We start from the raw sequence: 111,799 nt of genomic DNA, 5'->3' as shown, positions 1-111,799 counted from the left end.
GCCGCGCTGGCGGCGGATCTGGCCCGCGTCTGCCGGGTGAAGGTGATCGCGCCGTGCGCGGCCATCACCCTCGTCGGCCGTGGAATGCGTTCGATGCTGCACAAGCTGTCGGGCGTGCTGGCCGAGTTCGGCCAGTTGCGCGTGCACCTGATCTCGCAGTCGTCGAACAACCTCAACCTGACCTTCGTCGTCGACGAGGATGTGGTGGATGACATGCTGCCTCGCCTGCACGAACTGCTGATCGGCGCCGGTGCGCTGCGTACGGACGACAGCGTCGTCTTCGGCCCTTCCTGGCAGGCGCTTTATGGCGCCGGTGAACAGGGGCTGCCGAGCGCGGCGTGGTGGCAGGGCGAACGCCCGGCCCTGATGCGGCTGGCCCGGGAACGCACGCCGCGTTACGTCTACCATTTGCCGACCGTGCGTGCGCAGGCGCGACGCGTGAAGTCGTTGAAGGCGGTCGATCGCGCGCATTACGCGGTGAAGGCGAACACCCACCCCGGCATCCTCAAGGTGCTGGCGGAGGAAGGCTTCGCCTTCGAGTGTGTTTCGCCGGGTGAGCTGGCGGCGGTTTCGGCCGCCGTGCCGGACGACGTGCCGCTGTTGTTCACCCCGAATTTTGCGGCCCGCCGCGATTTCGAGGCCGCTCTGACGACACGCGCGACGATCACCATCGATGCGCTGCATCCGATCGAGCATTGGGGCGACATGTTCGCCGGGCGCGACATCATGCTCCGCGTGGACCTGGGTCGCGGCCTGGGCCACCACGAGAAGGTGAAGACCGGCGGTACCGGCAGCAAGTTCGGCGTGCCGATCGAGCACCTGGACCGCTTCCTGCGCCTGGCCGATGCGGCCGGCGCGCGGGTGATCGGCCTGCACGCGCACCTGGGTTCGGGCATCCTCGACGCGGCGCACTGGGGCGAAGTCTATTCACAGCTCGCCGCGCTGGCCGAACGCATCGGCACGATCTCCGTGCTCAACATCGGCGGTGGGCTCGGCGTGCCTTCGCATCCCGGTGAAACGGCGCTGGACATGGCGGCGCTCGATCGCGTGCTCACCTCCGTGCACCAGGCGTACCCGCAATTCCAGTTGTGGATGGAGCCGGGCCGGTACCTGGTGGCCGATGCCGGTGTCTTGCTGGCGAAGGTCACGCAGGAAAAGGAGAAGGGCGCCAATGTGCGCTACCTCGGCCTCGATACCGGTATGAACAGCCTGATCCGCCCGGCGCTCTACGATGCCTGGCACGAGATCGCCAACCTCTCCCGGTTCGGCGAACCCGCGACCACGATGTATCAGGTGGTGGGCCCCATCTGCGAGTCGGGCGACATCCTTGGTTCCGACCGCCGACTGCCCGAGTCGAAGGAAGACGACGTGGTCCTCATCGCCCAGGGCGGCGCGTACGGCGCCGCGATGTCCTCCCGGTACAACCTTCGTGACGAAGCCGACGAGGTCTTGCTGCCGTGACCGCCACGCTTACCGATCCGCGCACGAGCGAGCGTTTCCGTTTCGTCCGGCATACGTTCGTGGAGGGCGTGGCCGAACTGGTCTACGCGTTCGACGACGGTCCCGAGCTGATCGAACGCGTGACCTTTCCCGGTGCGCCCGCAGTGCCGGCGGAACGCGAGGCGGCGTTCGCGGCGGCCCTGCGTCTTCTTCACCTGGTCGCCGGTGTCAGTTACTACAAGGCGGGCATCCCCGCTGCGATCGTCGTCGAGGGCGAGGCACTCGACGAGGACGGAGCATCGATGCTCGATGCGCTGTACCTGCACGGCCTGGCCGAGTTCGCCTATCGCAACCGGCTGGACCTGCGCGGCCGCATCGCGTTTCCGTTCGAGCGCAAGGGCCGCGTGGCCGCGCCGGCGATCGGTCTTCCGAAACGTTCGCTGCTTCCGATCGGCGGCGGCAAGGATTCCGTGGTGGCGGTCGAGGCGGTGAAGTCCATCGGCGCCGAGGCCACCGCGGTATGGGTGGGGAATTCGCCGCTGATCGCGGAGTGCGCGGCGCGCACGGGCCTTCCCACGTTGAACATCTCGCGCGAACTCGCGCCGGGTCTTTTCGAGTTGAACCGCCTTGGCGCATGGAACGGGCATATCCCCGTCACCGCGATCAACTCGGTGATCCTCGCGCTGGCGGCGGTGCTCTACGGCTACGACTCCATCGTTTTCGCCAATGAACGTTCTGCTTCCGTGGCGACGCTCGAGTACGAAGGCCAGGAAGTGAACCATCAGTGGAGCAAGGGCTTCGGTTTCGAGAAGACATTGCACGACTACCTGCACACCCACGTGGCCGCCGACCTCGATTACTGCTCTTTGCTGCGTCCGTGGTCGGAACTGGCGGTGACCAGCGCGTTCGCGCGGCTGGGCGGCGAGTACTTCAACGTCTTCTCCAGCTGCAACCGCAATTTCCGCATCCTCGGGCCGAAGCCCGCGGACCGCTGGTGCGGCCAGTGTCCGAAATGCCATTTCGTGTTTCTCGCGCTCGCGCCGTTCATGGCGAAGCCACGGCTGCTCTCGATCTTCGGGCGCAACCTGCTCGACGATGAAGAGTTGGCCGGCGCGTTCGACGCGTTGCTTGAATACAAGGATCACAAGCCGTTCGAGTGCGTTGGCGAGGGTGCCGAGGCGCGTGCCGCCATGGCCGCCCTGGCCGAAAAGCCGGAGTGGCGCGAGGACGCGCTGGTCGCGCGTTTCCGCAGTGAGATCCTGCCGCAACTCGACCGTTCCGAACTGGCGATCGAGCCCTGGCTGAAGCCCGGGGCTTCGCACCTGGTACCGCAGCGGTTGCTCGGAGCGCTGGATGCGCTGGGCTGATCTCGAAGGCCGGCGTGTCGCCGTATGGGGGTTCGGCCGGGAAGGCCGCGCCGCGCTGGATGCACTGGCGAGGCATCAGCCAGGCCAGGCGATCGAGCTCTACTGCACGCTCGATGAGGTAGACGCGGCGAAGGCGGCGTTTCCTTCGGTGCGCGTGCACTCCGACGCGCCCGGCCCCGACGCGCTGGCCGCGTTCGACGTCGTCATAAAGTCGCCTGGCATCTCCGCGTACAAACCGGAACTGCTCGAAGCGAGGGCGCGGGGTACGCGCTTCACCTCGGGCACCGCTTTGTGGTTCGCGACGCATCGCACCGCGCAGACGATCGCCGTGACGGGCACCAAGGGCAAGAGCACGACGTCCGCGTTGCTCGCGCACCTGGCGCGTTCGCTGGGCGTGCGTACCGCGCTGGCGGGAAACATCGGCTTGCCCTTGCTCGAGCTGGATGAGGCCAGCGCCGACCTGTGGGTGATCGAGCTGTCGAGCTTCCAGACCGGCGAGGCCTCGGGCGTATCGCTTGGTGTCGTAACCAGCCTGTATGAAGAACATCTCGATTGGCACGGCTCACGCGAGCGCTATGTCGACGACAAACTCAAACTGCTCACGGCGTCGGAACGGGTGCTCGTGAACGCGGCGCAGCCCGTCTTGCTCGCGCGCGCCACGGGTCATCCCGGGTTGCACACGTTCGGCGACGCCGCCGGATGGCATGCGCGGCAGGGCTGGATCCGCCGTGGTGCCGAGGACGTCATTCGCGCGGAGCGGGTGTCCGCTCCGGGACTGCACAACGCGGTGAATGCCTGCGCGGCCCTGGCCGCGCTGGAGATACTCGGTTACGACGCACGTGCCGCGGCACCGGCGCTGTCGACGTTCGCGCCACTTCCACACCGGCTGCAACCGCTCGGCGAACGCGATGGACTGAGCTGGATCAACGACTCGATCAGCACCACGCCGCTGGCGAGCCTGGCCGCGCTGGAAAGCGTGGGCGCCGCACGTACGGCGCTGATCGTCGGCGGTCACGATCGCGGCCTGGACTGGTCACCTTTCGTCGAGGCGATGCGCGGACACGAGCCGCAGGCGATCGTCTGCCAGGGCGGCAACGGTCCACGCATCGCCGATGCGCTGGAAGCCGCCGGTGTCGCGAACGTCTACCGCGCCACCGACCTCGCGGCCGCCGTGGCCGCCGCGCGTGTCGCGCTCGGCGGCGAAGGCTGCGTGTTGCTGTCGCCGGGCGCACCGAGCTTCGATCAGTTCCGCGACTACACCGAGCGGGGGCGGTACTTCGCGGAGCTGGCGGGTTTCGAGCCGGGGATGGCCAGCATCCAGGGACTCGGCGTCGGCTAGCCGAGCTTTGGTGGGAGCCGGCCCTGTCGGCGATCCGGCGCGCGGAACCTACTCGTCCGTCGCGGCCAGCAACGTCCCCACCACCGCGGCCAGCGCCGCATACAGTTCCGGCGGAACATCGTCGCGCAGGCGCACCGCCGCGAGCAGCGTGGCGATTTGCGGGTCGAGTTGCGGCGCAAGCCCCAGCGCCTGCGCACGTTCGAGCATCGCCTTCACCGCATCCGCGTCCACGCGCTGGCTCGCACCGTTGCTGGTGGGCGATGCGAGACGCAGCGTGACGCTGCGGCGAGGCGAGGGCAGCGATTGGGTCACGCCCGGGCCTCCAGCAATACCGCGCTATAAGCGCTGGTCGAGACCGGAAGTCCGTGCATACAGGAGAAATGGTCGAGCACCAGGCCGCTCTTCTCGAGCAGCCGGCGCAGCGACATGAATTCATTTTCGAGGCGGGCGACCGTCTCGGCGTGTTGCGCCCACAGGCGCACCGATACACGTGGCGCGCGCAACTGGATCTCGCCCTGGACGGCGCCGAGGGAAGGCGGGTCGATCGCGAAGCCCACCGTCCATGGCCCCTCGTGCTCGCCGGGCACGGCCTCGCCTTCCTCGATACGCAGCTGGAGCACGTCGTAGCCGCGAGCGGCCGCCACGGGAATCTCGATCATCCACAGGCCCGCATGCGGCTGTGATTCGAGTTGGGCGATCTCGACCCGCGAGAGCGCCGCGCGCGTATCGCTTCGCAGTTGGTTGACCAGTCCGTCGACATCGTCCTCGGTCACCGCCAGTTCGGCGGCGCGCGGTTGTGCCACCAGCGAGCGTTGGGCCAGGGGCGGCGGCGTGTCGCTGAACGGCCGGGACAATGCCGCGGAGCCCGGCCGGTTCGCGGGAATGTCGGCCAGTGCGCGGCGCAGCGCGAGCAGGGCGGCCTTGAAGTCGTCGGCCGCCGGTGTCTCCCGCTTCGGTTCGGCGAGGTGGGCTTCGAGGAAGGTTCCGCTCTTGGCGATCGCTTCCTTCATGCCCAACGGGGAACTGACATCGGAAGGTTTGTTTATCGCGGCCTCCAGCGTAGCGAGGGCGGCTCGCAAAGGCGCGGGCAGGGCGCGTGCGATCGGCCGGCGGGCGAGGGCGGCGAGTATGCCAAGCAGGGGAGCATAACCATTCTGCATCGGCAGGCGCTCGCGCAGGCCTTGCATGGCGACCCGCTCGTCGGCGTTGCCCGCCACCACTTCGAGCTGCGGTTGCGCGCCCTGGGTCAGGACACGCACCTGGAATTGCTGGGGCAGTTGCGTACCGGCGGCGTCGGCCTCGACGGTCAGCCCACCGATATCCAGGAGGATCTTGCCCACCTCGTTCTGCCCCATCACCCGGGCCGACAGCAGGGCGCCGACCCGCCAGCTGTCCACGGCAGCTGTCGTACCCGCGGCCGCGCCGGCCCACAACTGGGCGGCGAGGCTGGTCGGCTGGATGATCAAGGGGATGTCCTCCCGGCGCCTGGCGTCCCCGAATGGGCACGCTCCTGTAAGTCAGGACATCGGCGGAATCTTGCGAAACTTTAGGCGGCGAGCGGCCACGAACGGAGCGCATTCCCGGCAAGACCCGCGGCGCGCAAGGTAGAATGGGCGGATGACCCAGCTTCCCTTCGAACTCCTCGCCACCGATGGCGCGGCGCGGCGCGGCCGTCTCCGCTTTGGCCGCGGCACCGTCGAAACGCCCGCCTTCATGCCCGTGGGCACCTATGGCTCGGTGAAAGCCATGACCCCGCGCGATGTCCTCGACATCGGCGCGGAGATCATCCTGGGCAACACCTTCCACCTGTTCCTCCGGCCCGGCCTGGACATCGTCGGCGAGTTCGGCGGCCTGCACCGATTCATCGGCTGGGACAAGCCCATCCTCACCGATTCGGGCGGATTCCAGGTCTTCTCGCTCGCACATAAGCGGAAGATCACCGAGGAAGGAGTGACGTTCGCCTCGCCGGTGGATGGCTCGAAGGTATTCCTGTCGCCCGAGGAGTCGATGCGGATCCAGAAGGTGCTGGATTCCGACATCGCCATGATCTTCGACGAATGCACGCCGTATCCGGCCACGGAAAAGGTCGCCGCCGATTCCATGGAACTCAGCCTGCGCTGGGCCGAGCGGTCACGCCGTGCCTTCGACGACCTGAAGAACCCCAACGCCCTTTTCGGGATCGTCCAGGGGAGTACGTTTGAGAATCTTCGCCAACGCTCGGCCGAGCGCCTGGTCGAGATCGGCTTCGACGGCTACGCGGTGGGCGGTCTCGCCGTCGGCGAACCGGAGGCCGAACGCAACCACACGCTCGACTTCACCCTGCCCATGCTGCCGAAGGACCGGCCGCGCTACCTGATGGGCGTGGGCCGTCCCGAGGACATCGTGGAAGCCGTTCGGCGCGGGGTGGACATGTTCGATTGCGTCATGCCCACGCGCAACGCCCGCAACGGTTTCCTGTTCACCGCCGAAGGCACGCTGCGCATCCGCAACGCGAAATTCGCCATGGACACGCGGGTGATCGAGGAGGGCTGCGACTGCTACGCCTGCGCGAACGGCTTCTCCCGTGCCTACCTGCGCCATCTGGACCGCTGCAATGAGATCCTCGGCAGCCAGTTGGCCACCATGCACAACCTGCGTCACTACCAGCGGCTCATGGCCGGTCTGCGCGCCGCGATCGAAGCGGGCGGGCTGGACGACTTCGTGGCGGCGTTCCATGCGGCGCGGCGGAAAGCGGAAGTCGACGGTTGATTCCCCTTGCGCCCGCCCGCCGGTGCCCCAAAAGCCTTGGCGGGGCCAGGGTGTCCCGCGTCGCCGCCCTTGGCGCGGCGCGGTACATAACCGCCGGGGTGCGTGGCATAATCCACGATCTTTTTCCGTGAACGGCCGCTTTTCCTTGGCTGTTCCATGACTTGCGAGAAATCCGATGAGCCTTCCGACGTTCGCCGCCATTGCACAGGCCACCGCTCCCGCCGCCGGAGCCGCCCCTCAGGGCGCCCTGGGCTTTTCGCCGCTGATCATGATGGCGGTGCTGTTCGGCATCTTCTATTTCATGATGATCCGCCCGCAGATGAAGCGGCAGAAGGAGCACCGCGCCCTGCTGTCCGCCCTCGCCAAGGGCGACGAGGTGGTCATGGGTGGCGGCCTGGCCGGCCGTATCGAAGAGGTGGGCGAGTCGTTCGTCCGCGTCGAGATCGCCCCGGGAACCGTCGTCCAGGTGCAGAAAGGCTCGATCACCCAGGTGCTGCCGAAGGGCAGCCTGAAGAAGTCGTAAGGCTTCCCACCGCCATAGCGTCAGCCGCGGCCGGCACGGCCGCTTTCATGGAATGTAAGGCATGAGTGATTTTCCACGCTGGAAGTACGCGCTGGTCGTGATCGTGTTGCTGTTCGGCATCGTGTATGCGTTGCCGAACGTCTTCCCGCCGCAGCCGGCCGTGCAGATCTCGGGCAATCGTGGCTCCGCGGTCGACGCTACGCTGAAGACCAAGGTCGAGGGCATGCTGGCCGCGGCCAAGGTGCCCCCATCCTCGATCGAGATCGATGCCAAGGCCACTCGCCTGCTGGCCCGCTTCGGCAACGTCGATGCGCAGGCGAAGGCGTCCGACGTGCTGCGCGCCGGGCTCGGCGACAGCTACACGGTGGCGCTGAACCTCGCTTCGACGGTTCCGTCGTGGCTGCGCGCGATCAACGCGAACTCGATGCCACTGGGCCTCGACCTGCAGGGCGGCGTGCACTTCCTCATGGAAGTCGACCAGAACGCCGTGATCGACGCGCAGGAGACCCGTTACGCCGACGACATCCGCTCGCTGCTGCGCGACAAGAACGTCTCCTACGATGCCGTGAACCGCAACGCGCGCGGCCAGGGTGTCAGCGTGGTGCTGCGTTCCGATGCCGACCGCCAGCAGGCGGCCTCCCTCATCGCCGCCGACTACCCCGACCTCACCATCGCCGACGGCCCGACCACGGGCAATCGCTACATCCTCAACGCCACGGTCAAGCCGGCCAAGCTGCGTGAACTGGCGCAGAGCACGATCACGCAGAACGTCACCACGCTGCGTCAGCGCGTGAATGCGCTGGGCGTGTCCGAGCCGTTGATCCAGCAGCAGGGCGCGAACCAGATCATCGTCGAGCTCGCCGGCGTGCAGGACACCGCCGAGGCGAAGAAGCTGATCGGCGCCACGGCGACCCTGGAATACCGCGCGGGCCTGTACACGCCGCAGCAGGCGGTGGATGCCGCGCGTTCGGGCAGCGTCCCGCCCGACGCCAAGCTCTACTACGGTCGCGACGGGCGTCCCTACCTGCTCAGCAAGAAGGTCATCGCCAAGGGTGACGAACTCACCAGCGCGGTATCCGGCCGCGATCAGCAGAACGGCACGCCGAACGTCAGCGTGACGCTGAACAGCGCCGGCGCCCGCAAGATGCAGGAGTTCACCAACGACAACGTCGGCAAGCCGATGGCCGTGCTCTACATCACGCGCACGGTCGAGACCAAGATGGTCGATGGCAAGGAAGTGAAGACGCCGAAGATCACCGAGGAGGTGATCAACTACGCCAACATCAGTTCGCCGTTCGGCAAGCAGTTCTCCACCAACGGCCTGCCCAGCGACACGGAAGCTTCCGAGCTTGCCCTGTTGCTTCGGGGTGGCTCGCTCGCCGCGCCGGTGGACATCGTCAGCGAGAGCGTGATCGGTCCCAGCCTGGGTGCCGACAACATCGACAAGGGCTTCAAGGCGGTGATGCTCGGCCTTGGCCTCGTCCTCGTGGCCGCGGCGATCTACTACAAGCTGTTCGGCCTCGTCGCCGACGTCGCGCTGTTCTTCAACCTGGTGCTGCTGGTCGCCGTCATGTCGATGATCGGCGTCACGCTGACCATGCCTGGCATCGCCGGTATCGTGCTTACACTTGGCATGGCGATCGACGCCAACGTGCTGATCTGCGAGCGCATCCGTGAGGAACTGCGCAACGGCTCCTCGCCGTTGGCCAGCATCCGCACGGGTTACGACAAGGCATGGGCGACCATCCTCGACGCCAACGTCACCCACCTGCTCGCGGCGCTGGGCCTCATGACCATGGGCTCCGGCCCGATCAAGGGCTTCGGCGTCACGCTGTTCATCGGTATCCTCACTTCGATGTTCACATCGGTGACGGTGACCCATGCCATCACGGCGCTGATCCACGGCGGCCGCAAGCTCAAGACCCTGTCGGTCTGACGGGAGGGACGCCATGGAAATCTTCAACCATAATTCGAACTTCAACTTCCTCGGCCTGCGCAAGTTCAGCGTCGGCCTGGCCTTGCTGCTGATGATCGGTTCGGTCGCGCTGATCATGACGCGCGGCTTCAACTACGGGCAGGACTTCGTCGGCGGCGTGGCCGTGCAGGTGGAGTACAAGACGCCGGTGGAGCCGAGCGAGGTCCGCATGGCACTGGAGAAGGGGCACCTGGAGAACCCGCTCGTGCAGGCTGTCGGCGGCACGCGTGAGTTCACCATCCGCCTTCAGCCGAAGGGTGATGCCGCTGCCGCGGGCAACCTCAGCAACGACGAAGCGGCCACGAAGGTGGCGAACGACATCATGGCGGCGCTGAAGGCGTCCCGTCCCGATGTCGCGATGAAGAGCAAATCCTTCGTCGGCCCGCAGGTCGGTGAGGAACTGCGCAGCGACGGTATCGTCGCGGTGATCTTCGTCATCGTCGGCATCATGGGCTACCTGTGGATCCGCTTCGAGAAGCGCTTCGCCATCGCGGCGCTGGCCACGGAAATCCACGACGTGCTGGTCACCCTGGGCATCTTCGCGCTCACCCAGCGTGAGTTCGACCTCACCGTGCTCGCCTCGGTGCTGGCGGTGGTCGGCTACTCCATCAACGACAAGGTCGTCGTCTTCGACCGCGTGCGCGAGCTGTTCCGCTCCAGCCGTAACGCCACGCCGGAAGAAGTGCTCAACCGCTCGATCAACAGCACGCTGTCGCGAACCATCATCACGTCGCTGTTCACCGGCATCACCATGGCCGCGCTGTACTTCATCGGAGGCCCGGTCGTGCACGGCTTCTCGATCACGATGCTGATCGGCATCCTGGTCGGCACGCTGTCCTCCATCTTCGTCGCCAGCCCGATCCTGCTCTGGCTCGGCGTGTCGAAGAAGGACCTCATGCCGGTCACGAAGGAAGATCCCGCGCTGGAGCGCCGTCCCTGACGTCAGGGCTCGGTTGCAAGGCCGAAGGTGACAGTGAAGAGCCCCGCGTAAGCGGGGCTTTTCTTTGCAGGCTCGGCTTCGCCCTCGCGCTGGGGTGGTGGGGCAGAGCCGTCGGCCGCCACCCTCGTCGCTCCGAGCTGCACCGTCGCTCGGGAAAGGATGCCGCTGCGCGGCCATGTCTTATGGCTGGCGCCCCGTCGCGCCCGTCGCGCCGGGCGGGGTTTCCGACTCGCCTTCCTGGCTCGGCGGAAACGGCCGGCCATCCATGGCCGGCCCCCTGCGGGCCTTTTCGCCCGTCGCTCCTCGGTTCCACACCTCGCGACGAGGGTGGCGGCCGACGGCTCTTCCGGTCACTGAGGGGTTGTGTGGCAAGAGCAACGCCCGCGACCTGAGGCAAACGGTTCCGTGTGAATCCGCTCGCCCTCACCTGGGTGGGAAGCGGGCTGGCCCGCGATTCGCCGCCCTGTTTCGAGCGAATCAAGCGGTGCACTGCAACTGAGCGAGCGGGAAAAGCCTGGCCCGATCACTGCAAAGCCTCCTTCGCCAGCGGAGTGATCGAGGGCTCGCGGGCCAGCCCGCCTCCCACCCGGGTGCAGCCAGCATGCGGCAGGTAGCGAGCGTTGCTCTTCCCCACCAACCCACCTCAGTGTTGAGTGAGCTGCCGGGCGCTACCCTCGGCGCGACATGAGGAGCCGAGGAGGGGCGGGCGGAAAAGGCCCGGAGGGGATCGGCCTGGACGGCCGATCGTTTTCGCTGAGGCAGGAGCCGAATCGAAAACCCCCGCCCGACCGTCCGAGCCCGAAGGGGGCGCCAGCCATAAGACACGGCCGCTCAGCGGCATCCTTTCCCAAGGGACGGCACCGCCTGTCGCGCCGAGGGTGGCGCCCGGCAGCTCCCCGCCACGCCCACAACGAACGCGAGAGCAAAGCCGAGCCTGCCGCAAAAAAAGAGCCCGCATTCGCGGGCTCTTTTCCTGGTCACACCCCATCCCTGAGATCAGAAATCGTCGCTATCCTCGGTGGCGCCTTCCGCGTCGTTGGCCAAAGTGACCACAACGTAGGCGGAGCCCACGAGCGACGCACAGAGCCACGCGTAGACCATCTGGATCGCCGTACGCGGGATGGCGAGCGCCACCCTGGGTGCCAACGCCAGGCCGATGATGCCGGCCAGCGCGAGTACGGTGGCGACGGTCCACGCAAGGCGCCGCGACGGCGACGTGGTGGTGATGACGTTCATGCTGCAATGCCCCTGTTTTTCCCCTGATCGCGCCCTCGTGAAAGATATGTGAGGCGCTTGTTGTAGGAAATACCCTACAAACTTCGCTGGGGGCAAGTGCCAATTTCCTGAACGATTTCCTTGACCCATAAGGAATTCCATGCAAGAGCGTGGGCAAGCCCCCGGCTAGGCTAGACTTTCGTTCCACCCAGAGGTCCGATACATGGCAGAACGCGAATTTCCCGGCTTCACATTGCGCAGCGGTGCCACCCGCGAGGGGTCCCGGTACACCGCGCTCCTGTCGGCGCATCCGGCCGACGGCAGTTATCCCAGCTACTTCGCCGTCTACGAGAATCGTAGCTTTCGTGACGAGGAAAGTGCCGCCGCCGCCGCGGAAAAGGCGCTGGGGCTGGTCCTGGGCGTGGAAGAGGATGGTGCGCCGGTGTTCGCCGAGGGCGAGACGGGTTTCGACGACGACGTGTGAGCCTTGGCTCGCCTGCGCGCTTGACAGCAGGCCGTGGCGCGGCGCGAGATACCGGAGGATGACCAGGGGCGGCGACACACGATGATCGAAGGGGACGGGCGGTACCGGCAGTTCGTCGAGGCTTCCTCCGACTGCATGAAGGAACTGGACCGCGACGGCGTCATTCGCTTCGTGGCAGGCCTGGGCTGTGCCGCGTTGGCTCCGGAGGGGGTCGACCGTCTCGTGGGCGCGCGCTGGCTGGACCTGTGGCCGCTGGAAGCGCGCGACATGGTCGCGCGCGTACTCGACCGCGCGGCGGCTGGGGAGCGGGTGGACTTCGTCGGCGCACGCCGGCCGGCCGACGGTCCGTCGCGATGGTGGGAGGTGATGGTGGCGCCGGTCGTGGCCGACGACACGCTCGACCATTTCATCGTCATCAGCCGCGACGTCACCGAGCGTGTGGAGCTGCAGGCCGCCCTGGAAGCCATCATCGAGTTGCTCCAGGACCGGCTCAACCAAACCGTGGCGCGGTCGGCCAGCGCCACCACCAAGTACGGCACCCTGCTGGAGCGCTTCGAGTCCGAACATGGCGCCCGGCGCGCCGCCGAAAGCCGGTTGGCGGGCGTGCGCGAACAACTGGACATGGCCAACTGCGCACGCGACCTCGCGGAAGCCGGCTCGCGCCAGGCGCAGAAGCAGCAGGCCATCGGCCAGCTCGTGAGCGGCGTGGCCCACGACTTCAACAACATGTTGCAGACGGTGATCGTCAGCCTTTCGGGCTTGCAGGATGATGCGGACGAGTTGTCGCCACGCCACCGCCGCATGATCACCTACGCCGTGGAAGGCGCACGGCACGCCACGGCGCTCACTCGCCGCCTGCTGGCCTTCGCGCGCAACCAGTATGCGCAGCCGGAGGCCGTCGATCTCGGCGACCTGGTGGTCGCGTTCGCCGATTTCGCCCGGCACGGCCTCGGCGGGAGAGTGGGCATCGAGGTGCTTCGCCAGCCCGGGCCCCTGCCGGTGTGGCTGGACAGGCATGGCGTGGAGCAGGCCCTGATGAACGTCTGCCTGAACGCGCGGGATGCCATGGGCGGCTTCGGCCACATCGTGATCGAAGTGGGGGAGCGTGTCGGCGACGAGCGGTTGCCGGGCCTCGCCCACGAAGCGGGCGGGCTGCGGCAGGTTTTCGTCAGCGTGTCCGATACCGGCCCCGGCATGCCCGAGGAGGTGCGTCAGCGCCTGTTCGAGCCTTACTTCACCACCAAGGAAGGCGGTTCCGGCCTCGGCCTCGCCCAGGTGTACGGGATGGTGGCGCAAGCCGGCGGCGCGATCGAGATCGAGAGCGAGACCGACGCGGGTACGCGCATCCGCCTGGTGTTTCCGCGTTATCCAGGGCCCTTTGTCCTGGACGAGTGAAACGTGCGGAAAACGTGACGGTGTTCCTCAATTTGTCCACGGACCGGCCGATACACCAAGGGACTGGGAGGAAGTGAAGTCATGTTGGTCATCATCGGTTCGATTATCGTCCTGGTCTCCGTGCTGGGCGGCTATGTTCTCTCGCACGGCGAGATGGCCGCGCTGTGGCAGCCGTACGAGTTGCTCATCATCTTCGGGGCGGCGTTCGGCGCCTTCATCAGCAGCAACTCGATGGATGTCGTCAAGGCCGCGGGCCGCGACACCGTCGCGCTGTTCAAGGGCCCGAAATACCGCAAGCAGGACTACGTGGACCTGCTTTCGCTGCTGTACGACATCTTCGTGAAGATGCGCAAGGAAGGCCAGCTCGGCATGGAGTCGCATATCGAGGACCCGTCGAACAGTTCGCTGTTCGGGGCGTACCCGCGCCTGGTCGCCGAGCACCACCTCATCGATTTCATCACCGATTGCCTGCGCCTCATCGTGGGCGGAAGCATGGATCCGCACGAGCTCGAGCAGTTGCTCGACGTCGAGCTGGAAACGCATCACCACGAGGCGCTCGTGCCGGCGCTGGCCGTGCAGAAGATGGCGGACGCCCTGCCGGGCTTCGGCATCGTCGCGGCCGTGCTCGGTATCGTCATCACCATGAAATCCATCGATGGCGATGCCGTCGTCATCGGCCAGCACATCGCGGGCGCGCTGGTCGGCACGTTCCTCGGCATCCTCTTGTCCTACGGCTTCGTCGGCCCGTTGGCGGCGGCGATGGAAGCGCGCGTCGGCACCGACGGCAAGGCCTTCGAATGCGTGAAGGTCGCCTTGCTGGCCAACCTGCGCGGTTACAACCCGATGGTGTCGGTGGAATTCGCACGCAAGTCGTTGCTGTCGGGCACGCGGCCGACGTTCCAGGACCTCGAGGCGCACCTCAAGGCCGTCCGGTAAGCCGCCATGAGCGATCTGAAGCAGATCATCGTCGTCCGCAGGCGGAAAAAAGGCGGCCATGCCCACCATGGTGGCGTGTGGAAAGTGGCCTATGCCGACTTCGTGACCGCCATGATGGCGTTCTTCCTGGTCATGTGGCTGGTGGGCGCGGGCACCAAGCAGCAGCGCGCCGCCATCTCGGAATACTTCAAGAATCCGAGCATGACCCAGGGGCAGTCCACCATGGCGCCATCGGGCAAGATAGGGCCCGGGGGCGCCAGCACGAGCATGATCAAACTCGGCGGCGCGATGGACCTGCCCAAGGGACCGGGCGACCAGCAGGCGTTCGCGAAGCCAGCCGAAGCCGACGTCGACAAACTGGCGAAGGAGCAGGAAAAGCGCCGCCTCGAACAGCTCATGAAAGACCTGAACGAAGCGATCGCGAAGAGCCAGGCGATGGCCCCCTACAAGGACCAGCTGCTGCTCGACATCACTTCGGAAGGCTTGCGCATCCAGATCGTCGACAAGAAGAACCGCCCGATGTTCGACACCGGCAGCGGCGCACTGAAGTCTTACACCGTGCAGATCCTGCACGAACTGGCCGGCTTCGTGAACCAGGTACCGAACCAGATCAGCATTTCCGGACACACCGACAGCGCACCCTATATTCGCGCGGACAGCGCGTATGGCAACTGGGAGCTTTCCGCCGATCGCGCCAACGCCGCACGGCGCACCTTGATCGAAGGCGGCATGCAGCCCGACAAGGTCGCCCGCGTGGTGGGCCTGGCCGCTTCCGTGCCATTCGACAGGACGGACCCGGCGGCGGCGATCAATCGCCGTATCAGCATCGTGGTGATGACGCGGGAAGCGGCGCGGGCGGCGCTTTCGTCGGACGTGGCCACCGAGCCGCACCTGCCCGACGTGCCCAATCTGCATTCACCCGGCTGACGGCCGGGAACGGCGATCACATACCTGTTACCGAAGTCGCTTGCAACAGTCATCTTACCCCGGCAGTATCGACGTATAGGGGAGGAAGCGCAGTGGAAAATCACAGTAAGTACAGAGTGGTGGCCAAGGCGGTGAAATACGACAACGCCGGTGAGCAGGTCTACCGCAGCAGTTACAGGATTCTCGATCACATCGGCGAGGAGATCGAAGCCAGCACCGGCACCAACGATTTCGTCGACATCACGAGCGCCTTCAACGAAGCGTTCGCCCTCGGCCACGAACGATTGCGCGAACTCGGCGTCGATACGGTCCAGTAGCCGCTAAGCCGCCGCAAGCACCTGGCGTAACTCATCGAGTTGCGCCGGGGTGCCGATATTGCGCCAGAAGCCGTCGTGCCGCTCGCCGGTCAGGTTTCCGGCTGCGATGGCACGCCGATACATCGGCAGCAACTTGAATCGCCCTGACGGTTCACCTTCCACGATCTCGCGCCGGTAGACACCGACATTGCCGAAAGTGAGACGCTGCGCACCTCCCTGGCCGTCGCCTTCGTGCAGCTTGCCATCGTCCGCCAGCGCGAAGTCGCCGAGCGGATGGAAATCGGGGTTGGGTACCATCACCAGGTGAGCCACGCCTCGCGGTTCACGCGGAAGCGCGCCGTAATCGATGTCGCTCCAGATATCCGCGCTCACCACGATGAAGGGCTCCGGGCCCAGCAACGGCAGTGCCTTGAGCATGCCTCCGCCGGTTTCCAGCGGCACGGGTCCTTCATACGAATATCGAAGCCGGACACCCCAGCGCGATCCGTCGCCCAGCGTTTCGGGAAAGCGATCCGCGAGGTGCGAGGTATTGACGACGATGTAGCGCACGTCCGCCGCGGCGAGTTTTTCGATGTGGTGCACGATCAGCGGCTTGCCGTTCACTTCGAGCAACGGCTTGGGGGTGTGTTCGGTGAGCGGGCGCATGCGTTCCCCCAGTCCGGCGGCGAGGATCAGCGCGTGCCTCATGCAGCCACCGCCACGCGCAGGTCGCGGGTGCCGACCATCGCTTCGATGAGGTCGGCCAACGGGGCGACATCGGCATGGCGGCGCGCCGTGTCGAGCACGTAACGAAGCACTCGCGGAAGGTCGTTGAGATAGCCGGGTTTTCCATCGCGATAGCAGAGCCGGCAGAACAAGCCGAGGATCTTGATGTGGCGCTGCAGGCCGGTGAGGTCGAACCAGCGACGGAAGCGGTCGGCGTCGACGGTCTCGTCGAGTAGCCGTGCGTCGAGCAGGCGCAGGCGATAGGCCTCGACCCAGCCCTCGACTCGTTCGTTGTCCCAGACGATATAGGCGTCGCGCAGCAGGGACGCGAGGTCGTAGGTGATGGGGCCGGACATCGCTCCCTGGAAATCGATGATGCCTGGGGGACGCTCGTCGGTAACGAGCAGGTTGCGGCTGTGGTAATCGCGGTGCATGAACGCGCGCGGTTGCTCGGCGATCGCGTGCATGATGGCCGTGAACGCGTTCTCGACGATGTCCCACTCGCCGCACGCCAGCGTCACGCCCAGGTGCCGTTGCAGCAGCCACGTGGGCATGATCTCCAGTTCCATGGTCTGCCACGCATGGTCGAACGAGGGCAGGCCGCGTGTGTCGACATGAGCCTGCATGCGCAGCAGGGCATCGAGCGCATCTCCATACAATGGATCCACGCTCGCGTCGTTCAGTTCGGGGAGATATGTGCGCGTGCCGAGGTCTTCGATGAGCAGGAATCCCTGCTCCAGGTCGGCCACCATCACCTTCGGTACGTGCAGGCCCGCCCGCGCGAGGCGCTCGCCGATCTCCACCCAGGGCGCGGGGTTTTCCTTCTCCGGTGGCGAATCCATCACGATCACTGGCTGGCCGTCGACATGACCGCGCCAGTAGCTGCGAAAGCTGGCGTCGGCGGAGGCAGGCTCGAGGACGAGGGTGGCGTCTCCCGTGGCATGGCGGGCCCAGGCGAGGCGGGTGACGGAACGGTCGGAGGCGGTCATGGACATTCTGCAGGGAAGATACCGCCGGTCAGCTTAGAGCCTTTGCCGCGCGCTGTCATAGCACCGCCCTGGTGCATGCCATCCGATTCTTGTGGTGCGTTGCAGCGTGTGGTTATCTAGGCCCCAGGGGTTTCTATCGGGGGCGTGTAGATGGAAAACGACGGTCGGACCGCGTCCATGACGCGACGTGATCTCCTGCGCATGATCGGTGTCGCCGGTGGCGGTGCGCTCATGTACCAGGCGATGACGAACCTGGGCTTCGCGGCCGAATCGCCGTACCGGCGCCCGCCTCCCTTGCAGGGTACGGGGCGTGGCAACGTCCTCATCCTCGGCGCAGGGCTGGCCGGCCTCGTCGCCGCCTACGAACTGCGCAAGGCCGGCTACGCGGTGCAGGTCCTCGAATACAACGCGCGGCCGGGTGGGCGTAACTGGACGCTTCGCGGTGGCGATGTCTACACCGAGCTGGGCGGGCATCGGCAAGTTTGCGGGTTCGACGAGGGGCAGTACTTCAACCCCGGGCCATGGCGGATTACCGTACCACCACCATGGGGTGCTCGACTATTGCCGCCGTTTCGGCGTGCCACTCGAACCCTTCGTGCAGGTCAATCACAACGCGTACATCCACGGGAAGAACGCCTTCGGCGGCAAGCCGCAGCGCCTGCGTGAAGTGCAGGCGGATTTCCACGGCGGCGTGGCCGAGCTGTTGGCGAAGGCGACGGGGAAGGGCAAGCTGGACGACCTGGTGAGCCGCGAGGATCGCGAGATCCTGCTCGAGGCGATGCGTGATTTCGGTGGGCTCGACCGCCAGTTCCGCTATACCGCCGGCCGCGAGAGCAGTGAACACCGTGGCTATGCGAAAGACGCCGGCGGTGGTCCGGATGGCAAGCCGGTGTTCTCCACGCCGGTCGGTCTCACCGACATGCTCAACGCCCGCTTGTGGAAGGCGCTGGGCATGAGCGAACTCTACGAATACCAGACCACGATGATGCAACCCGTGGGTGGCATGGATGCGATCGGCAAGGCCTTCGTGCGCGAGATCGGCGGCAACGTGATCCGCTACAACGCGAAGGTCACCGGGATCGCCCAGGATGATCGCGGCGTCACCGTGACCTACGAGGACACCAACGCGCCGGGTTCACCACGACAGGCGAAAGCCGACTGGTGCGTGTGCACGATTCCCTTGTCCATCCTCAGCCAGATTCCGGTCCAGGTATCCGCCGCGAAGGCGGCGGCGATTTCCGCCGTCCCGTACATGGCGTCATCGAAGATCGGCTTGCAGTTCAAGCGGCGGTTCTGGGAGGAAGACGAGGCGATCTATGGTGGTGTCACGACCACCGACCTTCCCATCGGAATGATCTCCTACCCGAGCCACGGCATCGGGACGAAGAAAGGCGTGTTGCTCGGTTCGTATACGTTCTTCACCGAAGCCTACGAGTTCACGTCGCTCGATCCCGCGGCGCGTATTCGCAAGGCCGTCGAATACGGTGCGCAAATCCATCCGCAATACAGTTCGGCTTACGAGAACGGCATGGCTGTCGCCTGGCATCGTTCTCCCTTCACCCTGGGCTGTTTCGGCTGGTGGACGGACGCGGTGCGCGAGAAGCACTACGCCGACATCTGCTCGTTCGACGGCCGTATCGTCCTCGCAGGCGAGCACGCGTCGTACCTGCCGGCCTGGCAGGAGGGCGCCATCCTTTCCTCGCTTTCCGCGATCGATGCCTTGCACCAGCGGGCGCGGGCCGGAGGTCATGCATGAAAACCGTCCTGCTCGCGATCGCGTTGTTCGCGGCGCCCAGCCTCGCGCTGGCACAGAAAACCGATGCCGACTTCATCGATGCGAAGGAAGCCCCGCACGCTACGGGGCAGCAGATATTCACGCACATCTGCCAGGGTTGCCACATGGCGGACGCGAAGGGCGCCGTCGGCGCGGGCCACTATCCGGCACTGGCGAACAACCCCAAGCTCGCGTCGGCGGCGTACCCGGTCGTGATGGTGATGAACGGCCGCGGGGCCATGCCGCCCTTCGGCCCCTTCCTGACGGACGCGCAAGTCGCCGACGTGGTCAATTACGTCCGTAGCCACTTCGGCAATGCGTATACCGACACCTTGAAACCCGACGACGTGAAACCTTTCCGTCCCCCCGCCCCTTCCACCGACGAGGACAATTGACCCATGCTCAAGCAGACCTTGATCGCATCGCTGTTGATCGCCGCCATCACGCCCGCGCTCGCGGCCGACGTCGTACGGCACAAGATCCCGAACAGCAACTTCCCGATTTCCGCCGCGGTGGAAGTGCCCGCGGGCAAGACGCTCGTCTTCCTGAGCGGCGTCGTGCCGCCGGTGGCCGATGCGAATGCCCCGAAGGACAGCCCGCAGTCCTATGGCGACACGAAGACACAGACCGTCGGCGTGCTCACCTCGATCGAGAAGCAACTGAAGGGCATGGGCTTGTCGATGGATGACGTGGTGAAGATGCAGGTCTTCCTGGTCGGCGATCCCGCCAAGGGCGGCAAGATGGATTTCGCCGGCTTCATGGCGGGCTACACACAGTTCTTCGGTACCGCCACGCAACCCAACCTTCCGTCGCGATCGGCGATGCAGGTGGCCGCACTGGCCAGCCCGAACTTCCTCGTCGAAATCGAAGTCACCGCCGTCCGCCCGTAACACCCACAACCGACACGCATACTGACGGGTGGGAAGCGGCCTGGGCCGCGATCGGTTCTTGCCGAATACCCGATCGCGGCCCAGGCCGCTTCCCACCCGCTTGACGGACAGGCTCACGACAAGTTGTAACCCCGCTCCTCATGCAGCGCGATATCCAGGCCCACCTGTTCCTGTTCTTCGTCGACACGCAGGCCCATCGTCACGGCGATGCCCTTGAAGATCGCATAGCTCAGCACGGCGCTGTAGACGACGGTGAAGGCGACGCCCTTGAACTGGATCCACAGTTGCAGACCGAGGTCCGTCACGGTACCGAAGCCGCCGAGGGCGGGAGCCGCGAACGGACCGGTGAGCAGCGCGCCGATGATGCCTGCGACGGCGTGGACGCCGAAGACATCGAGTGAGTCGTCATAACCGAACCGGCGCTTGAGGCGGGTGGCGCAGAAGAAGCAGACGACGCCCGCGACGAGGCCGAGCACCAGCGCGGCGCCGGGGCCACAGGTGCCGGCGGCGGGCGTGATGGCGACGAGCCCGGCGACGGCGCCCGAAGCGATGCCGAGCACGCTGGGACGGCGATGGGTGATCCATTCGATGGCGGTCCAGCCGATCGCCGCGGCCGCCGTCGCGATCTGCGTCACCAGCATCGCCATGCCGGCACTGCCGTTGGCGGCAACGGCGGAACCGGCGTTGAAACCGAACCAGCCGAGCCAGAGCATGCTGGCACCGACGAGCGTGTAACCGAGGTTGTGCGGCGGCATCGGCGTGGACGGGTAACCGCGGCGCTTGCCGATCACGAGGCAGCCGACGAGGCCCGCGATGCCCGCGTTGATGTGCACCACCGTGCCACCGGCGAAGTCGAGCACGCCGAGGTCGCCCAGGTAGGAACCGGGGCCGCCCCAGACCATGTGCGCGATCGGCAGGTAGACCACGGTGAACCACAGCGCGGTGAACACGAGCAGCGCGGAAAATTTCATGCGCTCGGCAATCGCGCCGACGATCAGCGCGGGCGTGATGATCGCGAAGGTCATCTGGAACATCACGAAGACCGCTTCAGGAATCGTGTTGTAGAGGCTGCCGGGTTTGAGGCCGGCCAGCATGGCGTGGCCGAAGCCGCCGACGAAGGAATGCAGATTGGTCGTCCCCGCGGTCATGCCGGTGGTGTCGAACGCGACCGAGTAGCCGTAGACCACCCACAGCACGGTAACCAGCGCGGTGATGGCGAAGCACTGCATCAGTACGGAAAGCAGGTTCTTCGCCCGCACCATGCCGCCGTAGAACAGGGCGAGGCCCGGAATCGTCATCAGCAGCACGAGCATCGTGGCGGTAAGCATCCAGGCGGTGTCGCCGGAATCGAGTTTCGCGGGAGCGGCGGCCTGGGCGAGGGCGCCACAGGGGAGGAGGGCGGCGGCTAGTGCCGGCGCGAGGGCCTTGCGGATGACATCAGAGCGCATCGGCGTCGACCTCCTGGGTGCGGATACGAATGGCTTGTTCCAGGTCGATGACGAAGATCTTGCCGTCGCCGATCTTGCCCGTGCGTGCCGCGCCGGTGATGGCCTCGATCGCCCGCTCCAGTTGCTCGTCGGTCACGGCGATCTCGATTTTCAGCTTGGGCAGGAAATCGACGACGTACTCGGCGCCGCGGTACAGCTCGGTGTGACCGTGCTGCCGACCGAAGCCCTTCACCTCGGTGACCGTCATCCCCTGGACACCGACCTCGGAGAGGGCTTCGCGGACGTCGTCCAGCGTGAACGGCTTGATGATCGCGTTGATCCACTTCATGGAGCGCGCTTCCCCTTTGGTTGGTCTGCCGGAGGGAGAGCAGGATGCGTGCCAGTCGGTGCGCGTGGCCGGACCCGTTGTGCGGCGCGGCAAGGGTTCACAGCGGTGGGGGTCAGCCATCGTGGAACGCACCATATCGGTGCGAGAAGGCGCACCATGGAGGCGCTTTGGTGGGAGCCGACCCTGTCGGCGATGGGTGCTTGCCGTGACTCGGCCCGCTGCCGCGGGGATCGCCGACAGGGTCGGCTCCCACCACGACAGGGTCGGCTCCCACCAGGCCTCAGAGCCGTGCTTTCCCCGTCCGAGGTTGATTCCGCCGGGTCACCATTGCACTGACCCGCATAAATCAGTACCATTTTGGTCCGGTATTACGACATCCCCTCCCCATGCTCCGTGTCAGCCGATTGACCGATTACGCGACCGTGGTGATGACCTGCATCGCCGCGCATCCCGCCGACGTTCTGAGCACCGCCCAGATCGCCGAAGAGGCGCGCCTGGAGTTGCCCACGGTCTCGAAGTTGTTGAAGTTGCTGGGCCACGCCGGGCTGGTGGAGTCGTTTCGCGGGGTCAACGGCGGTTACCGCCTCGCCCGTCCGGCCGAGGCGATCAGCCTCGCCGATATCGTCGAGGCGATGGAAGGTCCGATCGGCATGACCGAATGCAGCGTGGCCCAGGGCCATTGCGACCGGCAGTCCCAGTGCGGCGTCAGTGACAGCTGGCGGTCGGTCTCAGGGGCGATCGACGGCGTGCTGCGTTCCATGACCCTGGCACAGATGCTTGCCGCGCGCCCCGTGGCGACGGCGAAGGATGCGGCCCAGGCCGCACAGGCAAACGCATGAACGAGAGTGAGAACATGACACGCGACGTGGCAGCCCCGGTGCGCGACAACGCCGAAGTCGAAGCGGCCCTCAACCGCCGCTATGAAGCCGGCTTCGTCACCGACATCGAATCCAACAGCCTGCCTCCCGGCCTGAGCGAGGACATCGTCCGCCAGCTCTCCGCCATCAAGGAGGAGCCCGAGTGGATGACCGAGTGGCGCCTCGCCGCGTATCGCCACTGGCTGACCATGCCCGAGCCGGACTGGGCGAAGCTCGACATCGCACCGATCGACTACCAGGCGGTCAGTTACTACTCGGCCCCGAAGGCCGGGCCGAAATCGCTGGACGAAGTCGACCCCAAGTTGCTCGAGACCTACGAGAAACTGGGCGTGCCCCTGCACGAACGGGCCAGGCTGGCCGGCGTCGCCGTGGATGCGGTGTTCGACTCGGTCTCGGTGGGCACCACCTTCCGCAAGGAACTGGCCGAGGCCGGCGTCATCTTCTGCTCGATGTCCGAGGCGATCCGCGAGCACGGCGACCTCGTGCGCCAGTACCTCGGCAGCGTCGTGCCCACGGGCGACAACTACTTCGCGGCGTTGAACTCGGCCGTGTTCTCCGACGGCAGCTTCGTGTTCATCCCCAAGGGCGTGCGTTGCCCGATGGAATTATCCACCTACTTCCGCATCAACGCGATCAACACCGGGCAGTTCGAACGCACGCTCATCGTGGCCGAGGACGACGCCTATGTGTCGTACCTGGAAGGCTGCACCGCGCCCATGCGCGACGAGAACCAGCTGCATGCCGCGGTGGTCGAACTGGTCGCGCTGGAGCGTGCCCAGATCAAGTATTCCACCGTGCAGAACTGGTACCCGGGCGACGAGAACGGCGTCGGCGGCATCTACAACTTCGTGACCAAGCGCGGCGATTGCCGTGGCGCTGATTCGAAGATCTCCTGGACCCAGGTGGAGACCGGTTCCGCGATCACCTGGAAGTATCCCAGCTGCGTGCTGCGCGGCGACCGCTCGGTGGGCGAGTTCTATTCCGTGGCGCTCACGCACCATCGCCAGCAGGCCGATACCGGCACCAAGATGATCCACATCGGCAAGGGCACCAAGTCGAAGATCGTCGCCAAGGGCATCAGCGCCGGCCGCAGTTCGAACAGCTATCGCGGCCTGGTGAAGATCGAGAAGGGCGCCGACGGTGCGCGCAACTACACCCAGTGCGATTCCCTGCTCATCGGCAAGAAGTGCGGCGCGCATACCTTCCCGTACATGGAAGTGAAGAATCCGAACGCGATCGTCGAGCACGAGGCCACCACATCGAAGATCTCAGACGACCAGCTGTTCTACTGCCTCTCGCGCGGTATCGGTGAGGAAGACGCCGTGTCGATGATCGTCGACGGTTTCTGCAAGCAGGTGTTCCGCGAACTGCCGATGGAATTCGCCGTCGAAGCCAAGAAGCTGCTCGAGGTCTCCCTCGAAGGCGCGGTGGGCTGACGATGGGTATCGCCGGTTCCGCACCGGGTGTGACCGACCTTCGTGCGCTGCTCGCCGCGCTGGACCCCGAGATCGATCCGGTGCCCAAGCGCTTCCTTCACGTCTCGCACGAGAAGGCACGGGCGCGCCTGGCCGATGCGCTGATGATGTTCCGCGAGGCCGAAGGCACGACGCTCATCGTGGATGTCGATGGCGACGATGCGCAGGGCGACCGCCTGCTCTGGGCGCGCATCACGTTGCGCGTGCAATCCAGCCTCACCGCCGTCGGCATGATGGCCGCCGTATCCGCCGCGCTGGCCAGGCGCGGCATTCCCTGCAACCCCGTATCCGCGTTCCTGCACGACCACATCTTCGTGCCCTGGGATCGCCGCGACGACGCGCTCGACGCGCTCTCGCACCTCACGCCCTGATTGGACAGCACCGCCATGCACATGCTCAAGATCGACAACCTCCATGCCCGCGTCGAAGGCAAGGAGATCCTCAAAGGCCTTTCGCTCGAAGTGAAACCGGGCGAGGTGCACGCCATCATGGGGCCGAACGGCGCCGGTAAATCCACGCTCGGCAACGTGCTCGCGGGGCGTGATGGCTACGAGGTGACCGAAGGCTCCGTCACGTTCGACGGACGCGATCTCCTGGCGCTGGAGCCGGAAGAACGCGCCGCTGTGGGTGTCTTCCTCGCCTTCCAGTACCCGGTCGAGATTCCGGGCGTGAACAACACCTACTTCCTGCGTGCCGCGCTCAACGCGCAGCGGAAGTTCCGTGGTGAAGCCGAGCTGGATTCCATGCGCTTCCTCAAGCTCGTGCGCGAGAAGTTGAAGGTGATGCAGATCTCGGACGAACTGCTGCACCGCGCGGTGAACGAGGGGTTCTCCGGCGGCGAGAAGAAGCGTAACGAGATCTTCCAGATGGCCGTGCTCGAACCGAAGCTGGCGATCCTGGACGAGACCGACTCCGGCCTCGACATCGACGCATTGAAGCAGGTGGCCGAAGGCGTCAACGCCCTGCGTTCGCCGGACCGCTCGTTCGTGATCGTCACCCATTACCAGCGCCTGCTCGACTATATCGAGCCGGACTTCGTCCACGTGCTCGCCGGTGGCCGCATCGTCGAGAGCGGCGACAAGAACCTCGCCCTGAAACTGGAAGAGCAGGGCTACGCCTGGCTTGCCGACACGCATCCGGAACTGCGCAAGGCCGACCTCGCCGGGGCGCCGGCATGAGTAGCGCGCCGTCCCCGTTCGTGCGGGCGGCGCTGGACTCCGCCGCCACGCTTCCCTCGACCGGCATCGCGTGGCTCGACGCCGCGCGTGCCGAGAACCTCGAGGCCTTCGCCGTTACCGGGTTGCCCGAAGGACGAAACGAAGCGTGGAAGTACACGCCGCTGCGCGCGCTGTCTCAGCGCGGCTTCGCCCTCGCCGACCGTGACGCGGCTCTCTCGGCGATCGTCGACCCCGCCCTGTATGCCTTGCCGGGCGTCGATGGCGCCCCCCGTGTCGTCTTCGTCGACGGCGTATTCCGCGCCGACCTGTCGTCGCTGGCGGTAGACGGCGTCGAACTCTCACCGTTGTCCGGCGCGCTGTCCGCGAACCCGGAGCCTCTGCGATTCGCCCTGGCCAACCGTTACCGTCGCGGCGCCGCCGATGCGTTCGCCCATCTGAACGCCGCGCTGGCCGGCGACGGCCTCGTGCTTCGCATACCCGAGGGCGTGGCTCTGGCGAAGCCGCTGCACGTCGTGCATGTCTCCAGTGGCATCCAGGGCGACACTGCCTGGCACGCGCGCGTGCTGGTGGATATCGGAAAAGGCGCGAGCGCGGACCTCGTCGAACATTTCGTTTCGGCCGGCGATGCCACGCAACTGGGTACGCTGGTGTCCGATGTCGCCGTCCGCGAAGGCGGACGCCTGGGGCTCGTGGTGGTCCAGGACGCCTCGGCCGCGACGACCCTGGTTCGCCGCAGCCAGGTCCGTCTCGACGAGAGGGCCGAAGTCACCCTGCACGCCCTCGAACTGGGTGGCGCACTCGTCCGGCACGAAGTGAACGCCGAGCTGGCCGGTGATGGTTCGCGCTTCGATTCGCGCGGCGTGTTCGCCCTGTCGGCGCGCCAGCATGTGGATACGCAACTCGAGATCCGGCACAACGCGCGCGGGACAGCGTCCGACGCGCTCTGGCGCGGTATCGCCGACGGCCGCTCACGTGGTGTTTTCCGTGGCGCGATCGTGGTCGCCGAGGGTGCCGACGGCACCGATGCCTCGCTCAGCAACAAGAACCTGCTGCTGTCCGCGCAGGCCGAAATCGACACCAAGCCGGAACTCGAGATCTACGCCGACGAGGTGAAAGCCGCGCATGGCGCCACCATCGGGCAACTCGACGAGCGCTCGCTCTTCTACCTGCGCTCCCGCGGTATTCCGGTAGCCCAGGCGCGCAGCCTGCTCACCCTGGCGTTCTGTCGCGCCGTGTTCGAATCGCTGCCGAACGAGGCGCTGCGCGAGCATCTGGGCGAATTGCTGGTCGCGCACCTGCCGACCGGCCCCGCCACCGAATAAGTAGTACGGAGCCAAGCCATGAACGCCAAGCCCGAAGCAGCCCTCCTGCCGCTGGACGTCGAACGCATCCGCGCCGACTTCCCGCTGCTGTCGCGCACGGTGCACGGAAAGCCGCTGATCTATTTCGACAACGCCAACACCGGGCAGAAACCGGTATCGGTGATCGAGGCGGTCGACCGGCACTATCGCCAGCACAACGCCAATGTGGCCCGTGCGGTGCATACGCTCGGCGAAGAGGCCACGGCTTCGTACGAGGCCGCGCGCGACGCCATCGCGCGTTTCGTCAACGCGCCCTCGCGCGACGAGGTGATTCTCACCTCCGGCACGACGCAGGCGATCAATCTCGTTGCCTACAGTTACGCCTTGCCGTGCCTGAAGGCCGGGGACGCGATACTCACCACGGTGATGGAGCACCACGCCAACATCGTTCCCTGGCAACTGGTGGCCGAACGTACCGGAGCCACGGTCAAGGCCGCGCCGATCGACGCCAACGGCGACCTGATCGTCGAGAAGTACATCGAGATGCTGACGCCCGAGGTGAAACTCGCCTGCGTCGCACATGTCTCCAACGTGCTGGGCACGGTGAATCCCGTCCGCGAGATCGCGCGGGAATGCCGCAAGCGCGGCATTCCGCTACTGGTGGACGGTTCGCAGGCGGCCCCGCATCGCCGGATCGACGTCCAGGCGCTGGGCTGCGATTTCTACGCCATCACCGGTCACAAGATGCTGGCGCCCACGGGCACCGGCGCTCTCTGGGCGAAGCGCGAACACCTCATGGCGATGCCACCCTTCTTCGGTGGTGGCGAGATGATCCGTGAGGTGCGCTTCGAAGGCACGGTCTTCGCGGACCCTCCGCACCGTTTCGAAGCGGGCACACCGAACATCGCGGGCTTCGCCGGTGTTCCGGCGGCAATCGCCTACCTCGAAGGCATCGGCTTCGACCGGCTCAAGGCGTATGAGCAGGATCTGCTGGCCTACGCCACCGATGCGATCGAAAGCCTGCCTGGTGTGCGCATCTTCGGCCGCGCGAAAGAGAAGGAGCCGGTCATTTCCTTCCTGCTCGAAGGCGCCCATGCCAACGACATGGCCACCTTGCTCGATCTGCAGGGCGTGGCGGTCCGTTCGGGTCATCATTGCGCCCATCCGCTGATGCAGTTCTTCGGCGTGCCGGCCACGTTGCGGGCCTCGCTGGCCTTCTACAACACCCGGGCCGAGGTGGACGGTTTCATCGAGGCGATCGGCCGGGTGCGCAAGCTGCTGGGCTGAAACGCTAAGATCGCCGCATGACCACCGACCATGCTTTCCGAACCGCGACCCTGGCCGACGCGCCCGTCATCGCGACGCTCGTCGAATCCGCCTACCGTGGCGATGCCAGCCGTGCCGGCTGGACCACCGAAGCCGATTTCCTGCACGGGCGCCGTACCGACGTCACCGAGATCGAGGAGCTGCTCTCCAGCGAAAACGGGCGCTTCGTCCTGTTCGAGCGGGGAGGCGAGGTCGCCGCATCGTGCTACATCGAGCGGCAGGACACAGCCTGCTATTTCGGCATGTTCTCCGTCCATCCGCCCTTGCAGGGAACGGGGATCGGCCGGCGGGTGATCGAGGAAGTCGAACGCATCGCCCGCGACGAGTGGGGCTGCGACCGCGTGGAAATGACGGTCATCGATATCCGCGTCGAACTCATCGCATGGTACGAGCGTAGGGGCTATGTCCGTACCGGGCGGACGAAGCCGTTTCCCTATGGCGACGAGCGCTTCGGCCTTCCACAGCGCGACGACCTGCGTTTCGAATACCTGGTGAAGGAATGGCGCTCATGAACGGCTGGGTGAGGGTAGCCACGCGGAGCGAGTTGCTCCCGGGCGAGTATCGGGTGGTATGGGACGGCGACACCGCGATCGCCGTGTACAACATCGATGGCGACCTCTACGCCATCGAGGACGTCTGCACGCACGACGGCGGCGAACTGGCCGGAGGTCCGGTGGCCGGCTTCGAAGTGGAGTGCGTGCGGCACGGTGCCCGTTTCGACCTGCGTTCCGGCGAGGTCACCTGCCCGCCGGCCTACGAGCCGGTCTCGGTCTTCCCGGTGAAGGAAGCCGAGGACGCGATCTGGACGCGAGACGACCGCTGAGGCATCAAAAACCTATGGCGCGCAACGCTTGCCGGTCCTAAGCTTCGCAGGGCATCCGCAACCTTCAGGGGATTCCATGGCTCAGAACGATCGTTGGCGTGTGGCACTCGCCTTCGCGATCCTGTTCGTTCTGTACCAGGGCGCCGAAGGTATCGGCGGACGGCTGCTAGGCAGTTTCACGGCGCAGGCCTGCCTGATGGTGGCGACAGTCGCAGCCGCCTGGCCGCTGGGACGCTGGCTCGGTTTTCGCGGTTACGACGCCTATGCGCTGGAATGGCGCCGCTCGGCGGGGGTCCTGCTGGTTGGCGGGCTCGCGCTGGCACTGCTACTCAAGTACGTGGCGGTGTGCATCGGCATGGTTTTCAACGTCTACGCCGCGCTCGCGCCGGAGTCGCCACGGGTCGCCGCCGTTTCCTTCCTCTCGTCGATTCCGTGGGCGCTGGTCGCGACCTTCGTGCCCTCCGTCGCCGAGGACATCCTCACGCGTGGCTTCCTTTATCGCGCATCGCGCATCCGCTGGTTGCCATGGGTGTTCGTGCTCGTATCCGCCACGTTCTACGTGGTCAACCACGTCTACCGGCTCAGCGCCGGTCCGGCGGAGTGGACGATGCTGTTCTGCTTCGGCCTCGCCTACGCCACCGCCGTGGTTCGTACGGGGTCGTTGTGGCTGGCGGTGGGCCTGCACTGGGGCTGGAACCTCGCCAATATCCTGATAGGCGACATCCTGCCGTACCAGGTGGTCTCGACGGTGTGGTCGCCCTTCCTCTCGGCCGCCGCCCACCTGGTCATGCTCGGCGTGCTGTTCGCGGTCCCGGCGCCCCTGGAGCGCGACGACCTGAACGCCGATCCGGCCGTCTAGAAGTGGTACACGAAGGCGAGCGTTTCCGTCACCTGCCGCGAAGAGCCGAACTGGCGGACCAGGGGACTCGCCGACGCGTTGCCGTATAGCCGTCCATACGAGACGGCAAGGGCGAATCCGGTGTGCTGCGACGTGGGAATGAAGGCGTCGTATTCGAGGTCGGCCGATTGCCAGCCGGCCCCGGGCCGCCATGCCGGCGTACCCAGGGTGGCCGCCTCGCCCGGGGTGACCCCGTAGAAGCGGCGCATCGCCGCGCCGTTCATACCTTCCACCTGAAATTCGATGGAATGCTGGATGTACCACACGTCAGGCAAGCGGTAGTCGGCGTAAAGGGCCGCATAGGCGCCCGCGCCGTTGGTGTCGTGGGCAAGGTGGCCGCCGATGCTGAAGCGCTTGTCGAAGGCGTACTCGAGGTAGCCGCCGCCCTGGAAACGCGGCGACAGCGAGGCGATCTTGCCGCCGAGCTGCCCGAGATCGCCATGCGTGCGGCCCCACAGCCAGTTGCCGTAGACGCCGCCGTGCCAGTGCTCGCCGGAAATCAGGTCGATGGTGAGGCCGTCGGCGGTCGATAGTTCGCCCTTGCCGGGAAGATCGATGTCCACGTAGGGCAGGGGCTGGTCGCGCCGGTCCTTCGAGCCCTGCCACGCCGGCATCCGCTGCACGCCGGCGCCAAAGGCGTAGCTGGGCGCGTCGTCGTCGCCGGCATGAGCAGCGTTTGCGGCCACCAGGAGCAGTAGGGGGAGAACGAGGCGCGAACGGTGCATGCGCGGGAACCGGAGCCGGATGAGCGCCGAAGCATGCCATACGGGTTCTTACATATGGCTTTCGATCGGGGGAAAGGGCTTGGAAAGGATGCGGCACTAGCCTGCGCTGCAAACTGGTCAACGGCGCATCCACGTGCTCAGCCCCTCCTGGAACATCCTCTGCGATTTCGACGGCACCATCGCCGTCGAGGACGTCATCGACTCGCTGCTGGACCGCTACGGCCGTCCCGGCTGGGAGATCCTGGAGCGCGACTGGCGCGCCGGAACCATCGGTTCGGCGGTCTGCATGGCGGGGCAGGTCGCCTTGCTCGACATGAGCCACATCGAACTCCAGCGCCATCTGGGCGGGTTGCGGATCGACCACGGCTTCGCCGCCTTCGTGAAGGCGACCATCGAGCAAGGCATTCCCATGGAGATCGTGAGCGACGGCATCGACCATGCGATCCACGCGATCCTGGCCAACCACGGCATCCCGCGCCTGCCCACGGTCGCCAACCACCTGCTGCAAGTGGGTGAGCGCGACTGGAACCTCACCTCGCCGTACAGCGTGAAGGGTTGCCGCAGCGGTACCTGCAAGTGCGCGCGTGTCGATGCGGCGCGGGCGCGCGGCGGCAAGACCCTGCTGATCGGTGACGGCGCCTCGGATTTCTGCGCGGCCGACCGCGTCGATTTCGTCTTCGCCAAGCATCGCCTGATCGAACATTGCCGCGCCGCCGGCATTCCGTACGCGCCCATCGCCAGCTTCGACGAGGCGCTTGAACTCCTTCCCGATCTTCTCGACGGACGCCTGCCCCCGCGAACCGTCATGCCCGTCCCCGCGGCGAACCCCCAGGAACTGCCTGCATGAACATCCTCACCAAGAACGCGCCCCTCGTTATCGACGACGCCACCTTGCTCGCCGACGAGGCGAAGTACTGCTCCTTTGGCGACACCGTGCACTACGTCGACCCGCCGAAGATCTTCCGTCACGCGGAAGGAAGCTACATCTACGATAGCGAGAACATTCCGTTCCTCGACCTGCAGATGTGGTACTCGGCGGTCAACTTCGGCTACGGCAACAAGCGTCTGAACAATACCTTGAAGGCTCAGATCGACCTGCTTCCGCAGGTGGCGAGCCAGTACCTCCACCAGGGCAAGATCGAACTGGCGAAAACCATCGCGGTCGACGCGAAGCAGAAGTTCGGTCTCGACGGCCGCGTGCACTTCAACGTCGGCGGTGCGCAGGCGGTGGAAGATTCGCTCAAGCTCGTGCGTAACGCACGCGGCGGCAAGAGCCTGATGTTCGCGTTCGAGGGCGGTTACCATGGCCGCACCCTGGGCGCCTCGGCCATCACGTCCAGCTATCGCTACCGCCGGCGCTTCGGCCACTTCGGCGAGCGCGCGATGTTCATCCCGTTCCCGTATCCGTTCCGTCGCCCGAAGGGCATGACGGCGGAAGAGTATTCCGACGCCTGCGTGCGACAGTTCGAGCGCCTGTTCGAAACGGAATACAACGGCGTATGGGATCCGAAGGTCAACGAGGCCGAATACGCGGCATTCTATGTCGAGCCGATCCAGGGCACGGGCGGCTACGTCATCCCGCCGAAGAACTTCTTCATCGACCTGAAGAAGGTGCTCGACAAGTACGGCATCCTGATGGTGGTCGACGAAATTCAGATGGGTTTCTGGCGTACCGGAAAGCTCTGGTCGATCGAGCATTTCGGCGTGACACCCGATGTGCTCGTGTTCGGCAAGGCGCTCACCAACGGGCTCAACCCGCTGTCCGGCATCTGGGCCCGCGAGGAACTGATCAACCCGACCGTGTTCCCACCGGGCTCGACCCATTCCACGTTCAACTCGAACCCGCTCGGTACCGCGCTGGGGCTCGAAGTGATCAAGATGGGCTACGAACTCGACTACGGCACGCGCGTGGCAGAGAAGGGCAAGCACTTCCTCGATGGCTTGCGCGATCTGCAAAAGCGTCACAAGGAGATCGGCGACGTCGACGGACTCGGGCTGGCACTGCGCGCCGAGATCTGCACGGACGATGGTTTCACGCCGAACAAGGCGCTGCTCGACCGCATGGTCGACATCGGTCTTGCCGGTGGACTCACTCACGAAGGCAAGAAGATCGGTCTCGTGCTCGATGTGGGCGGCTGGTACAAGAACGTGATCACGTTCGCACCGTCGCTCGACATCAGCCACGATGAAATCGACCTCGCCATTGCGTTGCTCGACCAGCTCATCACGCTGGCCAAGCGCGGCTGATACCCGGCAGCCAGCCATGGCGTTCGTGAACCAGCTCGAGCCGGATGCATTGCTCGGGCACTTCGAGCGCCATCCGCCGCACGGTTTCACCCCTGTCCGTGCGACGGATGGCGCGCCACTTTTCGTGGCGTCCTTCGATCTGCTGACCACGGCCGACGCATCCTTGCGCCGGCGCGTGGCTTCGTTGCCCTTCCAGGGGTTGCTGACACGGTTGCTCACGCCGCGAACCTGTTTCGCCGGGACCACCATCTCGGAATATTCCCTGTTCTCGCGGGATAGCGACCCGGCCACCGTCGCGGCGGACTGGGCGCGCGGTCCGGGCCGCGCGCATCCTTTGCTGGTCGTCAAGGATCTCGCGATCGATTCGCCGTTGACCGCCATCGCCGACCGTGCGTGGACGGCCCGCTTCGCCGACGCGGCACGCGAGCATGGCTACGTCATCGTCGAAGGTCAGGCGCTTGCCTATGTTCCCATCGATTTCTCGTCCATCGATGAATACCTCGGCCGCTTGTCCGCGTCGCGAAGGAAGAACCTCCGCCGAAAACTGCGTTCGCGCGAGCGACTCACGGTATCGACGACCGCCACGGGCGAGGCTTTCGCGAGCGACGCCAGCGTGGACGCCTTTTACGCGTTGTTCGAGAACGTGTACGCGCAGAGCGAGGTGCATTTCGACAAGTTGTCCCGCGCTTTTTTCGCGGCCGCGCTGCGTGAACCAGGCGGTATCGTCATGTCGTACCACGCCGATGGTGCGCTGGTGGGCTGGAACCTTTGTTACGAGCACGACGGCAAGCTGCTCGACAAGTACGTGGGTTTCGACTACCCGGCGGCGCGCGACCTCGATCTCTATTTCGTCAGCTGGTTCGTGAACCTGGAATACGCGTTGGCCCGAGGCTTGACCCATTACGTGGCGGGCTGGAGCGATCCCGCCGTGAAAGCATCGCTCGGCGCGCGATTCCATCTCACGCGGCACGCCGTGTACGTGCGAAATCCCTTGTTGCGCGCACTTCTTCGCCGCCTCGCGCATCGCTTCGAACCGGATAGCCAATGGGAGGTGACCGATGCGGCAGCCCGTCGTTCTTGACCTCGACGATTCCGTCGGCCCCTTGGCCGGGCGTCTCGTGCTGCCATTGCGCGAGTGGGAAGAAGGTATCCGCTTCGGCTGCTCGCTGCGGCGGCTTCACCGCTTCTGCGGGACGCTCGCGGGCGTCCTGCCGCGCGACCACGGAACCGTGTTCCTCGGCAGTGGAGATTTTCATCACCTCACGTTGCCACTGGTGCAACGCGTGCCCGGCGCCTGGCGGTTCCAGGTGGTGGTGATCGACAACCATCCGGACAACATGCGCTTTCCGTTCGGCGTGCACTGTGGCTCGTGGGTGCGCCGTGTGGCCGCCTTGCCTCGGGTCAGCCATGTGCATGTCGTCGGCATCACGTCCGGCGATATCGGCAGCAGGCATGCCTGGGAGAACTACCTGGCGCCGTTGCGCGCGGGCAAGCTCACCTACTGGTCCGCCGGGGTCGACGTGTCATGGGCGGCGCGCTTCGGATTCGGCGCGGCTTTCCGTTCGTTCACCGACACGGATGCGATGGCCGACGCCTTCGTCGATGCACAGCAAGCGCAGCGCGAGCCGGTCTACCTGTCGATCGACAAGGACGCCTATGCGCCGGATGTCGCGACGACCAACTGGGATCAGGGCACGCTGAGCGAGGCGAGCGGAGCGGCGATCGTCGGTGCCGTGCGTGGCAGGCTGATCGGCAGCGATATCACCGGCGAGATATCCAGCTATCGCTACAAGACATGGTGGAAGCGGCGGCTCAGTGCGATGGACGGCCAGGTCGAGGCGGACAGGTATCGGCTCGCGGAGTGGCAGGCGCAGCAGCATGCGCTGAACCTGCGATTGCTTGGCCTGATCGAAGGCAATCGCCGCTGAAGCGGCACCCGCCGGAGTGACCGGGCCGCGGTTACCTGGTGGAAGCCTGCCCTGTCGGCGATGCTCTCACCAGCGCCCGATGAGATGCTGCACAAGCAAGCTCGTCAACGCCACCGCCGCCCACACCCCCAGCCCCAGCAGGATCGGCCGCGGCCCCGTGGACGCCATGCGACGCAGGTCGGCGGATAAGCCGATGGCGCTGAGCGCCACGATGATCAGGCACTCGGCGGCGAAATGGATCATCGGCAACACGGGCTCCGGAATCACGCCAGCGGTGCGGATCGCCGATGCCACGAGAAACCAGAGGATGAACCACGGGAAGATCTTCGCCAGGCTGAAGCCGGTGGCGCCGCCGCGCTTTTCGCGCCAGGCGACGATCAACGCGATGACCAGGCAGATCGGGATGATCAGCGTCGCACGCGTCAGCTTCACGATCGTGGCGTAATCGCCCGCGGCGTGGCTATAGCTGTAGCCGGCGGCCACCACGGACGACGTGTCGTTGATCGCCGTGCCAGCCCACAAGCCGAAACCCAGATCGGACAAGCCCATCCAATGCCCCAGCGCCGGGAACAGCAACACGGCGACGAGGTTGAACAGGAAGATCGTCGATATGGCGAAAGCGGTGTCGTGCTCGTCCGGTTTCACGATAGGCACCACGGCCGCGATGGCCGAGCCGCCACAGATGGCCGTACCTACGCCGATCAGCAGCTTCAGGGTGTCGTGTACCCGCAGGAGGCGGCCCAGCCCCCACGCCGCGAGCCCGGCGGCGGCGACGGTCGCGAGGGTGACCGACAGCGACTCCATGCCGGTATGGGCGACCTGAGTGATGCTGAGGCCGAAGCCGAGAGCCACGATCGACCACTGCAGCACCTGCTTCGAAGCGAAGCGGATGCCGGGAAGGAAGCGGGCGGAAGGCGGCGCGAACTGGCGGACGAGGATACCGAGGACGATGCCGAACACGGCGCCTCCGACCAGCGGCATGAGACGCCCCAGGCAGAAGGCCACGGCGGCCACGGCGAAGGCCAGGCAGATGCCCGGGAGGCGCGGGGAGGGAAGGGTGGCGGCGGCAACGGCGGACACGGGGAATCCTTGGTGGGAACGAATCCATTCTCGGTGCCGGCGATCGATAAGCATATTGAAAATGCCTTATCGAAGGTATAAATACTATTGATGCATGCGATCAGCCCGCGCCAACTCGAGGTTTTCGTGGCCGTGGCCACGGCCGGCAGCGTCCGCGCCGCCGCGGACCGCCTGTTTCTCAGCCAGCCGGCCGCGAGCATGGCGCTTGCGGAACTGGAACGACAGATCGGTTCACCGGTGTTCGCTCGTGAGCGGGGGCGCTTGCGTCTCAACGACCGGGGTCGCGACCTGCTGCCGCTGGCGCGCGAGCTGTTGGAGCGGCACGCGGAATTCGGTCGCCGCGCGCAAGGCGCGATCACCGAACTCGCTGGTGAGATCGGAGTCGGCGCGAGCAATACCGTCGGCAACTATCTTGTCGGCGACCTGCTTGGCGTATTCGCGGCCGCGCATCCGGATGTGTCGCTTCGGCTGGGTGTCGCCAATACCGCGCGCATCGCCCAGGGCGTGCTCGACCACGACTTCGACATCGGCTGTGTCGAAGGGCCCGTGGCGCACCCCGCGCTGGAGGTCCGGCCATGGAAGGAGGACAGGCTGGTGGTGTGCGCGCGGCCCGAGCATCCGCTGACCCGCAGGAAGCGGCTGCGACGGGAAGATTTCGCCGGGGAACGCTGGGTCTTGCGCGAGCGCGGTTCCGCGACGCGCGCGTTGAGCGAGCGCGCCCTGGCGGAGCTGCCGGAGGGAAGCATCGTGTTGGAACTGGATCAGTCCGAGGCGATCAAGCAGGCCGTGATAGCCGGCCTGGGCATCGCCTGCCTGCCGGAGGTGGCCGTGGGTGACGCGGTGCGGGCGGGACGGATCGCGGTGTTGCCGACGCCTTTTCTCGATCTGCGGCGCACGTTATCGGTCTTGCTGCATCGGCAGCGGTACCGTGGGGCGGTGCTTGAGGCGTTTCTGGCGACCCTGTAGCGCTTATCGCCGACAGGGTCGGCTCCCACCAAGCCCCGCATGGGTGGGAAGGCCCGCTGTGGTGGGAGGGCCGGCTCTGGTGGGAGCCGACCTTGTCGGCGATGGCCCCGCCGGGCGCCTCCCACTGCCTGTCACCCCAGCACGCAGCGGTTTTTCCCGCCGCGCTTCGCCTCGTACATCGCCCCGTCGGCCGCGGCTACGATGTCGTCGTAGCTCGCGCCGGGCCGGAACATCGTCACGCCGATGCTCGCGCCTATCCTGGCGGGAATGGACAAGTCGCCCACATGCAACATGTACGGTTCGCCCACCGTGTCGCATAGCGACTGGCACCGTGCGAGCGCACCCGCTGCGTCGGCGGCGTCGTGCAGCAGCACGGCGAACTCGTCGCCACCGAGACGGGCGACCGTGTCGGTACCACGCGTGCGGGCATCGATCCGCGCGGCGATCGCCTTGAGCAGTTCATCGCCCGCGGCGTGGCCATGGGCGTCGTTGACGCCCTTGAACCCGTCGATATCGAGATACGCCAGCGCGAACGGTACGCCGCCGCTGCCGCCCGCTTCGATCGCCGTCTCCAGGCGATCGCGGAACAGCACGCGATTCGGCAACCCGGTCAGCGCGTCGTGCGTCGCCTGGTGCCGTACCAGTTGCTCCATGCGCGTGCGCTCGGCCACTTCGCTGGTGAGCTGCCGGTTGCGCAGGGAGAGTTCGTCCAGCGCCTGCTGTAGCAGTGCGCGCGCGCGATAGAGTTCGAGGAAGATCTTGACCTTGGATTGCAGGATCACGTCGTTGATCGGCTTGGCGATGTAGTCGACCGCACCGGAGGTGTAACCCTTGATCCGGTTGATGTCGTCGGCATAGGCGGCCGTGACGAAGATGATCGGTGTCTCGCTGAGGTGATCGGTCTCGGAGATGAACTGGGCCACCTCGAAACCATCCATCTCCGGCATGTTCACGTCGAGCAGCACCAGTGCGAACTGATGGTCCAGGCAGAGCGCGAGCGCCTCGTTGCCGCTGTTCGCCTCGAAGATGTCGGCTCCCGACCGGGTGAGCAGGCGGCGCATGGCGACGAGGTTGGCGGGCGTGTCGTCGACGACGAGGATCTTGGGGCGGAGCGGATTCATGGCAGGCACAACTCGTTGATCCTGGCCGCGATGGCATCCAGCGGCAGGCAGGCATCCGCACCCGCGAGTTCCAGCGCGGCCTGCGGCATCACATCGGCTTCGGCGGTCGCCGGGTCTTGAACCACAGCGTAACCCCCGGCCCGGCGTACGGCTGCGACCCCGTTCGCACCATCGGAGTTCGCGCCGGTCATCAACACGGCGACCAGGCGTTCCCGCCATGCCTCCGCCGCCGTCTCGAACAACACGTCGATCGACGGCCGCGCATACGTTACGCGCGGGTCGATGCTCAGGGAAAACCGGTGGTCGGCTTCCACCAGCAGATGGTAGCCGCTAGGCGCCACGTGGACCACACCCGGATCGGCAGGCGCACGTTCCTGCGCCTCGGTCACCGGTAAAGGGCACGAGCGCGCGAGCAATTCCACCAGCAACGACACGTCCGACGAGCCCGTGTGGCAGCAGAGCACCAGGGGCACGGCGAGACGCCGATCGAGCCCTGGCAGCACGCGTTGTAAAGCGGAGAGTCCGCCGGCGCTGCAACCCAGGACGACGGCTTCCCGCGAGCTCATCTGACCAGGGGCCTCGCGCCCGGACCGCCCACCTGGTAAATGCGCAGCGCCTGGTCGACATCGGCGAATTCCGCCGCGGCGGGCGAGAAGTCGATGTTTTCACGGGTCCCGAGGCAGAGGAAGCCGCCACGGACGAGGCTGTCCCTGAACAGGCCCAGCGTGCGGTCCTGCAACGCGTTGCTGAAGTAGATCAGCACGTTCCGGCACAGGATGAGATGCGCCTCGCAGAACACCTTGTCGGTCACGAGGTTGTGGTTGACGAAGGTGACGTTGCGGCGGAGCGCCCGGTCGATCTTGATGAATTCGTAGCGCGCGCTGTAGTAATCGCTGAAGGAGTTCAGGCCGCCCGCCTCCAGGTAATTGCGCGACCAATCCCGTGCGTCGCGAGTCGCATAGATGCCTTCGGCGGCGGCCGCGAGCGCGGCGTCGTTGAAATCGGTGGCATAGATGCGCGTGCGATCGTAGAGGCCTGCTTCTTCAAGCATGATCGCCAGCGAGTAGACCTCCTGCCCGTGCGCGCAGCCGGCCTGCCAGATGTTGATCTCGGGGTAGGAAGCCAGTATCGGGAACACCTTGTCGCGCAGCGCGCGGAAAACAGGCGGGTCGCGGAACATCTCGGAAACGGGTACCGAGAGCCCTTCGATCACCTTGCGCAGGAACGCCGGGTCGTGCAACAGGCGCGAGGTCAGGTCGCTGATCGTGCCGGCATCGTGCGTGCGCACCAACTGCTGAATACGGCGTTTCAACGAAGCGGGAGCATAGCCGCTGAAGTCATAGCCATGACGCAGTTGCAAGGCGCGCACGAAGAGCTGGATCTCGATGTCCTCGACGTCCATCTCAACCCCGCGCCGGCAACCACACGCGGATCATCGACAGCAGGCGGTCGATGTCGATCGGCTTGGACAGATAATCGTTGGCCCCCGCTTCGAGGCATTTCTCGCGGTCGCCGCGCATCGCCTTGGCGGTAAGGGCGATGATCGGTACGCGCGCCACGGCCGGCTTCGCCCGGATCGAGCGCATCGTCTCGTAGCCATCCATCACAGGCATCATGATGTCCATCAGCACGAGTTCGAGAGCCGGATCCTTGTCCAGGGTGTCGAGTGCCCTCTGTCCATCCTGGGCCATCACCACGTCCACGCCCTTCGCACGCAGTACCTTGGACAGTGCGAACAGGTTGCGCATGTCGTCGTCGACCAGGAGGACCCTGCGTCCGCGCAGGTCGCCGTCCTCGACGCCACCGGGGGTCACGGACGCCGAAGCCTCGGCACGCGCGCCTCCACCGTGGCGGATGGAATGCAGGAACAGGCTGACCTCGTCGAGCAGGCGCTCGGGCGAGCGGGCGCCCTTGACCACGATGCTGTCCGTGTACTGGCGGATGCGCATGCTTTCCTCGCGCGAGAGGTCGCGGCCGGAATACACCACCACGGGGGGCGTGTGTCCGGCTTGCGAGAGCCGCTCGAGGAACTCGAACCCGGACATGTGTGGCAAGCCGAGGTCGAGGACGATGCAGTCGAATGGCTTCTCGGTAGTCTTCGCCAGGGCTTCCTCACCCGAGGCGGCTTCCTCGATCACCACGGAATCGTCCTTCAGCAGCGTACGCACGGCGGCGCGCGCGCTGGCGTCGTCGTCGACGACCAGGAGGTGGCGCGTGCGGCCTTCGGCGAAGTGGAGGAGACGCTCGAACGCCGCCGTGATGGACTCGCGGCTCACCGGTTTCGTGAGGAAGCCCACGGCACCCAGTTCGAGGCCGCGCGTGGCGTCGTCGGTGGCCGAGATGAAATGCACTGGAATGTGCCGCGTGGCCGCTTCGGCTTTCAACCGCTCGATTACGGTCCAGCCGTCCATGCCCGGCAACATCACGTCGAGCAGGATGCCGGTCGGACGATAACGCTTCGCCAGCGCGAGACCGGATTCGCCGTCGGCCGCGGCGAGTACGCGATGGCCCTTGCGGTGGATCATCGCCGCGAGTATCCGCGCGAAGGCCGGATCGTCCTCGACGATGAGGATGATGGTGTCCCCGGGATTCAACGAGTCCCGGTCGTCTTCGATGGTGTCCGCGATCAGGCCGGGAGACAGTGGCAGGGTGGCTTCCGCGGCGGCTTGCTGCAACGGAACCGGTTCAGGCCGGCCTTCCCCTTCCGGCGCTTCCTCGGGTAGGTGGATCGTGAACGTGCTGCCTTCGCCGGGCGCGCTTCGCAACGCGATGTCACCGCCGAGCAGCATGGCGATGCGCCGTGAAATGGCCAGGCCCAGGCCGGTACCGCCGAACTGCCGGCTGGTGCTGGCATCGACCTGTTCGAACGCGTGGAACACGCGCTGGAACTTGTCGGCGGGTATGCCGATGCCCGAATCGGTCACGGCGATCGCGATCGCGCGGCTGGCGTCGAGTCCCCCGGGCAGGTTGGCGTCCACGGCCGGGCGCGAGATCGTCACGCCGACGCGGCCGCTGGCGGTGAACTTGAACGCGTTGCTCAACAGGTTGTTCACCACCTGCTCCAGCTTGCCACCGTCGGTACGTATCGTGGCCGGAACGTCGGGGGCTAGGTGGATGTCGAACTGAAGTCCCTTCTCCTGGGCAACGTGGTTGAACGTGCGGCCGAGCGTGCGCGCGAGGTCGGCCAGGGGGAGGGTATCGACCACCAGCTCCATCTTGCCCGCCTCGACCTTGGACAGGTCGAGGATGTCGTTGATCAGGCGCAACAGGTTCGATCCGGCGTCGTGGATGATCCGCGCGGACTCGACCTGTTCGGCGTTGAGGTTCTCTTCGTCGTTGTCGGCAAGGCTGCGCGAAAGGATCAGCAGGCTGTTCAGCGGGGTGCGTAGCTCGTGCGACATGTTGGCCAGGAACTCGGACTTGTACTGGCTCGCGCGTGCCAGTTCCTCGGCTTTTTCCTGGGTCTCTCGTTGGAGCGCTTCGAGCGCGTCCTTCTGCTGGTTCAGAGTGATGCTCTTCTCGCGCAGTTCTTCGTTGGAGGCGTGCAGTTCTTCGGTCTGTACACGCAGTTCCTCTTCCGAGGCGACAAGGCGCTGCGACTGCTCCTGCAATTCGGCGGTCTTCGCCTTCAGTTCTTCGTTGGTGCTGCGAAGATCCTCCTGCTGCCGGCGCAACGCCTCCTCCGAGGCGCGCAGCTCGTCGGCCTGGCTCTGTGTCTGTTCGAGCAAGGCGCGAGTGCGCAGGGCGCGCGCGAGGTTTTCCAGCGAAAGCGCGATGATCGGCGTCAGTTCGTCGAGAAGGCGTTCCTGCACGTCGGTGAGGTGAGTGAAGCTGGCGATCTCGAGCACGCCCAGCAGGGTGTCACGCAAGAGAATGGGAACGACCACGACGCTGCGTGGTGGCGCTTCCCCGCTGCCGGAATGGATGCGCGTGTAATCGTCGGGGACGTCCTGCAGGACGATGGTGCGCCGTTCGATGGCGGCCTGCCCGACCAGTCCCTCGCCGAGGGCGTAGTCGGCGGTGACGTGGCGACGCTGCTTGTATCCGTAGCTGCCGAGCAGTTCGAGCCGGCCGGTTTCCTCGCGGAAGACGTAGAACACGCCCAGCCCGGCCTTCAGGTTCGGCACCAGTTCGGAGAGCAGCGCATCGGCGAAGTCACGGTAGGAGGTGGCGGCCTGGAGCTGGTTGGAGATGCTCGTGGCGGTCGACTTCAGCCACGTCTGCCCGGCCGTCTCGATCGCCATTTCCTTGAAGACCTGCAGGGCGCGGGCCATTTCGCCGATCTCGTCCTTGCGTTCAAGCTGGCGCACCTCGATCGAATGGTCGTGGTTCGACAATCGCGTCATCAGCCCGGTCATGCGCACGATCGGCCGCGTGATGAGGCGGAACGTCATGACGATCACGACGCCACCGATGAGCACGCAGAGGGCGAGCGAGGCGATATCCACATACCGGATGGCTTTCACCTCCGCGTCGAGCGCGGCGTTCCGCCTGGCCAGCAGGGCGCGTTCGGTCTCCGCCATTTCGTGGATGTGCTTGCGGATATCGTCCATCGAGACGGTGCGCTGCACGAAGTAGTCCCGGCGGATGGCCTCGCGCGCGGCGACACCTTCCGGTGTCGCCGCATCGCCGATGGCCCGCATGGGCTCCAGGCCGATCGTCAGCACTTCCTTTTTCCAGCGGTCGAGCATTTCCTGCAGGCGGTCGATGCGTGACTGCTGCAGGGGGTTGTCCGCGGTGAATTCACGCAGGCTCGCCATGCTGCGATCGAGGTCGCGATCGGCGGCCTCGAAGTCGGCGTACTCGTCATCCGACTGGCTGAGCAGGTAACCGCGTGCGCCCGCCTGGCGGGTCTGCGCATCGTCGGTCACTTCCGCCAGCGTGAGAAGCACCTGGTACGTATGTGAAGACCATTCGCGCGAGTCGTCCTCACGGCCCAGCGAGATGAGATTGCTGATGCCGACCGCCACGAAGAGGATCAGCAGCATGCCGATGGCGAGCACGATCTTGCGCTGGAGGGGCTGGTTGGCCAGCCAGGAGTACTTCTTTTCAGTCGAAGGCATGTGACGGCCCAGGGAGGACGGGAAGGGGCGTCGCGCCCCGGATCACCACGTTATCGAAATGGCTCAGGCGGATTGCGCACGATTTCGGCGCCATGGTGGCGGCACCAGTGTGCCACGGCGCACCGCGATGGCCAGGCAGCCCGCCGTGGCGACCGAGCACAAGCCCAGCGCCACCACCGACGCCTCGACGCCGAACGCCCCGCCGGTGAGCCAGTCGGGCCCGCGCATGTGCGAGGCCAGGAGACCCTGCTGTTCGAAGCCGGACACGGGGATGCCGTAGACGGGCCCCTGTGCCACGTTCCACGCCGCATGCACGCCCATGCAGATCCACAGCGACCGGGTCACGTGGTACAGCAAGCCGAAAAGCAGCCCGGCTTCGATCGCGATGGCCAGCGCGCTCCACGCGGTGGCGTTGGGGTTCCATGCGTGCAGGCCTCCGAACACCGCCGCCGAGAGCAGCAAGGCGGCCCATGTGCCGAGGCCTTCCTCCACGATGCGGAAGATCACGCCCCGGCTGACGATTTCCTCGCCCACCCCGGCGCCGACACCGAGGACCAGGATCGGACCCAGCCAGGGCACGTCGTGATGGATCCCATCGACGACGTACGCGCCGAGGGCCCATAAGGCGCCCACCACGAGGGAGAACAGCGCGGCGCCCCCGGCGATGCCGAGCAGCACGTGAGGCACGGCCTTGCGGGGTGCGAGTTCGTCGATCCGCCGGTTCTCGATGGTCCGGACCAGGAGCCAGTAGGCCAGGACCACGGGGGCCAGCCTGAAAAGCTCGATCAACGGCGTGACATCGCGGAATGGTATGGCCCCCTTGGGTAGCCCCAGGCCGTCGTAGATCCGGGCGAGGACGATACCGATGAGGAAGGCCGTGGCGGCGAAGGCCACGATGCGTCCCAGGGGCGAACGGAGCAGGCGCAAGGGCAGGGCGGGACGGGGTGCGTCGGTCGGCTCGGCGGACATGGGCATCTCGTTGAGGGGCTTGCGCACGCAGTCTACGCAGGCATGATGGTGCTCCGATACAAGATCGTGCGACGCCGCTCCACTATGGTCGCGGCCATGGGCGGGCGCGCCCTGACCTGGAATTCATTCGATGGCCATCCCCTCCGAGAACGACCCGTCGAGCCCGACGAACCGGCGCGAGCAGACCTTTCCCCACCTCAACGAGGAGATGGCGGCGCGCCTGGTGAAATACGGCGTCGAGGAAGTCGTGCCGGCCGGGACGGTGCTGTTCCGCCGGGGCGACCGCCGGATCGACTATTTCTTCGTGATCGAAGGCTGCATCGAGATCTACGACATCGGCGAAGACGGCCAGCCGAATGTGTTCACGGTCCATGGACCGAATCAGTTCACCGGCGAGGTCGACCTGTTCAGCGAGCGCCAGATCATGGTGAACGGGCGGACGGGATCCGACACGCGCCTGGTCCGCGTGGACCCGCCGAGCTTTCGCAAGCTGGTCTCCGGCGAGCCGGATATCGGCGAGATCATCATGCGCGCCTTCATCCTGCGTCGCGTGGGCCTGATCCAGAGCGGACAGGGCGGTGTCACGCTGGCGGGTTCCGCGCACGCCGCCGATACCGTGCGCCTGCGCAGTTTCCTGATCCGCAACGGCTATCCCTACCGCCTGCTCGACACCGACATCGATGAAGACGCCCGCCACCTGATCGACGGCTTCGGCCTGGATCCCTCGGAATGCCCGGTCGTGATCATGCCTGACCGGCGTGTGATGCGTTGTCCGACCACGTCGGAACTGGCCGACGAACTCGGCATCACCATCGTCCTCGACGGCGACCACGTGCATGATGTGGCCGTGATCGGCGCGGGCCCGGCCGGACTGGCCGCGGCGGTGTACGCGGCCTCCGAAGGCCTGGACACCCTCGTGCTGGAGGCGCTCGCTCCGGGTGGGCAAGCCGGCACCAGTTCGAAGATCGAGAATTACCTCGGCTTTCCCACGGGCATCTCGGGCCAGGCACTGGCTGGCCGTGCGCAGGTGCAGGCGATGAAGTTCGGCGCGCACATGGCGATCGCGCGCTCGGTGCAGGGCATGGATTGCTCCAGGCACCCTTACCGCCTCTTGCTGGATGACGGCACCTCGGTGTCCGCGCGGGCGATCGTCGTCGCCACCGGTGCGCGTTATCGCAAACTCGACCACGTCGACTACGAACGGTTCGAGGGCCAGGGCATCCACTACGCCGCCACGGCGATGGAGGCCACGCTTTGCGCCGGCGAGGACGTGGTGGTGGTCGGCGGCGGCAACAGCGCGGGCCAGGCGGCGGTATTCCTGGCGCGCACGGTGGCCCACGTGCACATCCTCGTGCGCGGCGACGGGCTCGCGGCCACCATGTCGGATTACCTCGTGCAGCGCATCGCGCAATCGCCTCGCATCACCTTGCACACGCGTTGCCAGATCGACCACCTCGACGGCGATGCCTACCTGCGGGAAGTGGGCTGGAAATGCGCCGACGGCACGCAGGCGCGGATCAAGGCGGGTAGCCTCTTCGTGATGATCGGTGCCGAGCCGAACACGGCGTGGCTCGAAGGATGCCTCGACCTCGACCGCAAAGGCTTCGTGCTGACCGGCCGCGACGCCGACGGCTACGCCACGCCTTCACCCTTCGCGACGACCCTGCGCGGCGTGTTCGCGGTGGGCGACGTGCGCTCGGGCTCGATCAAGCGCGTGGCGTCCAGCGTGGGCGAGGGTTCGGTGGTCGTGCAGGCGATTCACCGGTTCCTGAATCCATCGCCCGTTTGACCCCTCGGTTCGCCGGACGGCGAACTCAGAGTTCGATCGCGGATGCGTGCTCACGCGTAGCCGAGAAGCGCACCGCCGGCCAACGTTCCTGCGCCAGCTGCAGGTTGACGCGGGTCGGCGCGAGGTAAACCAGTTCGCCCGCGCCGTCGATGGCGAGGTTGCCCGCGTTCTTCTCGCGGAATTCCTCCAGCTTCTTGGCGTCGTCGCAATGGATCCAGCGCGCGGTGGCGACACCGACCTGTTCGAAGGTGGCGTCCACGTTGTATTCGTCCTTCAGGCGATACGCCACGACATCGAACTGGAGCACGCCTACCGCGCCGAGAATGAGGTCGTTCGACATCAGCGGACGGAAGAACTGCGTGGCACCTTCTTCCGATAGCTGGGCGAGTCCCTTCTGCAACGCCTTCATCTTCATCGGATCGCGCAACCGCGCGCGGCGGAACAATTCCGGCGCGAAGTTGGGAATGCCGGTGAACGACAGCGGCTCGCCTTCGGTGAAGGTGTCGCCGATGGTGATCGTGCCGTGGTTGTGCAAGCCGATGACATCGCCGGGAAAGGCGCGCTCGACGATCTCGCGGTCGGATGCCATGAACGTGAGCGCATTGGCGATGCGCACTTCTTTGCCCGTGCGCGTCTGCTGCATCTTCATGCCGGCGGTGTAGGTGCCCGAACAAACGCGCATGAAAGCCACGCGGTCGCGATGCGCGGGATCCATGTTCGCCTGGATCTTGAAGACGAAGCCGGTGAGTTTTTCCTCCTCGGGCTTCACTTCGCGCGTGAGGGTTTCGCGCGAGCGCGGCGACGGCGCATGTTCGACGAAGAAGTCGAGCAGCAGCTGCACGCCGAAGTTGTTCACGGCGGAGCCGAAGAACACCGGCGTCTGCTTACCGGCGAGGTAGGCGCCGATGTCGAACGGGTTGGACGCGCCGAGCACGAGTTCGAGTTCGTCGCGCAATTCGTCCAGCGCGGACTGGCCGATACGGGCGGCGAGTTCCGGATGATCCAGGCCCTTGAAGATCGTCGAGTCCTGGCGCGTGAAGTTCTTGCCCGGTTCGAACACATGAACTTCGTCGAGCAGTACGTGATACACGCCCTTCAGGCGCGAGCCCATGCCGATCGGCCAGGTGACCGGGGCGCAGGCGATGCCCAGCACCGACTCGACCTCGTCGAGCAGTTCGATCGGCGAACGGCCTTCACGGTCGAGCTTGTTGATGAAGGTCATGATCGGCGTATCGCGCAGCCGGCAGACCTCCATCAGCTTGATCGTGCGTTCCTCGACGCCCTTCGCGCAGTCGATGACCATCAACGCCGAGTCGACCGCTGTGAGCACGCGATAGGTGTCTTCGGAGAAGTCCGCATGGCCCGGGGTGTCGAGCAGGTTGACGATGGCCTCGTTGTACGGGAACTGCATCACCGACGAAGTGACCGAGATGCCGCGTTCCTTTTCCAGCGCCATCCAGTCGGAGGTGGCGTGGCGCGCGGCCTTGCGGCTCTTCACCGAACCGGCCATCTGGATCGCGCCGCCGAACAGGAGGAGCTTTTCGGTCAACGTGGTCTTGCCGGCGTCGGGGTGGCTGACGATGGCGAAGCTGCGCCGACGGCGGGTTTCGGTGAGGTGTGAGGACATCGTTCTCGGGTCGCTGATTCTGGCTAACCCCCTATTCTATCAGGGAAGGTTCGGGAATCCGGGGCTAAGGGAACGCCCGGTCCAGCCATTCGGGTACCGGAATGCCCTTGCCGCGCAGGAAGGGCGGATTGAACAGCTTGGCCTGGTAGCGCATGCCGCCGTCGCAGAGCACGGTGACGATGGTGTGGCCAGGGCCGAGTTCCCGGGCCAGGCGCAGCGCGCCAGCCACGTTGACGCCGCTGGAGCCGCCCACGCAGTAGCCCTCACGCTGGAGCAGGTCGTGCAGGACCGGCACGGACTCGGTATCCGGGATCGTCCAGGCCAGGTCGACCGGGGCGTCGGCGAAGTTGGCCGTGATCCGGCTGCTGCCGATGCCCTCGCTGATCGAGGTGCCCTGGGTGACCAGTTCACCGGTGTTGACGAAAGCCGCCAGAGCCGACCCGCCGGGATCGGCCAGGGCGATGCGGATATCCGGTCGCCGGACCTTCAAGGCGCGGCCCACGCCGGCCAGGGTGCCGCCCGTGCCCGCGGCACAGACGAAGCCATCGATCTTGCCGCCGGTCTGTTCCCAGATCTCCCTGCCGGTGTGGGCCTCGTGCCAGTCGCGATTGGCCGTGTTGTCGAACTGGTTGGCGAACCATGCGCTTCCCGGCGCCCGCTCGTTCATCTTCCCGGCCAGGGCCCGGGCGACGTGCACGTAGTGCCCCGGATCCTTGAAGGGAGCGGCGGGGACCAACCGCACGTCAGCGCCGGTGACCCGCAGGGCGTCGATCTTCTCCCGGCTCTGCGTGTCGGGCATGACGATCAGCGTGCGATAGCCACGGCTGGCGCCGAGCAGGGCCAGCCCGATGCCGGTATTGCCGGCCGTACCCTCCACCAGGACGCAACCCGGCCGGACCAGGCCGCGCCGCTCGGCATCGTCGAGCAGCCCCAGGGCGGTGCGGTCCTTCACCGAGCCACCGGGGTTCAGGAACTCGGCCTTGGCCAGGATTTCGCATCCCGTGGCTTCCGAGGCATGGCGCAAGCGAAGGAGCGGTGTATGGCCGATGGCGGCGGCAAAGGAGGCATGCGTGGTCATGCCCGGATGTTAACCCGCTCGTCCGAACGCCGCTTAAGGCGCGCCCTGGTGGGAAGCCGGCCCTCGTGAGAACCAATCTTTGTGAGAACCGACCTTGTGGAAGCCGACCCTGGTGGGAGCCGACCTTGTCGGCGATCCCGCGGCAGCGGGCCAGGCCTCGGCAAGCACCCATCGCCGACAAGGTCGGCTCCCACCAGGGTCGGATCCCACCGGGATTGTTCGCAAGAAATGGAAGTATGGACATCTGGACGTCTAAACGGCTGTTGACACCCATGGGATGCAGGCGTATCGTCGGTTTCACTCATCGAGACCGGCTGAGGGACAGGCCCTTTGAAGCCGGGGCAACCTGCGGATTTCCGCGACGGTGCCAACTCCTGCGGGGCGTGTTTCACGTCAGCCGATAGATGGGATGTCCGTTTCGGGCGCGCTCTTGCGTACCCGCCACGCCGACAGTCCGTATACGGTATCCGCAGGGCTCGATCCCGAACGCAGGAACCCGGACATGTCAGCTGAGCCCCTCACAGTGATCTCCCTCCCCGAAGCGGCCATTCCCGCGACGCCGCGGTGCGCGGCAGATCTCACCGAACAGCGTGGCACCCGCCGCGTGTCCTTCGCGCCGAAGTACGGCAGCGATACCGTCACCGTGGATGTGCGCTACCTCTGGTGCGGCGCGCCGCATGCGCCGACGGTGATCGTGCAGGGTGGCATCTCGGCCGACCGCGATGTCTGCGCCGGCCGCGAGCGTGCCGCCGGCTGGTGGCAGGAACTGGTGGGGCAGGGCGCCGCGATCGATCTCGCGGCATGCCGCGTGCTCTCGATCGACTGGCTGGTGCCGGAGGATCTGGGCGACGTCGCCTCCGTCTCCAGTGAAGACCAGGCCGCGGCGCTGGCCGCGCTCGTCGACGAACTCGGCATCGGCCGCGTACACGCCTTCGTCGGTTCGTCGTATGGCGCGATGACCGGCCTGGCCTTCGCGGCGCTGTACCCGGAAAAGTTGAAATCGCTGGTGCTGCTCGCCGGCGCACACCGTCCGCATCCGTTGTCGACGGCGCAGCGTTCGGTGCAGCGGGGCATCGTGCGGCTGGGCATCGCCTCGGGACGTACCGACGAAGCGCTCGCGCTCGCGCGGCAGCTGGCGATGACCACGTATCGCGGCAGCGAGGAATTTTCGCGCCGCTTCGCCGCCGGCCCCGAGTTGCGCGATGGCCGCTTTCATTTCCCGGTGGAAGACTACCTGGAGCACGCCGGCCGGCGTTTTGTCGAACGGTTCGAACCGGAGCGCTTCCTCGCGCTGTCCGAGTCGATCGACCTGCACGACATCTCGCCGGAATGCATTTCCACGCCGACCACGCTCGTGGGTTTCCCGTCCGATCGTCTTGTCCCGCTGGCCGACCTGTGTGAATTGCAACGCCGCCTCGGCGGCACCGCCACCCTCGAAGTCGTGGATTCGCCCTACGGCCACGACGCCTTCCTGAAAGAAACCGTGCAGCTCGCTCCCGTGCTGCGTCACGCACTCAACGACTGTCGCGGAGACCGCTAAGCCATGACCGATTCCCGTCTTTGTACCCGTGCCGTGCGCGCCGGCATCGAATCCGATACGCAGCACGGCGCGGTCGTGCCGCCGCTGCACCTGTCCACGAATTATTCGTTCGACGGTTTCGGCCGCAAGCGCGCCTATGACTATTCGCGCAGTGGCAATCCCACCCGCGATCTGCTCGCGGATGCACTCACCGAACTGGAAGAGGGTGCTGGCGCCGTCGTTACCGGTAGCGGCATGTCGGCGGTGGCGCTCGCGCTCGAACTGGTTCCGGCCGGATCGCTGGTGCTCGCCGCGCACGACTGCTACGGCGGTACGTGGCGCCTGCTCGACGCTTGGGCGAAGAAAGGCCGCTTCCGCGTGCGCTTCGTCGACTTCACCGATCCCACCGCCCTCGCCGAAGGCCTTTCCGCGAAGCCTTCGCTGGTATGGATAGAGACACCGTCGAATCCGTTGCTGCGGATCACGGACGTGCGTCACGTCGCGCAGGCGGCACACGCCGTGGGTGCGCTCGTGGTGGTCGACAACACCTTTCTATCGCCCGCGTTGCAGCAACCGCTGAAGCTCGGCGCCGACCTCGTCGTGCACTCCACCACGAAGTACATCAATGGTCACAGCGACGTGGTTGGGGGCGCGGTGATCGCCGCCGACCAGGCCGTCGCGGAACAGCTGAAATGGTGGGGCAATTGCAATGGCCTGACCGGCTCGCCGTTCGACAGCTACCTCACGTTGCGCGGCGTGCGCACGCTCGCCGTGCGCCTGCGGGCCCACGAGGAGAACGCGCATCGCGTCGCCGCATGCCTCGACACCCACGAGGCCGTGCAGCGGGTGTATTACCCCGGTCTGGCCTCGCACCCGGGCCATGCGCTGGCGCAGCGCCAGCAGGGCGGCTTCGGCGCGATGCTGAGCTTCGAACTGGACGGTGGCACCGACGCCATCGAGGCCTTCGTCGACGGCTTGCGTTACTTCTCGCTGGCTGAATCCCTCGGCGGCGTGGAAAGCCTGGTGGCACACCCGGCCACCATGACGCATGCTTCCATGGCGCCGGAAGCACGACGTGTCGCCGGCATCTCCGATAGCCTCCTTCGTCTGTCGATCGGCATCGAGGATGGCGACGACCTCATCGCCGACATCGAGGCTGGCCTGGCCCGTGCCGCCGCGGTGGCCTCGGCAACCTCGAAGCGCAAGGTCGGCGCATGAGCGCGGTGGCGATCGCCCCGCTGGCCGACCACGCGCCGCGCACCGCCATCGTGCTCCTCGGAACCGGCGTGGTCGGCCGTGCGTTGCTCACCTTGCTCGGTACGCCCTCGGCACGTTCGCTACGCCTGGTGGGCGCGGCGAATTCCCGGCGCCAGCATGTGTTGGCCGATGGCGTCACGCCTGGCGAGGTGGCCGAGCGTCTGGCCAAGGGGCGGGAAGGCCGTGACAACGTGCCCTTGCTTGCCGCTCTCGACGCGGCGGGAGCCACGAAGAAAGTGGTGGTCGACGCCACGGCCTGCGCGATCGAAGCGAGCCGTCATGCGGAATGGCTTGCCGCCGGATACCACGTCGTGACCGCGAACAAAGCCCTGGCAGGTGGACACCTTTCCGGCTGGCGCGCGCTGCAAAGCGCGACCGCGGGCGGCGCCGTGTACGGCGACGCCGCCACGGTCGGCGCGGGATTGCCGGTGCTTTCGACCCTGCGCCGGCTGCGCCGTTGTGGCGACAGCCTGCTCACCCTAGAGGGCGTTTTTTCAGGCTCGCTTTCGTGGCTGTTCAACCAGTACGACGGCACCCGCCCGTTCTCGTCGCTCCTGCGCGACGCGCGTCGGCTGGGATTCACCGAGCCCGACCCGCGTTCGGACCTCTCCGGCGAAGACGTGGCGCGCAAGCTGCTGATCATCGCGCGAAACGCGGGCTTCGCCCTCGGTAGCGATGAAGTCGAGGTGGAAAGCCTGGTGCCCGAGGCCCTGCGCGGCGTGGACACGAAGGTGTTCCTCGACCGGCTGGAGGAACTGGACGAGCCGCTGCGCGAGCGTCACGCGCAGGCAAAGGCGAACGGCAAGGTGCTGCGCTACCTGGCGCGGCTCAACCAGCGAGGCCGTGCGCGTGTCGGACTGGTCGAGGTCGGGCACGATCATCCGGCCTCCCGGCTGTCGGGCACCGATAACCAGTTCGCGCTGACGACCACCCGCTACCACGCGACACCGCTGGTCATCCAGGGGCCGGGGGCGGGGCCGGAGATCACGGCCCAGGCGTTGCTCGGCGACGTGCTCGCGCTATAAGGGCCCCTGCCCTGCCGGATCAGGACTTCTGACCTGCCTGCAAGCGAAAACCCGGTGGGAGCCGACTCAGCCGGGTGGGAAGCGGGCTGGCCCGCGATTCGCCACCCTATGTCGAGCGGATGAGGCGGTGCATCGCAACCGAGCGAGCGGTGACAAGCCTCGCCCGATCATCGCAAGGCTTCCTTCGCCAGCGGAGAGATCGAGGCATCGCGGGCCAGCCCGCTTCCCACCCGGGTGTGGCGCCCGGCAGCTCCCCCGCCAGGCGCATAACGAATGCAAGGGCGAAGCCGAGCCTCGCACCAAGCGACCCCCGGCGCGAAGACCAAAAAAAACCGCCCCGAAGGGCGGTTTTTCTTTACCGGTGGCCGACTATCTTCTCGGCCTCGTCCGCGCTGGGCGGAAGGTCCGGCTCGCCCGGCTCCAACTCGTCGTGGTGGAAGCGCGCGGCTTCCACCATCGGCGTGCGCCAGCCCGTGGCGATGCCCCAGAAGTAGAAGATCGCGCCGAGCACGGCGACCACGGCGAGGTCGTAGCCATAGGGAATGTAGTCGTGGCCGCCGAAGGTCTTGCTGCCCGCGTAGGAGACCAGCGCGATCACCGGCAGGTAGACGATCAGCCACCAGGCGCCCTTGAGGTGCCGGCGGAAGTCTTCCCAGCCGCTCTTGGCGGTGTAATAGAAGTAGATCGGCAGGGCGACGACCATCAGCAGGATGATCTCGCCGGTGAGCGGCCACTTCGCCCAGTAGAGCAATTCGGTGGCGAAGATGAAGGCCAGCGGGGCAAGCACCGACAGGCCGGGAATGCGTAGCGGGCGTTTCAGTTCCGGGGCGGTGCGACGCAGCGTCATCACGCTCACCGGGCCGGTGAGGTAGGAGATGATCGTCGACACCGAGATCACCGCCGCCAGCGTGCCCCAGCCGCGGAAGAAGAACAGGAAGATGAAGCTCACCACGAGGTTCAGCCACATCGCCGGGCGCGGGATGCCGAAACGCGGGTGGATATGGCCGAAGATCTTCGGCAACTGGCCATTGCGTTCCATCGCGTAAATCATGCGCGCCGTGGTGGCGGTGTAGGTGGCACCGGTGCCGCTCGGGCTGACGAAGGCGTCGGCGTAAAGCAGGATGGCCATCCAGTTGATCATCAGCGCGGTGGCGAGCTGCGCGAACGGCGACGCGTATTCGAGGCCGGCCCAGCCGTTGCCGAGCTGCTCGGGCGGAACCGCGCCGATGAAGGCCACCTGCAGCAACACGTACACGACGGTCGCCAGCAGGATCGAGCCGATCACCGCGAGCGGCACGTTGCGGCCCGGATTGCGCGCTTCGCCGGCGAGGTTCACCGGACTCTGGAAACCGTTGAAGCTGAAGACGATGCCCGAGATGGCGACGGCGGTGAGGATCGACGAGATGTCGATCGCGTGCGTGCCGCCATGCGCGCCGATGTCGAAGTTGCCCGGGTTGTAGCTGGTCGCGATCAATGCGACACCGGTGGCCGCCGGGACGACGAGCTTGAAAACGGTGATCGCCGTGTTGCTCTTGGCGAACAGCTTCACGCTCCAGAAATTGAGGAAGAAGTAGACCAGGACCAGCACGACCGCGATGGCGAGGCCGGGCGGCGTGAGTTCGCCGTGGCCATTGGTGACGACGTAAAGGTCCTTCGTCCATGCGGCCCATTCCCACGGCCACGAGGCCATGTACTGCACCGAGGCCTCGGCTTCCACGGGAATCACCGAGACGATGGCGATCCAGTTCGCCCAACCGGCGATGAAGCCGACCAGCGACCCGTGCGAGTAGTGGCCGTAGCGGACCATGCCGCCGGATTCCGGGAACATCGCGCCCAGTTCCGCATAGGTGATCGCGATGAAAAGGATGATGACGGCGCCGATGATCCAGGCGTAGACGGCACCGGGGCCGGCAAGCTGGGCGGCGTGCCAGGCACCGAACAACCAGCCTGAGCCGATGATCGAACCCAGGCCGGTAAGCATGAGGGCAAAGGCGCCGACGTCGCGGCGAATAGCGCTATGAGACATGGTGACTCCGGTCGGACGGGACGGGTGGACCCCGGCCCAGGGCGGCACAAGGGCCGGATGATGACAGCCCGGGACCTCGCTGTCAGCCTGTGGTGGCCGTACCCCAACCGGCACCGCGTCGATATACACTGGCCGACGCGGTAGGGATCAAGGGGTTCGGATGCGTTCGAAGGCGGTCGCCAGCACCATGTTGTTCGTTGCCATGACGGCATGCGGCATTGCCGCAGCCGCCGAGCAATGGAGCGACAAGGGCCGGCTGATCGATTCGGAGTCATACGACCGTACCGCCAAGGGTTTTTACTTCACCCTCTACCCCGGCGAAGACCCGGTGGAAGCCGTGCGGCGCTGCGCCATCACGATGCGCGAACTCGGCCACCTGGCATCGGTGTCGTGCTTCGCGTACACGAGCAAGCAGCGCTTCGACACCCGCCGGGGGAAGCTGCGCATCTGCTATACGGCGGTGGCCAACTGGTGGGGCGAAGACCAGCCGGTACGGGTCGAGACGGTCGACCGGCTGCCCAGGATGTGCCCGGCGCGCTGAGTTTCGCCGCCATCGCCGACAGGGTCGGCTCCCACTAGAAGCGCGGCTTCGGGCGGGGCTGGCGATGACCCGGTGGGAGCCGACCCTGTCGGCGATGGCGCGGTCAGCACTCGATGACGTTCACCGCCAGGCCGCCGCGTGAGGTTTCCTTGTACTTGTCCTTCATGTCGCGACCGGTGTCGCGCATGGTGGCGATCACCTTGTCGAGCGACACGTGGTGCTTTCCGTCCGACTTCAGTGCCATGCGGCTGGCGTTGATCGCCTTCACGGCGCCCATGGCGTTGCGCTCGATGCAGGGGATCTGCACGAGTCCGCCGATGGGATCGCAGGTAAGCCCGAGGTTGTGTTCCATGCCGATCTCGGCGGCGTTCTCCACCTGGGTGACGGTACCGCCCAGGGTCGCGGCCAGGCCACCCGCGGCCATCGAGCAGGCCACGCCGACCTCGCCCTGGCAGCCGACTTCGGCGCCGGAGATGGAGGCGTTTTCCTTGTAGAGGATGCCGATGGCGCCGGCGGTGAGCAGGAATTCGATCACTCCGTCTTCGTTCGCGCCGGGGCAGAAATGGCGGTAGTAGTGCAACACCGCCGGGACGATGCCCGCCGCGCCATTGGTCGGTGCGGTGACGACGCTGCCGCCGGCGGCGTTTTCTTCGTTCACCGCGAGCGCGTAGAGGTTGACCCAGTCGAGGATCGTGAGTGGGTCGCGCAGGGCGGCTTCTGGCTGCGCGTGAAGTTCGGCGGCCATCGCAGGCGCACGGCGGTTGACCTTCAGCCCGCCCGGCAACACGCCGGGCGAACGCAGGCCGCGCGAGACGCAGTCCTGCATGGCCTTCCATATCTTGAGCAGGCCGGCGCGGGTCTCCGCTTCGGGACGCCAGATGCTTTCGTTGCGCATCATCAGTTGCGCGATGGTCAGTCCGTGTTCCTTGCACAGCGCCAGCAACTGGTCCCCGGAGGAGAACGCGTAGGGCTGTTCGCTGGTATCGGCGACGATACGATCTTCCGCCGCTTCGTCCGGATTGACCACGAACCCGCCGCCGACCGAGTAGTAGTCGCGCGTGGCCAGTTCGTTGCCTTCGGCGTCGTAAGCCGAAAAACGCATGCCGTTGGTGTGGAACGGGAGCTTCTGACGTTTGTTGAAGACGAGGTCGGCTTTCTCGTCGAAGGCGATCTCGTGGCGGCCGAGGATGCGGATGCGCTTGCCCGAGCGGATGCGCTCGAGCGTCGCGGGGATCGTGTCCGGGTCGACGCGGTCGGGCCATTCGCCTTCCAGGCCAAGCAGCACCGCTTTATCGGTTCCATGGCCGCGGCCGGTCATCGCCAGCGAGCCGAACAGTTCGCAACGGACGCGGGCAACGCGGTCCAGCACGCCTTTTTCCTCCAGCCAGTGTTCGACGAAACGCGCTCCGGCACGCATCGGTCCGACGGTATGGGACGAAGAGGGGCCGATGCCGATCTTGAAGAGGTCGAAGACGCTGACTGCCATGGCTGCGGGAGGGATTGGCTATGGGGAGTCCTCTATTCTACGCTGCGAGGCCCGACCACCCCATACACCGGCGCATGTCCCCCTTCACCTTGTTCCAGCGCGACGATTGCCATCTTTGCGACCAGGCCCTGGCGGTGCTGGCCGAGGCGCGGTTCCCGGATTTCGTGTCCGTGTGGATCGATGACGACGAGGGGCTGGAGGCGCGTTATGGCGCGCGGGTACCGGTGTTGCGGCGGGGCGACGGGATGGAGCTGGAGTGGCCGTTCGATGTGGGAGCGGTGCGGGATTTCGCGGGCTGAATCGCCGACAAGTCGGCTCCCACAAGGTCGGGGCAAGCACCCATCGCCGACAGGGTCGGCTCCCACCGGGTTGTTGGCAGCTTGCCGGGGGGCGCTCTGGTGGGAGCCGACCCTGTCGGCGATGCCTACTTGCGCAACCGCCGCAGGATTTCCTCGCGCGCCTCGCGCAGGATCGAATCCCGGTCGAGGCTGGCGACGATCTCCGTCACGGCGCGCTTGGCGCCGTGTTCGCCCCAGGATTTCCCGGTGACGAGATAGTGCTCGGCCGCGCGGCCGATCAACACCGTGGCGTACCACCCCAATGCGCCCTGGGCGGCCGCGGTGACCACCACGGACAAGCCCCCGCTCAAGCCTTTCAGGGCGGACGACACCAGCTGGACGCCCCATACCGCGCCCATCAGCGCCGCAAGCTGCGTAGTGATGACGGCGACCAGCCGCCCCGATTCGCTTCGGGTCAGGGGGAGGCCATAGACGCGACCGAGCTGCACGACCATGGCGGCGTCCAGCCCGCCGGCGAGCAGCAGGTCGGCCACCGGCACGGGATTCAACGCCACGGCGACGGCCTTGGCGATGCAGTACTGACGTATGACGCCGGAGGCGACGTCGCGCCGGGTCGCGGCGATGCGTTCGCTCACCTGGTCGGTAAGCCGCCCGGCGAACAAGCCGGCGTTGATCGCGGAGAGCGTCTTGCCCTCGCGTTCGGCGATGGCGAGCAGGCGCGCCTTCAATGCCGCGACATCGGCGGCACGCGGTTCGCTGACGCGGCGTTCCTTGCCGGTGGCGTCCACTTCCACGACATCACGGGGGGCGGGTCGCGCCGTCACGGCGATGACGTCTTCTCGCCGGACCAGCCCCGTGGCATGTTCACGAAGCCGGTCGAGCAGGCCTCCCCGCTCGTCGTCACTGTAGCGGTCGGCCTTGTTGAGTGCGATCAGCAGTGGGCGGCGGGTGGAAGAAAGCGTGCGCAGCGCGTCGCGCTCTTCGCGGGTCAGGTCGCCATCCGCGACGAAGATGATCAGGTCGCATACCTCGGCCACCTCGAAAGCGAGCTTTTCCCGCGCTTCGCCGCCGAGTTCGTTGATGCCCGGCGTGTCGATCAGCACGAGCCCCGCGCTTGCCGCTTCATCGAGCCGCGCCGCATCGGCTTCGGTGGTGGTGCCGTGGAGCACGCCCACCTCGAACGCCTCGCGACCGAGCAGCGCGTTGCCCAGCGCTGATTTCCCCGCGGAAACACGGCCGAAGACGGCTACGTGCAATTCCTCGTTCTGCAGGCGATCGAGCATGCGCTCGACTCGCTTGAAGTCCGCGGCCATCGCTTCACGGACATTGTCCGGTATCGAAGGATCGTCGAGCAGGCCCCGAAGGCTGGCGGCCACCGCGCCGCCCCGTTCGTCCGCGGCGGGCGCGGCGTCGCCGCCGCGGCGGAAGCGGCCGGCGATGCCACGCAGGCGGTCGCGCCAGCCTGTCATGCGTCTCTTACTTCGGAAGCAGGTTCAGCGAGCCGTTGACCAGCACCTCGTTCGCGATGGTATCGGTCGCTTTGTAGTCGCCGCTGCCGACGCCGAAGTCGAGGCGGTTCACCGTGCCGGTGACCGACAACCGCGCGCCGCCGGGATTGGGCGAGAACGCCACCTTGAGCGCCACCGGCTTCGTCACGCCGTGCAGGGTGAGGTTGCCGTTGGCGATCACGTTGCCCTTGGCGTCCTTGCTGAAGCCCGTGGTGACGTAGTGCGCCGTCGGAAACTTCGACGCATCGAAGAAATCGCTGCCGGGCAAGGCATTGTCGCGGTCGTTGTCGCCTGTCCTGGCGGTGGCGACATCGACGGTCACGTCGAATTTCGACGTGGCGAGATTGGCCGGGTCGTAGCTGATCGCGGCGTCGAACTTACCGAAACTGCCATCGAACTGCTGGCCCTGGAACTTGCCACTGAAGCCGAGCGTGCTGCCGGGGCCGACCTTGTAATCCGCGGCGGAAGCGGCGAATGGAAGGGCCAGCGCGAGGCCGAGGACGGAGAGGCGGCGGATCGTCGGGTTCATGGGGTGTCTCCGGGGAGGGTGGGGGTGTTCCGTTTCGCACGGCCGAACGGCAGCATGCGGCGGAGGGTGTCGTCACGATCGATGATGTGGTGCTTGAGCGCGCCGCCGACGTGGGCGACGAGCACGAGGAGCAGGAACCAGAACAGGTATTCGTGCACCGCGCCGAGCAGGTTCGACAGTGCCTCGTTCTTCTCCAGCAACGCCGGCAGGTTGAACTGCTTGAAATACTGCAGCGGATATCCGTGCGCCGAATTGTACGCCCAGCCCGTCAACGGGATGGCGACGATCAGGAGGTAGAGGAAACCGTGCACCGTATGCGCGGCGATCTTCTGCCAGGCTGGCGCGGGTTCGTCATGAGGACGACGGTCGATCGTGCGCCAGAGCACGCGCAGCAGGAACAACGCCAGCACCGTGAGGCCGATCGACTTGTGCAGGGCGAACATGTTGATCTTGTGCATCGACGGCTTCAGGCCGTCCATCCAGTAGGCGAACGCGCCGTTGCCCAGGATCAACAGGGCCATCGTCCAGTGGAAGGTCTTGGCGACGGGACTCCAGCGGGTGTGGTCACTGCGCAGCGGCATGATCGGTCTCCTTGCCCTGGCCGGTGGATTCAGCGCCGCGGATGCCTTCGATCTCCAGCCATACCGAGACGCCCGTGCCGATCGAATTGCGATTGGATGTCATGCCGTAGGCGGTGCGGTCCAGGATGAGCTGGGCCGAAAAACCGGCCACCGTGTGCAGGCCGTAGATCGTCTTGCCGATGCGGTTCACGCGGAACGGAATGTCCAGCGGCAACGTCGTGCCGCGCAGGGTGAGCTTGCCATGCACGACGCCCTCGTCGTCGCTGCGTTTCTCCACCGATTCGCTGACATAGCGCGCGGTGGGCGCGCGGTCGCTGTCGAGCAGGCTGGATCCCCGCACCGCCTTGTCCCACTCGCTGTCGCCCATGTCGACGGAGGTCAGGTCGACGGTCGCCTCCACGGAGGATTTCGACCAGTCGTCGCGGTCGAAGACGATCGTGCCGCTCGTGATGCGCAAACGGCCGAACGATCGTGAAAAGCCGTTGTGGTCGACGTTGAAGACGACCTGGCTGTGCACGGGATCGATGCGGTAGGCGACGGGATCCGCGTGCGTCAGGAGGGGCGCGACGCCTAGCGCGAAAGGAAGGATGAAGCGGGCGAGGTGCATGCGTGTTGGCCTGCTGCCGGAGGGCCGCCGGGCGGCCGATGGGAAGAGTGTGGCCGAGCGGCGAGGCCTTGTCAGCCCGGTTGCCGCGAACGGATCGTTCACTCAGCGATCCCGCAAGGCTTCGCCGGTCAGTTCGGCGAGGCGGCGCAGGCGTGACGTGCCGGCGTCGGCCAGCAATTCGCGCATCCGCTCGCTCGCGTCGGCCTGGTCCAGCGTACGCCGCTCAGCGAGCGTCGTCGCCAGTGCGCGCCCGAAGCTGTCGAACACGAGCGCGTAAGCAAAAGCGTGCAAGACACCGCCACCCAATGTGCCCAGGCCCGGGAACGCCTTCATCGCATTGCCGGCCACGGCGAGAACGACGGACGTGCCGGTGCGCAAGGTCATGCGAACCTGGCGCAGGAGATTGTCGATCTCGACATCGGTGACCCTGACGCCATGAAGGTCGGCCAGGGCGCGCACCATGCCCGTGGCCAGGACACCCTGGATGACCAGGTCGCTGCCTGGCGCGACCGCCGCCATGGCGCCGACGATGGCGCGCCTTGCGTAACGGTGGACGATGCGTTCGGATTCCACCGCGCGGTGGGCGGCTTCCTGTTCCGAGGTGCGTTCGTGCAAGCCCGCCAGTACCGCATTTTCCCGCAGCGCCTCCAGCGCGGCGGCGCCCGGGGCAAGAAGGCGGCGAAGCGCGTCGATCAACGGTTGTATGTCGGCGGCGCGCCGGCGGGTGACGCCTTCGGTGGCGCCATCGGGCAGGCGCCGTGTGAAACGTTCCTCACCACCGGCACGGATCGCGACCACGGCATCCGGTATCCCGGCGGCCTGTTCGCGAACGCGGGCCAGGACGCGTTCGCGCTCGGCGGGCGTCCATTGATCGGTTTTGTTCACCGCGAGCAGCAATGGTTTGCCGAAGTCGCCCAGCCAACGCAGTTCATCGGCCTGGGTGCGCGTGAGGTCGCCGGCGCAGACGTAGATCACCGCGTGCGCGCGCAGCGCTTCATGCCGGGCGAGACGTTCGCGGCGTTCCCCGCCGGCTTCGGCGGACCCGGGCACATCGGAGACCGTCCAGCGCTCGCCGGCTGGCGTATCGCCTTCGTAGTGCGCGATTTCCTTCGTGGTTCCGCCGAGCACGTCGCTGGCCGGCGCGGCGCCGGGTACGAGTGCCGCGATAAGGGTCGACTTGCCCGTGGAAATCTCGCCGAACACCGCGACGTAGACGTTCGCGCTCTCGCGCCGGCGGTCAAGTTCGCCCAGTTCGCTACGAAGTTCCTCAACGCCGGCGTCGGTGTCACGCAAGCGATCGATTCTTGCCTCGAGCGATGCGCGGTCCGGCGCGACGATGGGGAGACGGGGCTTTCGTGGGCGCAACCACCATGCCGCGATACCGGTTCCAGCCACGATGAAGATCGCGAGGACGCCGCCGACCAGCCAACGCAAACCTTCCGGCAAGCCCATGAAACGCTGGGCCAGGGCGATCGCGCGGTCCAGCGCCGCCAGCATCAGCCAGACGAGGGCGGCAAGGCCGATGGTCGAGACGAGGAGGCGGAGCCGACGGGACATGCGGTCATTCTACGGAGATCGCGGGCTCGCACCCACATGCCACGGCGGGGTGATCCGGTGCCGCCCCGAAGGCATGCATGGCATGATCGGGCACGCATCAGGAACCCCGCGTAATGCATTGCACGCTCATCACGAGATGGATCCTCGTGGCGGCGATCTGTTCGATCGCCGCCCCTTCCACGACCGCGGCGGCCACCATGCCGCCGGTTCCCACCCCACAGTTCCGCAGCTACGGGTTGCTCGAGGGCCTGCCCAGCAGCAAGGTCCAGGCCGTGGCGCAAGACCGCCATGGCTTCATATGGGTGGGCACGTCGGTCGGCCTTTCCCGTTTCGATGGCGTGGAGTTCGTCACGCCAGGAATCGGCCCCGGCTTCGCTCATCCCTTGCCCACGGGCAGCGTCGCGGCGTTGTTGGTCGACACCGCCGATCGTCTCTGGATCGGTGGCCCCGACCTGGGCCTGGGCCGCTACGACCCCGCCAGCGGGGCGTTCGTGCAATGGCGCGACGGCCTTGCCGACGAAGACGTGCGGGCCATCGCACAGGCACGCGATGGAACGATATGGATCGGGACCGGCGCGGGGCTCGCGCACATGCGGGCGGACGGCAGCGCCTTCGTGCATCGCGCCGCCGGTCCTGACGGACCGTCCTCGGCTTCCATTCGCGCTCTACACGCGTCGGACGACGGCCGTATCTGGATCGGATCGGATACCGGCGTGGACGTGGTCGACACCAGCGGGCGCATGGACCGGGTGCCCTTCGACGATGGCAGCCATCCGCGTGTGCTGCGGATCGACGGTCACGCGGCCGAACTGCGCTTCTCGACCGACCGTGGCCTCTATCGTCTTTCGCACGACGGCCGTCTGCGCCGTGACCGCCGCGTGCCGCCGGTGGCCGTCGCCGCGTCGTTGGCCGACAGCCACGGCACGTTGTGGCTAGCGGGCGCGGATGGGCTTTCCATGCTCGATCGCCACGGCCGCTCCCACAAGGTGCCAGGCTCGTGGACGGCATCCGGAGGCCTGCCTGGCCGCGCCGTCCGCGGCATGATCGAGGACCGCGAACACGGGTTATGGTTCGCCTTGAGCGATGGCGGTCTCGCCTATCTCGGGCCCGCGTGGGAAGACTTCACCCGCTTCGCGCACGTCGCGACCGATCCCTTCAGTTTTCCCGGACGCACGGTGACTGCGGTGGCCGCGGGTGGCCAGGCGAAGTTGTGGGTCGGTGGCCTGCGCGGATGGATACGCAGCTTCGACCCGGCGACGGGACGCACGGGAGAGGGTTTCGATATAGGCACCTCGCGCGTGCAGTCGTTGTTCGAGATCCCCCGGGGCTTGCTCGTCGGCACCGTCGACGGCCTCTCGCTGGTCAGCCACGGCCGCGCTCGTCCGCTCCTGCGTTCCAGCATCGACCGTCCGGTGACGGCGATGGTCGAGGGGCCCGATGGCACCGTGTACGTCGCGGCGCTGGGGCAGGGACTGTTCGCGCTGGATCGCGGTCTCGGGCAAGCGAAGGTCCTTCCGTTCGCGACCGCGCGACGCGGCGTGGCGGACACGCGGCAGATCGAGATCGTGGGCGGCGTGCTCTGGCAGGCGAGCGTGGCTGGCCTGGCACGTTTCGATCGTGCCTCGGGCGAAATGCATTGCATCGAGGGCGTGGCCCCGGGACGGGTCAACGCGTTCGAGCCGGACGAGGACGGTTTCTGGGTGGTGCGCCCTGGCGCGCTCGAACACTACCGCTGGGACGGACGGAGAGCCCAGCGCGATCTCGTTATCGGGGGAGCGGATGGCTTCCCCTCGGCGGACATCCTCAACGTGCGGCGCGACGTGGCGGGCCGCCTGTGGCTCTATGGCCAGACGGGCGTATGGCGCTTCGACCCCGGTACCGGCGGATTCCGCCCCTTCGGGCTCGCCGACGGTCTCGCCAGCGGCGAGTTCACCAGCGGCACGACCGTGCAGCTCGACGACGGAACGATGTATGGCGCGACCCTCGGCGGCCTCGTCGGCTTCCGGCCCGACCGTCAGCGCGATCACACCCGCGCGCCGGCCATCGCGGTGCTCGGCGCGACGGTATCGCGCGGCGGCGTCCGCCAGCCGCTGCCGATCGACGGCGACACCTTGCACCTGGCATGGAACGACCGGGAGTTGATCGTCCGCGCCCGTGCGCTGTCCTACGTGAATCCGGACCGGAATCACCTCGCGTTCGTGCTGGAGCACGATGGCGAGACCACGGAGCTTCGCACCGGCAAGGACGGCAAGCGGGATTTCGGCCCGCTGCGGCCGGGCACTTACCGGCTGGTGATATCGGGAGCGGGGCGCGACGACGTGAACGGCGCGCTCGCGCATCCATTGTCCATCGTCGTCGATTCACCCCCTTGGCTGCGCTGGTGGGCGTGGGTGTTGTACGCGTTCGCGACAGTGGCGATCGTCCTCGCCATCGTTGCCAGCGCACGTCGTCGCGTGCGCCAGGCCATGCGGCTCCAGCTGGCCGAGCAACAGAAACGCCTCGCCGAGGAAGCCAACGCGGCCAAGACCGACTTCATGGCGACACTGGGGCACGAGATACGTACGCCCATGACGGGCGTGCTCGGCATGGCCGAGCTGATGGCGCGCACGCCACTGGACGAAACGCAGCGGGCTTATGTCGAGGCGGTGCGCCGTTCCGGAACGACCTTGCTGCGGCTGGTCAACGATGCGCTGGATATCACCCGCATCGAGTCCCGCCGGCTGGTCCTGGAATCGGAGTGCGTGTCGTTGCGCACCATCTGCGCCGAGGTGATCGCACTGGCCGCGGGCAGCGCGAAGGAGAAGGGCCTGGACCTGTCGTCGTCCGTGGATGCCGGCGTGCCGGCGGCGATCCGTGGCGACGCGATACGTCTTCGCCAGATCCTGCAGAACCTCGTCAACAACGCGGTGAAATTCACCGAGCGGGGCGGCGTGTCGCTGCACGTCGCGCGTGACGGCGCGACACTGGCGATGACGGTGAACGATACCGGGCCAGGCATGTCCGCCGAGTTGTGTTCGCGCGTATTCTCCCGTTTCGAGCAGGGAGGTTCGCCCCAGCGTGCGCAGGGCTCGGGGCTCGGCCTGGCCATCTGCCACGAGTTGTGTGGATTGATGGGCGGCGCGATCCGCGTGAGCAGCGAACCAGGCAGGGGCAGCGCCTTCGCCGTGCGGTTGCCCTTGGAAATCTGCATGTGCGATGGCCATGCCGGCGCCACGGTCCAGGCGGCCGCGAGTGGCAGTGCGAAGCGTCTGCTCCTGGTCGAGGACGATCCCGTGGTCAGCGAGGTGATCGGTGGACTGCTGAGACAGCGTGGGCACGTGGTGACCGCGCTTGCGGACGGCTTGTCCGCGATCACCGCCCTGTCGCACGGCACGTTCGACGCGATGCTGCTCGACCTCGACCTGCCGGTGGTCGATGGTTTCCAGGTGGCCCGACTGGTCCGTCGCATGGAACATCTCGACGGCCTGCCCATCGTCGCCGTCACCGCCCGCTCGACGGGTGATGAGCTGGCCGCGATCCGGGATGCCGGCATGGACGCCTTGCTGCGCAAGCCGATGTCGGGCGACGACCTGGACGCGGTGCTGGAGAACGTCTGCCAGGCACCAGCTGGCGCGCTGCAGTAAGAGCTTACGAGTTCTGGTGGGAGCCGACCTTGTCGGCGATCCCGCGGCAGCGGGCCAGCCTGAGGCAAGCACCCATCGCCGACAGGGTCGGCTCCCACCAGGGCCGGTTTCTTCCTGAACAGAGCGGTTCTTTCCAGAACAGAGCCGGTTTTTCTTGGAGTCGGCTCCGGCAGGAAGGCTTCGCTAGCCGAAGCGTCTGAAGTACGCGAGCGCGCCCACGACCAGCAAGGTCGTCGGCAGCAGGTTCGCCAGCAGTGGCGGCATGCCGTACACCGTGCCGAAGTTGACCATGGCGCCTTGCAGGAAATACCAGCCGATCGCGAGGATGATGCCGATGAACAGGCGCTTGCCCAGGCCGCCCGAACGGAGCGAACCGAACGCGAACGGCATGGCGCACAGCACCAGTACGAGCGTGTTCACCGCGAAGAGGGCGCGTCCCCAGAAGGCTACGGCGTAGGCACCAGGGTTCTGCCCGTTGGCCTCGAGATAGCGCATGTTACGGCGCAGGTCGGCCATCGAGAGGTATTCGGGATGGATCACCGATTGCTCGAGCACGTGCGGGTTCAGGCGCGAGGCCCAGGTCTGCGTGTCTTCATGGGAAGAATGCGTGCCCTGGGCGTCGAGCGTGGTGGTGCGTACGTTGGTCATCACCCAGCGGTTGCCATCGTGGATGGCGCTGTCGCCATGCGAGAACACGCTGACCTGTCCGTCGGGCGTGAACGTGTACACGCGCACGTCGACCAGCTTCACGGTCGTCCGGTCGCCATCCTGCGTGGCGATGGCGGATTTGGCGTTGATGATCTTGCCGCCATCACGTGCCCACAGGCCGCTGCTGGTGGAGCCGAGGTTGCTCGAACGCATGCGCACCTGGATCGCCTGGGCATGCTGGTCGCCGTAGGGTCCGGCGGTCTCGCCCATGATGACGACGCCGACAGTGAGCACGGCGATCACGCCCGCCGCCGAGGCGGCGATGCGCAGCTTCGACATGCCCGCCGCGCGCAACGCGGTCAGTTCTCCCGTGGCGGCAAGGCCGCCCAGCCCGAGAAGGCCGCCGATCAACGCGGCGTTGCTGAACATCTGGTAGAGGCGCCGCGGCACCGTGAGCATGATGTAGGCGATGGCGTCGTACAGCGTGAAGCCGTTCTTGCCGATGTTGCCGAGCTGGCGCACGAACTGGGTGAGCGCGTCGAAACCGGTCAGCACCAGCCAGACGAGAAGCAGGGTGCCGAGGACGCTCGCACCGATCAGCCGGTCGGCGCGCTTGACGGTCAGCGTGGCCATCAGTGGACTCCCTTCACGCGCCGGGCGCTGTTCTGGCGCCAGAAATACCAGGCCGCCACGCCGAACACGATGACGTGCAGGATCCAGATGGGCGCGGAGGTGTGCAGGTGGCCCTTGATGATCTGCGCGCGCGCGATCAACTGCCACACCACATACAGGAAGTACGCCAGCACGGCGATCAGCAACCGGCCGTAGCGGGCGTCGCGCGGCGCCTGCCGCGACATCGGCAACACCATCATCATCAGCACCAGCGTGCTGACGGGCGCGGCGAAGCGGGAAACGAGTTCGCCAAGGTTCTCCGGCGTCACGTCCTTGAACAGGTCGGTGGTCGCCGACTCGTGGGCCGGATCGGTGTCGTCGTCATCGTCCGAGATGGAGGAGAGCGATGCATCGTTGCGTTCGTATTTCATCCGCCGCCAGTTATCGCCGGCAAGCGGTATCTCGAACTGCCAGCCGTCGTAGAGGGCGAGGAACCGGTTCTGTCCGTCGCTTTCCTGATACATGCGCCCACTCTTGGCGCTGATCACGCGGACCTGCGGGCGGCCTTCGCTATCCGTACGGTCGGTGGCGAGGAAGGTCTTGCCCAGCACGGTGCCGTCGCGGCTCAGCGTGTCGACGAAGATGATGCCGCCCTTGCCGGGTAGTTCGGTGAAGCGGCCGGCGTCGAGGCCGGCGGCGATCACGGACTTGTTCGCCGCGGCGATCACCTGGTCGGCCGTGCGCGCGGAGAGGGGGCCGAGCCAGAGCGACACCAGGCCCACCACGATGGTGGAGAGCACGGCCAGCAGGGTGACCGGGCGGAGCATGCCGCGCGGACCCATGCCGGAGGAGGCCAGCACGTGCATTTCGCTCTCGCGGTACATGCGGCCAAGGGCGATCAGGGTGCCGAGGAAGGCCGACATGGGCAGCAGGGTGGAGAGCAGGTCGACCATCTGCAGGCCCAGGACCTCGAACATCACGCTGGGCTGGATGCTGCCGTTGGCTACCTTCTGCAAGACGGTCGCGAACGCGCCGCCGGCGAAGATCACCAGTAGCACGATGGCCGTCGCGAGCACCCCGTAGGCGAGTTCGCGCAGGAAATAACGGTCGAGGATGCTGAGCATTTGATAGAATTGGCGGTTCGTGCCGCGTCAGTCCCGGCCGGCAAACCATAAGTCTAGCCTGTCCGGACCCCCGGCGGGCTTTCGCAGGACAGTAAGCTATGACGGTTCAGTTCAGCCTCGGTTCCAACGCTCCCGAATCCACCGCCACCCCGGTGGCGGTGGTCGGCGTCTACGAGAACGGTGTCCTGACCAGCGCCGCGGCGCGGATCGACACCGCCGCCAACGGTGCCATCAAGCGCCTTCTCGAGGCCGGGGATGTCACGGGCAAGGTCGGCAACGTCGTCACGCTGCTGCAGCCGGCGGGGGTGGCCGCCGCCCGCGTGCTCATCCTGGGCCTCGGCGCCCAGAAGTCCTTCGACGCCGCCCGTTATCAGAGGGTCACCCAGGAAGCCGCCCGGGCGATCGGCCGCTTGCCCGTCACGGAAGCCGTCAGCTGGCTGCCCGAGATCGACGTGCCCGGCCGCGATGCCGCGTGGCGCCTGCGTGTCGCCGCCCTGGTCACCGATCATGCCGCTTATCGCTATACCGCCACGCTGAAGCCGCGCGACAAGGCGCAGCCGGAACTGGCCTCGGTCACCCTGGTCGGTCCCGCCGAAGGCGAGGCGGGTCTGGCCGAGGCCCGCGCCATCGCGGAGGGCGTGCGTTACGCCCGCGAGCTGGGCAACCTTCCGCCGAACATCTGCAACCCCGACTACATCGCCGATCAGGCACGTGCCTTCGCCGACGCCCACGAGGGTGTCACCTTCGAAGCGCTCGACCGCGCCGACATGGAGCGCGAGGGCTTCGGCTCGCTGCTCGCCGTGGCGCGCGGTTCGGCGAATGCGCCGCGGCTGGTCATCCTGCAGTGGAACGGGGGCAAGGAAGGCGAGAAACCCTACGCCTTCGTCGGCAAGGGCATCACCTTCGACACCGGCGGCGTCAGCCTCAAGCCCGGCCCCGGCATGGAGGAGATGAAGTTCGACATGTGCGGCGCGGCCGGCGTGCTCGGCGCCTTCGTGGCGGCCGTGAAGCTCAAGCTGCCGGTGAATCTCGTCTGCGTGGTTCCGGCGGTGGAAAACATGCCGGACGGCGCCGCGTATCGTCCGGGCGACGTCCTCACCAGTCTCTCGGGCATCACCATCGAGGTGCTGAACACGGACGCCGAAGGCCGGCTGATTCTCTGCGACGCGCTCACCTACACCGGCAAGCGCTTCGATCCGCACACCATCATCGATGCCGCCACCCTCACCGGCGCCTGCGTCGTCGCCCTTGGCAAGCACGCCAGTGGCCTGATGACCAAGGACGAGACGCTCTCCGCCGAGTTGCTCGCCGCGGGCGAGGCCACGCTCGACCGCGCTTGGCGCCTGCCGCTGTGGGATGACTACCAGAGCCAGCTCGAGTCCGGCTTCGCCGACGTGGCCAATATCGGCGGCAAGTACGCCGGTGCGATCACGGCCGGTTGCTTCCTCGCCCGGTTCACGGAAGGCCGTCGCTGGGCGCACCTGGACATCGCCGGCACCGCCTGGGACGAGGGCCGCAAGGGCATGGCCACGGGCCGCCCCGTGCCGTTGCTGACCCAGTGGCTGCTCGACCGCGTCGCCGCCGGCTGATTCCGTTCCGATGCCGCGCGCCGATTTCTACCTGATCGACAAGCCGCGGTTCCGCGAGGATCCGCTGCTGCTGGTCTGCGAACTCGCCAAGCGCGCGTTCGCGGCCCAGCAGCCGACCCTGATCCTCACCCGCGACTTCGAGCAGGCGGAGGCGATCGATGAATACCTGTGGTCGTTCGACGAGGACAGCTTCATTCCGCACCAGCTCGCGGGCGACGATGACGACGCGAACACCGCGGTGTTGATCGTGCCGCCGGGCGTGGAAACCGCAGACCGGCCGATGGTGATCAACCTGCGCGATACCTGCGCCCAGAGCCGCTTCGACCGGGTGTTGGAAGTGGTCGCCGCCGATCCGGCCGAGCGCGAGGGGTCACGGGTGCGCTGGACGGAGTACAAGAAGGCGGGTTTCGAGGTGAACAAGCACGACATGTGAGCCCACGGGCTCGTGTGTCGATGCATCGCCCATCGCCGACAGGGTCGGCTCCCACCAAGCTAAGCTGCCCTCGTGGGAGCCGACCCTGTCGGCGATGCTCTTCGGCAATCAGCGATCAGCGGTGTCTCAGCCCAGCTTCCGCGCCTGGTCGCGCATCGCATCGGCCTGCCGGGTCCAGTCGGCGATGCGCTGGCGTTCCTGGTCGACGACTTCCGCCGGTGCGTTGGCGACGAAGTTGGCGTTGCCGAGCTTGGCTTCGCACTTCTTGATCTCTCCCTCGACTCGGGCGATCTCCTTGGCGAGACGCGTCTTCTCCGCGCCCACGTCGATCAACCCTTCCAGCGGGATCAACACACGCATGCCGCCGACCACGGCGACCGCCGCGGCGGGCTCTTCGCCGTCCACCCACGTCGGTGACTCGACCCTTCCCAGGAAGGCGACCTGCGCCGCGAATTTCGCCGCGCGCTCGCGATCCGTCGCGTCGCCGTCGGCGAACAGCAGGGGGATGGTCTTGCCCGGCGCGATGTTCATCTCCGCGCGGATGCGGCGGACGCCGGTGAGTACACCCTTGACCCACTCGATCTCGGCCGTGGCCGTATCGTCGCCTTCCACATCCGCCGCTTCCGGATAGGGCCGCAGCATGATCGTCTCGCCTTCGATGCGAAGCAGCGGGCGCACGTGCTGCCAGATTTCCTCGGTGACGAAGGGAATCAGCGGGTGCAACGCACGCAGCAGCGTCTCGAGCACGTGCACCAGCGTGTATCGCGTGGAAGCCACGGCCGCGGCATCGCCACTGTTGAGCGCGGGCTTGGACAGTTCCAGGAACCAGTCGCAGAACTCGTTCCAGGTGAACTCATACAACGCCTGCGCGGCGAGGTCGAAGCGGTAGAGCGCCAGTTGCTCCTTCACCGTCGCCAGCGTGTCGCGCAGGCGGGTGAGGATCCAGCGCTCGGCTTCGGTCGAAGGCTTCGTCGGCGCGATGGCCTCTTCGCCCAGGTTCATCAGCACGAAGCGCGAGGCGTTCCACAGCTTGTTGACGAAGGCCTTGTAGCCGCCGCACCGCTCCAGGTCGAACTTGATGTCGCGGCCGTGCGTGGCGAGCGATGCGAAGGTGAAGCGCAGCGCGTCGGCACCGAACGCGGGGATGCCTTCGGCGAATTCCTTGCGCGTGGACTTCTCGATCTTCTCGGCCATCTTCGGCTGCATCAGGCCACGCGTGCGCTTGGCGAGCAGTTCGTCGAGGGTGATGCCATCGATGAGGTCGAGCGGATCGAGCACGTTGCCCTTGGACTTGGACATCTTCTGGCCGTCCTTGTCGCGGATCAGGCCCGTGACATAGACGTGCTTGAACGGGACCTCACCCGTGAAATGGTCGGTGAGCATGATCATGCGCGCGACCCAGAAGAAGATGATGTCGAAGCCGGTCACCAGCACGCTCGAGGGCAGGTAGCGGTCGAAGCCCAGTTCGGCCTGGCGTTGCGGGTTCGGCCAGCCGAGCGTGGAGTGGCTCCACAAGCCGGACGAGAACCACGTTTCGAGCACGTCGTCGTCGCGGCGCAACGCGCCGGTATAACCCTGCGCGGCGGCCGTGGCGGTGGCTTCCTCTTCGTTCCGCGCGACGATCACGCCGCCCTGGTCGGTGTACCACGCCGGGATGCGATGGCCCCAGGTCAGCTGGCGGCTGATGCACCAGTCCTGGATGTTGGCCAGCCAGTGGCGGTAGGTGCTGATCCAGTTTTCGGGCACGAACTTCACGTGGCCCTGTTCGACCAGTTCCAGTCCACGCGCGGCGAGCGTGTCCATCTTCACGAACCACTGCCAGGTGAGGTACGGCTCGATCACCTGGCCGCTGCGATCGCCACGCGGCACCTGCAGCTTGTGCTTCTTCGTCTCCACCAGGAGGCCTTCGGCCTCCAGGTCGGCGAGCACGGCCTTGCGCGCGACGTAGCGATCCATGCCGCGGTATTTTTCAGGCGCGGCGTCGTTGATCCTCGCATCGTCGGTGAGGATGTTGATCATCGGCAGGTTGTGCCGCTGGCCGATGGCGTAGTCGTTGAAATCGTGCGCGGGCGTGATCTTCACGCAGCCGGTGCCGAAATCCTTCTCGACGTAGTCGTCGGCGATGATCGGGATCTGCCGGTTCGACAGGGGCAGCGCGAGCATGCGCCCGATCAGGTGCGCATAGCGTTCGTCTTCCGGATGCACGGCCACGGCGACGTCGCCCAGCATGGTTTCCGGGCGCGTGGTGGCGACGACGAGTTCGCCCGATCCGTCGGCCAGCGGGTAGCGGATCGACCAGAGCGAACCGTCTTCCTCTTCGCTGACGACTTCGAGGTCGGAGATCGCCGTTTTCAGCACCGGGTCCCAGTTGACCAGCTTCTGGCCGCGGTAGATCAGGCCTTCCTCGGAAAGGCGCACGAAGGTCTCGATCACCGCCTCGGACATGCCCTCGTCCATGGTGAAGCGTTCGCGCGTCCAGTCGCCCGACACGCCCAGGCGGCGCATCTGGCGGCCGATCGTGTCGCCGGACTCGGCCTTCCATTCCCACACGCGGGCGATGAACGATTCACGGTCGAAATCCGAACGCTGCTTGCCCTCGGCGTTGAGCTGGCGGGTGACCACCATTTCGGTCGCGATGCCCGCGTGGTCGGTGCCGAGCTGCCACAGCGTGTCGTAGCCGCGCATGCGGTGATAGCGCACCAGCGTGTCCATGATCGTGTGCTGGAATGCGTGGCCCATGTGGAGCGTGCCCGTGACATTGGGCGGCGGCAGCATGATCGTGTAGGGCGTGCCCTTGCCGGACGGCTTGAAATAGCCGTTGGCCTCCCACTGGGCGTACCACTTCGATTCGATCTGGCTGGGCTCGAAACTCTTGTCCATGCGTGGATTTCCGGACGAAAAGACCGCCATTGTAGGCGATACTTAGGGGATGACTGAACTCGAAGTGGCCGCGATCCTCGGCGCGGAGGGCCCATTCGCCCGTGAGGTACCGGGTTTCGCGCCACGCGAGGCCCAGCAGCGCATGGCCTCGGCGGTCGCCGGGGCCATCGCAGAGCGCGACGTCCTGATCGCCGAGGCGGGCACCGGCACCGGCAAGACCTTCGCCTATCTGGTGCCAGCCTTGATGTCGGGGCGCAAGGTGATCGTTTCCACCGGCACCAAGGCCTTGCAGGACCAGCTGTTCTTCCGTGACCTGCCTCGCGTGCATGCGGTGCTGGGCAGCCGGGCCCGGGTGAGCCTGCTCAAGGGCCGGGCCAACTACCTGTGCCTCTACCGGCTCGACCAGGCGGTGCGTGAGGGAAATCCCGACCGCCAGCTGGTCTCCCAGCTGTCCGCGATCCGCGCGTGGTCGGCACGGACACGCCGTGGCGATCGCATGGAAATGGCCGACATCCCCGAGGACTCGGCGGTCTGGCCGCGGGTGACCTCGACGCCGGAGAACTGCCTGGGATCGGAGTGCCCTTTCTTCGAGGATTGCCATGTCGTGAAGGCGCGCCGCGAGGCTATGGAGGCGGACGTGGTGGTGGTGAATCACCATCTGCTGATGGCCGACCTCGCCCTAAAGCAGGAGGGTTTCGGTGAGATTCTGCCGGGCGCCGATGCCTTCATCCTCGACGAGGCGCACCAGATTCCGGAGCTGGCGGGACAGTTCTTCTCGCAGAGTGTCAGCGCGCGCCAACTCGTGGACCTGGGCCAGGACGCGCTGGCGGAAGCGCAGGGTGTCACCGGCGCCACGAGCCAGTTGCTGGAGCCGGTGGAGGCTATCCAGGACCTCGTGAAGCGCCTGCGTCTGGCGATGGATCCGCTGCCGCCGCGCGGACCCTTCGGGGCGCTCGATCGCGACCCCTCCGTGCACGGGACGCTGCTGGAACTGCGCGACGTGATGGCGGCGATGGCCGACTTGCTGGCCGCGCTCGGTGAACGGTCGCGTGGATTGGCGAACGTGCACGAACGGGCGCAGATGCTGAGCCTGCGCCTCGACCGCATCGCGGAAGAGCATTCCGCCAGCGACGTGCGCTGGTACGAGACCTGGCCGCGGGGCTTCGCGTTGCACGCCACGCCACTGGACCTCGCCGCGCCACTGCGGGCGATGCGCATGTCGACGGACGCGGCGTGGATCCATACCTCGGCGACCTTGTCGATCGCTGGCGACTTCGGTCACTTCGCCCGCCAACTCGGACTGGAGGATCCCCGAACGCTGCACGTGGAGAGCCCTTTCGACTACCAGCGCCAGGCGCTGGCATATCTGCCTGCCAACCTGCCTGATCCCGCCGCCCGCGACTACACCGACCGCGTAGTGGAAGCCATCCGGCCCGTGCTGGACGCCTCCGATGGCCGGGCATTCCTGCTCTTCACCTCGCATCGCGCACTGCGACGCGCGGCCGAGCTGCTGGAAGGCCGCGTGCCGTGGCCGCTGTTCGTGCAGGGCAGCGCACCACGGCACCGCCTGCTGGAGCAGTTCAGGGCGAGCGGACGCGGCGTATTGCTCGGCGCGGCGAGTTTCTGGGAAGGGGTCGACGTGGCAGGCGAAGCGCTGAGCGTGGTGGTGATCGACAAGCTGCCCTTCGCGATGCCGGACGATCCGGTGTTGCAGGCGCGGCTGGAAGCACTGGAAGAAGCGGGGATCAACCCCTTCATGGGATGGCAGGTGCCGACGGCGGTGATCGCGCTGAAGCAGGGCGTGGGACGCCTGATTCGCGACGTGCACGACCGCGGGGTGCTGGTGCTGTGCGATCCGCGCCTGAGCACGAAGGGGTACGGGCGGTTGTTCCTGGCCAGTTTGCCGCCCATGCCGCGGACGCGGGAGCTCGCCGACGTGGTGGGGTTCTTCGCGTCGGACACCGCGGCGGATTGAATCGCGGACAGGGTCCGCTCCCACCGGGTGGCGGCGGTGTAGGGCACTGGTTTCGGTTTGGCTTGGCTCGGTGGGAGCGGACCCTGTCCGCGATGCTCTTCAAGCCCCGGAAGCGGTCGCCCGATCTCCTCCGGCATCCGCATAGAACACCACGACCGTAGCGCCCCGCGGCCCGGCCGTTCCACCCCGCATGACATCGGCGCCGCCCTCGACCGAGTCACCCGGCCGTATCACACGCGACGCTCCTTGCCGTGTTTCCAGGTGCAGTTCCCCTTCGAGCAGGTAACCCGCCTCCGGCACGGTGTGCCGATGCCAGGGAAGGGAGGCGCCGGGTTCGATCGAGATGCGCAGCATCCGCATCTCCGGTTGTCCATCCGCCCGTGCCTGAATGGCGCCGGGCGAGGTTTCGTTTCGGGAGGGGCCGGTCGTGGCGGCGATGGCGGCTCCGATGAGGAGGGCCAGGGGCATCGCTAGCTGGACGGGAAGCATCGTGCGGTCCTTGCATGGGTGACCGGCCGATCCTGCACGCTGGAAAGGCAGCTTGTCATGAGAACACTCTCATTCGACCTCGCCGCATGACCACCATTCAGGGGGGGGGGAAGCGGGCTGGCCCGCGATTCGTCGCGGGCCAGCCCGCTTCCCACCCGGATATCCGCGCGATGCACCGGCTTTCGCCCTCGTTCGCCACGCACCGGACAGAAAACGACCTTTCCCGGCGCCGTTCGCCGTTCGATGATCGTCTCACCACCGACGATGGAGAAGCCCATGTTCCGCTGGATGCAATCGATCACGGCCAAGGTGCTGGGCATCGCCGTGCTCGCCTTGATCATGCTCATACCGCTGTCCCAGGCCGATGGCCTCGTGCGCGAACGCCAGGCCATGCGCGATGCCGCATCCACCCGCGTCGCCGAAGGCTGGGGCGGGCCGCAAACCCTCGGTGGCCTGGTCCTGGCCGTGCCGACGCGGTACGAGACGCAAGGCAGCGACGGCAAGGTGGTGAGCGTTCGCGACGGCACGGAGATCGTGCTGGCCGACGAGCAGACCACCGTCGCCGACCTGGCCGTCGACCGGCGCCGTGTCGGCATGTACGAGGTTCCCGTCTATACCGGCGACGTGACCATCCGGGGCCGGATCCTGCCCGAAGACCTGCGCCGCTTCGCCGCCGACACCGGTGCGGCCTGGTACCCCGACAAAGCGGAACTGCGCCTGCTGATCGCCGACACGAGGGGTTTGCAGGGCATCACCTCCGTCACCGTGGATGGCCGCGCCGCGCGGTTATCATCGTCCGCCGCGCGGATGGGGCCTTACACGGTATTGTCCGCGCCGGTCCGGATCGATCCGGCGAGGAACACGCCGCTGGATTTCGCCTTGACCCTGCGCATCGCAGGAACCGAATCGTTCTCAGCGTTGCCGCTGGCGCGCACGAACGCGTTGCGCATCCGCTCGCCGTGGCCCGATCCCAGCTTCACCGGCGCCTTGCTGCCCGGGAAGCGGAGCGTGGGCGCGCAAGGATTCGACGCGACGTGGCAGGTGCTGGATCTCAACCGCGCCTACGGCCAGCACTGGGACGTGGCCAATGCGGACGTGGCGGCGCGTCTCGAACCGTCCGCCGTGGGCGTGAAGCTGTACCAGCCGGGTGGCGTGTACCAGCAGAACGACCGGGCCGGCAAATACGGCTTGCTCTTCATCGCACTCACCTTCGTCGCGTTCTTCCTGTTCGAGGTCTTGAAGGGACTGCGCCTGCATCCCGTGCAGTACCTGCTCGTGGGCGCGGCGATGACCAGTTTCTATGTCCTGCTGCTGGCCTTGTCCGAACAGATCGGGTTCGGCCCGGCCTATGCGGTGGCGGCCGCGGCCGTGGTGCTCATCGTTGGCGGATATGCGATGGCGGCGTTGCGCGCCCGTGCGGCCGGCCTCGCCCTGGGCGGCGTCCTCACCCTGGTTTACGCCATACTGTATGGCCTGATCGGAGCGGAGCAGTACGCGCTGCTGATCGGTTCGGTCGTGCTCGTCGCGGTGATCGCGCTGCTGATGTACCTGACCCGCCGGATCGACTGGTACGCCTACTCGGCGCCGCTCCCTCCCTCGCTGGATACGCCATGAACTTCCTCGCCATCGAAACCTCCACGGAAGCCTGTTCGGTCGCCCTCGTCCACGGTGACGAAGTGATCGAACGCAGCGAGATCGCGCCCCGCCGCCATGCCGAACTCGTGCTGCCGATGGCCGACGAACTGCTCGCCGAGGCCGGCCTGAATCGAGGGGCGCTCGAGGGCATCGCGGTCGGTCGCGGGCCGGGCGCGTTCACCGGCGTACGCCTTGGCGTGTCACTGGCGCAGGGCATGGCGATGGCGCTGGACGTGCCCGTCGTCACGGTTTCCTCGTTGCAGGCACTGGCCCTGGAGGCACCCGAGGACGCCGCCGCGATCCTCTCCATCATCGATGCCCGAATGGGGGAGATCTACGTGGCCGCATGGCGCCGCGAGGACGACGGCAGCGTCAGCCTGATCGATCGCGAGCGCGTCGACACGGCCGCGGCGCTGGTGTTGCCGGAAGCAGCGGCGTGGCATGTCGTGGGCACGGGTTGGGCTACGTACGAGGCGATCCTGCGTGACCGTATCGGCGCGCCCATCCGTTCGGCGGATGGCGCGCGCTATCCGCAGGCCAGGCACGTGGCGGAAGTGGCGGCTCGGTGCTTCCGCGATGGCGAGGCGGTGGCGCCGGAACTGGCGCTGCCCGTGTACTTGCGCGACAAGGTGGCGCTCACCCTGGTGGAGCAGGGGCGCGCCTGAGGCGCGCCATCGCCACTCAAGTGGCGATGCTTCAGCGCGAGGCGATCACCGCTTCGATCACCGCGCACACGTGTTCGAAAGCCGCATCATCAAGCCATGGGCTGTTGGTAATGGTCAGCGTGCGCGCCGCGAAATCGCGGGCATGGGGAACGTCGTCGCCACCCGGCATGATGCCAAGGTATCGATAATCCGGCAGCGCATGCACGAACATGCGCGATACGCCATGCCGGGACGGCCATAGCCTCTTCAACACCGCATCGCGCGTCGCCTGGTCGGGAAGGCGCAACATCAGGTAGGGCCACGTACCGCCTTCGTCCGTAAAGACATGCACCCCGGGAATGAGGGCCAGCCGAGGCAAGCGCGAGCGCGCCTGCCGCGATGTCGCCTCGATGAAAGCGGGCAGGCGGTGGAAGGCCCGTGCGCCGACGGCACGGCGCCAGCGTCCGACCGGATGCAATGGAAAATCGGCGGAGAAGTGTTCGCCCGCCGCGCCGAGCAGGTCGCCACGTCGAAGCGCGCGCCGCAGCGGACGCCCATACGCCCAACCCAGGCCGTGGGGCCGATAGAGCAACGCGTAAGCCGCCAGTTCGATCGACCTGCGCAGCTCCCATCCTGGCTGCCAGCGCGAGATGCGCTTCGCCGCGCGCCGGAAGCGGGGGTGCCAGGTTTCGTCGCGGCTCACCAGCAGGCCGCCTTCGAAGATCGACAGACCCTTGCCGGCCGCCAGGCTGTAGAAGCCCACGTCACCGCGCGTGCCGGCAAAGCCACCTTCGCACCGCGCGCCCAGCGCCTGCGCCGCGTCCTCGATGGTGACGGCACCGGCGCGGTGGGCGATGGCGTTCGCCGCCGCCACGTCGGCGACGCGGCCACCGAGGTGGGTCGGCACGACAGCCAGCGTAGCCGGACCGCAGGCGTCGCTGAGACGCTGCGGGTCCATGTCGAAATGGCCGGGCGTGAGATCGACCAGGCGGGGTATCAACCCCGCGCGGCGTATCGCGAGCGGGACAAGCGGGCAGGTGAATGCGGGAATCGCCACTTCGCGTCGCGTGGGCGCGTCTTCAGCCAGGGCGGTCAAGGCCACCGTCAACGCCGCGGTGCCCGAACATTCCAGTTGCACTTCCTCGACGCCCAGCCACACGGCGGCGAGCGCGGTCAGCGGTGCGGGATCGGGGCCACCAAGATCCGCAAGGCCCAACGGCATGCCTGCCGTGGGTGGCGCCTCGTACTCAGGCCGGAACGGCATCGGCAGCCGCCTCCTCACCGCTTTCGGCAAAGGCGAGGCACACGATGCCGGCGACGATCGCCAGCGCACCGGCCACCTGTGTCACCGTCACCGGCTCGGAAAACATCCACCAGGACAGCAGCATCACGCTCACCACCTCCAGGTGCGACGCGGCGAAGGCGGGACCGATCGGCGCGTGTTTCAGCAGGGTCATCCAGGTGACGAAGGCGCCGATGTATCCGACGACGGCACCGTAGATCCAGGGATGGGCGAACACCCGCGCAAGCCACGCGACATCCATCGCCACCGGCAACGCCTGCGTGCCGGCGATCTTGAAACAGATCAGGTTCAGCGTGTCGAACGCCAGCAACAGCGCGAAACCGATGACGTAGAAGCGTTTCATGCGCCCGCTCCGACGATCGCGACACCGGCGGCCACCAGCAGGATGCCGGTCACGCGAAGGGGACTCAGGCGCTCACCGAACAGGAAGCGCCCGGCGATCATGATCGCGACGATGTTGATCGATCCCAGCAGGACACCTTCGGACAACGGCACCAGCGAAAGGAAGGCGATCCAGACGACGAACTCGGCCACGTAGCAACCGATGCCGGCCCAGATCCACGGGCGCGCGAACATATAGCGCCAACGGGCGAGCCCGTCACCCGCGCGATCGTCTCCGGCGGCGGCCTTGAAGGCGAGTTGGCCACCGGTGTCCAGCAGCACGTTGGCCAGCCACAACGCGAGGACGAGGCCGTGCACGGTCAGGCGGCCATGCGCACGGGACGCGCGTCGCGCGCGATGCGGCCGAAGAAGTCGGCGGTGCGTTCGATCAGCGTGCGCCGTTCGCGGTCGATCGTGATCATGTGGTAGCTGTCGGCGAGCAGCAGCATCTCGATCGGACCGCGCACGCGCCGGGCCACCAGATCGGCATTGGCGACGCTGGCGACGTCGTCGTCGGCGGCATGGGCGATGAAGCAAGGCGCCATCACGTCGGGCAGGCGCCGGCGCACGTCACGCGAAAGCTTCACCATCTCGGCGAGAGCGTGCCAGGGGTTACCCGGCAAGCCCGCCGCCTCGCTGTCGCCGGAGAACATCGCCGCGCTCACCTGCGCGCGCAGGCGCTCGTCGCGGATGCCGTAAGGCGGTTGCTCGATGAAGCTGCGCCCGCGGCCGATGCCCAGGCGCTTGAAGATAGGGAGGAGGAAGGACAACCGGCCCGTCCAGCCGATCGACCAGCCGTCGTAGCGGAAGGTCGCGCCGTACACGCCGACGCCATCGACCCAGCCTGGCCGCATCGCGGCCAGGCGCAGGGCGAGCAGCGCACCCATCGACAGTCCGGCCACGAACACCCGGTCGACCCTGCCGCGCAGTTCGTCGGCGGCGGCCTCGACGCTGGCGTACCAGTCTTCCCAGGTGGTGGCGAGCAGGTCGTCCTCGCTGCCGCAGTGGCCGGCCAGCCGCACGCCGACGACCGTGAAGCCGGCACGGTTGAGGCCCTTGCCGACCATGCGCATCTCGGTGGGCGTGCCGGTCAGGCCGTGGATCAGCAACACGCCATCACGTCCGCCTTCGAACTGGAATTCCGCGGAATGGTTCACCCGATGCCTCGCGTCCTGCCTACGATGGACGCATGGTCTCAGGAGGTGGTTTCAGCGGGCTTTCCGGTGGCGGCCGCAGGAAAATGCAGCTCGACGCGAAGCCCCCCCGAGGCCGCGTGCAGGAAGGCCACGCGCGCCGCATGCCGCTCGGCGATGCTCTCGACAATGGCCAGGCCCAGGCCGGTGCCGTCCTCGTCCACGCCTGGCACGCGGAAGAAGCGCTCGCCCAACTGGTCGAGGAAGGCGTCGTCAACGCCCGGGCCGTCGTCTTCGACGGCCAGGACCACCTCACCCTCGTGCGCGTGCAGCGACACCGTGACGGTGTGACCACGGCCGGCGTAGTGGAAGGCGTTGTCGACGAGGTTGTCGATCACTTCCTGCACCTGCAGCGCGTCGGCGCGAACGAGGCAAGCCGCGCCGGTGCCTTCGTAGCCAAGATCTACGCCCAGTGCGAGCGCCTGGTGCACGCGCATGGCCACCGCTTCGGGCACCACGCTGGCAAGGTCGACGATATCCATGCCGTCGTGGTCGGGCAGGTCCGGCGACTGGGTGCGGGTGAGCGCCAGCAACTGCGCCGAGGTGCGCGCCGCGCGGGCGGCAAGACGGTGCACGTGGCCGAGGGCATCCGCGCGCTGTGCCGCGTCACCCGTCGCCTCCAGCCGTTCCACGTGCAGCTGGATTCCCGCCAACGGCGTGCGCAGCTGGTGGGCGGCGTCGGCGATGAAGCGCTCCTGCAAGCCGAGCATGTTGCGCATGCGGGCGAACAGGTCGTCGATGGTACGGGTGAGCGGCAGGATCTCCACCGGCACGTCTTCCTCGCCGATGGGACCCAGGTCGTGGCCTCGCCGGCCCAGCCGTGCCGTCAGTGGTTCCAGCACGCCCAGGCCGTGGCTCACGCCGAACCAGACAAGGGACAGCACGGCGACGATCAGCAACGCCTGCATCGGCAGGGTGAGGAACAGGATCTCGCGTGCACGGGTATGGCGGTCGCGCAGGTTCTCCGCCACGGTGATCGTCAGTACGTCGCCGGGGTCCTGGTGGTTCGGCACGCGCATGATCGCAGCGCGCAGTGGCCGATGGCCCAGCGCGGTGTCGTAGAGCCGGGGCGCCGCATCGGTGGTCACGGGGACGCCCGGGCCTTCGAGTTCCGCGTTGCCGATCATCCGGCCGTGGCGATCGCTGACCACGGCGTAGTAGTTGCGGCCGTCAGGGTCGTATTCGAGAAGGAAGCGGGCCTGCGCGGTCAACTCACCGCGCAGCGCGTCGCTGCCGATCATTTCCGACAAGGTGAGGGCGGAGTCGGAGAGGTCGGCATCGTGCACGCGGTTGGAATACGCCAGCGCCACGAAATAGCCGATCACGGCATCGAGCACGAGCACGCCGAGCACGGGAACGAGCAGGAAGGTGAGCAGGCGTCGGCGCAGGCTGGGACGCGCCGGCCGCCTCGCCGCGGTGCGGCGTTCAGGCATCCGCGGCTTCTTCGAGCAGGTAGCCGAGGCCGCGGATCGTGCGCACGTTCGTGCCCGACCCCTGGAGCTTCTTGCGCAGGCGATGAAGTGCGATGTCCAGGCCGTTGTCGGTCAGGTCCTCGTCCCAGTTGCACAGCGCCTCGACGAGTTGCGCGCGGCTGGTGACCTTGTCCGCGCGCGCGGCCAGGGCTTCGATGAGCCCGAATTCACGGGCGGTGAGGTCGAGCGCCGATTCGCCGATCCACGCGCGGTGCCCGGGGATATCGAGACGCAGGCGGCCGATGCGGAACTCCGGCGTGCCATGGCTGGTGCGGCGGCGGAGCAGGGCGCGAACCCGCGCGTCGAACTCGGCCAGCGCGAATGGCTTCACCAGGTAGTCGTCGGCGCCGAGGTCGAGCACGCGCACGCGCTCCTTCAGGCCTTCGCGGGCGGTGACCACCAGCACCGGCAGGCCCGCACCGCGCTTGCGCGCGCGCGCCAGCACGTCGCTGCCATCGAGCAGGGGCAGCCCCAGGTCGAGCACGAGCAGGTCGTAGTCGTGGTCGCGCAGCGCGTGGTCCGCGCTGGACCCGTCGGTCACGTGGTCCACGGCATGGCCGCCCTGTTCGAGGGAGGCACGTACGGCCGCGCCGATGGCGGCGTCGTCTTCGGCTAGGAGGATGCGCATAAGGGGCAAGGATACGCTCCGGGAAGGGCTGCGCGCATGCTGTCGCGGCAGGCTTTCGCGACGCTTTCCCTGTCTTTCATACCTTCGGCCTAACCTGTCTAATTGCGAACGATTCGCATTGTGGTTTACCATGGGCGCCATCGAGATCCACTTTCCAGGGGCGTTCCGCACATGCGCGACACCGTCGACCGGCAACGCCGCGCGTTCTGGCTGAAGCACCTGCACCGGTGGCACTGGATCAGCTCCGCGGTATCGCTGGTGGTGTTGCTGCTGTTCTCGATCACCGGGTTCACGTTGAACCACGCCTCGCGCATCGAAGCCTCGCCGCATGTGGAAAGACACACCGCGACCTTGCCCGACGCCCTGCTGAAGCAGTTGGCCGACCCGGCGACGAAGTCAGCCGGACTGCCTCCCACCGTGGCGGCCTTCGTCGCCACGAACACCGGTGCGCAGGTCGGCGGCCGCGCGGGCGACTGGAGCGACGACGAGGTCTACGTGTCGCTGCCGCGGCCGGGAGGCGACGGCTGGGTGAGCATCGATCGCGGAACGGGCGACGTGCAGTACGAGACCACGGACCGTGGCTGGCTGGCGTACCTCAACGATCTGCACAAGGGGCGCCACACGGGGCCCGTGTGGAGCTGGTTCATCGACGTGTTCGCGCTGGCCTGCGTCGTCTTCGCGTTGACGGGGTTGCTCCTGCTCAAACTGCACGCGGGGCAACGCGGCATGACCTGGCCCATGGTGGCGCTCGGATTCGTGCTGCCCGTCGTCCTCGCCCTTATCTTCATCCACTGACGGAAACCGACATGCGCCGCATCCTGCCGTTCGCCTCGTGCCTCGCGTTCGCCGCGCCGGCATTCGCCGCCGACATGAACCTCACCGTGGAGATTCCCACGCTGAAGGTGGCCGAATACCACCGGCCCTACGTGGCCGTCTGGATCGAGCGCGAAGACCACAGTGTCGCCGCCAACCTCGCCGTCTGGTACGACGTGAAGAAAGCCGATGGCGAAGGCACGAAGTGGCTGAAGGACATGCGCCAGTGGTGGCGCCGTAGCGGTCGCGAGCAAAGCATGCCGATCGATGGCGTTTCCGGCGCCACGCGTCCGGCGGGACAGCATCAGCTGCGCTTCGGCGATGGCAAGCCACCCCTCGGCACGCTCCCGCCGGGTCACTACGAACTCGTGGTCGAGGCGGCGCGCGAGGTGGGCGGGCGCGAAGCGCAACGGATTCCTTTCGACTGGCCCGCGAAGGCCCCGCTGCACCTGTCGGCCAAGGGCACGGACGAACTCGGCCAGATCAGCCTCGACCTCAATCCATGAAACGGAGTCACCCGATGAAGCATGCATTCGTTCGCGCCACCCTTTGCGCCGCCCTGGTCCTGCCGCTGGCCGCGCAGGCGCACAAGATGTGGATGGTGCCGTCGGCCACCGTGATCTCCGGCGACGATGCCTGGGTGACCGTCGACGCGGCGATCTCCAACGACCTGTACTACCCGGACCACTTCCCCGCGCAACTCGACCAGCTGGTGGTCGTCGCGCCTGACGGTTCCACGGTCAAGCCGGAAAACGCGTCCACCGGCAAGTACCGCAGCACCTTCGACCTCCCCGTTCCGCAGAAGGGCACGTATCGCCTCGCGCTGGTGAACCAGGGCGTGTTCGCGAACTACGAAGTGGACGGACAGAAGAAGCGCTGGCGTGGCAAGGCCGAAGACGTCAAGACGGCCATTCCGGCGAACGCGAAGAACGTGCAGGTGAGCGAGATGGCCTCGCGTGTCGAGACCTTCGTGACCCAGGGATCGCCCAGCGACGGCGCGCTGAAACCCACGAACAAAGGGCTCGAACTGGTGCCGGTCACGCAGCCGAACGACCTCATGGCGGGGGAGAAGGCGACATTCCAGTTGCTCGTCGACGGCAAGGCCGCGTCCAACCTGAAGGTCGTCGCGATCAACGGCGCCACGCGCTACCGCAACGCCCAGGACGACATGACCACCACCACCGACAAGGACGGCAGGTTCTCCTTCACCTGGCCCTCGGCGGGCATGTACTGGGTGAACGCGTCCACCGAAGACACGAAGACGTCGGTGAAGGAAGCGAAGCAGCGCCGGCTGGCCTACACGGCCACGCTGGAAGTGCTTCCCCAGTAACCCATGCCCACCGATCCTTCACCCTCACGCTTGTGGGGGCCGTTCGCAGGGAAAGGGATCCTGAGGGCATGCGCCCGAGGGATAGCGGCCTTGATCTTCGCCTTCGCGGCGTCGGCAGCCTCCGCGGCGTCCGCCACGAACGTACGCCGCTTCGAAGGCGGAACGATGGGCACGACGTGGTCGGTCAATGCCGTCTTGCCCGATGGCGCGGACGATCGCGCCCTCGAAAAAGGCATCCAGTCGGAGCTCGACCGTGTCGTCGCCCAGATGAGCACGTACGAGCCGGATTCCGACCTCAGCCGTTTCAACCGCGCCCCGGCCGGCACATGGCAGCCCCTGCCGCCGGAGTTCTTCACGGTGCTCAGCCATGCGCTGTCGCTGGCGAAGGATACCGGCGGTGCCTACGATCCTACCGTGGGGCCGCTGGTGAACCTCTGGGGTTTCGGTCCGGGGAAGCGCGCGCATGACGCGCCGGACGAAGCCGCGATCGCGGCGGCACGCGCACGGGTCGGCTGGTCGAAGATCGTGCTGGACGACGTTAACCGCAGGGCATTTCAGCCCGGCGGCGTCTATGTCGATCTCTCGGCTGTGGCGAAGGGTTTCGGCGTCGATCAGGTGGCTCGCTTCCTCGATCGTTCCGGCCTGCGTGACTACCTCGTGGAAGTCGGTGGGGAATTGCGCGCCAGCGGAAGGAAGCCGGACGGCACGCCCTGGCACGTGGGTATCGAACGTCCGGGCGCCGCGGCGGGCGCCGTCGATCATCTGGACGAAGTGCAGCGCATCGTCTCCCTGACCGGGAAAGCGATCGCCACCTCGGGGGATTACCGGCATTTCTTCGAAAGCGGCGGAAAGTTCTTCTCGCATCATATCGATCCGCGCACGGGGTATCCGGTGGCGCATCGCGTGGCGTCGGTGAGCATCGTCGCCGACGATTGCATGCACGCCGATCCGTTGGGTACGGCGATGACCGTTCTCGGGCCGGAGGACGGTATGGCTTATGCCAAGCGCCATGGTATCGCGGTGCTTTTCATTCTCTACGGCGACGACGGGCAGTTCGAGGAACGGATGTCACCTGCGTTCATGGCGGCGTCGAAGCCGTGAGCGAACGCACCATTGCCGCCGTCGCACTCGTGCTCGCATGGGTGGTGTTCACCGGGGTGCTCGTGCGCCGTCGCCCGGGCGTCGCGGAGGTCCATGAAGATGGCGGCATCCTCGTCGTCCACGCTTCCCAGACCGGCTTCGCCACCGAACTCGCCTCGCGCACGGCCGACGTGATCCACGCCGGTGGCCTCGGCGTCGACCTGCGCGGCATGGACGCCCTGACGCCGGCCATGCTCGAGCGGGCCTCGCGGGTATTGTTCATCGTCAGCACGACGGGCGAGGGAGATGCGCCCGACGTGGCCAGCCTGTTTCGCGAGCGCGTCATGCGGGCGCCACTCGCGTTGCAAGGAACGAGGTACGGGATACTCGCCCTCGGCGATCGTGACTATGTCGACTTCTGTGCGTTTGGCCGCGATCTCGACCAGTGGCTCCATGCCGGCGGTGCGGCACCCCTGTTCGACCGGGTAGACGTGGACAACGGTGACGAAGGCGCCCTGCGCCATTGGCAACACCACGTGGCACATCTGGCCGGCGCCACGGCCATGGAGGACTGGAGCCGCCCGGCGTATCGGCGCTGGCGGCTGGCCGAACGCCGCCTGCTGAATCCAGGGAGCGTGGGCGGACGGTGTTACCACGTCGCGCTGGTGCCGGAAGACGAACGCGACCTCGCATGGGAGGCGGGGGACATCGTCGAGATCGGTCCACGCCGCGCACGCGGTGACGACACGGTGCTGCCGCACCGCGAGTACTCGATCGCGTCGCTGCCCGCGGACGGCGCGCTCCACCTCGTGGTGCGGCAGATGCGTGCGGAGGACGGCACCCTTGGCTTCGGCTCCGGCTGGTTGACCATGCACGCGCTGGTGGGAGATCCGGTCGACGTGCGTGTCCGTCGAAACGCGGGGTTCCACGCGCCGGCCGACGACCGGCCCGTGTTGCTGATCGGTAACGGCACGGGCATCGCCGGCTTGCGTGCCTTGCTCAAGGCGCGGCTCGCGAGGGGACACCTGCGTAACTGGGTGATCTATGGCGAACGCCACGCCGCCGTCGACCGTCTTCATGTCGATGAACTGGAGCGCTGGCATGCAGCGGGCGACATCGAGCGACTCGACCTGGTGTGGTCGCGCGAGACACGGGGTGCCCGGTACGTGCAGGACAGGCTGCGCATCGCCGCGGATGGCTTGCGGCGATTCATGGACGAAGGCGCGAGCATCTACGTGTGCGGCAGCCTCGCCGGGATGGCGCCCGGCGTGGACGGGGTGTTGCGTGACGTCCTGGGTGACGCGGCGGTGAGTGAACTGGCGGCTGCCGGCCGCTACCGCCGCGACGTGTACTGACCGTCAGGTGACGACCAGGCGTACCTTGCCGTCGTGCATGCCGTCGAAACGCAGCGCCGCCAGGTCGGTCACCCATTCGACGTTTTCCGGGATCTCGCCCGGATGGTCGCCCGCGATCGCGATCACCCGCGCGCCCGCGGCGAGGCCGGCGTCGATGCCCGCTTTCGCGTCCTCGAACACGAGGCAATCCTTCGGAGCCGCGCCCATGCGCGTCGCGCCCAGCAGGTAACCCTCGGGATCGGGCTTGCCGTTGGTGACGATTTCGCCGGTGACCATGAGCGGCGGGGGCACGATGCCCGCGGCGCCGAGCCGGGCCTTCGCCAGCACGGTATCGGCCGAGGTGACGATCGTCCAGGTTTCGGGCGGCAGGGACGCCAGTAATTCGGGCGCGCCGGCGATAGGCACGATGCCTTCCACGTCCTCGACTTCTTCGCGATACAACCGCTCGTATACCGCGTCGACATCCATGCCCGGCTTCACGAACATGCGTACGGAATCCAGCATGCGCACCCCGTGCAGCCGCGGCAGCACGTAGTGCCAGTCGATGCCGTTCTCGTCGCACCAGCGTTTCCAGATATTCTCGACCACGACCCGCGAATCGATCAGCGTCCCATCCATGTCGAACAGCAGGGCGCTGGCTTCGATGAGCGTGCCCGTTTCAAGTCGCATGATGCCTCCGGCAGGTGAAAACCACTCACCATACCGGAGCATCGTCGTCGCGTCAGCGCGCCGCCTGGGCCGCGTGGTTACGAATGGCCTCGGCGAGGATGGTGTCCACCTCCTTGGTGGCCTTCCTCGACGCTTCAGCCTGGCGGCGGCCCCATTCGGCCTGGACGCGGCCTTGTTCCGCACGGACCCGGCCGATGTCGGCCATCTTCTGCGCGATGGCCGCCTGCTCCTTGCCGATGGCGGCGTGGCCGGCGGCGTAGGCGGCGCGATCGGTCGGTACCCTCGGATCGCTTTCCTGTACCGCCAGTTCGGCTTGCCGCTGGGCGAGCTTCGCCATCTGCTCGTTGAGCACGGCTTGCTGGCGATCCAGTTCGGCCTGCTTGTCGGCGCTCATCGCGGCACCGTCGGCCGGCTGCGCACTGCGGGCGAAGGCGTCGCGGATGCGCTTCACATAGGCGGGATCCTTCAGCACCCAGGCCTGCTTGCCTTCGCGGTACCACACGAAGTCGTCGGCGCCGTCGCGCGCGGCTTCCGCCCGGCGGAAATCGCTGTCGCTGCCGTTCATCACATGGATGTCGTCGCTGAAGAAGATGAATGACCGCTCGGGGTTGTCGCCTCGCACGGTGATGGTGTCCATCGGCGGCATGGGTGCGGCGGGAGCCACGGGAGCCACTGGCGGTACGGGCGCGATGTTTGCCATGGGCGCGGGCGCCGCCGGTGCCGCCGGAGGTGGCCCGGGCGGTGCTGGCGGTGCGGGTGGTGTTGGCGCCCCCGGGTAGTAATGATCCTGCGCGGTGGCACCGCTATCGGCGGCGACGACGCGCCAGGGGGTCACGCCCACGGCCGCGATGGCGGCGACGAGGCACCAGGTAAGCGCGCGCGGAGGCGCGTCGGTGGCTTGACCGAGCATGTCGAGTCTCCTTTTCAGTGTGCGGAACGTGGGGGACGCGCCCGGCAGGGCATGGTGCGGATGCGGCGCGACGCCGAGACGGAGCAACAGACGTCCATACGTCCGCGGCGCCTGCCGGCCACGGGACAGCACCAGCGCATCGCAAGCCGCCTCGCGGCACAGGGCGTATTCGCGGGTAGCCAGATGGACCAGCGGATGGAAGAAGAACAACGTGCGTGCGAGAGCCGGCACGCAGCCCATGGCAAGGTCGCCGCGACGCACATGGGCGAGCTCGTGCATCAAGGCCATCTCCAGTTCTTCGTCGTCGAGCCGGTCGTCGAGCGGCAGCAGGATGGTGGGGCGCCACAAGCCCACCACCTGTGGCGAATCCACTTCGTCGGATACCGCCAGGCGAGGTGAGCGGCGCAGGCCGAGTTCACGGGCGCGGCGGGCGCAAAGCGTCTCGACGCGTACATCCTCGTGCGCCATGGCCCGCCGCAACAGCGCGGACAGCCTGGCCCAACGCACGGCCGCGACGATCAGTTGCAGCACCACGGCGAGGCCCCATGCGCCGAGCAACACCAGGCTCCAGGAGATACCTGCCGAAGGCGGAGCCATGTCGGCGGACATCGTCGCGTCGCCGATCATGGTGGGCGCGGTCAGTAGTACGTCGCGCTCTGGCGCGGTCGAAGGAAGCAGGGGAAGGGCGAATGGCGCGGGGCAGGCGACGCCGATGAGCAACTGCGCACCGAGCAGCCACCAGAGCGTGCTGCGTGCCGCCGCGGAAAGGGCGGGGACGAAACGGCACGCGGCGTAGACCACCCCTGCGAGCAACAAGGCCTGCAGCGAGGCGAAGGCCAGGCGCGAAAGCAGGATATCCAGGAAAGTATCCATGTCAGCGTGCCTTGCGCCGCGATTGCAGCGTGCCGACGAGGGCTTCGAGTTCCGCCAGTTCGGCATCGCTGACTTGACCGCGCTCGGACATCCAGGCGACGAAGGGCGACACCGAACCTTGCAAGGTTCGTTCGACGAAGCGGCCGACGGCACCGGTCATCACTTCGCCCGCGCCGTTGGTCGCGCTGTAGCGGAAGCTGTTGTCGATCTTGCGCCGGGTGAGGTAACCCTTCGCGCGGAGCCGTTCCATCATGGTCAGCACGGTGGAGCGCGCGAGGCCACGCGCTTCGCCGAAGCCCGCGCAGACCTCGGCCACGGAACTCTTCGGTGCTTCCTCGATGTACTGCAGGAGGGAGAGCTCCTGGTCACCGATGGTCTTCTTGCTCATGCCGACGCTCCTGACTACAGATGTAGGCAGCGTGCGCCTGACGACAATTGTAGTCAAGCGTGACTTGCGGCATGGGTGGTGCGTGGCGTGATGAGGTGTGGTGGTGTGGGTGCCCGGGAAAGCCTATGGGACAGCTCTGGTGGGAGCCGACCTTGTCGGCGATCCCGCGGCAGCGGGCCAGGTTGAGGCAAGCACCCATCGCCGACAAGGTCGGCTCCCACCAAAGCTCTCCCACCAGAGCTGTTTCACCGAAGCTCTCGGCGGGCTCTCACAGTGACAAACAAAAAAGCCCCCGCTTTGGGCGGGGGCTTTCGGTTACCTGGTCGGATGCGGTGGACGAACCACCGCGTGGAATCAGGCGGCCGCGTCCTTGAGCTTCTTCAGCGGACGGACCTTGACCTTGACCGAAGCGGGCTTGGCGGCGAACCAGCGCTCTTCACCCGTGAACGGGTCCTTGCCCTTGCGCTTCGGCTTCGCCGCGACGGCAACCGAGGTGATCTTCAGCAGGCCGGGCAGCGTGAACGTGCCGGCGCCCTTCTTGTGGACGGACGCGGAGATCGCGCCTTCCAGCGAGGCCAGAACGGCCTTCACGCTCTTGCTGTCGACGCCACTCTGCTCGACGATGTGCGAGACGAGCGACGACTTCGACAGCGGATCCTTGATCGGCTTGAGGGCGGCCGGCGCCTTCGCAGCCTTGGCGGGAGCCTTGGCAGCGGCCTTCTTCGCCGCCGTTTTGGTGGTCTTGGCCATGGTTATCCTTGTCACTTTGATCGAATGAGGCGGCCGTTCCGGCCGGTGCCCAGCGGGCGACTCACTCTAGCGTTGCTTTCGTCCGCTGAAAATAGGGTCCGCGAAGTTTTTTTGCATTTCGAGCCCTTTTTTTCAGGGGCCGGTTGACGCAATGCGGAAAAGGATCGCTCAGATACCTGCGTACCACTCGTAACCGTTGTCTTCCCAATACCCGCCATTGCCCTCTCCGATGTCCGCGAAGGACGCGACCACTTCGATCCGGCGCAGGTATTTGGCGTGCTTGTAACCGAGCTGACGTTCCACGCGCAGGCGCAAGGGCGCGCCGTTGGCGACCGGCAGGTCCGCGCCATTGAGGCCATAGGCCAGCAGGGTCTGCGGATGGCGCGCCTCGTCGAGGTCGACGCTCTCGTAATACGGCGTGTCTTCCTCGTAATCGTCGAAACAATGGAAAACGACGTAACGGGCGCCCGCTTTCGGACCGACATGGTCGAGCACGGAGGCCAGCGGCGTCCCTGTCCATTTGCCGATAACGCTCCAGCCCTCGACGCAATCGTGGCGCGTGATCTGCGTGCGCGTGCCGAGGGCCTTCAGGTCGCCGATCGACAGGCGGGAGGGCCGTTCGACCAGGCCGTCCACTTCGAGGCGATAGCCGGCGAAGCCGTCGCGCAGGAGCGCCTGGTATGCCGGCGTGTCGGGCAGGATGGTTCCGTTCGGCTTGAACACGGGCGAGATGTCGGCTTCCGTGTATTCCTTCGCCAGCGCGCGCGAGGGCGAAAGGAAGCGCTGGACGCGGCGGGTCACCGTTTCGGCGGATTCCAGCACCCTGGTGCCGGTTTCGCTTTCCGAGATGCTGTCGCAGCCGGTCAGTACGGCGCCGCCCAGGCCGAGCAGGGCATGGCGCAGGAAAGCGCGTCGGTCAGTCATGGTGGATCTCCCGCTTTTCCTCGCGTACCCGGTACCAGCCGGTGATCATCCCGCGCAGTTGGTTCAGCGGACCGCTGACCAGGACCTCGAAGACGTGCACCAGCACGAAGCCGACGAAGGCCATCGCGATGACGAAGTGGATCGTCCGCGCCGACTGCCGGCCACCCACCGCGTCCACCAGCCAATGCAACACGGCGTCCATGCGCGGGGACATGGCGATGCCCATCAGGACGATGCCGCCACCGAAGACGAAGATCGCGACCAGGTAGGCCACGCGCTGGAGCACGTTGTAGCGGAGGGCTTCCTCGCCGTGTGGATGGCGGAAGCGAAGGTGATCGAGGATCGAGCGGCCGAGGCCGCGCCAGTCGGTGCGCGTGGGGACGAGGTCGCGGGTAAGGTGGCGGCTGGCAAGTGACCAGCCGACGTAGGCGATGCCATTGGCGACGAACAACCAGGCGAAAAAGAAGTGCCAGCGGCGGCCCATGGCGAGCCAGGCGGGCCCCGGAATCGTCGCCCAGGCGGGAAAACCGCGCGCCGTCCATTCGCCACCGACCCTGGATGCGCCAAGGACGCCGGTGGTATCGAACTCGCGCGTGCCGATACGCGTCGTGCCACGGGGATTGCCCTGGGCGTCCTGTCCGCCTTCGAGTGCGAGGATGGCCTTGCCCGGGTCGGAGCGGTTGCCCCAGTAGAGCGAAGGGTGGGCGTTGAATATCTGCAGGCCGCTGCCCAGCAGCACGCAGAGACAGATCACGTTGATCCAGTGCATCACGCGTACCGGCCATCGGTGACGGTAGACAAGGCGGGTGGTGGGCATGGCGGGCTCCCGGCAGGTGGCTCGGAGTATGACCGGGCATCGATGGATTTTCTTGCACGGCACGCAGCGTGGCGCCGCGGAGGATGTCAGCGCGGCATGGCGTCCAGCCGGCCCGCGGCGATGGCGCGGGTCACGTCGGCCTCATCGTCGATATCGTCGGCGAGTTCGTCCGCGCGAATGGCACGCGGCGTCTCCGCGTGCCAGAGCCGCCGGAATCCGGTGTCGCCGGTCAGGTCCTCAGCGCGCGCCAGCGTCGACGCGCGCACGACGGCGGGTACGCCCAGAACGCCGCCATAGGCGCTGACCGTGTCGGTGCTGCCGTCGTGCGCCGCGAGCAGGTTCGCGAAATGATGCGTTTCCAGGGCAGGCTGGTCGACCACCGTCAACAACACGGGCTGGGTACGGCCTTGTAGTGCACGCGCGGCGACATGCAGCGATGAGGCCATGCCGGTTTCCCATGCGGGATTGCGGAGGATCTCCACGTCATACCGTTCCAGGGGCGCGGCTATCGCGTGTTCGTATGCGCCGAGGATTACCAGCGTGCGTGACGGCCGCGTGGCCAGCACGCAGCGCACGACGCGGGCGACAAGCGCCTCGCCACCGGCGGTCAGGAGTTGTTTCGCCCGGCCGAGGCGGCGGCTGCCGCCCGCTGCGAGAACCACCGCATCGTGCGCCACGGTCATCCCTGGCGGGCACGGTCGCGCTGGCAGATCTGCGCGATGATCGAGAACGCGATGCCGTGCGGCGTTTGCGCGCCGATCGGCAATCCCGCCGGCAGGTGCAGGCGTTGCAGGTCGGAGTCGTGCACGCCATCGTCCTTCAATCGCTGGACGCGCGCGGCGATCTTGTTCCGGCTTCCCAGCACGCCGACGGCGAAGGCCGGAGACCGGAGGGCGTGGACCGCGACCGCGTGATCCACTTCGGCGTCGTGACTGAGCGAATAGATGGCGGTGCGTTCGTCCACGGCCAGGTCGGCCAGCGCCACCGGCAGCGAGCGCGGATCGTAACCGGCCAGCGGGACGCCTTCCGGTGGCCGCGCCGGCCCGTGCGGGCGAAGCAGCACGACTTCGATGCCGGCGAAGGGAGCGAGCGCCGCCACCGCCAGCGTCACCGGGTCACCGCCGACGGCGACCAGCCGCAGCGGCGGCCGGTGTACGGTCGCATGGGTACGCGCATCGCCCGGATGCACGCCGTCCTCGATATGCCAGGCGCCGTCGGTCGCGTCGCTCAGGACGGTGACGGTACGCCGCGCACGGCGGGCCAGGGAAAGCGAATTAACATACGCGGAGGGTTCGTGCAGTTCACGAACGAAGATGCCGATGCGGCCGCCACAGCTCAGCTGGATATCGATGACCGGACTGCCGACGCCGTAGTCGAGCAGGCGGGGACGGCCATCCGCCAGGGCCATGGCCGCCTCGCTGGCCACCGCGGCCTCCACGCAGCCTCCCGACACGTAGCCCGCCACGCGGCCATCGGCGGCGATGGCCATCTCGCTGCCCAGCGGGCGCGGCGACGGGCCTTCGATGCTCACGAGGGTGGCCAGCGCCACCCGGCCGGCATGCGCGAAATCGCGTAAGGACGGCAGCAGGTCTTCCACGAGGGCGTAGTCGGGCCACTCGGGCCATGCGGCTGCGACGAAGGGATGCAAGGCGCTCATGGGCGAAGTCTGGCACGATTGGGTCCGAAGGTCGCGACCGGACCGGAACACCCGTCTCACGACCACTATGCTTTGCTAAGGCGACCATGTCCCCACTCATCGACCGCCACGGACGTACCAAGCGCAAGTTGCGGATATCGCTCACCGACCGCTGCAACTTCCGCTGCACGTATTGCATGCCCGAACATCCGGACTGGTTGCCCCGCGCCAGCCTGCTCGAGCGCGGCGAGATCGTGCGCCTGGCGGGCCTTTTCGTGGAGCACGGCATCGACCAGATACGGCTGACCGGCGGTGAGCCGCTGCTGCGCCGCGATCTCGTGGAATGCGTACGGGAGATCGACGCGCTGCGCGCGCGCGGACTTACCCGCCTGTCGATGACCACCAACGCGTCGCGCATCGCTCCCAAGGCACGCGAACTGGTCGAAGCCGGCATCGACGACTTCAACGTGAGCCTCGACGCGATCGACCCGGCTACGTTCCACCACCTGACCAAGCGCGACATCGCGCCGGTGCTGGACGGCATCCAGGCTCTCGTGGATGCCGGAGCGAAGGTGAAACTCAACGCCGTGGTCATCCGCGGCGACAACGAGAAGGACGTGGTGCCCCTGCTCGAATGGGCGATGGAGCGCGCGTTGCCGTTGCGCTTCATCGAATACATGCCGCTGGACGCGCCCGGCCATTGGAAGCGCGACGCCGTCGTCTCCGAGGCCGAGATGCTGGCGGCCATCGGCGAGCGTCACCGCGTGGAAAGCATGCCGCGCGGCCATGATCCGGCCACGCCCTATCTTGTCGACGGGCGGTATCCGCTCGGCGTCATTTCGACGGTATCCAATCCGTTCTGTTCCACCTGCGACCGCCTGCGCATCACCGCGACCGGCGAGTTGTTCACCTGCCTGTTCTCGCCCGTCGGCACGCCGCTGGGCGCCCGTCTGCGCGAAGGCGTCGACGACACGGCGCTGGCCGCGCAGGTCGCGCGCGCCGTGTGGCTGAAGGACGCGGGCTACGCGTCTCGCCCCGGCCCGGTCGACCGCCCGTTGACGATGCACGCCATGGGCGGGTGAACCACCGTACCCCAGGATATCCATGAAACCCATCGTCTTCGAACTTTTCGCCAACCTCGAACGGCTGGCCGGGGCCAACGAATGCCGTGTCGACGCCGGTGACGACGTCGTCACCGTCGCCGATGCCCTGGCCTTGCTGGCTTCCCAACGTCCGGAACTGGCCGGCTCGCTCGATCGTTGCGCCTGCGTCTCGGGCGACACCATCGTCCGTCGCGCCGATCCGCTGCCGGCCGACCGCCGGATCGCCCTGTTGCCCCCCGTCGCCGGAGGCTGAAACCATGTCGCACGAAGTCCTTTCGCACGCTCCTGTCTCCGTCGAACCCCTGCTGGAACTGGATGCGCATCCGGAATGCGGGGGGCTGGCGCTGTTCGTCGGCACCGTTCGCGATCATCACGAGGGGCGGCAGGTGCGCCACCTGAAGTACACGGCGCACGAACCGCTGGCCGCGAAGGTGATTCGCGACGTCGAGCACGCAACCCGCGAGCGCTACGGGGTACCGTATGTGCGTATCGTCCATCGGCTGGGCGGTCTTTCCATCGGCGACGTCGCGATCGTCTGCGTGGTTCGCGCCCCGCATCGTGCGGAAGCGTTCGATGCCTGCCGCTACGCGGTGGATGCGGTGAAGCACGGCGCGCCGATCTGGAAGGAGGAGTTCTACACCGACGGAAGCAGCGCCTTCGTCGAGGGCTGCTGCATCCGCGACGACCTCGACGCACCGGCCACCACGCCGCACCGCCACCATTCGCATACGAGCCACGGATGAAAGACGTAAGCCAGAAGCCGGACTCACTGCGCGTCGCACGCGCCACCGCCACCCTCCATGCCCCCTCCGCCTGCATCGACTTGCTACGCAGCGGCGAGACCGAAAAGGGCGATCCACTGAAGACGGCACGCGTCGCGGGCATACTCGCCGCCAAACGCACCGACGAACTGATTCCGCTTTGCCATCCGTTGCCGATCCACCGGGCAGACGTACATTACGAACTGGCCGACACCTTCGTGCGCGTGATCGCCGAGGTGCAGACGATCGGACCCACTGGCGTCGAGATGGAAGCGCTTACCGCGGCCAGTCTCGCGGCCCTCACGATTTACGACATGCTCAAGCCTTACGCGGAACCCGACGAGTTGCACATCGAGGATTGCCGGCTGGAGCGCAAGACGGGCGGTAAGTCCCATTACAGGCGCGCACTGGCGACATCCCGCAGTGCCGCGGTCGTGGTCTTGTCCGATACCGTCGCCAGTGGCGCGAAGCCGGACACGGCGGGAGCCTACGTGCGCGACGCGCTGATCGAGGCGAACTTCGCTCCCGTGGAATACGCCGTGATCGCCGATGACGCGGATGTGCTCGCCGATCTCCTGCGCTCGCTGGTCGAGGGTGGAATCGCACTGGTCGTCACGGTCGGTGGAACAGGACTCGGCCCCCGCGATATCACCGTGGACACGGTGCGGCCGATGCTCGATGTGGAAATCCCCGGCATCATGGAGGCCGCGCGCGCCTTCGGACAGAAACGCATGCCGTTCGCGATGCTTTCGCGCGGCGTGGCGGGATACGTGCGCGATACGTTGATCGTCACCTTCCCGGGGAGCCGCGGTGGCGCGAGCGAATCGCTCGCCGCGATCTTGCCGGGCCTGGTCCACCTGCTCGAGACAGGGCGGATGGGGGGCAAGCACCCTGGCGGTTATGGCGAGGCACGCTGACGTGGCCCTTCTTCCCATCGCCAAGGCACTGGAACATTACCGCGCCAGCGTCCATGCCTTGCCGACGCATCGCGTGCCGCTGGAGCTGGCGCTGGGCGCGGTGCTGGCCGAGTCGCCCAAGGCGCGCATCGCGCTGCCACGCTTCACCCAGAGCGCCGTGGATGGTTACGCCCTGCGTGCCGCCGATGGACTCGCGCCGCTGACGCTCGTCGGCACGGCCGCGGCCGGCGATCCTGCGAAGGTGGCGGTGGGGCCGGGGCAGGCCATACGCATCCTTACCGGCGGCATGCTGCCCGAAGGCGCGGACGCCGTGGCACGACAGGAGATCGTCGAGCGCACGGGCGAAGGCATCGCGTTGCGCGAAACGGTGAGTGTCGGCGACGCGATCCGCCATGAAGGCGAGGAACTCCGCGCCGGCACGGTCATCGCCCGGGCCGGACAGCGCGTCACCGCCGGGCTCCTCGCCGCCCTGGCGATGGCCGGTATCGATTCGCTCGAGGTTTACCGGCGGCCCCGCGTGGCGGTGCTGGTCACGGGTGACGAGGTGGTCCGCGTGGGCGAGCCACTCGGTCCCGGCCAGGTCTATGACGCCAACGGGCCCTTGTTGCGCGCATGGTTCGTCGAACACGGCTACGGCGAGCCCGTGGTGGCCTACGTACGCGATGACGAGAGCGCGCTCGAAGAGGCCATGAGCGCCGCGCTCGATAGCGCGGACCTGGTCGTCACCAGTGGTGGCGTCTCCGTCGGCGACCGCGATTTCATCCCGGTCGTCGCCGACCGCCTCGGCGTCCGCAAGGTGTTTTGGAAGGTGGCGCAGAAGCCCGGCAAGCCACTCTGGTTCGGCATGCGCGAAGGCAAGGCGCTGCTGGGCATGCCGGGCAACCCGGCAGCCGTGCTGGTCTGCCTGGCCGTGCATGCGCGCGCGGTGCTGGCCCGCCTCGAAGGCGAAGAAGCCGCACAGCCGGCATGGCGCAGCGGCGTGCTCACGATGGACGTCGAAGCCGATACCGATCGTGACAGGCTGCTGCGCATGCGCCTGGATATGGTCGAAGGCGTGGCATCGCTAGAACTGTTGCCGCGACAGGACTCTCACATGTTGAGCAACCTGGCGTCGGCGCACGCCCTGGTCTGGCTACCTTCGCGAGCGACGGCGTTCGCGAAGGGTGACCGGGTGGCCTGGCTGTCCATCTAGCACCATCGCCGCAGGCCCTGGTGTGCAGACTCTCTGGTGGGAGCCGACCCTGTCGGCGATCCCGCGGCAGCGGGCCGGGTTGAGGCAAGCACCCATCGCCGACGAGGTCGGCTCCCACCACGGCCCCGCTTGGCTTACCAGGCTTTCACGTCCGACACGACGACCGTGTAGTCCTGCATGTCCGGCGAATAGCGGAACAGGCGGCCCAGGTCGAAGTCGACGCTCTTGCCCGGCTCGATGTTCGAGGTGCCCGCAGGCCAGCCCTGCTTGCTGGCGACGACCTTGCCGGTAGCGTCCTTGGCGTCGATGCGGATCTGCGCGGCGGCGGCTTCGCCGCACTTGTTGACGAGGTTGCCCTTCATGCTGAAGCGCGGCTGGCCCGAGCCCTGCTGCAGCTTCACGGCGAAGCCGTCGATGGTGAAATCCTTGGCGGCGCAGGCGGCATGCGCGGACAGCGGGGCGGCGACGAACAGAGCGGCGGCGATGGCGATCTTCTTCATGGGTGTTACCTGTCGATAGGGGAAAGGTGCACACCCTCGGGAGAGGGCGTTAGCCCTCGTATCGGCAGGTTTTGGCGAGACTTTAGGATTTTCCCGGCGGCAGCCGGCGTCGCTCAGGCCGGTTCGAAGAGATCCCCGCTGATCTCGGCCAGGTCCGGATACCAGCGCTTCACGGGCGCAAAGCTGCGCCGGTGCACTTCGCAGGGCCCCAGCCTGTCCAGCGCGTCCAGGTGTTCCGGCACGGCGTAACCCTTGTGCCTGGAGAAGCCATAGCCAGGATGCACGGCGTCCAGCGCGTGCATGTGCCGGTCACGGCTGACCTTGGCCAGGATCGAGGCGGCGCTGATCGCCGGCTCCGTGGCGTCGCCGCCGATCACGGCGCGGCCTTCGCAGGGAAGGGTGCGCGGCAGGCGATTGCCATCGACCAGGGCCAGGTGTGGACCGAGCGACAAGCCCATGAGCGAGCGGGTCATGCCGACCATCGTGGCCTGGAAGATATTGATCCGGTCGATTTCCTCGTGGTCGACGAAGACCACGCCAGTAGGCGAGCGCGCGCTCGACGATGCGGGCGTAGAGTTTCTCGCGGACGTCCTCGGTCAGTTGCTTGGAATCGTTCAGGCCACGGATCGGGCGGGCTGGATCGAGGATCACGGCAGCGACCACCACCGGCCCGGCGAGCGGCCCGCGTCCGGCTTCGTCCACCCCGGCGACGATCAGGTCGCGGGGGAGCTGGGAGGTGACGTTACGCTTGCGTGGCATGGAAGGAAGCCTAGTGCGCGGCGGGCGTGACGGGCAAGCCGGCAGGCGCCACGAGATCGGCCACGGCTTCGGCGGCGTGATCGGCCGCCCGGCCTTCGAGGCCGCCGCGCAGTTCCTGATGCAGGTATTCGAAGGCGGCAACGATGGCGCCACGGCGTTCGCTGTCACCGAGCAGTTCGAGCGTGGCCCGGGAAAGATTTTCGGCCGTGCAGTCGTCCTGCATGAATTCCGGGACGAGCAGGCCACGCCCCAGTCCGCAGGCACGGGCGAGGATGTTGGGCAGGCTGTACACGTCGGTCTTCAGCATGCGCAACATCCGCGCTATGCGATAGCTGGTCGGCGACACGCGGTAGCCGACCACCATCGGCCGCTTGGCCAGCATGGCCTCCAGCGTGGCGGTGCCCGAGGCGAGCAGGACCGCGTCGGCGGCGAGCATGGCTTCGTGGGCGTGGCCGTCCGTCAGCAGGGGCGGTGTGCCCGGGAAATCCCGCAGTAAGCCGGCAAGCTGCGCATGCACGCGCTCGTTCGCCGCCGGAACGACGATGCGCAGCGTGGGCATGGCCGTGGCGACACGGCGGGCGGCATCGATGAAGATGGCGCCCACGCGCTCGATCTCGCTGGGGCGGCTGCCGGGCAGCACGGCCAGTACCGGTGCTTCACGGGGCAGGCCGAGCGCGTCGCGCGGGCCATCGCGGTCGGCCACCATGGGAAAGCGGTCGGCGAGGGGGTGGCCCACGAAGCGCGCGTCGACGCCATGCTTCGCGTAGATCGGCGGTTCCATCGGGAACAGGCAGAGCACACGTTCGGCGGAGCGGCCGATTTTCTCGGCGCGCTTCTCGCGCCACGCCCAGACCGACGGGCTGACATAGTGCGCCGTGACGAATCCCGCCGCCTTCAGCTTGCGCTCCACGCCGAGCGTGAAATCGGGGGCGTCGATGCCGATGGTCAGCGCGGGTTTCGCGGCGAAAAGCCGGGCCAGCAATTCCCGGCGCAGGCGGAGCAGGCGCGGCAGGTGCTTCACGACTTCGGCGAAACCCATCACCGACAGTTCGCGGATGTCGTACCAGGAGTCGAAGCCGCGGGCGAGCATGCGCGGGCCACCGATGCCGACGAAGCGGGCGCCCGGAAAGCGGGTGCGCAGCGCGTCGACGAGGTCGGCACCGAGCTGGTCACCCGAGTCCTCGCCGGCGATCAGGGCGATCAGCGGAGCGTCGTTCGGAGCGGTGCTTCGCGGCATGCTGGTGGTTCTCCCCGCAGCGAGTGTCAGCGGGCGAGCGAGCGTTCGCTGCGGTCGATGAACTCGAGCATCTGGCGCACGTCTTCGCTCGTCTCGGCCTGGGCGAGCAACTGTTCGCGTGCTTCGGCCAATGGCAGGCCGGCCATGTACAGCGTGCGGTAGGCGCGCTTGATCGCGGCGATACGCGTGGTGTCGAAGCCGCGGCGCTTGAGCCCTTCGCTGTTGATGCCGCGCGGCCGGCCACGCGTCTCGTTGGCCATCATCACGAACGGCGGCACGTCCGAACCGACCAGGCAGCCCATGCCGATGAACGCGTGCGCGCCCACCTTGCAGAACTGGTGCACGCCGGAGTAGCCGGAGAGGATCGTCCAGTCGCCGATTTCGGCATGCCCGGCGAGTGCCGAGTAGTTGGAAAACACCACGTGGTTGCCCACCTGGCAATCGTGCGCGATGTGCACGTAGGCCAGCAGCCAGTTGTCGTTGCCGATCCGCGTGATGCCGCCACCGTCGCCCGTGCCGCGGTTGATGGTGACGAATTCGCGGATGAGGTTGCGGTCACCGATGATGACCTCGGTACGCTCTCCCTGCCACTTCTTGTCTTGCGGCGGTCCGCCGATGGAAGCGAACTGCGAGATGCGGTTGTCGCGGCCGATGACGGTCGGGCCCTCGATCACGACGTGCGGGCCGACCGTCGTGCCCTCGCCGATGACCACTTCCGCGCCGACGATGCTGTACGCACCGATGGCGACGTTGTCCGCGATGCGCGCGGACGGATCGATCTGCGCGGTGGGGTGGATCATTTGTCGCTCCTTGCGGCGCACATGAGTTCGCAGCACGCGACCACCTTGCCATCGACCAGGGCCTTGGCTTCGAACAGGCCCATGCCGCGGATGAGGCGCTTGAGCGAGACTTCCATGCGCAGCTGGTCGCCGGGTGCCACCACGGCGGAGAAGCGCGCGTTGTCGACCTTGACCAGGTAGAACAGCGGGCTGCCCGCGTTGCCGTCGATCTGGCTGGTGATCTGGGTCAGGAGGCCGGCGGTCTGTGCCATGGCTTCGACGATCAGCACGCCCGGCATCACCGGATGGCCGGGGAAGTGGCCCTGGAAGAACGGCTCGTTGATGGTGACGTTCTTGATCGCGGTGATGCACTTGCCCGGTTCGATCTCGATCACCCTGTCCACCAGCAGGAACGGGTAGCGGTGCGGCAGGAGCCGCTGGATCTGCTCCACGTCGACAGGGAGCGTCACGGCAGCTTTCAATTCGGTCATTGCCCTTTATCCTTTTCCAGCGCCGCCAGGCGGCGCGCGTACTCGTCGAGATGTTTCATGCGCGCCGCGTTGCGCCGCCACAGGCGGTTCTCCTGCAGCGGGGAGCCGGACGAGTATTCGCCGGGTTCCCTGATCGATGCCGTCACGAGGCTTTTCGCGGTGATGGTAACCCGGTCGGCCAGTTCGAGGTGGCCGAGGACGCCCGCGTTGCCGCCGATGAGGCAGTAGCGGCCGATCTTCGCGCTGCCCGCTACCGCCGAGCAACCGGCCATGGCGGTATGCGCGCCGATATGCACGTTGTGGGCGATCTGGATCTGGTTGTCCAGGCGCACGTCTTCCTCGAGCACGGTGTCTTCCAGCGCGCCGCGGTCGATGGTGGTGTTGGCGCCGATCTCGCAATCGTCGCCGATACGCACGCCACCCAACTGCGGCAGCTTCACCCAGTGGTCGCGGTCGAAGGCGATGCCGAAGCCATCGGAACCGATGACGGCGCCCGGGTGGACCAGCACGCGCTTGCCCAGGGTGACGCGGATCACCAGGGTGACGCGGGCGACCAGGCGGCTACCGGCGCCGACGACGCAGCCCGGGCCGATCGAGCAGTGCGGCCCCAGGACCACGCCGTCCTCGATGACGGCGCCGTCCTCGATGACACAGCAGGGGCCGACACTGGCAGTGGGATGGATACGCGCCGAAGGCGACACCACGGCGCTGACATGGATGCCGTGCGGAGCCGCCGCGTGCTTTTCGAACAGCGCGGCGATCTTCGCATAGGCGACGTAGGGATCTTTCGCCACCAGGGCCGCGCCCTTGCGCAGGGGCAGGGCGTCGGCGCCGAGGACCACGATGCCGGCCTGCGATTCCGCCAGTTGCGAGGTGTACTTGGGGTTCGACAGGAAGGTGAACTGGTTCGGGGTCGCCGCCGACAAGGTGCCGACGCCGTCCACGACGGTGGCCGGATCGCCATGCGCTTCCAGGTCGAAGCGGGCGGCCAGTTCGGCCAGGGTGAATTGCGGATTCCCGCTCACGGAACGCTCCCAAAAGAAAAGGGGTGGCGCTTGGCCACCCCCATGATTCTACAGGGTCTTCTGGAGACCGCCGTCAGAACGTATTGCCGAAGGTGAACTGGATGCGCTCGACGAAGCGGCTGTCGGCGTCCTTCTTACGGAACGGTACGGCGAAGTTGATGATCAGCGGGCCGATCGGTGCCTGCCACTGCAGCGACAGGCCCGTGGAGGCGCGCAGGTCGCTGGCGTCGAAGGAACCGTAGTCCTTGTAGACGTTACCGACGTCGACGAACCAGGACACGCGGGCCGTGTTCACGTCCTTCAGGAAGGGCAGGGGCAGGAAGACCTGCGCCGTGCCGAGCACCTTGAACGCGCCACCGACGGGCTGGCCGTAGCTGTAGTAACCGCCCGTGCACTGGCCCTTGCTGTTCGGCACCGAAGTCGTGCTGCCACCGTCGCACAGGCGCGGGCCGAGGGTGTTGTCCTGGAAGCCGCGCACGTCGCGCACGCCGCCGGCGTAGTAGTTCTCCCAGAACGGGAACTCCACCTTGTCGCCCTTGCTGTAGAGCTTCGCGCCACGGGTACCGTCGGCATTGATGGCGTAACCGTCGTTGTCGTAGGTCTGGCCGTAGGTCTTGCCATAGCCGATCTGGCCGTCGAGGTAGAGCACGAAGCCCTTGCCGACCGGCCAGTAGTGGTTAGCTTCACCGAACAGCTTGTAGAACTGCACGGTGGAGCCCGGCAGCGCGCCCGAGATCGAGGCGGTCAGCTGGCCGCCGCGGGTCGGCGCCCAGTAGCTGTTACGGGTGTCATGCGTGTAGCCCAGGCTCGACGTCCATGAATGGATCGTCTTGTTGCCCAGGGCGTTCTGGTAAGCCACCAGCTGCTGCGGCGTGTAGAACGACGTGTTGATCAGGTTGGAGCTGACGCCGAGGCTGGTCGACACCGAGTCGAAATCGGTGATGGGGATCGACAGCGTGGTTTCGAACGACTTCGTGCTGTAGGTGTAGTTCGCCAGATCGGTGTCGCCGTAATCCAGCTTGCTGTAGCCCAGGTTGTAGCCGATCTGCACACCCGAGTCGGTCAGGTAAGGATTGGTGTAGCTGGCGTTGACGCGCTTGTAGTACGTGCTCGTTTCAGCGCCGATCGAGAAGCGGTCGCCGGTACCCAGGAAGTTGTTCTGCGAGACCGAGGCCGACAGGATGATGCCGGAGTACTGCGAGTAGCCGACGCCGAACATCAGCGAGCCCGCCGACTGCTCTTCGACCTTCGCGGTGAGGTCGACCTGATCGACGGTGCCCGGCACCAGCGCCTTGTCGATGTCCACGGTCTTGAAGTAGCCCAGGCGTTGCAGGCGGGTCTTCGAACGGTCGATCGCGCCTTGCGAGTACCAGGCGCCTTCGAGCTGGCGCATTTCACGGCGCAGCACTTCGTCTTCCGTGCGGGTGTTGCCCTGGAAGACGACGCGGCGGACATACACGCGCTTGCCCGGCTCGATGAAGAGCGTGAGGTCGGCGGTGCGCTTGTCCTTGTCGAGCTTCGGAATCGGCGTGACCTTCGCGAAAGCGTAGCCGATGTTGGCGAGGATGCCCTTGATCGCGTCGGTGCTGGCCTCGATGGCGCCACGGTTGAAGGTGTCGCCCTTGTGGATGAAGACCAGTTTGCGCAGGGTGTCTTCCGGCAGGATCAGTTCGCCGAGCAGCTTGACGTCGGAGACGGTATAGACCTCGCCTTCCTTCACGCTGGCGTCCACGTACATGGCGCGCTTGTCCGGGCTGATCGCCACCTGCGTGGAATCGATGCCGAAGTCGGCGTAGCCGCGGTTCATGTAGTAGTTGCTGAGCTTTTCCAGATCGCCGGAGAGCTTCTCGCGCGAGTACTGGTCGTCCTTGGAATACCAGGACAGCCAGTTGGAGGTGTTCGACTCGAAGCCCTTGCGGATGTCCTTGTCGGCGAAGGCCTTGTTGCCGATGACGTTGATCTCCTTGATCTTCGCCGCCTTGCCTTCGCGGATCTCGATGTCGATCGCCACGCGGTTGCGATCGAGGCGGGTGACATGCGGGTCGACCGAGACGTTGTACTTGCCGCGGTTGTAGTACTGGCGGATCAGTTCCTGCTGCACGCGGTCGAGCGACAGGCGGTCGAAGGTCTCGCCCTCGGCCAGGCCGATTTCCTTCAGGCCCTTGCGCAGGTCGTCTTCCTTGATGTCCTTGTTGCCGCGCAGCGTGAGCTTGGCGATGGCCGGACGTTCGACGACCTTGATCACCAGGATGTCGCCCTGGCGGTCGAGTTCGACGTCGCTGAAGAACTTGGTTTGGTAAAGGGCGCGAATGGCGGCTTGCGCCTTGTCGTCGCTCAGGGTTTCACCCTTCTCGATCGGAAGGTAGCTCAGCACCGTGCCTTGCGCGATGCGCGTAAGGCCGTCGATGCGGATGTCGGAAACGACGAACGGCTCGAAGGCAAGCGCATTGGCGGACAGGGAGGCAAGCAAGATCAGGGCGGCGATACGCTTCATCGTCGATTCCGTTGGGTTAATTCCAGCCGACGGCGGACGAGGCCGGCGACCGAAGAGGAGCACGCGCAGGACTCATGCCCTGCGTCGTTCGGCGCAGGACGCGCGAGCGCCCGTAGCCTGGGTGATGCGGTGAGTGGGTTCCGCGCAACGCGTGAATCCCCCGTCACGAGACGAGCATTCGCTGGATGTCGTTGAAGAACGCCAGCCCCATCAACGTGAACAAGAGGACGATACCCACGTACTGGCCGGCGATCATGGTGCGTTCGCTGACCGGGCTGCCTTTGATCAACTCGATAAGGTAATACAGCAGGTGTCCACCGTCCAAGACCGGGATGGGCAGGAGGTTCAAGATCGCGAGGCTCAGCGACACCAGGGCCAGGAAGTTCAGGAACCAGCCAAGGCCACGATTGGCGGAATCGTTGGCGACCTGGGCGATGCCGATGACACCGGAGAGGTTCTTGGTCGAGGCCTCGCCGGAGAGCATCTTGCCGATCAGGTTGAAGGTGGACGCGGTGCCCGTCCAGGTGGCGCGCAGCGACTCGCTGAAGGCGCGCGCGGGTCCGTAGCGCAGCGTGGCCTCTTCCATGGGGCGGGGTGCCACGCCGATCAGCCAGCGGGTGGGCTGGCCCTGCTCGGACTTCATCCGGGCGGTGATCTCGAACGTCTTCGGCTGCCCGTCGCGCTGGACGGTGACGGCGATCTTCGGTGATATCGCGGCTTGTTCCGGCACCAGCTTGGTGAAGTCGCCGAAGTCGGACACCGGCTTGCCGTTGACGGACAGGATACGGTCGCCGACACGCATGCCGGCGAGGGATGCGGGATCGCCGGGGACCACCTGGCCCACGATGGCCGGGAGTTGCAGGCCGAGGCCGAGCTGGGTGAACCGCTTGCCGATGTCGCCGTTGGCGTTGAGGTTCTGCAGGGGGAGCACGACGTCGCGCTGGGCGCCATCGGTACCGGTGACCCGCACCGGGAGCGGATCGGTGCCGAGCAGGCCGTTGGCCAGCACCTCGGTGGCCTCGCTCCAGTTGCCGACCGGATCGCCGTTCATGGCGACGATGCGGTCGCCCGGGCGGATGCCGGCCACGGCGGCGACGCTGCCCGGTTCCGCGGTGATCACGGGGGCTACGTCAGGCTTGCCGATCATGTACATCGCCCAGAACGCGGCAATGGTGAAAATGAGATTGAAGGCCGGGCCCGCCGCGACGATGGCAATGCGCTTCCAGACCGACTTGCCGGTGAACTCCTCGTCGCGCTGGGCGGGCGAGACATCGCCTTCGCGGGCGTCCAGCATCTTGACGTAACCGCCCAGGGGGATCGCCGCGATCTGGTATTCCGTGCCGTCCTTCGCCACGCGGCGCCACAGCGGGCGGCCGAAACCCACAGAAAAGCGGAGTACGCGCACGCCACAGCGGCGCGCGACCCAGTAGTGGCCGAATTCGTGGAAGGTCACCAGTACGCCGAGCGTAACCAGCAGCCAGAACACGGAACCTAGGACAGGACTCATCGGAGAGAGAGGGTCTCGAATAAAAAAACGTTTGGGTGGAGCGAGTTTAGCAGTAAGCGCGGTGAAGCACGTCCCGGGCCACCCTGCGTGCTTCGGCGTCACGTTCCACAAGGGACTGGACATCGACCACGGGTTCGGCCGGCAGTTCCTCAAGTACCCGTTCGACGAGCTCCGCGATGCCGAGGAAGGGGAGGGTTTCCGCAAGGAAGGCCTCGACCGCCACTTCGTTGGCCGCGTTGAGGATGGCCGTGGCGTCGCCGCCCGTCCGCAAGGCCTCGAAGGCCAGGGCGAGGCAGCGGAAGGTATCGGTGTCGGGCGCCTCGAAGTCGAGGCGGGCATGGGCGGCGAGATCCAGCGGAGCCACGCCCGCCTCGATCCGCTCCGGCCAGGCGAGCGCGCAGGCGATGGCCGTGCGCATGTCGGGGTTGCCCAGTTGGGCCAACACCGAGCCGTCGACGTAGTCGACCATGGAATGGACCAGGCTCTGCGGGTGCACCACCACTTCGATCGCGTCCACCGGCGCGGCGAACAGGTGGTGGGCTTCGATCACCTCAAGGCCCTTGTTCATCAGCGTGGCCGAGTCGACGGAGATTTTCCGGCCCATGGACCACTTGGGATGGGCACAGGCCTCGTCCGGCGTTATCGCGCCGAGGTCGGCGCGCGTGCGGCCGCGGAACGGGCCGCCCGAGGCGGTGAGGACGAGCCTGCGGACGCCCGAGCGCCGCAGGTCGGGCCGCCCGCCCGGCAGGCACTGGAAGATCGCGTTGTGCTCGGAATCGACGGGAATGAGTTCGCCGCCGCCCTGGCGCAACGCCTCGAGCAGCAGGGCCCCGCCCATCACGATGGATTCCTTGTTGGCCAGGAGCAGGCGCTTGCCAGCGCGCGCGGCGGCCAGGGTCGAATCGAGTCCCGCCGCGCCCACGATGGCGGCTACGACGGTGTCGCACAGCGGGCCTGCCGCGGCCCGGGTGGCCGCTTCATGTCCCGAGGCGATGTCGCAGCGCACGCCGGCCGCGGCCAGGCGCCGGGCCAGGTCCGCCTCCATCGACGGGTCGGCCACGATGGCGAGATCGGGCCGGAAGCGTTCGCACAGCCGGGCCAGCGCGGCACTGTCGCGGTTGGCCGCCAGCACGCTGGCGCGGAAGCGTTCCGGATGGCGAGCGATGACATCGAGCGTGCTGCCGCCGATGGAGCCGGTGGCGCCGAGCACGGCGACCTGGCGGATGGCCATGGCTCAGAGCCCCAGCAGCAGCTTGCCGGCGGCGAACACCGGCAGCGCGGCGAACACGCTGTCGAGGCGGTCGAGGAGCCCGCCATGACCGGGGAACAGATCGCCCGAATCCTTCACCTCGGCGTGGCGCTTCATGAGGCTTTCGAATAGGTCGCCGACGACCGCGATCGCCACGGTGACCACGCCCAATACGGCGAGGCCGGCCAGTTGCCAGCCTTCGCGCACCCCGAGCAGGAATCCGCCAAGCAACGTGACGAGGCCGCCGGCCACGATGGCGCCATAGACGCCGGCCCAGGTCTTCCCCGGGCTGATCCGCGGGGCGAGCTTGCGCTGGCCGAAATGGCGGCCGCTGAAATAGGCGCCGGTATCGGCGAACCAGACGATCACGAGCGAAAGCAGGGTCCACCAGTTGCCGCGTTCGCCGCTGTGCATGAGGACCGCGGCGGCCAGGGTCGGCACGATCACGAAGGCGCCCACGCCCAGCTTGAGCATGCGGTTCTCGGCGTTCGGCGCCGCGGCGAAGGTGAAGTGGCGCAGCCAGAAGCAGCAGCCGATCCACCAGGCCACGCCTGCCAGCGTCACCACGGTGAGCAGGCCCGGCGTGCGCACGAGCAGCAGAGCGACGAACGTCGCGGCGGCGACACCGGCGACGATGCCGCGGCCGACCGGCGTGCGGCACCCGGCCAGCAGGCTCCACTCCCACGCGGCGCCGACGAAGACGATGGCGACCAGCGCGGCGAAGAAGCCGGTGGGCGGCAGCAGGATCAGGGCCAGGACCAACGGAATGAGGATCGCGGCGGTGGTGATGCGTTGTTTCAGCATGGGGTTCCGGCGTCAGCCTTTGGCGACCTGTTCGCCGGTGCGCCCGTATCGGCGCTCGCGGCGGGCATAGTCGTCGAGGGCCTCGTCGAGGCAGGCCTGGTCGACGTCGGGCCACAGGGTGTCGGTGAAATAAAGCTCGGCATAGGCGATCTGCCAGAGCAGGAAGTTGCTCACCCGGCGCTCGCCCCCGGTACGGATGAAGAGGTCGAGCGGTGGCTGGTCGGCGAGGCAGGTGTAGCCGTGCAGGCGTGTTTCGTCGATGGCGTCAGCGCTGAATTCGCCGCGCCCGACGGCCTCGGCCGCGAGACGCGCTGCTCGCGCGATGTCCCAGCGCCCGCCGTAGTTCACCGCAACGTTCATGTTGAGCGCGGTGTTGGCGGAGGTCCGTTCCATCGCGGCGCGCATGCGCGCGCGCAGTTCGGGCGCGAAGGCGTCCAGATCGCCCACGAAGCGGATGCGCACCCCGTTGCCGTGCAATTCGTCCACTTCCCGGTCGATCGCCTTCAGGAAGAGCTCCATCAGGGCCGACACTTCAGTGGGCGGACGTCGCCAGTTTTCGCTGGAAAAGGCGAACAGGGTGAGCGAGGCGATACCGCGGCGGAGGCAGAACTCCACCGCTTCGCGCACGGCTTTCTGGCCGGCGTGATGACCGAACGTGCGCGGGCGCAGACGCTGTTTGGCCCAGCGGCCGTTGCCATCCATCACGATGGCGAGGTGGCGTGGCACCCCGGCTTCGGGCCTCGCTGCCATGGGTAGGGTCCGATGGCGCGTCAGAGCGCCATCAGCTCCTTTTCTTTTTCCTTCACCACGTCGTCCACTTCCTTGACGAACTTGTCGGTGAGCTTCTGGATATCGTCGTCGGCGCGCTTCTGGTCGTCCTCGGTGATTTCCTTGTCCTTGAGGAGCTTGGCCACGTGCTGCACGGCGTCGCGACGCACGTTGCGGATCGCCACTTTGGCGGCCTCGCCTTCCTTCGCCACGCTCTTGGCGAGCTCCTTGCGGCGCTCCTCGGTCGGCGGGGGGAAGTTCAGGCGGATGTCCATGCCCATGGTGGTCGGGGTGATGCCTAGATCGGAAGCCATGATGGCCTTCTCGATCGGACCGACCATGCTCTTGTCGAACGGCTTGACCGACAGCGAGCGTGCGTCCGGCGTGGTCACGTTGGCGACCTGGGACAGGGGGGTGGGCGTGCCGTAGTAGGGCACGACGATGTTGTCGAGGATCGAAGGATTGGCGCGACCGGTGCGGATGGTCTTCAGGTCGTGCTTGAGCGATTCGATACTCTTGCCCATGCGGGTCTGGGCATCGTTCTTGATGTCGTTGATCATGGACGTAATTCCGGTGGAACAGGTCAGCAAGCGAGTATAGCAGCGCAGGCGGCGCGACCGTGCCGCACCGCGCCAAGGAGGCTCCGGGACCCGCGGGGTCAGCCAGCGTCGACGAGGGTGCCGACCGGCTCGCCCCGCATGATCCTCATGAGGTTGCCGGCCTCGGTCATGTCGTAGATGCGCAGCGGCAGCTTGTTCTCGCGGCACAGGGCGATGGCGGCGGTGTCCATCACCTCCAGGCGGCGTTCGATCACCTGGTTATAGGTGAGGTGGTCGTATCGCTGGGCGGTGGGGTCGCGCTTGGGATCGGCCGAGTAGATGCCGTCGACCTTGGTCGCCTTCAGCAGCAGGTCGGCGCCGACTTCCACGGCACGCAGGGCGGCGGCGGAGTCGGTGGTGAAGAAGGGGTTGCCGATGCCCGCGGCGAACAGGGCCACGCGGCCCTTCTCGAGGTGACGGATCGCGCGGCGGCGGATGAAGTCCTCGCAGACCTCGTTGATCTTGATCGCGCTCATGGTGCGGGCTTCGCCGCCGAGCTTCTCGATGGCGTCCTGCATGGCCAGCGCGTTCATGACGGTGGCGAGCATGCCCATGTGGTCGCCGGTGACACGGTCCATGCCCGAGGCGGCCAGGCCGGCGCCGCGGAAGATGTTGCCGCCGCCGATGACGACGCCGACCTGCACCCCGGCGTCCCGTACTTCGAGGATTTCCTTCGCGAGCCGGCCGATCACCTTGGGATCGATCCCGTAATCCTCGCTACCCATGAGGGCTTCACCGGAGAGCTTGAGCAGGATACGGCGGTGGTTCAGCGGATTGCTCATGGGGATCTCCAGATTGTGTGGGGCAAAACGCTGGCAGTTTAGCGCGCCGGGAGGCATGACAGGAATGTGAAAAACTGTCGCGCATCGCGTTTTCGAAAGCGCCGGAAGGAAGAGCACTGGCAGGAGCACCGGCAGGGCACTGGCAAGGCTCTGGTGGGAGCCGACCCTGTCGGCGATCCCGCGGCAGCGGGCCAGGTCACGGCAAGCACCCATCGCCGACAGGGTCGGCTCCCACCAGGGCCAAATCGGCTTCCACCAGGACCACAAAAAAGGCCGCGATCGCTCGCGGCCTTTTTCTTCCATCAGGCGGGGAAGGCTTACGCCAGGCCGGCCTGCTTCATGACTTCGGCCGCGAAGTCGTCGACGACCTTCTCGATGCCTTCGCCAACGGCCAGACGCTGCACCGTGATGATCTCGGCGCCGGCCTTCTTCAGGGCCTCGGCGACGGTGATATCACCGTCCAGCACGTACGGCTGGCCGACCAGCGTGGCTTCGGCGAGGATCTTGTTGATCTTGCCGGTCACGATCTTGTCGAGGATGTCGGCCGGCTTGGCCTTTTCCTTGTCCGACATCTGGCTCAGCGCGATTTCCTTTTCCTTCTCGACGTAGTCGGTCGGGACGTCTTCCACCTTGATGAACTTGGGGTTCATCGCGGCGACGTGCATGGCGATGCCCTTGGCCAGCTCTTCCGAACCGCCCTTGAGGGTTACCAGCACGCCGATGCGGCCGCTGTGCGAGTACGCGCCGATCGGGCCGTCGTTCTCGACCTTCGCCATGCGGCGCACGTCGAACTTCTCGCCGATGGTGAGGGTGAGGGTCTTGGCGCCTTCCTCGACCGTGCCGTCGCCGAGCTTGGCCGCCTTCAGCGCTTCGATATCGGCAGCGCCGGATTCGAGGGCGACGTTGGCGACGTCCTTGGTGAACTGGATGAACTGTTCATTGCGCGAGGAGAAGTCGGTCTCGCTGTTGACTTCGACCAGGACGGCCTTGCCAGCCTTCTGGGCGACGGCGATCAGGCCTTCGGCGGCGACGCGGTCGGCCTTCTTGTCCGCCTTGGCGAGGCCGTTCTTGCGCAGCCATTCCATTGCCGCTTCGATGTCGCCGTTGTTTTCGACGAGTGCCTTCTTGCACTCCATCATGCCTACGCCGGAACGCTCACGCAGTTCCTTGACGAGGCCCGCGGTGATCTCAGCCATGGTAATTCCTCAATGATTTGATGGGCGCCGCGGCGGTGGTGCCGCGGCGCCGGATGAAACGGAAGAGCGTGTTACGGGGTGGGGCGCTTACGCGCGGCCACGACCACCGTCACGGCCGCCTTCGCGACGCGGTGCACCCTTCTTGGCCGGGGCGCCACGACGCTCGCCACGCGGGGCTTCGTCCTTGGCGACCGGGTTGCCTTCCTCGTCCAGCTCGACGAACTCGTTCGCGTCGCCACGGGCGGCGTTCGGCGAAGCGGCCTTGCCTTCCAGGATGGAGTCGGCGGCGGCGCGGGCGTACAGCTGGATGGCGCG

104 protein-coding genes, 3 pseudogenes and 1 riboswitch (2 of these 108 running past the window's edge) are annotated in these 111,799 nt (G+C 66.8%); of the genes and pseudogenes, 51 read left to right on the top strand and 56 right to left on the bottom strand.

Going from position 1 to position 111,799, the window contains the following annotated elements:
* The 3 genes in view from QFZ41_RS05645 to murD are tightly spaced (each overlapping or abutting the next) and all read left to right on the top strand, a layout consistent with a single transcriptional unit that may run on beyond the window.
* Nucleotides 1-1,461, top strand: the 3' portion of a protein-coding gene (locus tag QFZ41_RS05645) for a bifunctional aspartate kinase/diaminopimelate decarboxylase (RefSeq protein ID WP_429200190.1). Its footprint begins 1,101 nt before the window's first position; only the last 1,461 of its 2,562 coding nucleotides appear in the window; the start codon falls outside the window, past its left edge; it ends in the stop codon at nucleotides 1,459-1,461.
* The gene (gene murL / locus QFZ41_RS05640; protein WP_429197849.1) at nucleotides 1,458-2,807 is read left to right on the top strand and encodes a UDP-N-acetyl-alpha-D-muramoyl-L-alanyl-L-glutamate epimerase; all 1,350 of its coding nucleotides are present in this window, start codon (nucleotides 1,458-1,460) and stop codon (nucleotides 2,805-2,807) included. The genes QFZ41_RS05645 and murL overlap by 4 nt, the downstream gene beginning before the upstream one ends.
* On the top strand, nucleotides 2,794-4,146 hold the full coding sequence (murD, locus tag QFZ41_RS05635) for a UDP-N-acetylmuramoyl-L-alanine--D-glutamate ligase (protein WP_429197848.1): 1,353 nt from the start codon (nucleotides 2,794-2,796) through the stop codon (nucleotides 4,144-4,146). The genes murL and murD overlap by 14 nt, the downstream gene beginning before the upstream one ends.
* 48 nt (nucleotides 4,147-4,194) lie before the next feature.
* On the opposite strand, the gene QFZ41_RS05630 is transcribed toward murD, so the two are convergent.
* Nucleotides 4,195-4,458 (bottom strand): flagellar biosynthesis protein, encoded by a 264-nt coding sequence (locus QFZ41_RS05630; RefSeq protein ID WP_429197847.1) that lies wholly within the window; start codon nucleotides 4,456-4,458, stop codon nucleotides 4,195-4,197.
* Nucleotides 4,455-5,612 carry a flagellar hook-length control protein FliK gene (locus QFZ41_RS05625; RefSeq protein WP_429197846.1) on the bottom strand — a complete coding sequence of 386 codons (1,158 nt, stop codon included), beginning with the start codon at nucleotides 5,610-5,612 and terminating at the stop codon, nucleotides 4,455-4,457. Before QFZ41_RS05625 ends, QFZ41_RS05630 begins: the two co-directional genes overlap by 4 nt.
* A gap of 151 nt (nucleotides 5,613-5,763) precedes the next feature.
* Between QFZ41_RS05625 and tgt the strand changes: the two genes are divergently transcribed.
* From tgt to secF, 4 genes are all read left to right on the top strand, one after another.
* Entirely contained in the window at nucleotides 5,764-6,894 is a 1,131-nt protein-coding gene (tgt, locus tag QFZ41_RS05620) for a tRNA guanosine(34) transglycosylase Tgt (RefSeq protein WP_429197845.1), read from the top strand.
* A 175-nt stretch (nucleotides 6,895-7,069) separates the two neighbouring features.
* Nucleotides 7,070-7,417: a preprotein translocase subunit YajC gene (gene yajC, locus QFZ41_RS05615; protein ID WP_429197844.1), complete on the top strand. Its 348-nt coding sequence runs from the start codon at nucleotides 7,070-7,072 to the stop codon at nucleotides 7,415-7,417.
* Between the two features lie 61 nt (nucleotides 7,418-7,478).
* Nucleotides 7,479-9,353 (top strand): protein translocase subunit SecD, encoded by a 1,875-nt coding sequence (gene secD, locus QFZ41_RS05610; protein ID WP_429197843.1) that lies wholly within the window; start codon nucleotides 7,479-7,481, stop codon nucleotides 9,351-9,353.
* A gap of 13 nt (nucleotides 9,354-9,366) precedes the next feature.
* Nucleotides 9,367-10,332 (top strand): protein translocase subunit SecF, encoded by a 966-nt coding sequence (gene secF / locus QFZ41_RS05605; protein WP_429197842.1) that lies wholly within the window; start codon nucleotides 9,367-9,369, stop codon nucleotides 10,330-10,332.
* Nucleotides 10,333-11,328: 996 nt separating this feature from the next.
* Here secF and QFZ41_RS05600 read toward each other — a convergent pair.
* Nucleotides 11,329-11,568, bottom strand: coding sequence for a hypothetical protein (locus tag QFZ41_RS05600; RefSeq protein WP_429197841.1), 240 nt, complete (start codon nucleotides 11,566-11,568; stop codon nucleotides 11,329-11,331).
* A 202-nt stretch (nucleotides 11,569-11,770) separates the two neighbouring features.
* Between QFZ41_RS05600 and QFZ41_RS05595 the strand changes: the two genes are divergently transcribed.
* The 5 genes and pseudogenes from QFZ41_RS05595 to QFZ41_RS05575 all read left to right on the top strand — a co-directional run bounded on the left by QFZ41_RS05595 (nucleotide 11,771) and on the right by QFZ41_RS05575 (nucleotide 15,606).
* On the top strand, nucleotides 11,771-12,031 hold the full coding sequence (locus QFZ41_RS05595) for a hypothetical protein (protein ID WP_429197840.1): 261 nt from the start codon (nucleotides 11,771-11,773) through the stop codon (nucleotides 12,029-12,031).
* A gap of 81 nt (nucleotides 12,032-12,112) precedes the next feature.
* Complete coding sequence (locus tag QFZ41_RS05590; RefSeq protein ID WP_429197839.1) at nucleotides 12,113-13,426, top strand: ATP-binding protein; 1,314 nt, start codon at nucleotides 12,113-12,115, stop codon at nucleotides 13,424-13,426.
* Nucleotides 13,427-13,507: 81 nt separating this feature from the next.
* On the top strand, nucleotides 13,508-14,362 hold the full coding sequence (gene motA / locus QFZ41_RS05585; protein WP_429197838.1) for a flagellar motor stator protein MotA: 855 nt from the start codon (nucleotides 13,508-13,510) through the stop codon (nucleotides 14,360-14,362).
* 6 nt (nucleotides 14,363-14,368) lie between these two features.
* Nucleotides 14,369-15,229, top strand: a pseudogene (motB, locus tag QFZ41_RS05580) (flagellar motor protein MotB); the annotation flags it as partial.
* A gap of 152 nt (nucleotides 15,230-15,381) precedes the next feature.
* Complete coding sequence (locus tag QFZ41_RS05575; protein ID WP_429197837.1) at nucleotides 15,382-15,606, top strand: hypothetical protein; 225 nt, start codon at nucleotides 15,382-15,384, stop codon at nucleotides 15,604-15,606.
* A gap of 3 nt (nucleotides 15,607-15,609) precedes the next feature.
* Here QFZ41_RS05575 and murU read toward each other — a convergent pair whose 3' ends face one another.
* Nucleotides 15,610-16,293, bottom strand: coding sequence for an N-acetylmuramate alpha-1-phosphate uridylyltransferase MurU (gene murU, locus QFZ41_RS05570; RefSeq protein WP_429197836.1), 684 nt, complete (start codon nucleotides 16,291-16,293; stop codon nucleotides 15,610-15,612).
* Entirely contained in the window at nucleotides 16,290-17,300 is a 1,011-nt protein-coding gene (locus QFZ41_RS05565; protein ID WP_429197835.1) for an aminoglycoside phosphotransferase family protein, read from the bottom strand. Before QFZ41_RS05565 ends, murU begins: the two co-directional genes overlap by 4 nt.
* Nucleotides 17,301-17,477: 177 nt before the next feature.
* Here QFZ41_RS05565 and QFZ41_RS05560 point away from each other — a divergent pair.
* The 3 genes and pseudogenes from QFZ41_RS05560 to QFZ41_RS05550 all read left to right on the top strand — a co-directional run bounded on the left by QFZ41_RS05560 (nucleotide 17,478) and on the right by QFZ41_RS05550 (nucleotide 19,964).
* Nucleotides 17,478-19,056: pseudogene (locus tag QFZ41_RS05560) on the top strand (flavin monoamine oxidase family protein).
* Nucleotides 19,053-19,469: a c-type cytochrome gene (locus tag QFZ41_RS05555; RefSeq protein WP_429197834.1), complete on the top strand. Its 417-nt coding sequence runs from the start codon at nucleotides 19,053-19,055 to the stop codon at nucleotides 19,467-19,469. Before QFZ41_RS05560 ends, QFZ41_RS05555 begins: the two are co-directional and overlap by 4 nt.
* Before the next feature lie 3 nt (nucleotides 19,470-19,472).
* Entirely contained in the window at nucleotides 19,473-19,964 is a 492-nt protein-coding gene (locus tag QFZ41_RS05550) for a RidA family protein (protein WP_429197833.1), read from the top strand.
* A gap of 113 nt (nucleotides 19,965-20,077) precedes the next feature.
* Here the strand turns inward: QFZ41_RS05550 and QFZ41_RS05545 are convergent, their stop codons facing one another.
* A complete protein-coding gene (locus QFZ41_RS05545; RefSeq protein WP_429197832.1) occupies nucleotides 20,078-21,412 on the bottom strand; it encodes an ammonium transporter in 1,335 nt (444 codons plus the stop codon).
* Nucleotides 21,402-21,740, bottom strand: a complete 339-nt coding sequence (locus QFZ41_RS05540; RefSeq protein WP_429197831.1) for a P-II family nitrogen regulator — start codon at nucleotides 21,738-21,740, stop codon at nucleotides 21,402-21,404. Before QFZ41_RS05540 ends, QFZ41_RS05545 begins: the two co-directional genes overlap by 11 nt.
* A 386-nt stretch (nucleotides 21,741-22,126) precedes the next feature.
* Between QFZ41_RS05540 and QFZ41_RS05535 the strand changes: the two genes are divergently transcribed.
* From QFZ41_RS05535 to QFZ41_RS05495, 9 genes are all read left to right on the top strand, one after another.
* Complete coding sequence (locus QFZ41_RS05535; protein WP_429197830.1) at nucleotides 22,127-22,579, top strand: SUF system Fe-S cluster assembly regulator; 453 nt, start codon at nucleotides 22,127-22,129, stop codon at nucleotides 22,577-22,579.
* A gap of 14 nt (nucleotides 22,580-22,593) precedes the next feature.
* On the top strand, nucleotides 22,594-24,054 hold the full coding sequence (sufB, locus tag QFZ41_RS05530; RefSeq protein ID WP_429200189.1) for a Fe-S cluster assembly protein SufB: 1,461 nt from the start codon (nucleotides 22,594-22,596) through the stop codon (nucleotides 24,052-24,054).
* 2 nt (nucleotides 24,055-24,056) lie between these two features.
* Nucleotides 24,057-24,464 (top strand): ACT domain-containing protein, encoded by a 408-nt coding sequence (locus QFZ41_RS05525; protein WP_429197829.1) that lies wholly within the window; start codon nucleotides 24,057-24,059, stop codon nucleotides 24,462-24,464.
* A 21-nt stretch (nucleotides 24,465-24,485) separates the two neighbouring features.
* The gene (gene sufC, locus QFZ41_RS05520; protein ID WP_429200188.1) at nucleotides 24,486-25,271 is read left to right on the top strand and encodes a Fe-S cluster assembly ATPase SufC; all 786 of its coding nucleotides are present in this window, start codon (nucleotides 24,486-24,488) and stop codon (nucleotides 25,269-25,271) included.
* Nucleotides 25,268-26,593, top strand: coding sequence for a Fe-S cluster assembly protein SufD (sufD, locus tag QFZ41_RS05515; RefSeq protein ID WP_429197828.1), 1,326 nt, complete (start codon nucleotides 25,268-25,270; stop codon nucleotides 26,591-26,593). Before sufC ends, sufD begins: the two co-directional genes overlap by 4 nt.
* 18 nt (nucleotides 26,594-26,611) lie before the next feature.
* Entirely contained in the window at nucleotides 26,612-27,859 is a 1,248-nt protein-coding gene (locus QFZ41_RS05510) for an aminotransferase class V-fold PLP-dependent enzyme (protein WP_429197827.1), read from the top strand.
* A 17-nt stretch (nucleotides 27,860-27,876) separates the two neighbouring features.
* On the top strand, nucleotides 27,877-28,410 hold the full coding sequence (locus QFZ41_RS05505) for a GNAT family N-acetyltransferase (protein WP_429197826.1): 534 nt from the start codon (nucleotides 27,877-27,879) through the stop codon (nucleotides 28,408-28,410).
* Nucleotides 28,407-28,721 (top strand): non-heme iron oxygenase ferredoxin subunit, encoded by a 315-nt coding sequence (locus QFZ41_RS05500; protein WP_429197825.1) that lies wholly within the window; start codon nucleotides 28,407-28,409, stop codon nucleotides 28,719-28,721. Before QFZ41_RS05505 ends, QFZ41_RS05500 begins: the two co-directional genes overlap by 4 nt.
* 76 nt (nucleotides 28,722-28,797) lie before the next feature.
* Nucleotides 28,798-29,580 carry a CPBP family intramembrane glutamic endopeptidase gene (locus QFZ41_RS05495; protein ID WP_429197824.1) on the top strand — a complete coding sequence of 261 codons (783 nt, stop codon included), beginning with the start codon at nucleotides 28,798-28,800 and terminating at the stop codon, nucleotides 29,578-29,580.
* Here QFZ41_RS05495 and QFZ41_RS05490 read toward each other — a convergent pair.
* Nucleotides 29,577-30,344 (bottom strand): MipA/OmpV family protein, encoded by a 768-nt coding sequence (locus QFZ41_RS05490; protein WP_429197823.1) that lies wholly within the window; start codon nucleotides 30,342-30,344, stop codon nucleotides 29,577-29,579. The genes QFZ41_RS05495 and QFZ41_RS05490 overlap by 4 nt on opposite strands.
* 133 nt (nucleotides 30,345-30,477) lie before the next feature.
* On the opposite strand from QFZ41_RS05490, the gene QFZ41_RS05485 reads away from it, so the two are divergent.
* Genes QFZ41_RS05485 through QFZ41_RS05470 form a run of 4 tightly spaced genes read left to right on the top strand, consistent with a single transcriptional unit; the run spans nucleotide 30,478 to nucleotide 34,519 of the window.
* A complete protein-coding gene (locus QFZ41_RS05485; protein ID WP_429197822.1) occupies nucleotides 30,478-31,191 on the top strand; it encodes an MtnX-like HAD-IB family phosphatase in 714 nt (237 codons plus the stop codon).
* Entirely contained in the window at nucleotides 31,188-32,591 is a 1,404-nt protein-coding gene (locus QFZ41_RS05480) for an aspartate aminotransferase family protein (protein WP_429197821.1), read from the top strand. Before QFZ41_RS05485 ends, QFZ41_RS05480 begins: the two co-directional genes overlap by 4 nt.
* 16 nt (nucleotides 32,592-32,607) lie before the next feature.
* The gene (locus QFZ41_RS05475) at nucleotides 32,608-33,672 is read left to right on the top strand and encodes a GNAT family N-acetyltransferase (RefSeq protein WP_429197820.1); all 1,065 of its coding nucleotides are present in this window, start codon (nucleotides 32,608-32,610) and stop codon (nucleotides 33,670-33,672) included.
* On the top strand, nucleotides 33,650-34,519 hold the full coding sequence (locus QFZ41_RS05470; RefSeq protein WP_429197819.1) for an arginase family protein: 870 nt from the start codon (nucleotides 33,650-33,652) through the stop codon (nucleotides 34,517-34,519). The genes QFZ41_RS05475 and QFZ41_RS05470 overlap by 23 nt, the downstream gene beginning before the upstream one ends.
* Nucleotides 34,520-34,585: 66 nt before the next feature.
* Here QFZ41_RS05470 and QFZ41_RS05465 read toward each other — a convergent pair whose 3' ends face one another.
* Entirely contained in the window at nucleotides 34,586-35,599 is a 1,014-nt protein-coding gene (locus QFZ41_RS05465; RefSeq protein WP_429197818.1) for a YeiH family protein, read from the bottom strand.
* A gap of 90 nt (nucleotides 35,600-35,689) precedes the next feature.
* On the opposite strand from QFZ41_RS05465, the gene QFZ41_RS05460 reads away from it, so the two are divergent.
* Nucleotides 35,690-36,565, top strand: coding sequence for a LysR family transcriptional regulator (locus QFZ41_RS05460; RefSeq protein WP_429197817.1), 876 nt, complete (start codon nucleotides 35,690-35,692; stop codon nucleotides 36,563-36,565).
* A 131-nt stretch (nucleotides 36,566-36,696) separates the two neighbouring features.
* Here QFZ41_RS05460 and QFZ41_RS05455 read toward each other — a convergent pair whose 3' ends face one another.
* The 5 genes from QFZ41_RS05455 to QFZ41_RS05435 form a co-directional block, all read right to left on the bottom strand.
* Entirely contained in the window at nucleotides 36,697-37,686 is a 990-nt protein-coding gene (locus QFZ41_RS05455; protein WP_429197816.1) for a diguanylate cyclase domain-containing protein, read from the bottom strand.
* On the bottom strand, nucleotides 37,683-38,252 hold the full coding sequence (locus QFZ41_RS05450; RefSeq protein ID WP_429197815.1) for a chemotaxis protein CheB: 570 nt from the start codon (nucleotides 38,250-38,252) through the stop codon (nucleotides 37,683-37,685). The genes QFZ41_RS05455 and QFZ41_RS05450 overlap by 4 nt, the downstream gene beginning before the upstream one ends.
* Nucleotides 38,249-39,088 (bottom strand): CheR family methyltransferase, encoded by an 840-nt coding sequence (locus QFZ41_RS05445; protein WP_429197814.1) that lies wholly within the window; start codon nucleotides 39,086-39,088, stop codon nucleotides 38,249-38,251. The genes QFZ41_RS05450 and QFZ41_RS05445 overlap by 4 nt, the downstream gene beginning before the upstream one ends.
* A gap of 1 nt (nucleotide 39,089) precedes the next feature.
* Entirely contained in the window at nucleotides 39,090-42,749 is a 3,660-nt protein-coding gene (locus QFZ41_RS05440) for a response regulator (RefSeq protein WP_429197813.1), read from the bottom strand.
* Between the two features lie 63 nt (nucleotides 42,750-42,812).
* Entirely contained in the window at nucleotides 42,813-43,718 is a 906-nt protein-coding gene (locus QFZ41_RS05435; RefSeq protein ID WP_429197812.1) for a CPBP family intramembrane glutamic endopeptidase, read from the bottom strand.
* A gap of 130 nt (nucleotides 43,719-43,848) precedes the next feature.
* Here QFZ41_RS05435 and QFZ41_RS05430 point away from each other — a divergent pair, with 130 nt between their 5' ends.
* Nucleotides 43,849-45,507: an FAD-dependent oxidoreductase gene (locus QFZ41_RS05430; RefSeq protein ID WP_429197811.1), complete on the top strand. Its 1,659-nt coding sequence runs from the start codon at nucleotides 43,849-43,851 to the stop codon at nucleotides 45,505-45,507.
* 25 nt (nucleotides 45,508-45,532) lie between these two features.
* Here QFZ41_RS05430 and QFZ41_RS05425 read toward each other — a convergent pair whose 3' ends face one another.
* Complete coding sequence (locus QFZ41_RS05425) at nucleotides 45,533-47,134, bottom strand: peptide chain release factor 3 (RefSeq protein WP_429197810.1); 1,602 nt, start codon at nucleotides 47,132-47,134, stop codon at nucleotides 45,533-45,535.
* Between the two features lie 64 nt (nucleotides 47,135-47,198).
* Complete coding sequence (locus QFZ41_RS05420) at nucleotides 47,199-48,212, bottom strand: cysteine synthase A (protein WP_429197809.1); 1,014 nt, start codon at nucleotides 48,210-48,212, stop codon at nucleotides 47,199-47,201.
* Between the two features lie 298 nt (nucleotides 48,213-48,510).
* Nucleotides 48,511-48,623, top strand: a riboswitch (SAM riboswitch).
* A gap of 91 nt (nucleotides 48,624-48,714) precedes the next feature.
* On the opposite strand from QFZ41_RS05420, the gene metX reads away from it, so the two are divergent.
* The 3 genes from metX to QFZ41_RS05405 are packed head-to-tail and all read left to right on the top strand — an operon-like array spanning nucleotide 48,715 to nucleotide 52,013.
* The gene (gene metX / locus QFZ41_RS05415; protein WP_429197808.1) at nucleotides 48,715-49,752 is read left to right on the top strand and encodes a homoserine O-succinyltransferase MetX; all 1,038 of its coding nucleotides are present in this window, start codon (nucleotides 48,715-48,717) and stop codon (nucleotides 49,750-49,752) included.
* 3 nt (nucleotides 49,753-49,755) lie between these two features.
* Entirely contained in the window at nucleotides 49,756-50,949 is a 1,194-nt protein-coding gene (gene metB, locus QFZ41_RS05410) for a cystathionine gamma-synthase (RefSeq protein ID WP_429197807.1), read from the top strand.
* Complete coding sequence (locus QFZ41_RS05405) at nucleotides 50,946-52,013, top strand: homoserine dehydrogenase (protein ID WP_429197806.1); 1,068 nt, start codon at nucleotides 50,946-50,948, stop codon at nucleotides 52,011-52,013. Before metB ends, QFZ41_RS05405 begins: the two co-directional genes overlap by 4 nt.
* A 355-nt stretch (nucleotides 52,014-52,368) precedes the next feature.
* Here the strand turns inward: QFZ41_RS05405 and QFZ41_RS05400 are convergent, their stop codons facing one another.
* Nucleotides 52,369-54,039, bottom strand: a complete 1,671-nt coding sequence (locus tag QFZ41_RS05400) for an APC family permease (RefSeq protein WP_429197805.1) — start codon at nucleotides 54,037-54,039, stop codon at nucleotides 52,369-52,371.
* 160 nt (nucleotides 54,040-54,199) lie between these two features.
* On the opposite strand from QFZ41_RS05400, the gene QFZ41_RS05395 reads away from it, so the two are divergent.
* Nucleotides 54,200-54,580 (top strand): hypothetical protein, encoded by a 381-nt coding sequence (locus tag QFZ41_RS05395; protein WP_429197804.1) that lies wholly within the window; start codon nucleotides 54,200-54,202, stop codon nucleotides 54,578-54,580.
* Nucleotides 54,581-54,683: 103 nt separating this feature from the next.
* Here QFZ41_RS05395 and QFZ41_RS05390 read toward each other — a convergent pair whose 3' ends face one another.
* Nucleotides 54,684-56,066: an L-serine ammonia-lyase gene (locus tag QFZ41_RS05390; RefSeq protein ID WP_429197803.1), complete on the bottom strand. Its 1,383-nt coding sequence runs from the start codon at nucleotides 56,064-56,066 to the stop codon at nucleotides 54,684-54,686.
* Nucleotides 56,067-56,140: 74 nt separating this feature from the next.
* On the opposite strand from QFZ41_RS05390, the gene QFZ41_RS05385 reads away from it, so the two are divergent.
* Nucleotides 56,141-56,365 carry a glutaredoxin family protein gene (locus QFZ41_RS05385; protein ID WP_429197802.1) on the top strand — a complete coding sequence of 75 codons (225 nt, stop codon included), beginning with the start codon at nucleotides 56,141-56,143 and terminating at the stop codon, nucleotides 56,363-56,365.
* A 125-nt stretch (nucleotides 56,366-56,490) separates the two neighbouring features.
* Here the strand turns inward: QFZ41_RS05385 and QFZ41_RS05380 are convergent, their stop codons facing one another.
* The 5 genes from QFZ41_RS05380 to QFZ41_RS05360 form a co-directional block, all read right to left on the bottom strand.
* Entirely contained in the window at nucleotides 56,491-57,834 is a 1,344-nt protein-coding gene (locus QFZ41_RS05380) for a DUF697 domain-containing protein (RefSeq protein ID WP_429197801.1), read from the bottom strand.
* A 7-nt stretch (nucleotides 57,835-57,841) separates the two neighbouring features.
* A complete protein-coding gene (locus tag QFZ41_RS05375) occupies nucleotides 57,842-58,402 on the bottom strand; it encodes a YceI family protein (RefSeq protein ID WP_429197800.1) in 561 nt (186 codons plus the stop codon).
* Nucleotides 58,399-58,983, bottom strand: a complete 585-nt coding sequence (locus tag QFZ41_RS05370; RefSeq protein WP_429197799.1) for a cytochrome b — start codon at nucleotides 58,981-58,983, stop codon at nucleotides 58,399-58,401. Before QFZ41_RS05370 ends, QFZ41_RS05375 begins: the two co-directional genes overlap by 4 nt.
* On the bottom strand, nucleotides 58,967-59,590 hold the full coding sequence (locus tag QFZ41_RS05365; RefSeq protein ID WP_429197798.1) for a YceI family protein: 624 nt from the start codon (nucleotides 59,588-59,590) through the stop codon (nucleotides 58,967-58,969). Before QFZ41_RS05365 ends, QFZ41_RS05370 begins: the two co-directional genes overlap by 17 nt.
* Nucleotides 59,591-59,692: 102 nt before the next feature.
* Nucleotides 59,693-61,147 (bottom strand): GTPase, encoded by a 1,455-nt coding sequence (locus tag QFZ41_RS05360; RefSeq protein ID WP_429197797.1) that lies wholly within the window; start codon nucleotides 61,145-61,147, stop codon nucleotides 59,693-59,695.
* A gap of 113 nt (nucleotides 61,148-61,260) precedes the next feature.
* Between QFZ41_RS05360 and QFZ41_RS05355 the strand changes: the two genes are divergently transcribed.
* Nucleotides 61,261-64,770: an ATP-binding protein gene (locus QFZ41_RS05355; RefSeq protein WP_429197796.1), complete on the top strand. Its 3,510-nt coding sequence runs from the start codon at nucleotides 61,261-61,263 to the stop codon at nucleotides 64,768-64,770.
* A gap of 183 nt (nucleotides 64,771-64,953) precedes the next feature.
* Here the strand turns inward: QFZ41_RS05355 and lptG are convergent, their stop codons facing one another.
* Complete coding sequence (gene lptG / locus QFZ41_RS05350) at nucleotides 64,954-66,051, bottom strand: LPS export ABC transporter permease LptG (protein ID WP_429197795.1); 1,098 nt, start codon at nucleotides 66,049-66,051, stop codon at nucleotides 64,954-64,956.
* Complete coding sequence (gene lptF, locus QFZ41_RS05345) at nucleotides 66,051-67,154, bottom strand: LPS export ABC transporter permease LptF (protein WP_429197794.1); 1,104 nt, start codon at nucleotides 67,152-67,154, stop codon at nucleotides 66,051-66,053. The genes lptG and lptF overlap by 1 nt, the downstream gene beginning before the upstream one ends.
* Before the next feature lie 98 nt (nucleotides 67,155-67,252).
* On the opposite strand from lptF, the gene QFZ41_RS05340 reads away from it, so the two are divergent.
* Together QFZ41_RS05340 and QFZ41_RS05335 are read left to right on the top strand one after the other, a co-directional pair.
* Entirely contained in the window at nucleotides 67,253-68,743 is a 1,491-nt protein-coding gene (locus QFZ41_RS05340; protein ID WP_429197793.1) for a leucyl aminopeptidase, read from the top strand.
* Nucleotides 68,744-68,753: 10 nt separating this feature from the next.
* Nucleotides 68,754-69,176 (top strand): DNA polymerase III subunit chi, encoded by a 423-nt coding sequence (locus tag QFZ41_RS05335; protein WP_429197792.1) that lies wholly within the window; start codon nucleotides 68,754-68,756, stop codon nucleotides 69,174-69,176.
* A gap of 126 nt (nucleotides 69,177-69,302) precedes the next feature.
* Here QFZ41_RS05335 and QFZ41_RS05330 read toward each other — a convergent pair whose 3' ends face one another.
* Nucleotides 69,303-72,056: a valine--tRNA ligase gene (locus QFZ41_RS05330; protein WP_429197791.1), complete on the bottom strand. Its 2,754-nt coding sequence runs from the start codon at nucleotides 72,054-72,056 to the stop codon at nucleotides 69,303-69,305.
* Between the two features lie 49 nt (nucleotides 72,057-72,105).
* On the opposite strand from QFZ41_RS05330, the gene QFZ41_RS05325 reads away from it, so the two are divergent.
* Nucleotides 72,106-74,031, top strand: coding sequence for an ATP-dependent DNA helicase (locus QFZ41_RS05325; protein ID WP_429197790.1), 1,926 nt, complete (start codon nucleotides 72,106-72,108; stop codon nucleotides 74,029-74,031).
* A gap of 99 nt (nucleotides 74,032-74,130) precedes the next feature.
* On the opposite strand, the gene QFZ41_RS05320 is transcribed toward QFZ41_RS05325, so the two are convergent.
* Complete coding sequence (locus QFZ41_RS05320; RefSeq protein ID WP_429197789.1) at nucleotides 74,131-74,520, bottom strand: cupin domain-containing protein; 390 nt, start codon at nucleotides 74,518-74,520, stop codon at nucleotides 74,131-74,133.
* Between the two features lie 276 nt (nucleotides 74,521-74,796).
* On the opposite strand from QFZ41_RS05320, the gene creD reads away from it, so the two are divergent.
* Complete coding sequence (gene creD / locus QFZ41_RS05315; RefSeq protein WP_429197788.1) at nucleotides 74,797-76,134, top strand: cell envelope integrity protein CreD; 1,338 nt, start codon at nucleotides 74,797-74,799, stop codon at nucleotides 76,132-76,134.
* Complete coding sequence (gene tsaB / locus QFZ41_RS05310; RefSeq protein ID WP_429197787.1) at nucleotides 76,131-76,820, top strand: tRNA (adenosine(37)-N6)-threonylcarbamoyltransferase complex dimerization subunit type 1 TsaB; 690 nt, start codon at nucleotides 76,131-76,133, stop codon at nucleotides 76,818-76,820. The genes creD and tsaB overlap by 4 nt, the downstream gene beginning before the upstream one ends.
* Nucleotides 76,821-76,851: 31 nt before the next feature.
* On the opposite strand, the gene QFZ41_RS05305 is transcribed toward tsaB, so the two are convergent.
* From QFZ41_RS05305 to QFZ41_RS05280, 6 genes are read right to left on the bottom strand one after another with little or no spacing between them, the layout of a single operon-like run.
* Complete coding sequence (locus QFZ41_RS05305; protein ID WP_429197786.1) at nucleotides 76,852-78,063, bottom strand: DegT/DnrJ/EryC1/StrS family aminotransferase; 1,212 nt, start codon at nucleotides 78,061-78,063, stop codon at nucleotides 76,852-76,854.
* Complete coding sequence (locus QFZ41_RS05300) at nucleotides 78,047-78,445, bottom strand: DMT family transporter (protein ID WP_429197785.1); 399 nt, start codon at nucleotides 78,443-78,445, stop codon at nucleotides 78,047-78,049. Before QFZ41_RS05300 ends, QFZ41_RS05305 begins: the two co-directional genes overlap by 17 nt.
* Nucleotides 78,442-78,801 (bottom strand): EamA family transporter, encoded by a 360-nt coding sequence (locus QFZ41_RS05295; RefSeq protein WP_429197784.1) that lies wholly within the window; start codon nucleotides 78,799-78,801, stop codon nucleotides 78,442-78,444. Before QFZ41_RS05295 ends, QFZ41_RS05300 begins: the two co-directional genes overlap by 4 nt.
* A 2-nt stretch (nucleotides 78,802-78,803) precedes the next feature.
* A complete protein-coding gene (locus QFZ41_RS05290; protein WP_429197783.1) occupies nucleotides 78,804-79,640 on the bottom strand; it encodes an alpha/beta hydrolase in 837 nt (278 codons plus the stop codon).
* Nucleotides 79,641-79,678: 38 nt separating this feature from the next.
* On the bottom strand, nucleotides 79,679-81,109 hold the full coding sequence (locus QFZ41_RS05285; protein ID WP_429197782.1) for a sensor histidine kinase: 1,431 nt from the start codon (nucleotides 81,107-81,109) through the stop codon (nucleotides 79,679-79,681).
* On the bottom strand, nucleotides 81,102-81,776 hold the full coding sequence (locus tag QFZ41_RS05280; RefSeq protein ID WP_429197781.1) for a response regulator: 675 nt from the start codon (nucleotides 81,774-81,776) through the stop codon (nucleotides 81,102-81,104). Before QFZ41_RS05280 ends, QFZ41_RS05285 begins: the two co-directional genes overlap by 8 nt.
* A 171-nt stretch (nucleotides 81,777-81,947) precedes the next feature.
* Between QFZ41_RS05280 and QFZ41_RS05275 the strand changes: the two genes are divergently transcribed.
* From QFZ41_RS05275 to QFZ41_RS05255, 5 genes are all read left to right on the top strand, one after another.
* The gene (locus QFZ41_RS05275; RefSeq protein WP_429197780.1) at nucleotides 81,948-82,571 is read left to right on the top strand and encodes a PepSY-associated TM helix domain-containing protein; all 624 of its coding nucleotides are present in this window, start codon (nucleotides 81,948-81,950) and stop codon (nucleotides 82,569-82,571) included.
* 11 nt (nucleotides 82,572-82,582) lie between these two features.
* Nucleotides 82,583-83,095, top strand: coding sequence for a DUF2271 domain-containing protein (locus tag QFZ41_RS05270; RefSeq protein WP_429197779.1), 513 nt, complete (start codon nucleotides 82,583-82,585; stop codon nucleotides 83,093-83,095).
* 14 nt (nucleotides 83,096-83,109) lie between these two features.
* Entirely contained in the window at nucleotides 83,110-83,919 is an 810-nt protein-coding gene (locus QFZ41_RS05265) for a DUF4198 domain-containing protein (RefSeq protein ID WP_429197778.1), read from the top strand.
* Between the two features lie 165 nt (nucleotides 83,920-84,084).
* Complete coding sequence (locus tag QFZ41_RS05260; RefSeq protein ID WP_429200187.1) at nucleotides 84,085-85,020, top strand: FAD:protein FMN transferase; 936 nt, start codon at nucleotides 84,085-84,087, stop codon at nucleotides 85,018-85,020.
* The gene (locus tag QFZ41_RS05255; protein WP_429197777.1) at nucleotides 85,017-86,354 is read left to right on the top strand and encodes a sulfite reductase subunit alpha; all 1,338 of its coding nucleotides are present in this window, start codon (nucleotides 85,017-85,019) and stop codon (nucleotides 86,352-86,354) included. Before QFZ41_RS05260 ends, QFZ41_RS05255 begins: the two co-directional genes overlap by 4 nt.
* A gap of 3 nt (nucleotides 86,355-86,357) precedes the next feature.
* On the opposite strand, the gene QFZ41_RS05250 is transcribed toward QFZ41_RS05255, so the two are convergent.
* The 8 genes from QFZ41_RS05250 to QFZ41_RS05215 form a co-directional block, all read right to left on the bottom strand.
* The gene (locus tag QFZ41_RS05250; protein ID WP_429197776.1) at nucleotides 86,358-87,023 is read right to left on the bottom strand and encodes an HAD-IA family hydrolase; all 666 of its coding nucleotides are present in this window, start codon (nucleotides 87,021-87,023) and stop codon (nucleotides 86,358-86,360) included.
* Nucleotides 87,024-87,075: 52 nt separating this feature from the next.
* Complete coding sequence (locus QFZ41_RS05245) at nucleotides 87,076-88,806, bottom strand: M56 family metallopeptidase (RefSeq protein ID WP_429197775.1); 1,731 nt, start codon at nucleotides 88,804-88,806, stop codon at nucleotides 87,076-87,078.
* A gap of 1 nt (nucleotide 88,807) precedes the next feature.
* Nucleotides 88,808-89,194: a BlaI/MecI/CopY family transcriptional regulator gene (locus tag QFZ41_RS05240; RefSeq protein WP_429197774.1), complete on the bottom strand. Its 387-nt coding sequence runs from the start codon at nucleotides 89,192-89,194 to the stop codon at nucleotides 88,808-88,810.
* A gap of 354 nt (nucleotides 89,195-89,548) precedes the next feature.
* Nucleotides 89,549-89,944 carry an HU family DNA-binding protein gene (locus tag QFZ41_RS05235; RefSeq protein WP_072321789.1) on the bottom strand — a complete coding sequence of 132 codons (396 nt, stop codon included), beginning with the start codon at nucleotides 89,942-89,944 and terminating at the stop codon, nucleotides 89,549-89,551.
* A 168-nt stretch (nucleotides 89,945-90,112) separates the two neighbouring features.
* Complete coding sequence (locus QFZ41_RS05230; protein WP_429197773.1) at nucleotides 90,113-90,868, bottom strand: molybdopterin-binding protein; 756 nt, start codon at nucleotides 90,866-90,868, stop codon at nucleotides 90,113-90,115.
* Entirely contained in the window at nucleotides 90,861-91,685 is an 825-nt protein-coding gene (locus QFZ41_RS05225) for a cytochrome b/b6 domain-containing protein (RefSeq protein ID WP_429197772.1), read from the bottom strand. The genes QFZ41_RS05230 and QFZ41_RS05225 overlap by 8 nt, the downstream gene beginning before the upstream one ends.
* Before the next feature lie 86 nt (nucleotides 91,686-91,771).
* The gene (locus tag QFZ41_RS05220) at nucleotides 91,772-92,362 is read right to left on the bottom strand and encodes a nucleotidyltransferase family protein (protein ID WP_429197771.1); all 591 of its coding nucleotides are present in this window, start codon (nucleotides 92,360-92,362) and stop codon (nucleotides 91,772-91,774) included.
* A gap of 2 nt (nucleotides 92,363-92,364) precedes the next feature.
* Nucleotides 92,365-93,342, bottom strand: a complete 978-nt coding sequence (locus QFZ41_RS05215) for an XdhC family protein (protein ID WP_429197770.1) — start codon at nucleotides 93,340-93,342, stop codon at nucleotides 92,365-92,367.
* An 86-nt stretch (nucleotides 93,343-93,428) separates the two neighbouring features.
* Between QFZ41_RS05215 and moaA the strand changes: the two genes are divergently transcribed.
* From moaA to QFZ41_RS05190, 5 genes are read left to right on the top strand one after another with little or no spacing between them, the layout of a single operon-like run.
* The gene (moaA, locus tag QFZ41_RS05210; RefSeq protein WP_429197769.1) at nucleotides 93,429-94,403 is read left to right on the top strand and encodes a GTP 3',8-cyclase MoaA; all 975 of its coding nucleotides are present in this window, start codon (nucleotides 93,429-93,431) and stop codon (nucleotides 94,401-94,403) included.
* Between the two features lie 22 nt (nucleotides 94,404-94,425).
* Nucleotides 94,426-94,677, top strand: coding sequence for a MoaD/ThiS family protein (locus QFZ41_RS05205; RefSeq protein WP_429197768.1), 252 nt, complete (start codon nucleotides 94,426-94,428; stop codon nucleotides 94,675-94,677).
* Between the two features lie 4 nt (nucleotides 94,678-94,681).
* A complete protein-coding gene (locus QFZ41_RS05200; RefSeq protein ID WP_429197767.1) occupies nucleotides 94,682-95,167 on the top strand; it encodes a molybdenum cofactor biosynthesis protein MoaE in 486 nt (161 codons plus the stop codon).
* Entirely contained in the window at nucleotides 95,164-96,102 is a 939-nt protein-coding gene (gene moaCB / locus QFZ41_RS05195) for a bifunctional molybdenum cofactor biosynthesis protein MoaC/MoaB (protein ID WP_429197766.1), read from the top strand. The genes QFZ41_RS05200 and moaCB overlap by 4 nt, the downstream gene beginning before the upstream one ends.
* Before the next feature lies 1 nt (nucleotide 96,103).
* Nucleotides 96,104-97,294: a molybdopterin molybdotransferase MoeA gene (locus QFZ41_RS05190; protein WP_429197765.1), complete on the top strand. Its 1,191-nt coding sequence runs from the start codon at nucleotides 96,104-96,106 to the stop codon at nucleotides 97,292-97,294.
* 134 nt (nucleotides 97,295-97,428) lie between these two features.
* Here the strand turns inward: QFZ41_RS05190 and QFZ41_RS05185 are convergent, their stop codons facing one another.
* From QFZ41_RS05185 to rpsB, 15 genes and pseudogenes are all read right to left on the bottom strand, one after another.
* Complete coding sequence (locus QFZ41_RS05185; RefSeq protein WP_429197764.1) at nucleotides 97,429-97,794, bottom strand: hypothetical protein; 366 nt, start codon at nucleotides 97,792-97,794, stop codon at nucleotides 97,429-97,431.
* A 113-nt stretch (nucleotides 97,795-97,907) separates the two neighbouring features.
* Nucleotides 97,908-98,553: pseudogene (gene rnhB / locus QFZ41_RS05180) on the bottom strand (ribonuclease HII).
* Between the two features lie 10 nt (nucleotides 98,554-98,563).
* Entirely contained in the window at nucleotides 98,564-99,790 is a 1,227-nt protein-coding gene (lpxB, locus tag QFZ41_RS05175) for a lipid-A-disaccharide synthase (RefSeq protein WP_429197763.1), read from the bottom strand.
* Nucleotides 99,791-99,816: 26 nt separating this feature from the next.
* Nucleotides 99,817-100,590, bottom strand: coding sequence for an acyl-ACP--UDP-N-acetylglucosamine O-acyltransferase (gene lpxA, locus QFZ41_RS05170; protein WP_429197762.1), 774 nt, complete (start codon nucleotides 100,588-100,590; stop codon nucleotides 99,817-99,819).
* Nucleotides 100,587-101,060, bottom strand: coding sequence for a 3-hydroxyacyl-ACP dehydratase FabZ (gene fabZ / locus QFZ41_RS05165; protein WP_429197761.1), 474 nt, complete (start codon nucleotides 101,058-101,060; stop codon nucleotides 100,587-100,589). Before fabZ ends, lpxA begins: the two co-directional genes overlap by 4 nt.
* Nucleotides 101,057-102,085: a UDP-3-O-(3-hydroxymyristoyl)glucosamine N-acyltransferase gene (gene lpxD, locus QFZ41_RS05160; RefSeq protein ID WP_429197760.1), complete on the bottom strand. Its 1,029-nt coding sequence runs from the start codon at nucleotides 102,083-102,085 to the stop codon at nucleotides 101,057-101,059. Before lpxD ends, fabZ begins: the two co-directional genes overlap by 4 nt.
* Before the next feature lie 73 nt (nucleotides 102,086-102,158).
* Nucleotides 102,159-104,579 (bottom strand): outer membrane protein assembly factor BamA, encoded by a 2,421-nt coding sequence (gene bamA / locus QFZ41_RS05155; RefSeq protein ID WP_429197759.1) that lies wholly within the window; start codon nucleotides 104,577-104,579, stop codon nucleotides 102,159-102,161.
* Between the two features lie 163 nt (nucleotides 104,580-104,742).
* Nucleotides 104,743-106,086: an RIP metalloprotease RseP gene (gene rseP / locus QFZ41_RS05150; protein ID WP_429197758.1), complete on the bottom strand. Its 1,344-nt coding sequence runs from the start codon at nucleotides 106,084-106,086 to the stop codon at nucleotides 104,743-104,745.
* A 46-nt stretch (nucleotides 106,087-106,132) separates the two neighbouring features.
* Nucleotides 106,133-107,311 carry a 1-deoxy-D-xylulose-5-phosphate reductoisomerase gene (locus QFZ41_RS05145; protein ID WP_429200186.1) on the bottom strand — a complete coding sequence of 393 codons (1,179 nt, stop codon included), beginning with the start codon at nucleotides 107,309-107,311 and terminating at the stop codon, nucleotides 106,133-106,135.
* 9 nt (nucleotides 107,312-107,320) lie between these two features.
* On the bottom strand, nucleotides 107,321-108,139 hold the full coding sequence (locus QFZ41_RS05140; protein ID WP_429197757.1) for a phosphatidate cytidylyltransferase: 819 nt from the start codon (nucleotides 108,137-108,139) through the stop codon (nucleotides 107,321-107,323).
* A 12-nt stretch (nucleotides 108,140-108,151) separates the two neighbouring features.
* A complete protein-coding gene (gene uppS / locus QFZ41_RS05135) occupies nucleotides 108,152-108,889 on the bottom strand; it encodes a polyprenyl diphosphate synthase (protein WP_429197756.1) in 738 nt (245 codons plus the stop codon).
* 20 nt (nucleotides 108,890-108,909) lie between these two features.
* A complete protein-coding gene (gene frr / locus QFZ41_RS05130) occupies nucleotides 108,910-109,467 on the bottom strand; it encodes a ribosome recycling factor (protein ID WP_429197755.1) in 558 nt (185 codons plus the stop codon).
* A 98-nt stretch (nucleotides 109,468-109,565) separates the two neighbouring features.
* Complete coding sequence (pyrH, locus tag QFZ41_RS05125; RefSeq protein ID WP_429197754.1) at nucleotides 109,566-110,288, bottom strand: UMP kinase; 723 nt, start codon at nucleotides 110,286-110,288, stop codon at nucleotides 109,566-109,568.
* 317 nt (nucleotides 110,289-110,605) lie between these two features.
* Nucleotides 110,606-111,484 carry a translation elongation factor Ts gene (gene tsf / locus QFZ41_RS05120; RefSeq protein ID WP_429197753.1) on the bottom strand — a complete coding sequence of 293 codons (879 nt, stop codon included), beginning with the start codon at nucleotides 111,482-111,484 and terminating at the stop codon, nucleotides 110,606-110,608.
* Nucleotides 111,485-111,571: 87 nt separating this feature from the next.
* Nucleotides 111,572-111,799: the end of a 30S ribosomal protein S2 gene (rpsB, locus tag QFZ41_RS05115; RefSeq protein ID WP_426287013.1), read on the bottom strand. The gene runs 621 nt beyond the window's last position; 228 of the gene's 849 nt are visible here — the last part of the coding sequence; its start codon lies off the right edge, out of view; its stop codon occupies nucleotides 111,572-111,574.

This window comes from Luteibacter sp. W1I16 (genome assembly GCF_050434905.1).
Classification (GTDB): domain Bacteria; phylum Pseudomonadota; class Gammaproteobacteria; order Xanthomonadales; family Rhodanobacteraceae; genus Luteibacter.
The sequence above is the reverse complement of the archived record's forward strand: the minus strand, read 5'-3'. Positions and strand labels throughout refer to the sequence as shown.

Excerpts from the sequence above, each read along its gene's own strand:
- QFZ41_RS05340 (WP_429197793.1), top strand. The coding sequence starts at position 67,253 with ATGACGGTTCAGTTCAGCCTCGGTTCCAACGCTCCCGAATCCACCGCC.
- QFZ41_RS05545 (WP_429197832.1), bottom strand. The coding sequence starts at position 21,412 with ATGCGCTCTGATGTCATCCGCAAGGCCCTCGCGCCGGCACTAGCCGCC.
- QFZ41_RS05225 (WP_429197772.1), bottom strand. The coding sequence starts at position 91,685 with ATGCCCACCACCCGCCTTGTCTACCGTCACCGATGGCCGGTACGCGTG.
- lpxA (WP_429197762.1), bottom strand. The coding sequence starts at position 100,590 with ATGATCCACCCCACCGCGCAGATCGATCCGTCCGCGCGCATCGCGGAC.
- tsf (WP_429197753.1), bottom strand. The coding sequence starts at position 111,484 with ATGGCTGAGATCACCGCGGGCCTCGTCAAGGAACTGCGTGAGCGTTCC.
- QFZ41_RS05245 (WP_429197775.1), bottom strand. The coding sequence starts at position 88,806 with ATGGATACTTTCCTGGATATCCTGCTTTCGCGCCTGGCCTTCGCCTCG.
- QFZ41_RS05495 (WP_429197824.1), top strand. The coding sequence starts at position 28,798 with ATGGCTCAGAACGATCGTTGGCGTGTGGCACTCGCCTTCGCGATCCTG.
- QFZ41_RS05460 (WP_429197817.1), top strand. The coding sequence starts at position 35,690 with ATGCATGCGATCAGCCCGCGCCAACTCGAGGTTTTCGTGGCCGTGGCC.
- QFZ41_RS05420 (WP_429197809.1), bottom strand. The coding sequence starts at position 48,212 with ATGACCACGCATGCCTCCTTTGCCGCCGCCATCGGCCATACACCGCTC.
- QFZ41_RS05380 (WP_429197801.1), bottom strand. The coding sequence starts at position 57,834 with ATGACAGGCTGGCGCGACCGCCTGCGTGGCATCGCCGGCCGCTTCCGC.
- QFZ41_RS05270 (WP_429197779.1), top strand. The coding sequence starts at position 82,583 with ATGCGCCGCATCCTGCCGTTCGCCTCGTGCCTCGCGTTCGCCGCGCCG.
- QFZ41_RS05440 (WP_429197813.1), bottom strand. The coding sequence starts at position 42,749 with ATGCCTTCGACTGAAAAGAAGTACTCCTGGCTGGCCAACCAGCCCCTC.
- QFZ41_RS05550 (WP_429197833.1), top strand. The coding sequence starts at position 19,473 with ATGCTCAAGCAGACCTTGATCGCATCGCTGTTGATCGCCGCCATCACG.
- secF (WP_429197842.1), top strand. The coding sequence starts at position 9,367 with ATGGAAATCTTCAACCATAATTCGAACTTCAACTTCCTCGGCCTGCGC.
- QFZ41_RS05510 (WP_429197827.1), top strand. The coding sequence starts at position 26,612 with ATGAACGCCAAGCCCGAAGCAGCCCTCCTGCCGCTGGACGTCGAACGC.
- QFZ41_RS05375 (WP_429197800.1), bottom strand. The coding sequence starts at position 58,402 with ATGAACCCGACGATCCGCCGCCTCTCCGTCCTCGGCCTCGCGCTGGCC.
- QFZ41_RS05370 (WP_429197799.1), bottom strand. The coding sequence starts at position 58,983 with ATGCCGCTGCGCAGTGACCACACCCGCTGGAGTCCCGTCGCCAAGACC.
- QFZ41_RS05430 (WP_429197811.1), top strand. The coding sequence starts at position 43,849 with ATGGCCATCCCCTCCGAGAACGACCCGTCGAGCCCGACGAACCGGCGC.
- motA (WP_429197838.1), top strand. The coding sequence starts at position 13,508 with ATGTTGGTCATCATCGGTTCGATTATCGTCCTGGTCTCCGTGCTGGGC.
- QFZ41_RS05260 (WP_429200187.1), top strand. The coding sequence starts at position 84,085 with ATGGGCACGACGTGGTCGGTCAATGCCGTCTTGCCCGATGGCGCGGAC.
- QFZ41_RS05390 (WP_429197803.1), bottom strand. The coding sequence starts at position 56,066 with ATGGCAGTCAGCGTCTTCGACCTCTTCAAGATCGGCATCGGCCCCTCT.
- sufB (WP_429200189.1), top strand. The coding sequence starts at position 22,594 with ATGACACGCGACGTGGCAGCCCCGGTGCGCGACAACGCCGAAGTCGAA.
- QFZ41_RS05590 (WP_429197839.1), top strand. The coding sequence starts at position 12,113 with ATGATCGAAGGGGACGGGCGGTACCGGCAGTTCGTCGAGGCTTCCTCC.
- metB (WP_429197807.1), top strand. The coding sequence starts at position 49,756 with ATGACCGATTCCCGTCTTTGTACCCGTGCCGTGCGCGCCGGCATCGAA.
- QFZ41_RS05265 (WP_429197778.1), top strand. The coding sequence starts at position 83,110 with ATGAAGCATGCATTCGTTCGCGCCACCCTTTGCGCCGCCCTGGTCCTG.
- sufD (WP_429197828.1), top strand. The coding sequence starts at position 25,268 with ATGAGTAGCGCGCCGTCCCCGTTCGTGCGGGCGGCGCTGGACTCCGCC.
- QFZ41_RS05275 (WP_429197780.1), top strand. The coding sequence starts at position 81,948 with ATGCGCGACACCGTCGACCGGCAACGCCGCGCGTTCTGGCTGAAGCAC.
- QFZ41_RS05525 (WP_429197829.1), top strand. The coding sequence starts at position 24,057 with ATGGGTATCGCCGGTTCCGCACCGGGTGTGACCGACCTTCGTGCGCTG.
- tgt (WP_429197845.1), top strand. The coding sequence starts at position 5,764 with ATGACCCAGCTTCCCTTCGAACTCCTCGCCACCGATGGCGCGGCGCGG.
- moaCB (WP_429197766.1), top strand. The coding sequence starts at position 95,164 with ATGAAAGACGTAAGCCAGAAGCCGGACTCACTGCGCGTCGCACGCGCC.
- QFZ41_RS05360 (WP_429197797.1), bottom strand. The coding sequence starts at position 61,147 with ATGTCCCGTCGGCTCCGCCTCCTCGTCTCGACCATCGGCCTTGCCGCC.
- QFZ41_RS05240 (WP_429197774.1), bottom strand. The coding sequence starts at position 89,194 with ATGAGCAAGAAGACCATCGGTGACCAGGAGCTCTCCCTCCTGCAGTAC.
- murD (WP_429197848.1), top strand. The coding sequence starts at position 2,794 with ATGCGCTGGGCTGATCTCGAAGGCCGGCGTGTCGCCGTATGGGGGTTC.
- QFZ41_RS05405 (WP_429197806.1), top strand. The coding sequence starts at position 50,946 with ATGAGCGCGGTGGCGATCGCCCCGCTGGCCGACCACGCGCCGCGCACC.
- QFZ41_RS05555 (WP_429197834.1), top strand. The coding sequence starts at position 19,053 with ATGAAAACCGTCCTGCTCGCGATCGCGTTGTTCGCGGCGCCCAGCCTC.
- rseP (WP_429197758.1), bottom strand. The coding sequence starts at position 106,086 with ATGAGTCCTGTCCTAGGTTCCGTGTTCTGGCTGCTGGTTACGCTCGGC.
- uppS (WP_429197756.1), bottom strand. The coding sequence starts at position 108,889 with ATGGCAGCGAGGCCCGAAGCCGGGGTGCCACGCCACCTCGCCATCGTG.
- QFZ41_RS05200 (WP_429197767.1), top strand. The coding sequence starts at position 94,682 with ATGTCGCACGAAGTCCTTTCGCACGCTCCTGTCTCCGTCGAACCCCTG.
- metX (WP_429197808.1), top strand. The coding sequence starts at position 48,715 with ATGTCAGCTGAGCCCCTCACAGTGATCTCCCTCCCCGAAGCGGCCATT.
- QFZ41_RS05490 (WP_429197823.1), bottom strand. The coding sequence starts at position 30,344 with ATGCACCGTTCGCGCCTCGTTCTCCCCCTACTGCTCCTGGTGGCCGCA.
- QFZ41_RS05475 (WP_429197820.1), top strand. The coding sequence starts at position 32,608 with ATGGCGTTCGTGAACCAGCTCGAGCCGGATGCATTGCTCGGGCACTTC.
- QFZ41_RS05535 (WP_429197830.1), top strand. The coding sequence starts at position 22,127 with ATGCTCCGTGTCAGCCGATTGACCGATTACGCGACCGTGGTGATGACC.
- frr (WP_429197755.1), bottom strand. The coding sequence starts at position 109,467 with ATGATCAACGACATCAAGAACGATGCCCAGACCCGCATGGGCAAGAGT.
- QFZ41_RS05325 (WP_429197790.1), top strand. The coding sequence starts at position 72,106 with ATGACTGAACTCGAAGTGGCCGCGATCCTCGGCGCGGAGGGCCCATTC.
- QFZ41_RS05185 (WP_429197764.1), bottom strand. The coding sequence starts at position 97,794 with ATGAAGAAGATCGCCATCGCCGCCGCTCTGTTCGTCGCCGCCCCGCTG.
- QFZ41_RS05305 (WP_429197786.1), bottom strand. The coding sequence starts at position 78,063 with ATGCCGTTCCGGCCTGAGTACGAGGCGCCACCCACGGCAGGCATGCCG.
- lpxB (WP_429197763.1), bottom strand. The coding sequence starts at position 99,790 with ATGCCGCGAAGCACCGCTCCGAACGACGCTCCGCTGATCGCCCTGATC.
- tsaB (WP_429197787.1), top strand. The coding sequence starts at position 76,131 with ATGAACTTCCTCGCCATCGAAACCTCCACGGAAGCCTGTTCGGTCGCC.
- secD (WP_429197843.1), top strand. The coding sequence starts at position 7,479 with ATGAGTGATTTTCCACGCTGGAAGTACGCGCTGGTCGTGATCGTGTTG.
- creD (WP_429197788.1), top strand. The coding sequence starts at position 74,797 with ATGTTCCGCTGGATGCAATCGATCACGGCCAAGGTGCTGGGCATCGCC.
- QFZ41_RS05445 (WP_429197814.1), bottom strand. The coding sequence starts at position 39,088 with ATGGACGTCGAGGACATCGAGATCCAGCTCTTCGTGCGCGCCTTGCAA.
- QFZ41_RS05505 (WP_429197826.1), top strand. The coding sequence starts at position 27,877 with ATGACCACCGACCATGCTTTCCGAACCGCGACCCTGGCCGACGCGCCC.
- lptF (WP_429197794.1), bottom strand. The coding sequence starts at position 67,154 with ATGCTCAGCATCCTCGACCGTTATTTCCTGCGCGAACTCGCCTACGGG.
- QFZ41_RS05480 (WP_429197821.1), top strand. The coding sequence starts at position 31,188 with ATGAACATCCTCACCAAGAACGCGCCCCTCGTTATCGACGACGCCACC.
- QFZ41_RS05300 (WP_429197785.1), bottom strand. The coding sequence starts at position 78,445 with ATGAAACGCTTCTACGTCATCGGTTTCGCGCTGTTGCTGGCGTTCGAC.
- QFZ41_RS05600 (WP_429197841.1), bottom strand. The coding sequence starts at position 11,568 with ATGAACGTCATCACCACCACGTCGCCGTCGCGGCGCCTTGCGTGGACC.
- QFZ41_RS05335 (WP_429197792.1), top strand. The coding sequence starts at position 68,754 with ATGCCGCGCGCCGATTTCTACCTGATCGACAAGCCGCGGTTCCGCGAG.
- QFZ41_RS05230 (WP_429197773.1), bottom strand. The coding sequence starts at position 90,868 with ATGACTGACCGACGCGCTTTCCTGCGCCATGCCCTGCTCGGCCTGGGC.
- QFZ41_RS05140 (WP_429197757.1), bottom strand. The coding sequence starts at position 108,139 with ATGCTGAAACAACGCATCACCACCGCCGCGATCCTCATTCCGTTGGTC.
- QFZ41_RS05385 (WP_429197802.1), top strand. The coding sequence starts at position 56,141 with ATGTCCCCCTTCACCTTGTTCCAGCGCGACGATTGCCATCTTTGCGAC.
- QFZ41_RS05400 (WP_429197805.1), bottom strand. The coding sequence starts at position 54,039 with ATGTCTCATAGCGCTATTCGCCGCGACGTCGGCGCCTTTGCCCTCATG.
- QFZ41_RS05330 (WP_429197791.1), bottom strand. The coding sequence starts at position 72,056 with ATGGACAAGAGTTTCGAGCCCAGCCAGATCGAATCGAAGTGGTACGCC.
- QFZ41_RS05425 (WP_429197810.1), bottom strand. The coding sequence starts at position 47,134 with ATGTCCTCACACCTCACCGAAACCCGCCGTCGGCGCAGCTTCGCCATC.
- bamA (WP_429197759.1), bottom strand. The coding sequence starts at position 104,579 with ATGAAGCGTATCGCCGCCCTGATCTTGCTTGCCTCCCTGTCCGCCAAT.
- QFZ41_RS05355 (WP_429197796.1), top strand. The coding sequence starts at position 61,261 with ATGCATTGCACGCTCATCACGAGATGGATCCTCGTGGCGGCGATCTGT.
- fabZ (WP_429197761.1), bottom strand. The coding sequence starts at position 101,060 with ATGACCGAATTGAAAGCTGCCGTGACGCTCCCTGTCGACGTGGAGCAG.
- QFZ41_RS05455 (WP_429197816.1), bottom strand. The coding sequence starts at position 37,686 with ATGAATCCGCTCCGCCCCAAGATCCTCGTCGTCGACGACACGCCCGCC.
- QFZ41_RS05285 (WP_429197782.1), bottom strand. The coding sequence starts at position 81,109 with ATGCCTGAACGCCGCACCGCGGCGAGGCGGCCGGCGCGTCCCAGCCTG.
- murU (WP_429197836.1), bottom strand. The coding sequence starts at position 16,293 with ATGAGGCACGCGCTGATCCTCGCCGCCGGACTGGGGGAACGCATGCGC.
- QFZ41_RS05595 (WP_429197840.1), top strand. The coding sequence starts at position 11,771 with ATGGCAGAACGCGAATTTCCCGGCTTCACATTGCGCAGCGGTGCCACC.
- QFZ41_RS05470 (WP_429197819.1), top strand. The coding sequence starts at position 33,650 with ATGCGGCAGCCCGTCGTTCTTGACCTCGACGATTCCGTCGGCCCCTTG.
- QFZ41_RS05395 (WP_429197804.1), top strand. The coding sequence starts at position 54,200 with ATGCGTTCGAAGGCGGTCGCCAGCACCATGTTGTTCGTTGCCATGACG.
- QFZ41_RS05205 (WP_429197768.1), top strand. The coding sequence starts at position 94,426 with ATGAAACCCATCGTCTTCGAACTTTTCGCCAACCTCGAACGGCTGGCC.
- yajC (WP_429197844.1), top strand. The coding sequence starts at position 7,070 with ATGAGCCTTCCGACGTTCGCCGCCATTGCACAGGCCACCGCTCCCGCC.
- QFZ41_RS05250 (WP_429197776.1), bottom strand. The coding sequence starts at position 87,023 with ATGCGACTTGAAACGGGCACGCTCATCGAAGCCAGCGCCCTGCTGTTC.
- QFZ41_RS05565 (WP_429197835.1), bottom strand. The coding sequence starts at position 17,300 with ATGACCGCCTCCGACCGTTCCGTCACCCGCCTCGCCTGGGCCCGCCAT.
- QFZ41_RS05320 (WP_429197789.1), bottom strand. The coding sequence starts at position 74,520 with ATGCTTCCCGTCCAGCTAGCGATGCCCCTGGCCCTCCTCATCGGAGCC.
- QFZ41_RS05500 (WP_429197825.1), top strand. The coding sequence starts at position 28,407 with ATGAACGGCTGGGTGAGGGTAGCCACGCGGAGCGAGTTGCTCCCGGGC.
- moaA (WP_429197769.1), top strand. The coding sequence starts at position 93,429 with ATGTCCCCACTCATCGACCGCCACGGACGTACCAAGCGCAAGTTGCGG.
- QFZ41_RS05540 (WP_429197831.1), bottom strand. The coding sequence starts at position 21,740 with ATGAAGTGGATCAACGCGATCATCAAGCCGTTCACGCTGGACGACGTC.
- pyrH (WP_429197754.1), bottom strand. The coding sequence starts at position 110,288 with ATGAGCAATCCGCTGAACCACCGCCGTATCCTGCTCAAGCTCTCCGGT.
- QFZ41_RS05280 (WP_429197781.1), bottom strand. The coding sequence starts at position 81,776 with ATGCGCATCCTCCTAGCCGAAGACGACGCCGCCATCGGCGCGGCCGTA.
- QFZ41_RS05435 (WP_429197812.1), bottom strand. The coding sequence starts at position 43,718 with ATGTCCGCCGAGCCGACCGACGCACCCCGTCCCGCCCTGCCCTTGCGC.
- QFZ41_RS05450 (WP_429197815.1), bottom strand. The coding sequence starts at position 38,252 with ATGAGCTCGCGGGAAGCCGTCGTCCTGGGTTGCAGCGCCGGCGGACTC.
- QFZ41_RS05365 (WP_429197798.1), bottom strand. The coding sequence starts at position 59,590 with ATGCACCTCGCCCGCTTCATCCTTCCTTTCGCGCTAGGCGTCGCGCCC.
- sufC (WP_429200188.1), top strand. The coding sequence starts at position 24,486 with ATGCTCAAGATCGACAACCTCCATGCCCGCGTCGAAGGCAAGGAGATC.
- QFZ41_RS05235 (WP_072321789.1), bottom strand. The coding sequence starts at position 89,944 with ATGGCCAAGACCACCAAAACGGCGGCGAAGAAGGCCGCTGCCAAGGCT.
- lptG (WP_429197795.1), bottom strand. The coding sequence starts at position 66,051 with ATGGCCACGCTGACCGTCAAGCGCGCCGACCGGCTGATCGGTGCGAGC.
- QFZ41_RS05215 (WP_429197770.1), bottom strand. The coding sequence starts at position 93,342 with ATGAGCGCCTTGCATCCCTTCGTCGCAGCCGCATGGCCCGAGTGGCCC.